122 protein-coding genes, 1 tRNA gene, 1 pseudogene and 1 riboswitch are annotated in these 94,999 nt (G+C 36.1%); of the genes and pseudogenes, 28 read left to right on the forward strand and 96 right to left on the reverse strand.

Features of this window, described 5'->3' with window-relative positions; translation table 11 throughout:
- Positions 1-80: 80 nt before the first annotated feature.
- From V7112_RS08310 to V7112_RS08320, 3 genes are all read right to left on the reverse strand, one after another.
- Positions 81-1,418, reverse strand: a complete 1,338-nt coding sequence (locus V7112_RS08310; protein WP_335417610.1) for a YheC/YheD family endospore coat-associated protein — start codon at positions 1,416-1,418, stop codon at positions 81-83.
- A 592-nt stretch (positions 1,419-2,010) separates the two neighbouring features.
- On the reverse strand, positions 2,011-3,267 hold the full coding sequence (locus V7112_RS08315; protein ID WP_335417612.1) for a helix-turn-helix transcriptional regulator: 1,257 nt from the start codon (positions 3,265-3,267) through the stop codon (positions 2,011-2,013).
- Positions 3,268-3,542: 275 nt separating this feature from the next.
- The gene (locus V7112_RS08320) at positions 3,543-4,040 is read right to left on the reverse strand and encodes a PTS sugar transporter subunit IIA (RefSeq protein ID WP_335417614.1); all 498 of its coding nucleotides are present in this window, start codon (positions 4,038-4,040) and stop codon (positions 3,543-3,545) included.
- Positions 4,041-4,237: 197 nt separating this feature from the next.
- On the opposite strand from V7112_RS08320, the gene V7112_RS08325 reads away from it, so the two are divergent.
- The 5 genes from V7112_RS08325 to V7112_RS08345 all read left to right on the forward strand — a co-directional run bounded on the left by V7112_RS08325 (position 4,238) and on the right by V7112_RS08345 (position 7,514).
- The gene (locus tag V7112_RS08325) at positions 4,238-5,509 is read left to right on the forward strand and encodes an ATP-binding protein (protein ID WP_335417616.1); all 1,272 of its coding nucleotides are present in this window, start codon (positions 4,238-4,240) and stop codon (positions 5,507-5,509) included.
- Positions 5,510-5,529: 20 nt separating this feature from the next.
- Positions 5,530-6,207: an SOS response-associated peptidase gene (locus V7112_RS08330; RefSeq protein ID WP_335417618.1), complete on the forward strand. Its 678-nt coding sequence runs from the start codon at positions 5,530-5,532 to the stop codon at positions 6,205-6,207.
- Between the two features lie 113 nt (positions 6,208-6,320).
- Positions 6,321-6,998, forward strand: a complete 678-nt coding sequence (locus tag V7112_RS08335; RefSeq protein WP_335417621.1) for a DUF421 domain-containing protein — start codon at positions 6,321-6,323, stop codon at positions 6,996-6,998.
- Between the two features lie 23 nt (positions 6,999-7,021).
- A complete protein-coding gene (locus V7112_RS08340; RefSeq protein WP_335417623.1) occupies positions 7,022-7,204 on the forward strand; it encodes a hypothetical protein in 183 nt (60 codons plus the stop codon).
- A gap of 22 nt (positions 7,205-7,226) precedes the next feature.
- The gene (locus V7112_RS08345) at positions 7,227-7,514 is read left to right on the forward strand and encodes a hypothetical protein (protein ID WP_335417625.1); all 288 of its coding nucleotides are present in this window, start codon (positions 7,227-7,229) and stop codon (positions 7,512-7,514) included.
- A 260-nt stretch (positions 7,515-7,774) separates the two neighbouring features.
- On the opposite strand, the gene V7112_RS08350 is transcribed toward V7112_RS08345, so the two are convergent.
- Positions 7,775-8,143, reverse strand: a complete 369-nt coding sequence (locus tag V7112_RS08350; protein WP_335417628.1) for a hypothetical protein — start codon at positions 8,141-8,143, stop codon at positions 7,775-7,777.
- Between the two features lie 132 nt (positions 8,144-8,275).
- Complete coding sequence (locus V7112_RS08355; RefSeq protein WP_335417630.1) at positions 8,276-9,346, reverse strand: glycosyltransferase family 4 protein; 1,071 nt, start codon at positions 9,344-9,346, stop codon at positions 8,276-8,278.
- Positions 9,347-9,535: 189 nt separating this feature from the next.
- Here V7112_RS08355 and V7112_RS08360 point away from each other — a divergent pair, with 189 nt between their 5' ends.
- From V7112_RS08360 to V7112_RS08370, 3 genes are read left to right on the forward strand one after another with little or no spacing between them, the layout of a single operon-like run.
- Entirely contained in the window at positions 9,536-10,846 is a 1,311-nt protein-coding gene (locus V7112_RS08360; RefSeq protein WP_335417633.1) for a nucleotide sugar dehydrogenase, read from the forward strand.
- Positions 10,843-11,823 carry an NAD-dependent epimerase/dehydratase family protein gene (locus tag V7112_RS08365; RefSeq protein WP_335417636.1) on the forward strand — a complete coding sequence of 327 codons (981 nt, stop codon included), beginning with the start codon at positions 10,843-10,845 and terminating at the stop codon, positions 11,821-11,823. Before V7112_RS08360 ends, V7112_RS08365 begins: the two co-directional genes overlap by 4 nt.
- Position 11,824: 1 nt before the next feature.
- Entirely contained in the window at positions 11,825-12,739 is a 915-nt protein-coding gene (locus V7112_RS08370) for an NAD-dependent epimerase/dehydratase family protein (protein WP_335417639.1), read from the forward strand.
- A gap of 109 nt (positions 12,740-12,848) precedes the next feature.
- Here V7112_RS08370 and V7112_RS08375 read toward each other — a convergent pair whose 3' ends face one another.
- From V7112_RS08375 to V7112_RS08390, 4 genes are read right to left on the reverse strand one after another with little or no spacing between them, the layout of a single operon-like run.
- Positions 12,849-13,631, reverse strand: a complete 783-nt coding sequence (locus V7112_RS08375; protein WP_335417642.1) for a sulfotransferase domain-containing protein — start codon at positions 13,629-13,631, stop codon at positions 12,849-12,851.
- Positions 13,624-15,078 (reverse strand): glycosyltransferase family 4 protein, encoded by a 1,455-nt coding sequence (locus V7112_RS08380; RefSeq protein WP_335417645.1) that lies wholly within the window; start codon positions 15,076-15,078, stop codon positions 13,624-13,626. The genes V7112_RS08375 and V7112_RS08380 overlap by 8 nt, the downstream gene beginning before the upstream one ends.
- 42 nt (positions 15,079-15,120) lie before the next feature.
- Complete coding sequence (locus V7112_RS08385) at positions 15,121-15,402, reverse strand: hypothetical protein (RefSeq protein WP_335417647.1); 282 nt, start codon at positions 15,400-15,402, stop codon at positions 15,121-15,123.
- Positions 15,383-16,633, reverse strand: a complete 1,251-nt coding sequence (locus tag V7112_RS08390) for a glycosyltransferase family 4 protein (RefSeq protein WP_335417650.1) — start codon at positions 16,631-16,633, stop codon at positions 15,383-15,385. Before V7112_RS08390 ends, V7112_RS08385 begins: the two co-directional genes overlap by 20 nt.
- 337 nt (positions 16,634-16,970) lie before the next feature.
- On the opposite strand from V7112_RS08390, the gene sstT reads away from it, so the two are divergent.
- Positions 16,971-18,206 (forward strand): serine/threonine transporter SstT, encoded by a 1,236-nt coding sequence (sstT, locus tag V7112_RS08395; protein WP_335417653.1) that lies wholly within the window; start codon positions 16,971-16,973, stop codon positions 18,204-18,206.
- Between the two features lie 500 nt (positions 18,207-18,706).
- On the opposite strand, the gene V7112_RS08400 is transcribed toward sstT, so the two are convergent.
- From V7112_RS08400 to V7112_RS08435, 8 genes are all read right to left on the reverse strand, one after another.
- Positions 18,707-19,897 carry a hypothetical protein gene (locus V7112_RS08400; RefSeq protein WP_335417656.1) on the reverse strand — a complete coding sequence of 397 codons (1,191 nt, stop codon included), beginning with the start codon at positions 19,895-19,897 and terminating at the stop codon, positions 18,707-18,709.
- A 350-nt stretch (positions 19,898-20,247) separates the two neighbouring features.
- Positions 20,248-20,739, reverse strand: coding sequence for a hypothetical protein (locus V7112_RS08405; protein ID WP_335417659.1), 492 nt, complete (start codon positions 20,737-20,739; stop codon positions 20,248-20,250).
- A 412-nt stretch (positions 20,740-21,151) separates the two neighbouring features.
- The gene (locus V7112_RS08410) at positions 21,152-22,165 is read right to left on the reverse strand and encodes a tetratricopeptide repeat protein (RefSeq protein WP_335417662.1); all 1,014 of its coding nucleotides are present in this window, start codon (positions 22,163-22,165) and stop codon (positions 21,152-21,154) included.
- A gap of 605 nt (positions 22,166-22,770) precedes the next feature.
- Complete coding sequence (locus V7112_RS08415) at positions 22,771-23,316, reverse strand: hypothetical protein (protein ID WP_335417665.1); 546 nt, start codon at positions 23,314-23,316, stop codon at positions 22,771-22,773.
- 39 nt (positions 23,317-23,355) lie between these two features.
- Positions 23,356-23,586 carry a sunset domain-containing protein gene (locus V7112_RS08420; RefSeq protein ID WP_335417668.1) on the reverse strand — a complete coding sequence of 77 codons (231 nt, stop codon included), beginning with the start codon at positions 23,584-23,586 and terminating at the stop codon, positions 23,356-23,358.
- A 435-nt stretch (positions 23,587-24,021) separates the two neighbouring features.
- Positions 24,022-24,420 (reverse strand): hypothetical protein, encoded by a 399-nt coding sequence (locus tag V7112_RS08425; protein WP_335417672.1) that lies wholly within the window; start codon positions 24,418-24,420, stop codon positions 24,022-24,024.
- 315 nt (positions 24,421-24,735) lie between these two features.
- The gene (locus V7112_RS08430; protein ID WP_335417675.1) at positions 24,736-25,047 is read right to left on the reverse strand and encodes a hypothetical protein; all 312 of its coding nucleotides are present in this window, start codon (positions 25,045-25,047) and stop codon (positions 24,736-24,738) included.
- On the reverse strand, positions 24,932-25,171 hold the full coding sequence (locus V7112_RS08435; protein WP_335417678.1) for a hypothetical protein: 240 nt from the start codon (positions 25,169-25,171) through the stop codon (positions 24,932-24,934). Before V7112_RS08435 ends, V7112_RS08430 begins: the two co-directional genes overlap by 116 nt.
- Before the next feature lie 125 nt (positions 25,172-25,296).
- Between V7112_RS08435 and V7112_RS08440 the strand changes: the two genes are divergently transcribed.
- A complete protein-coding gene (locus V7112_RS08440; protein ID WP_335417681.1) occupies positions 25,297-26,556 on the forward strand; it encodes a DinB/UmuC family translesion DNA polymerase in 1,260 nt (419 codons plus the stop codon).
- A 17-nt stretch (positions 26,557-26,573) separates the two neighbouring features.
- Complete coding sequence (locus V7112_RS08445; RefSeq protein ID WP_335417684.1) at positions 26,574-26,906, forward strand: YolD-like family protein; 333 nt, start codon at positions 26,574-26,576, stop codon at positions 26,904-26,906.
- A 374-nt stretch (positions 26,907-27,280) separates the two neighbouring features.
- Here the strand turns inward: V7112_RS08445 and V7112_RS08450 are convergent, their stop codons facing one another.
- From V7112_RS08450 to V7112_RS08575, 26 genes and pseudogenes are all read right to left on the reverse strand, one after another.
- Entirely contained in the window at positions 27,281-27,442 is a 162-nt protein-coding gene (locus tag V7112_RS08450) for a hypothetical protein (RefSeq protein WP_335417686.1), read from the reverse strand.
- A 170-nt stretch (positions 27,443-27,612) separates the two neighbouring features.
- A complete protein-coding gene (locus V7112_RS08455) occupies positions 27,613-28,134 on the reverse strand; it encodes an ImmA/IrrE family metallo-endopeptidase (RefSeq protein ID WP_335417689.1) in 522 nt (173 codons plus the stop codon).
- A complete protein-coding gene (locus tag V7112_RS08460; RefSeq protein ID WP_335417693.1) occupies positions 28,135-28,500 on the reverse strand; it encodes a helix-turn-helix domain-containing protein in 366 nt (121 codons plus the stop codon).
- Positions 28,501-28,725: 225 nt separating this feature from the next.
- Entirely contained in the window at positions 28,726-28,971 is a 246-nt protein-coding gene (locus tag V7112_RS08465; RefSeq protein ID WP_335417696.1) for a hypothetical protein, read from the reverse strand.
- A gap of 136 nt (positions 28,972-29,107) precedes the next feature.
- Positions 29,108-29,509 (reverse strand): hypothetical protein, encoded by a 402-nt coding sequence (locus V7112_RS08470; protein WP_335418062.1) that lies wholly within the window; start codon positions 29,507-29,509, stop codon positions 29,108-29,110.
- Positions 29,510-29,518: 9 nt separating this feature from the next.
- Positions 29,519-30,028 (reverse strand): annotated as a pseudogene (locus V7112_RS08475) (peptidoglycan recognition protein family protein); the annotation flags it as partial.
- A 47-nt stretch (positions 30,029-30,075) separates the two neighbouring features.
- A complete protein-coding gene (locus V7112_RS08480) occupies positions 30,076-30,585 on the reverse strand; it encodes a phage holin family protein (RefSeq protein ID WP_335417699.1) in 510 nt (169 codons plus the stop codon).
- Positions 30,586-30,636: 51 nt separating this feature from the next.
- Positions 30,637-30,798 carry a hypothetical protein gene (locus V7112_RS08485; RefSeq protein ID WP_335417703.1) on the reverse strand — a complete coding sequence of 54 codons (162 nt, stop codon included), beginning with the start codon at positions 30,796-30,798 and terminating at the stop codon, positions 30,637-30,639.
- Between the two features lie 60 nt (positions 30,799-30,858).
- On the reverse strand, positions 30,859-31,338 hold the full coding sequence (locus V7112_RS08490) for a hypothetical protein (RefSeq protein WP_335417705.1): 480 nt from the start codon (positions 31,336-31,338) through the stop codon (positions 30,859-30,861).
- A 67-nt stretch (positions 31,339-31,405) separates the two neighbouring features.
- Positions 31,406-31,546: a CD1375 family protein gene (locus V7112_RS08495; RefSeq protein ID WP_335417706.1), complete on the reverse strand. Its 141-nt coding sequence runs from the start codon at positions 31,544-31,546 to the stop codon at positions 31,406-31,408.
- A 4-nt stretch (positions 31,547-31,550) separates the two neighbouring features.
- A complete protein-coding gene (locus tag V7112_RS08500; protein ID WP_335417709.1) occupies positions 31,551-31,859 on the reverse strand; it encodes a hypothetical protein in 309 nt (102 codons plus the stop codon).
- Positions 31,860-31,870: 11 nt separating this feature from the next.
- Positions 31,871-36,241 (reverse strand): phage tail spike protein, encoded by a 4,371-nt coding sequence (locus V7112_RS08505; RefSeq protein ID WP_335417712.1) that lies wholly within the window; start codon positions 36,239-36,241, stop codon positions 31,871-31,873.
- Between the two features lie 15 nt (positions 36,242-36,256).
- Positions 36,257-37,705, reverse strand: coding sequence for a distal tail protein Dit (locus V7112_RS08510; protein WP_335417717.1), 1,449 nt, complete (start codon positions 37,703-37,705; stop codon positions 36,257-36,259).
- Positions 37,706-37,716: 11 nt separating this feature from the next.
- A complete protein-coding gene (locus V7112_RS08515; protein ID WP_335417720.1) occupies positions 37,717-40,737 on the reverse strand; it encodes a phage tail tape measure protein in 3,021 nt (1,006 codons plus the stop codon).
- A gap of 14 nt (positions 40,738-40,751) precedes the next feature.
- On the reverse strand, positions 40,752-41,030 hold the full coding sequence (locus V7112_RS08520) for a hypothetical protein (RefSeq protein WP_335417723.1): 279 nt from the start codon (positions 41,028-41,030) through the stop codon (positions 40,752-40,754).
- 44 nt (positions 41,031-41,074) lie between these two features.
- A complete protein-coding gene (locus tag V7112_RS08525; protein ID WP_335417727.1) occupies positions 41,075-41,455 on the reverse strand; it encodes a hypothetical protein in 381 nt (126 codons plus the stop codon).
- Between the two features lie 48 nt (positions 41,456-41,503).
- Positions 41,504-42,049: a hypothetical protein gene (locus V7112_RS08530; protein WP_335417730.1), complete on the reverse strand. Its 546-nt coding sequence runs from the start codon at positions 42,047-42,049 to the stop codon at positions 41,504-41,506.
- A 5-nt stretch (positions 42,050-42,054) separates the two neighbouring features.
- A complete protein-coding gene (locus V7112_RS08535; RefSeq protein WP_335417732.1) occupies positions 42,055-42,468 on the reverse strand; it encodes a minor capsid protein in 414 nt (137 codons plus the stop codon).
- Between the two features lie 8 nt (positions 42,469-42,476).
- A complete protein-coding gene (locus tag V7112_RS08540) occupies positions 42,477-42,938 on the reverse strand; it encodes an HK97-gp10 family putative phage morphogenesis protein (RefSeq protein WP_335417735.1) in 462 nt (153 codons plus the stop codon).
- Positions 42,931-43,248, reverse strand: coding sequence for a hypothetical protein (locus tag V7112_RS08545; RefSeq protein ID WP_335417738.1), 318 nt, complete (start codon positions 43,246-43,248; stop codon positions 42,931-42,933). The genes V7112_RS08540 and V7112_RS08545 overlap by 8 nt, the downstream gene beginning before the upstream one ends.
- Positions 43,245-43,613: a hypothetical protein gene (locus V7112_RS08550; RefSeq protein ID WP_335417741.1), complete on the reverse strand. Its 369-nt coding sequence runs from the start codon at positions 43,611-43,613 to the stop codon at positions 43,245-43,247. The genes V7112_RS08545 and V7112_RS08550 overlap by 4 nt, the downstream gene beginning before the upstream one ends.
- 9 nt (positions 43,614-43,622) lie before the next feature.
- On the reverse strand, positions 43,623-43,874 hold the full coding sequence (locus V7112_RS08555; RefSeq protein WP_335417744.1) for a DUF7210 family protein: 252 nt from the start codon (positions 43,872-43,874) through the stop codon (positions 43,623-43,625).
- A gap of 61 nt (positions 43,875-43,935) precedes the next feature.
- Positions 43,936-44,220 carry a hypothetical protein gene (locus tag V7112_RS08560; RefSeq protein WP_335417748.1) on the reverse strand — a complete coding sequence of 95 codons (285 nt, stop codon included), beginning with the start codon at positions 44,218-44,220 and terminating at the stop codon, positions 43,936-43,938.
- A 148-nt stretch (positions 44,221-44,368) separates the two neighbouring features.
- Positions 44,369-45,436: a major capsid protein gene (locus V7112_RS08565; protein WP_335417751.1), complete on the reverse strand. Its 1,068-nt coding sequence runs from the start codon at positions 45,434-45,436 to the stop codon at positions 44,369-44,371.
- A 65-nt stretch (positions 45,437-45,501) separates the two neighbouring features.
- Entirely contained in the window at positions 45,502-45,873 is a 372-nt protein-coding gene (locus V7112_RS08570; RefSeq protein ID WP_335417754.1) for a head decoration protein, read from the reverse strand.
- Between the two features lie 20 nt (positions 45,874-45,893).
- A complete protein-coding gene (locus V7112_RS08575; protein ID WP_335417757.1) occupies positions 45,894-46,664 on the reverse strand; it encodes a scaffolding protein in 771 nt (256 codons plus the stop codon).
- Between the two features lie 166 nt (positions 46,665-46,830).
- On the opposite strand from V7112_RS08575, the gene V7112_RS08580 reads away from it, so the two are divergent.
- Positions 46,831-47,154, forward strand: a complete 324-nt coding sequence (locus V7112_RS08580) for a hypothetical protein (protein ID WP_335417760.1) — start codon at positions 46,831-46,833, stop codon at positions 47,152-47,154.
- Positions 47,155-47,176: 22 nt separating this feature from the next.
- Here V7112_RS08580 and V7112_RS08585 read toward each other — a convergent pair whose 3' ends face one another.
- The 13 genes from V7112_RS08585 to V7112_RS08645 form a co-directional block, all read right to left on the reverse strand.
- Complete coding sequence (locus V7112_RS08585; RefSeq protein WP_335417762.1) at positions 47,177-48,214, reverse strand: phage minor capsid protein; 1,038 nt, start codon at positions 48,212-48,214, stop codon at positions 47,177-47,179.
- Entirely contained in the window at positions 48,214-49,728 is a 1,515-nt protein-coding gene (locus V7112_RS08590; protein WP_335417765.1) for a hypothetical protein, read from the reverse strand. Before V7112_RS08590 ends, V7112_RS08585 begins: the two co-directional genes overlap by 1 nt.
- Before the next feature lie 117 nt (positions 49,729-49,845).
- Positions 49,846-50,085: a hypothetical protein gene (locus V7112_RS08595; RefSeq protein ID WP_335417770.1), complete on the reverse strand. Its 240-nt coding sequence runs from the start codon at positions 50,083-50,085 to the stop codon at positions 49,846-49,848.
- A gap of 15 nt (positions 50,086-50,100) precedes the next feature.
- Positions 50,101-51,360: a PBSX family phage terminase large subunit gene (locus V7112_RS08600; RefSeq protein ID WP_335417773.1), complete on the reverse strand. Its 1,260-nt coding sequence runs from the start codon at positions 51,358-51,360 to the stop codon at positions 50,101-50,103.
- Positions 51,353-52,225 (reverse strand): terminase small subunit, encoded by an 873-nt coding sequence (locus tag V7112_RS08605; RefSeq protein ID WP_335417776.1) that lies wholly within the window; start codon positions 52,223-52,225, stop codon positions 51,353-51,355. Before V7112_RS08605 ends, V7112_RS08600 begins: the two co-directional genes overlap by 8 nt.
- Positions 52,226-52,292: 67 nt before the next feature.
- Complete coding sequence (locus tag V7112_RS08610; protein WP_335417779.1) at positions 52,293-52,958, reverse strand: hypothetical protein; 666 nt, start codon at positions 52,956-52,958, stop codon at positions 52,293-52,295.
- An 87-nt stretch (positions 52,959-53,045) separates the two neighbouring features.
- The gene (locus tag V7112_RS08615) at positions 53,046-53,492 is read right to left on the reverse strand and encodes a hypothetical protein (protein WP_335417782.1); all 447 of its coding nucleotides are present in this window, start codon (positions 53,490-53,492) and stop codon (positions 53,046-53,048) included.
- Positions 53,493-53,655: 163 nt separating this feature from the next.
- On the reverse strand, positions 53,656-54,144 hold the full coding sequence (locus V7112_RS08620; RefSeq protein WP_335417784.1) for a sigma-70 family RNA polymerase sigma factor: 489 nt from the start codon (positions 54,142-54,144) through the stop codon (positions 53,656-53,658).
- 11 nt (positions 54,145-54,155) lie between these two features.
- Positions 54,156-54,356, reverse strand: coding sequence for a hypothetical protein (locus V7112_RS08625; RefSeq protein ID WP_335417787.1), 201 nt, complete (start codon positions 54,354-54,356; stop codon positions 54,156-54,158).
- 93 nt (positions 54,357-54,449) lie between these two features.
- The gene (locus V7112_RS08630) at positions 54,450-54,920 is read right to left on the reverse strand and encodes a hypothetical protein (RefSeq protein WP_335417790.1); all 471 of its coding nucleotides are present in this window, start codon (positions 54,918-54,920) and stop codon (positions 54,450-54,452) included.
- Positions 54,917-55,117 carry an XtrA/YqaO family protein gene (locus V7112_RS08635; protein WP_335417792.1) on the reverse strand — a complete coding sequence of 67 codons (201 nt, stop codon included), beginning with the start codon at positions 55,115-55,117 and terminating at the stop codon, positions 54,917-54,919. The genes V7112_RS08630 and V7112_RS08635 overlap by 4 nt, the downstream gene beginning before the upstream one ends.
- 130 nt (positions 55,118-55,247) lie before the next feature.
- Positions 55,248-55,514 (reverse strand): hypothetical protein, encoded by a 267-nt coding sequence (locus V7112_RS08640; protein ID WP_335417795.1) that lies wholly within the window; start codon positions 55,512-55,514, stop codon positions 55,248-55,250.
- Positions 55,515-55,533: 19 nt separating this feature from the next.
- A complete protein-coding gene (locus V7112_RS08645) occupies positions 55,534-55,812 on the reverse strand; it encodes a hypothetical protein (protein WP_335417797.1) in 279 nt (92 codons plus the stop codon).
- A gap of 144 nt (positions 55,813-55,956) precedes the next feature.
- Here V7112_RS08645 and V7112_RS08650 point away from each other — a divergent pair, with 144 nt between their 5' ends.
- Positions 55,957-56,214, forward strand: coding sequence for a hypothetical protein (locus tag V7112_RS08650; protein ID WP_335417800.1), 258 nt, complete (start codon positions 55,957-55,959; stop codon positions 56,212-56,214).
- Positions 56,215-56,298: 84 nt separating this feature from the next.
- On the opposite strand, the gene V7112_RS08655 is transcribed toward V7112_RS08650, so the two are convergent.
- From V7112_RS08655 to V7112_RS08755, 21 genes are all read right to left on the reverse strand, one after another.
- A complete protein-coding gene (locus V7112_RS08655; RefSeq protein WP_335417803.1) occupies positions 56,299-56,481 on the reverse strand; it encodes a hypothetical protein in 183 nt (60 codons plus the stop codon).
- Positions 56,474-56,719: a hypothetical protein gene (locus tag V7112_RS08660; protein ID WP_335417805.1), complete on the reverse strand. Its 246-nt coding sequence runs from the start codon at positions 56,717-56,719 to the stop codon at positions 56,474-56,476. Before V7112_RS08660 ends, V7112_RS08655 begins: the two co-directional genes overlap by 8 nt.
- A 16-nt stretch (positions 56,720-56,735) precedes the next feature.
- Entirely contained in the window at positions 56,736-57,026 is a 291-nt protein-coding gene (locus tag V7112_RS08665) for a MazG nucleotide pyrophosphohydrolase domain-containing protein (RefSeq protein WP_335417808.1), read from the reverse strand.
- A 117-nt stretch (positions 57,027-57,143) separates the two neighbouring features.
- A complete protein-coding gene (locus V7112_RS08670) occupies positions 57,144-57,566 on the reverse strand; it encodes a RusA family crossover junction endodeoxyribonuclease (RefSeq protein ID WP_335417811.1) in 423 nt (140 codons plus the stop codon).
- Positions 57,560-57,721, reverse strand: coding sequence for a DUF6011 domain-containing protein (locus tag V7112_RS08675; protein WP_335417814.1), 162 nt, complete (start codon positions 57,719-57,721; stop codon positions 57,560-57,562). The genes V7112_RS08670 and V7112_RS08675 overlap by 7 nt, the downstream gene beginning before the upstream one ends.
- Positions 57,718-58,068 (reverse strand): YopX family protein, encoded by a 351-nt coding sequence (locus V7112_RS08680; RefSeq protein WP_335417817.1) that lies wholly within the window; start codon positions 58,066-58,068, stop codon positions 57,718-57,720. Before V7112_RS08680 ends, V7112_RS08675 begins: the two co-directional genes overlap by 4 nt.
- A gap of 12 nt (positions 58,069-58,080) precedes the next feature.
- Positions 58,081-58,260, reverse strand: coding sequence for a hypothetical protein (locus V7112_RS08685; protein WP_335417820.1), 180 nt, complete (start codon positions 58,258-58,260; stop codon positions 58,081-58,083).
- The gene (locus tag V7112_RS08690) at positions 58,260-58,493 is read right to left on the reverse strand and encodes a hypothetical protein (protein ID WP_335417824.1); all 234 of its coding nucleotides are present in this window, start codon (positions 58,491-58,493) and stop codon (positions 58,260-58,262) included. The genes V7112_RS08685 and V7112_RS08690 overlap by 1 nt, the downstream gene beginning before the upstream one ends.
- Positions 58,490-58,684, reverse strand: coding sequence for a Fur-regulated basic protein FbpA (locus V7112_RS08695; protein WP_335417826.1), 195 nt, complete (start codon positions 58,682-58,684; stop codon positions 58,490-58,492). Before V7112_RS08695 ends, V7112_RS08690 begins: the two co-directional genes overlap by 4 nt.
- Before the next feature lie 4 nt (positions 58,685-58,688).
- Positions 58,689-59,717, reverse strand: coding sequence for a hypothetical protein (locus V7112_RS08700; protein WP_335417829.1), 1,029 nt, complete (start codon positions 59,715-59,717; stop codon positions 58,689-58,691).
- Between the two features lie 174 nt (positions 59,718-59,891).
- A complete protein-coding gene (locus V7112_RS08705) occupies positions 59,892-60,596 on the reverse strand; it encodes an MBL fold metallo-hydrolase (protein WP_335417832.1) in 705 nt (234 codons plus the stop codon).
- On the reverse strand, positions 60,596-61,480 hold the full coding sequence (locus V7112_RS08710) for a recombinase RecT (protein WP_335417834.1): 885 nt from the start codon (positions 61,478-61,480) through the stop codon (positions 60,596-60,598). The genes V7112_RS08705 and V7112_RS08710 overlap by 1 nt, the downstream gene beginning before the upstream one ends.
- A 2-nt stretch (positions 61,481-61,482) precedes the next feature.
- Complete coding sequence (locus V7112_RS08715; protein WP_335417837.1) at positions 61,483-63,468, reverse strand: AAA family ATPase; 1,986 nt, start codon at positions 63,466-63,468, stop codon at positions 61,483-61,485.
- Complete coding sequence (locus tag V7112_RS08720) at positions 63,465-63,632, reverse strand: hypothetical protein (protein ID WP_335417840.1); 168 nt, start codon at positions 63,630-63,632, stop codon at positions 63,465-63,467. The genes V7112_RS08715 and V7112_RS08720 overlap by 4 nt, the downstream gene beginning before the upstream one ends.
- Before the next feature lie 98 nt (positions 63,633-63,730).
- Positions 63,731-63,925 carry a YqaI family protein gene (locus tag V7112_RS08725; protein ID WP_335417843.1) on the reverse strand — a complete coding sequence of 65 codons (195 nt, stop codon included), beginning with the start codon at positions 63,923-63,925 and terminating at the stop codon, positions 63,731-63,733.
- Between the two features lie 215 nt (positions 63,926-64,140).
- Positions 64,141-64,353, reverse strand: a complete 213-nt coding sequence (locus V7112_RS08730; protein WP_335417845.1) for a hypothetical protein — start codon at positions 64,351-64,353, stop codon at positions 64,141-64,143.
- An 84-nt stretch (positions 64,354-64,437) separates the two neighbouring features.
- On the reverse strand, positions 64,438-64,965 hold the full coding sequence (locus V7112_RS08735) for a helix-turn-helix transcriptional regulator (protein ID WP_335417848.1): 528 nt from the start codon (positions 64,963-64,965) through the stop codon (positions 64,438-64,440).
- A 54-nt stretch (positions 64,966-65,019) separates the two neighbouring features.
- A complete protein-coding gene (locus V7112_RS08740) occupies positions 65,020-65,787 on the reverse strand; it encodes a Rha family transcriptional regulator (RefSeq protein ID WP_335417853.1) in 768 nt (255 codons plus the stop codon).
- On the reverse strand, positions 65,784-65,975 hold the full coding sequence (locus tag V7112_RS08745; protein ID WP_335417856.1) for a helix-turn-helix domain-containing protein: 192 nt from the start codon (positions 65,973-65,975) through the stop codon (positions 65,784-65,786). Before V7112_RS08745 ends, V7112_RS08740 begins: the two co-directional genes overlap by 4 nt.
- Positions 65,976-65,987: 12 nt before the next feature.
- Entirely contained in the window at positions 65,988-66,137 is a 150-nt protein-coding gene (locus tag V7112_RS08750; RefSeq protein ID WP_335417859.1) for a hypothetical protein, read from the reverse strand.
- Positions 66,138-66,148: 11 nt separating this feature from the next.
- Entirely contained in the window at positions 66,149-66,373 is a 225-nt protein-coding gene (locus tag V7112_RS08755) for a helix-turn-helix transcriptional regulator (protein WP_335417862.1), read from the reverse strand.
- Positions 66,374-66,539: 166 nt separating this feature from the next.
- On the opposite strand from V7112_RS08755, the gene V7112_RS08760 reads away from it, so the two are divergent.
- The 4 genes from V7112_RS08760 to V7112_RS08775 all read left to right on the forward strand — a co-directional run bounded on the left by V7112_RS08760 (position 66,540) and on the right by V7112_RS08775 (position 69,383).
- A complete protein-coding gene (locus tag V7112_RS08760; protein ID WP_335417865.1) occupies positions 66,540-66,947 on the forward strand; it encodes a helix-turn-helix domain-containing protein in 408 nt (135 codons plus the stop codon).
- A 29-nt stretch (positions 66,948-66,976) separates the two neighbouring features.
- Positions 66,977-67,678, forward strand: a complete 702-nt coding sequence (locus V7112_RS08765) for a hypothetical protein (protein WP_335417867.1) — start codon at positions 66,977-66,979, stop codon at positions 67,676-67,678.
- 63 nt (positions 67,679-67,741) lie between these two features.
- Positions 67,742-68,317, forward strand: coding sequence for an ImmA/IrrE family metallo-endopeptidase (locus V7112_RS08770; RefSeq protein WP_335417870.1), 576 nt, complete (start codon positions 67,742-67,744; stop codon positions 68,315-68,317).
- Between the two features lie 100 nt (positions 68,318-68,417).
- A complete protein-coding gene (locus V7112_RS08775; protein WP_335417873.1) occupies positions 68,418-69,383 on the forward strand; it encodes a DUF6414 family protein in 966 nt (321 codons plus the stop codon).
- On the opposite strand, the gene V7112_RS08780 is transcribed toward V7112_RS08775, so the two are convergent.
- The gene (locus V7112_RS08780; protein ID WP_335417876.1) at positions 69,367-69,564 is read right to left on the reverse strand and encodes a hypothetical protein; all 198 of its coding nucleotides are present in this window, start codon (positions 69,562-69,564) and stop codon (positions 69,367-69,369) included. The two genes, V7112_RS08775 and V7112_RS08780, sit on opposite strands and share 17 nt — an antisense overlap.
- 151 nt (positions 69,565-69,715) lie before the next feature.
- On the opposite strand from V7112_RS08780, the gene V7112_RS08785 reads away from it, so the two are divergent.
- Positions 69,716-70,909 (forward strand): tyrosine-type recombinase/integrase, encoded by a 1,194-nt coding sequence (locus V7112_RS08785; protein WP_335417879.1) that lies wholly within the window; start codon positions 69,716-69,718, stop codon positions 70,907-70,909.
- A gap of 100 nt (positions 70,910-71,009) precedes the next feature.
- Here V7112_RS08785 and V7112_RS08790 read toward each other — a convergent pair.
- Positions 71,010-71,082 (reverse strand) — tRNA-Val (locus V7112_RS08790).
- 172 nt (positions 71,083-71,254) lie between these two features.
- Positions 71,255-71,406, forward strand: a riboswitch (cyclic di-AMP (ydaO/yuaA leader).
- A 138-nt stretch (positions 71,407-71,544) separates the two neighbouring features.
- Between V7112_RS08790 and V7112_RS08795 the strand changes: the two genes are divergently transcribed.
- The 5 genes from V7112_RS08795 to V7112_RS08815 all read left to right on the forward strand — a co-directional run bounded on the left by V7112_RS08795 (position 71,545) and on the right by V7112_RS08815 (position 75,418).
- Entirely contained in the window at positions 71,545-72,774 is a 1,230-nt protein-coding gene (locus V7112_RS08795; protein WP_335417885.1) for a dicarboxylate/amino acid:cation symporter, read from the forward strand.
- 95 nt (positions 72,775-72,869) lie between these two features.
- Positions 72,870-73,595: an alpha/beta hydrolase gene (locus V7112_RS08800; RefSeq protein ID WP_335418064.1), complete on the forward strand. Its 726-nt coding sequence runs from the start codon at positions 72,870-72,872 to the stop codon at positions 73,593-73,595.
- 117 nt (positions 73,596-73,712) lie between these two features.
- Positions 73,713-74,228, forward strand: a complete 516-nt coding sequence (locus V7112_RS08805) for a YjcG family protein (protein WP_335417888.1) — start codon at positions 73,713-73,715, stop codon at positions 74,226-74,228.
- Positions 74,229-74,235: 7 nt separating this feature from the next.
- Positions 74,236-74,658, forward strand: a complete 423-nt coding sequence (locus V7112_RS08810) for a GNAT family N-acetyltransferase (protein ID WP_335417891.1) — start codon at positions 74,236-74,238, stop codon at positions 74,656-74,658.
- An 82-nt stretch (positions 74,659-74,740) separates the two neighbouring features.
- Positions 74,741-75,418, forward strand: coding sequence for a DUF421 domain-containing protein (locus V7112_RS08815; RefSeq protein WP_335417895.1), 678 nt, complete (start codon positions 74,741-74,743; stop codon positions 75,416-75,418).
- Between the two features lie 11 nt (positions 75,419-75,429).
- On the opposite strand, the gene V7112_RS08820 is transcribed toward V7112_RS08815, so the two are convergent.
- The 6 genes from V7112_RS08820 to V7112_RS08845 all read right to left on the reverse strand — a co-directional run bounded on the left by V7112_RS08820 (position 75,430) and on the right by V7112_RS08845 (position 78,763).
- On the reverse strand, positions 75,430-75,672 hold the full coding sequence (locus V7112_RS08820; RefSeq protein ID WP_335417899.1) for a hypothetical protein: 243 nt from the start codon (positions 75,670-75,672) through the stop codon (positions 75,430-75,432).
- Positions 75,673-75,811: 139 nt separating this feature from the next.
- The gene (locus V7112_RS08825) at positions 75,812-76,066 is read right to left on the reverse strand and encodes a stage VI sporulation protein F (protein ID WP_335417901.1); all 255 of its coding nucleotides are present in this window, start codon (positions 76,064-76,066) and stop codon (positions 75,812-75,814) included.
- 133 nt (positions 76,067-76,199) lie between these two features.
- Positions 76,200-76,331: a YjcZ family sporulation protein gene (locus V7112_RS08830; protein WP_335417903.1), complete on the reverse strand. Its 132-nt coding sequence runs from the start codon at positions 76,329-76,331 to the stop codon at positions 76,200-76,202.
- A 100-nt stretch (positions 76,332-76,431) separates the two neighbouring features.
- Positions 76,432-76,659 (reverse strand): hypothetical protein, encoded by a 228-nt coding sequence (locus V7112_RS08835; protein WP_335417906.1) that lies wholly within the window; start codon positions 76,657-76,659, stop codon positions 76,432-76,434.
- Positions 76,660-76,717: 58 nt separating this feature from the next.
- Positions 76,718-78,049 carry a S8 family peptidase gene (locus V7112_RS08840; RefSeq protein WP_335417909.1) on the reverse strand — a complete coding sequence of 444 codons (1,332 nt, stop codon included), beginning with the start codon at positions 78,047-78,049 and terminating at the stop codon, positions 76,718-76,720.
- Positions 78,050-78,379: 330 nt separating this feature from the next.
- Positions 78,380-78,763 carry a hypothetical protein gene (locus V7112_RS08845; RefSeq protein WP_335417911.1) on the reverse strand — a complete coding sequence of 128 codons (384 nt, stop codon included), beginning with the start codon at positions 78,761-78,763 and terminating at the stop codon, positions 78,380-78,382.
- Positions 78,764-78,908: 145 nt separating this feature from the next.
- Between V7112_RS08845 and V7112_RS08850 the strand changes: the two genes are divergently transcribed.
- Positions 78,909-79,619 carry a hypothetical protein gene (locus V7112_RS08850; RefSeq protein ID WP_335417914.1) on the forward strand — a complete coding sequence of 237 codons (711 nt, stop codon included), beginning with the start codon at positions 78,909-78,911 and terminating at the stop codon, positions 79,617-79,619.
- Positions 79,620-79,763: 144 nt separating this feature from the next.
- Positions 79,764-80,561, forward strand: coding sequence for a hypothetical protein (locus V7112_RS08855; RefSeq protein ID WP_335417917.1), 798 nt, complete (start codon positions 79,764-79,766; stop codon positions 80,559-80,561).
- A gap of 170 nt (positions 80,562-80,731) precedes the next feature.
- Here V7112_RS08855 and V7112_RS08860 read toward each other — a convergent pair whose 3' ends face one another.
- The 9 genes from V7112_RS08860 to V7112_RS08900 form a co-directional block, all read right to left on the reverse strand.
- Positions 80,732-81,508, reverse strand: coding sequence for a HipA family kinase (locus tag V7112_RS08860; RefSeq protein ID WP_335417920.1), 777 nt, complete (start codon positions 81,506-81,508; stop codon positions 80,732-80,734).
- Positions 81,489-82,592: a glycosyltransferase family 4 protein gene (locus V7112_RS08865; RefSeq protein WP_335417923.1), complete on the reverse strand. Its 1,104-nt coding sequence runs from the start codon at positions 82,590-82,592 to the stop codon at positions 81,489-81,491. The genes V7112_RS08860 and V7112_RS08865 overlap by 20 nt, the downstream gene beginning before the upstream one ends.
- A gap of 51 nt (positions 82,593-82,643) precedes the next feature.
- Complete coding sequence (locus tag V7112_RS08870) at positions 82,644-83,603, reverse strand: hypothetical protein (protein WP_335417926.1); 960 nt, start codon at positions 83,601-83,603, stop codon at positions 82,644-82,646.
- Between the two features lie 194 nt (positions 83,604-83,797).
- Positions 83,798-84,034: a hypothetical protein gene (locus V7112_RS08875; protein WP_335417929.1), complete on the reverse strand. Its 237-nt coding sequence runs from the start codon at positions 84,032-84,034 to the stop codon at positions 83,798-83,800.
- 106 nt (positions 84,035-84,140) lie between these two features.
- Entirely contained in the window at positions 84,141-84,488 is a 348-nt protein-coding gene (locus V7112_RS08880) for a DUF1360 domain-containing protein (RefSeq protein ID WP_335417932.1), read from the reverse strand.
- A gap of 130 nt (positions 84,489-84,618) precedes the next feature.
- Complete coding sequence (locus V7112_RS08885; RefSeq protein ID WP_335417935.1) at positions 84,619-85,911, reverse strand: UDP-glucose dehydrogenase family protein; 1,293 nt, start codon at positions 85,909-85,911, stop codon at positions 84,619-84,621.
- Positions 85,912-86,126: 215 nt separating this feature from the next.
- Positions 86,127-88,070 carry a hypothetical protein gene (locus V7112_RS08890; protein ID WP_335417937.1) on the reverse strand — a complete coding sequence of 648 codons (1,944 nt, stop codon included), beginning with the start codon at positions 88,068-88,070 and terminating at the stop codon, positions 86,127-86,129.
- On the reverse strand, positions 88,063-89,061 hold the full coding sequence (locus tag V7112_RS08895; RefSeq protein ID WP_335417940.1) for a phosphotransferase family protein: 999 nt from the start codon (positions 89,059-89,061) through the stop codon (positions 88,063-88,065). The genes V7112_RS08890 and V7112_RS08895 overlap by 8 nt, the downstream gene beginning before the upstream one ends.
- Before the next feature lie 69 nt (positions 89,062-89,130).
- Complete coding sequence (locus V7112_RS08900; protein ID WP_335417942.1) at positions 89,131-90,267, reverse strand: glycosyltransferase family 4 protein; 1,137 nt, start codon at positions 90,265-90,267, stop codon at positions 89,131-89,133.
- A gap of 296 nt (positions 90,268-90,563) precedes the next feature.
- Here V7112_RS08900 and V7112_RS08905 point away from each other — a divergent pair, with 296 nt between their 5' ends.
- The gene (locus V7112_RS08905; RefSeq protein ID WP_335417945.1) at positions 90,564-91,214 is read left to right on the forward strand and encodes a hypothetical protein; all 651 of its coding nucleotides are present in this window, start codon (positions 90,564-90,566) and stop codon (positions 91,212-91,214) included.
- 75 nt (positions 91,215-91,289) lie between these two features.
- Here the strand turns inward: V7112_RS08905 and V7112_RS08910 are convergent, their stop codons facing one another.
- Positions 91,290-92,069, reverse strand: a complete 780-nt coding sequence (locus tag V7112_RS08910; protein WP_335417948.1) for a HipA family kinase — start codon at positions 92,067-92,069, stop codon at positions 91,290-91,292.
- A 6-nt stretch (positions 92,070-92,075) separates the two neighbouring features.
- Positions 92,076-92,723 carry a hypothetical protein gene (locus tag V7112_RS08915; protein ID WP_335417951.1) on the reverse strand — a complete coding sequence of 216 codons (648 nt, stop codon included), beginning with the start codon at positions 92,721-92,723 and terminating at the stop codon, positions 92,076-92,078.
- Between the two features lie 481 nt (positions 92,724-93,204).
- Here V7112_RS08915 and V7112_RS08920 point away from each other — a divergent pair, with 481 nt between their 5' ends.
- A complete protein-coding gene (locus V7112_RS08920) occupies positions 93,205-93,966 on the forward strand; it encodes a sulfotransferase domain-containing protein (protein WP_335417954.1) in 762 nt (253 codons plus the stop codon).
- A 35-nt stretch (positions 93,967-94,001) separates the two neighbouring features.
- The gene (locus tag V7112_RS08925; RefSeq protein ID WP_335417956.1) at positions 94,002-94,811 is read left to right on the forward strand and encodes a sulfotransferase family 2 domain-containing protein; all 810 of its coding nucleotides are present in this window, start codon (positions 94,002-94,004) and stop codon (positions 94,809-94,811) included.
- Positions 94,812-94,999: the final 188 nt, after the last annotated feature.

Below are 94,999 nucleotides of genomic sequence, written 5' to 3' on the forward strand. Positions count from 1 at the left end.
ATTATTGGGGGTCACATCATATAGGGGCTGCTTTCTTCATTAGAGTATTAGCTTTTAAAAGCCAAACTATTAACCTACCCTTAAAACCCACCAATTGCCCTAGCATACAAAAACGGATTAGTCCGCAAAGCCGACAATGTCTCCATATCCTTCAACATCTCCAAACTCTTAACCCCATACAAATTATTTATCTCAAGAATCCAAGGTTTATAATCTTTATCAATTATCAAATCAATAGCCACATCGGCAAAGTGACCGAGCTTTTGATCAAGAACGTTACAAACCTCTATACAGGCTACAATTGCATTATTCATAATCTGCTTGGCTTTCTCTGAATCTACTTGAAACACAATTCTAATTGCCTTTTCTCCTGTAGAAATGTGAGCGATTTGCTTTAAGTTCGTCACAATGCTTTCTTCTTGGGCTACTCTTCCTACAGAACCTTGACAAACCCATGTACCATTCACGTCTTTTTGCATGTACAGTCTAAAGTCTACGTGTTTGTTCTTGTAGATAGTAGGCATACCTTGTTGCAAGATATAATCTTCATATCGGATGTGTTGATCAAGGTAAGCCACCAATTCGTTAATCGTTCTAAATGTTTGCTTTTCCTTTTTGTAATTGGTTAAGTTAATGTGATCAACTTCTTTTTTGATCATATAAATACCTTCACCTTTTTTGCCTCGTATCGGTTTTAGGTAGACCATATCAAACATGGATAGCATGTCTTGTAGATCGTGCTTTTGTCTAAATAGATTCGTCCAGGGGACGAACCTTTTTAGACGTTCAGTAGATTCACAGATTTGCCAAAACTGGAGCTTATTAAAGAAGTTTGTATTAAAGAGCTTGTTTCCGAGGTTTATTCTTAAATTACGTTCTAGGTTACTTGGTATTCTGATTTTTTTAAATATCGAATCAGGATAAGGAAAGGTACCTTTTACCCAGCAAGTTTCTACCGTTTTTCCCTCAGGGTTATAATAGTATCCCTGAATGGTTTCATTTGAGGTATCAATACTATCACTCGTACAAATAAAGAGGAGACCTCCGATTTCATCATAGCGTTCTAAACGAGATTTGTAGGTTTCAAGTACTCTTGTTGTTAATCCATTTTTATTCTTTTTGGCAATAAATCCGATAATAGGACCAAGGTGAAGTGTATCCCCTTTTAGCTTGATTTCAAAATTAAGTGTCATAGGAAAAGTAAACGGGATGGAGTGTTCCGGGAGGCTTATGATATGCTCAGGTAGTGCGTATTGTTTTGTAATGGTAAATTGTTTAGACCAGTTTCCAAGCTTTAATAGGATTGTATTCGAATGAATATTATTGGTCTGCAAAAATTTATTAGATAAATAGAGAGTGGAATCATTTATATCAGTGCTTCGAAAATAATTTTCCTTCCTAAAATGTAACTGCACCATAACATACACCTCAACCTTAGTATAGTAAACAATTTATAATATGATGAATTCTGACTAAATGATTACCCTATTCTAGAAAATAGGTCAATAAACCGGATTTTATCATTAGCATTGGATACATAATTATGCTTCTCGTCAAACTCTGCTTAGTCAGTAGTGTCTTTTTTAACTACGGCAATTTATTTTGTCCTGGTCCCCACTCCAGAGTATTTGTCTGCATAAAATCAAAAAACCACAGCATCATTAACTGTGGGAGAAACCAAATTTTATACTTTATTATCTTTTGAAAAAGCAGCCCGGAATGATAGGGGCTGCTTTCTTCATTATACCTGTACTTCTTGTGACTCTGGGTAATCATTATCTACCCACGCGACACCTTCCGTTAGTTGATAACCTGCAATTGTTACAAGTCCTAGCATGAGTAAAAGCATTAATTTTTTCATTTTATCATCTCCCTTTTAGTGGTTGTTCAAAATGTGCGGTGAATATGACGCATCGAATTTCTGCGTTGGCTTGCTTCTCCGGTACTCAAATCTGCACCGCCTTGAAATTCTCGGTCCTCTTCAGCCTCCTTTTTGAACTCGAATTTTTATTAATTTAAATGACTATGTTTTTTCAAAGATGTAATGACCTTTGAAAAATAATAGCTTGCTAACTTATATTTATGATTTTCTTGATAGATTTTCCCTAGTTCCTCCGCATAATAAGCTACCTGGAGGTGATGATCAATGCCTTCAAAATATGGCAATGCATCTTTTTCAATAAATTTTGATAGATTCTCTGAATGTTGAAGTAAATAATCATAATAGGTGAAATGAATGTTGAATTCGGGAAGATCTTGATGCTTTTCTAGCGTAGCGAATCCTTCCTTCAGCCAAGTTCTGCACTCATCATAATCCCCAATTTTATAATACTCTTCAACTAAACCATGGATTGAGCGTAACCGGCCAATAACCATATGGTCTTCTTTATGTTCAAGGCTATTTCTAAATTGTTCGATGGCTTCGTTTGATTTTCCAAGCTTCGAATATAGAACACCTTGATTATGATAAATCAATCCTAATAAGGATGGATCTTTTATCCCTTCAGCTATCTTTGTTGCTAATAAATAATTTTCTTCCGCCATCTCAAATTCATCAATTTTTTCATAGCAAATGCCAAGTAAAATTTGACACTCAGCACTTCTTTTTAAATCATAAAGTGATTGATAGATGGCGAGAGCCTTCTGTATATACACGATACTTAAGGCTAATTTCCCCATTCGATTATTATTTAGCCCTTTATAGTAATACAAATCAGCCATTTCCCAGCCTTCAAAGTGGACACTGCTTGTTAGAATCTCTTCCGCTATCTTAAAATGCTCCTGTGCAACGGGAAACTGACTTTTAAAATAATAAAATTGGCCCACAATTTTTTCATAAAAATAATTCATGCGGATATCAAAAATATCTTTATATAAATCAATTTTCTTAATTTGCACTTCCGCTTTATCTAATTGTTTGATAAAAATAAAATACCTTAGCTCAAAAAGAACGAAGAAAATGGCAACCCTAGAATCATTTGTATTCTTACATTCATAGGATTCGTAAAATGTAACGGCTTGCTCCCGCTTTCGGGCGACCATTAGGTGGTACCAATCATAAAGCTCCTTTAATTGTTCATATTCTTCACTTTCAATTAGCTTGATTCCTAATCGATCACATAATAATTCAAGAACCTCAATGCTTGCCGAGGTTTGGTTATTTTCAATTTTTGAAAGATAAGAAACTGAGATAATCTCCTGTGCCAGTTCTTCTTGTGTCATGTTTTTTTGAATTCGAAAGAAACGTATTCTGCTTCCTATCTCCATATCTCATTCCCTCTCATTGACTAACTGGTTATATACTCTTTCTAGAAAAATGGTAAAAACCCTTTTTTTATTGATAGGATAAAAGACTCATTTTAGGCCCACAGGAAGTCGGTCACAAAGACGTTGCCACTCAGAAGTGGCGTTATTAGTCTTTGATCCTACTCTTGACCAATACACTAAAATCCTATGCTCTACATTTCCTACATATGTAAAAATACGTTTAAATAAACAATAAGTACTATATGAAAAAACGGTCCCGCTTTGGGACCGAACTCTTATTTTTTCTTTACTTTTGCTAACTCAGTTGAGCCCGCTGTTGCCTCGCCGCTTCCAATCATGTCAAATGTTTCAACTGTATCAAAATTAGTAATGACGATAGGTGTAATCGTACTTGCAGCTTTTTCCTTCACTAAATCTAAATCAAATGTAACTAGATCTGTTCCAACCTCGACCTTGTCTCCTTCTTTTACATGAGTAGTGAAGCCTTCACCTTTCATGTTCACTGTCTCAAGGCCGATATGTATGAGGAGTTCCAAACCTATTTCAGTTTTAATTCCAATAGCGTGTTTAGTTGGGAAAACTTGAATAATTTCTCCGTTAACAGGTGAAACAATTTTTCCTTCAGACGGCTCAATTGCAAGTCCATCTCCCATCATTTTTTGAGAAAATACTGGGTCTGGCACCTCTTCTAGGGCAAGAATTTTACCAGTCGCAGGAGCAATTAATAGTTCCTCAACTTTTTTATCTTTACTTCCAAATAATTTTTTAAACATAATAGACCTCCAAAAGATAAGATATGTTTAGTTGTATCATACCCAGAACAAGAAAAAAAGAATTATGATTTAGGTAATTTGCTTTTACATTTTTCCGAAATATTATTCAATATGTCAGTCTCAAGATGAAGGATTATTGGAGATTATGTCGAATTAAAAGAAGTAGTATTCGGAAGATTTAGATTAAGGGGGTGTCAGTGGAATTGCTTGATCATATTGGACATGTTCTCTATCATGTTCTCATCGTTATTTTCCCTATTCTTCTATATTATTTACTTGTTATTCAAGACAATGGCTCAAAACCAAAGCTCCACTTGAATAAATTACTCGGAATGATTGTCGTTATTCTTCTTTTAACAATGTCATTTCCTGTAACCTATGCGAATGGATTTTCCTATGACTTTCGAATTATCCCAATATTTGTCGCATTTCTATATATTGGATTATTTCGAGGAATGGCTCTTATTTTGATTATGCTGGTTTATTCACAATTCCTTGGGGATTCTAGCTTTTTCATGACCTTAATGAATTACGCAGTTATTGCAATCATTTTTTATTTTCTTTTAAAAAAATATCATTCACTCCTATTAAAAAGTAAGCTGATGATCCTCTCGACCATTTATGGTTTTATCGTCATAACGAGAACGATCACCTTAGTAAAAAATAACCTAACTGAGCAAATCCTAGTAATGTTCATTTTTTCAATGATTACATGGATTACACTCCTATTAGTAGTTTTACTGATCGAAAACTTAAATCAACAAATCCTATTACAAAGGGAACTAAGACGTTCTGAAAAAATGAATGTAATTAGTCAGCTAGCAGCCTCAGTTGCCCATGAAGTCCGCAATCCACTAACAACAGTAAATGGTTTTTTACAGTTAATTATTCGCGATGAAAACATTACTGAAAAACAGCGAAACTATATTGATATTACCCTTTCTGAATTAAATCGAGCACAATCGATTATCAATGATTATTTATCACTTGCAAAGCCTAATAATAGTAGTACACAATTAATAAATATCAGCGAAGAACTTGCAAAGACTGTGGAACTAATGACATCCTATTCAAATATTCAAAATATCGAGGTCCAAACCTCTATTGAAAATCGTTTGTTTATCAACGGAAATAAGGATGAGATTAAGCAGGTCCTTATTAATATTATAAAGAACGCAATTGAAGCGGTTGGAAATGATGGATTACTTACAATTGATGCCTTCTCAAATGATAATGACATCATCGTTAAAATAACGGATAATGGTCCAGGTATGACAAGGGAACAGCTTTCAAAAATAGGTACTCCCTTTTATTCTACTAAAGATAAAGGAACTGGTGTTGGACTTACCATTTGTTTTCAAATTATTGAGCAATTAAAAGGCTCGATTGAAGTTGAAAGTGCCATTGGAAAAGGCACATCCTTTATTATAAAGCTACCAACATATCAACCACCTTCTACATCAGAATGAAAAGCGAGGTGAATCATGCAATGTGTGGACGTTTTACTCTATTTGCTGAGTTCGAGGATATTCTTAATCGGTTTGATATCGAAACCACGATTGAACAGGATTTATATATTCCAAGCTTCAATATTGCACCTTCTCATTCTGTCCTATCCGTAATTAATGATGGTAAACGTAATCGCCTCGGGTATTTGCGTTGGGGCTTCGTTCCCTCATGGGCGAAGGATGAGAAGATTGGCTACAAAATGATCAATGCCCGTGCTGAAACCTTAGCTGAAAAACCAAGCTTTCGCCAAGCCTTTAAATCTAGACGCTGCCTTGTAATTGCGGACAGCTTTTATGAATGGAAAAAAGGTCCGGACAAATCTAAAACACCAATACGTATTAAATTAAAATCGGATGAGCTATTTGCAATGGCGGGAATCTGGGAGCGTTGGAAATCCCCAGATGGGAATAGCTTGTTTTCCTGCTCTATCATCACCACAACCCCAAATGAAATAATGAAGGATATTCACGACCGAATGCCTGTTATTTTGCAAAAGAAAGATGAAAAGAAATGGCTTGACCCGTCTTTGGATGATGTTTCAAATGTGTCACATTTACTCAAACCATTTGACGGCATTGAAATGGAAGCATTTGAAGTTTCAGCCTTAGTCAATTCCCCTCGTAATAACTCACCAAATTTAATACAAAAATTATGTTAATAACAACGACTGTAATCCAACTTGGATTCAGTCGTTTTCTATGTTTACTCATAAATCACCTATATTTGGAGAAAAATATAATGATTTGCCAAAAGTAGATTGGAGTATATGAAATGAAGTTTGCGCATTTAACCTTTGAACTTATTCTGGGGTTTTTCTTGCTATTCATCATTGTTAAAATTGTTGGGAGAAAAATCATCAACCAAATAACACCGTTTACGTTTATTTCAGGAATTGTCCTAAGTGAATTATTAGGAAATGCCTTATATGACGAAAAAATCAATGCCATTTACATGGTTTTCTCGATGTGCCTATGGGGATTTTTATTATTCATTATTGAATTCCTTGGCCAAAAGATTTTATTTTTTCGAGGAGTTTTTGAAGGAAAACCTATTGCCCTAATCAAAAACGGAGCTGTTGATAAGCAAGCCCTAAAAAAAGCTCGAATGAATATTAACCAATTGCAGAGCCTCCTTCGCGAGAGTGAAACCTTTTCGATACGGGAGGTTGCGTATTGTTACCTAGAGGCTAGTGGCTCAATTAGTATTTTAAAGAAGACAAAATATCAAAAAACGACGGTGGAGGATTTGAATCTACCCGAAAAACCGGTTTATGTACCTGTCACCGTTATACGTGATGGAAAAGTATTATGGGATGAGATTCAGGATCTAGGATTTAATGAAGCCTGGTTACAGAATCAACTTCAGTCACAAAATGTATCGGATTATAAAGATGTTTTTCTAGCGGAATGGCTAGAAGGAGACGGGATTTTTGTTCAAACATTTTTGTGAAAAAAATTGCTGGAGGGATTTTTTTGAAAAAAACAATGATCACTTTATTAACTATTTTCATGATAGGAACATTAGCTAGCTGTGCACCTCCAAAGGATAAATCAAATCATGAAAACACCAAGCAATCAGAAAAGAATAATAATGAGAAAAAAATAAAAATCAAGGTAGCGGATGAGGAAGACGACAAGAAGGAAAAAAAGAAATAAAATTTTTTTGAGGTGATTTGATATGGATTTCCCTACAATACATACAAATTTTTGGGATGCTGTAATTGCAGTACCTGCCGTTTTAATCATCACCCAAATTGTAAAGATCGCTTTTAAAATACCCAAAAAATATGTTCCTACATTAGCACTTATTTTTGGTTTGCTAATTTCTGTTTTTTATAGTCACCGACACAATCTACCTGCTGGCTTATTCATGGGATGGTTTTATGGCTCTGCTGCAATCGGCTCATATGCTTCTATAAAAACAACTATACTGGCATATCGAAATACAAGTAAGGAGAATGGGTAATAGCAAAGTATTATCGAACATTTTGATAAGGAGATTTTCCTCCACCAACCAATATCTAAAATTGATGGAGGTCAATAGTGTTTTATTGAAAATAATGTGTTTAAGACATTTTAACCAATTTAGGATTCCCAACTTTAATTTTAAGGATTTTTATACCTTTCATATACCATAAAATTTTCTATAAATATATTTACTAGTTTAAAGTGAAATTTTTGGATAAATTTGAAGTTAAATTAAATGTAACACTAATGTAATCAAATCTATTTATTATTTTTTAAACTTGTCATTGGCATCATATATGTTACTGCTCCAACCTCATCTTTTCCAGTCACTGAAAAAAGTAACGGAGACTTTTCTTTATGCTTACCGCTAATTTCTATTATAAATCTATCAAGGCCTGCTGTATTAAGATCAACAGACATACTTTCTTGTGGACCTATATCCCTTGTTTCACTGGAAAACTCGGTTATCTTACCATTTAATTGATATAGTGTAATCGTAAAGCTTGCTTTTTTCTTTCGACTGTTATTCACAGCAATTACAGTTACAGTGTAATGAACTGGTTCACTTGCGTACATAGTTCCGCTTTCATTCTCAATAGGAGCAGTTGAATATAAAAATTTGCCCATTAATATACCCTCCTTTTTAAAAAATTGATTTAACCCTTATGCTCAAATGATTAAACTTTTCTATATTTGTATATGCATGAATAAATATATTGTTTGGACAGATTGACTAGTTCAAATTCATTAAATTTACTATTAAACAATATCTAAGTTCCGCAGCATATCCATGAAATGTTCCCCAAATAGAATTGGATTAAATGAATTCTGGATTAGATTGTTTGCATTCTTAATAATTTTTTCTCTCAGATCAAGATTATAAATAAGTTCTTTCGCTTCCTCTAGAAATTCTAAAATGTTGCCTTGATGATAAAGTTTCCCTGTCACATTGTGTATCACAAAGCTCTCAACTCCACCTGATCTTGTAGTTAAAACTGGGCATTGACAGCTCATAGCCTCGATCACTGAATATCCGAACCCCTCAAGTTGAGATGTAGAACAAACAAAACCGCCTGATTTAGCAATCATTGAATAGTTCTTGGCCATATTTTTTCTCTTGATGTTTTCATAGGCTATAAGATCTTCAGTCAAGTTAAACTTTTTGACCCATGCGGAAAATTTTATTTGTTCCTTTTTTGATACAACGGTTGGATCATGAAAAAACCAAAGTTGAATATTAGGGAATATTTTACGAAGAGAAGCTCCAAAATTTAAAAATTCAATCCAATTTTTATTTTGATCTAATCGTCCAACCCATCCAACGATTATTTTTTTGGGTAAGGGAACGTCTACATAAGTAAAGAGATTTGTATCGATACAGTTATGGAAGCTAAATTTATTTGTTTGAGGAAAATGTATTTTCATTAGTTCGTTCAAATAAGAGGTATTTGGATAGAGGATGGCATTCGCATATTGCGTTACATATGACTCTGCTTTTTCTAACCATCTAACTGTTGTTTGATAATTTCCCAAACCCTGAATTTCGTATATGACTTTACCAGAATAGCCGAGTCTATTGAGCCTTTCCAAAAACAAGTAGTCAGTACATACAATAATTGCGGAATATTTGTGTTCCTTCATTAATTTTTCAATTTCTTCATCAGTTCTCATAATAAAGTTTTTGGAATCACAATGGAAATCAGGATTCATATCTTTCCTAAAATATAAAAAATGACATTCAAACCCTATCCTGCTTAATGCTAAATCCCTCTCATAATTAAGTGTTACCATCCCACCACTAGCAGCTGAAAAGACAAATAATAATTTCATCTAATCCCTCATTTAAAAGTTCAGGCTTTTTTATGTTATGACATGAATCCTTAAATTGTTTGGACAATTTTAAGCTACTATGTATTAATTTTTATTAAATTTGTGCCTTTACAGTACAAGTATCTATACGACTTCTTTGAAGTGTTCATAAGATAATCGCATGACTACCAAATAAAGGAGTGGTATAAATTGGTAAATCAAGATAATTGTGATGCGGAAGAAGGTGCAAAAGCAACTTTAGGTATAGTAGGACTTGGATTTGTGGGTTTACCTCTGTCACTACTCTTTGTCGATAATGGCTTTAAAGTTATTGGAATAGATAGTGATGAAACAAAAATTGAAAAATTAAATAATGGAGTGAGCTATCTACCTGACATAACGAATCAAGAACTTCAAGAAGTAATAACTGCAGGTAAATTAATAGGAACTGGTGATTACAACATCGTAGAATCACTTGATGTAATTATTGTTTGTGTTCCTACACCAATAACTAGCTATAAAACTCCTAATTTAAGCTATCTTAAAACTGTCGGAGAAGAATTAGCGCCAAGGATAAGGAAAGGGCAGCTTATAATATTAGAAAGTTCAACCTTTCCAGGCACCACGAAAGAGGTATTTCAGCCGATTCTTGAGAAAAACGGGCTAAAGGCTGGTGAGGATTTTTTTCTTGCTTATTCACCAGAACGAATTGATCCTGGAAACGACAAGTATAAAGTCAGTGAAATTCCAAAAATTGTGAGTGGAGTAAGCGCTAATTGTCTTCAAAAAATTTGCAATCTATATAAAAATGTTTTCCAAAAGATTGTCCCTGTTTCTTCTACTCAAATAGCTGAATTTACAAAACTTCTTGAAAATGCTTATAGATTTATCAATATTTCATTTATAAATGAACTTGCTATTTTATGCGATACTATGGAAATCGACTTATGGGAAGCAATTGATGCTGCCAGCACTAAACCATATGGATTCGCACCTTTCTACCCTGGTCCGGGAATAGGTGGACATTGCATACCAGTAGACCCTTTATATCTTGCTTGGAAATTCAATCAGTGCGGTTTTGATAATAAAATGATTCGATTATCAGATGAAATTAACGACCAAATGATTGGCTACATTATCCAACAAATCCAAAAGTTACTGGTTGATAAAAGTAGAAAAAGAGTTTTGATTTATGGGGTTGCTTATAAAAAAGATATAAATGATATTAGGGAATCTCCCGCAATTAAAATTATTCCTTTACTGCAACAATTAGGACTTGAAGTTTCTTATCATGATCCTTATGTTCCTGAAATGAACATACAAGAGTGCAAATTTACAAGTACTCCCCTAACTAATAATACGTTACAGCAAAGTGATTGTGTAGTAATTTTAACGGACCACACTAATCTGCCGATTCATAAAATACTTGAATATGCAAGCCTTGTTTACGACGTAAGAAATGTAACAAGTGGATTAAAGGGTAAAGCAGAAATTATACGATTCGGAGGAGGAGAAGGATGAAAGTTTTAGTAACAGGGGGTGCAGGCTATATAGGCTCGCATCTTGTTGAAAGACTGCTAGAGAATAGACATGATGTCATCTGTTTAGATGATTTATCGACAGGAAAGGAATCCTTTCTTTCTAACGTTATGAAGCATCCAAAATTTAAATTTGTGAATGGTTCGGGTTTGGATCGTAGTTTGTTAAAAGAGCTTATAGAAAAATGTGATATAGTTTTCCATTTAGCTGCAGTATTAGGAGTTAAGAATACTGTTGAGAATCCTTTGAAGGTAATTGAAGGTAATATTGATGTCACACGAAATATATTGGAATTAGCCCTGCCAAGGAAGGTCAAAGTGATATTCTCATCAACATCTGAAGTGTATGGAAAGAATGAATCGCTTCCTTTCAGCGAAGAATCAAACAGGGTTCTTGGACCAACAACTACACATCGTTGGTGTTATGCAACCGCAAAGGCATTAGATGAACATATGTGCTTTGCCTATGCAGAAAAAGGGTTACCTGTAACTGTACTACGCTATTTTAATTCTTATGGACCACGTGCAACCTCTACACAATATGGAGGAGTTGTTCCAAAATTTATAAGGGCTGCTTTGAAAGGGGAGCCGATTACAGTTTATGGAGATGGAAAACAAACGAGATGCTTTACATTTATTGATGATACTGTAAAAGGAACTTTGCTAAGCATGGATGCCAAATTTAACAATGAAGTATTTAATATTGGCTCCAATCAGTTAATTTCTATTAACGATTTGGCCAAAAAAATAAAAGAGTTAACCCAATCCAGCTCCCCAATTGTCCATGTTCCTTATGATCTAGCTTATGGAACAGGTTATGAGGATACTCTCAATCGAACACCTGATTTAACCAAGGTCAAAAAACTATTAAAATATGAACCTACTGTTTTATTAGATGAGGGATTAAAAACAACGATTGAATGGTTCAAAAGGGAATTGCAAATAGGAGAAATGAGTTAATATGAAAGTACTTGTAACAGGCGGAGCAGGCTTCATAGGATCACATATTGTTGATCAATTAGTAGAGCAAGGCTATGATGTCATTGTTGTGGATAATTTAAGTACCGGTGATTTGACTAATTTAACTCCAAACGTCAAATTTTACGAGGCTGACATTCGTACAAGTAAACTAGATGACATATTCAAGCAAGAAAAACCGGCTTACGTAATACATCAAGCTGCACAAGTGGATGTTAGTAAATCGGTACTTAACCCTTCAGAAGACGCTGAAAATAATGTACTGGGCACCGTTCGATTGTTATCATGCTGCATTAAACATAATGTACAAAAGATAATTTATGCATCGTCATGTGCCGTGTATGGAGAAACAGATGATTGCAGTATAACCGAGTCATTCCCCATCAAACCACTATCATTTTATGGCCTCTCCAAATATATCCCAGAAGTATATATAAAACTTTTTCACGATCTGCACGGTCTTCCGTATACGATTTTAAGATATGCAAATGTTTATGGACCGAGACAATCACCAAAAGGTGAAGGAGGAGTAATATCAATCTTCTTCAAAAAACTAATTTCGGGAGAATTTCCATCAATCTACGGAAACGGAGAGCAGACAAGGGATTTTGTGTTTGTAAAAGATGTTGCAAGAGCTAATGTCCTCTCACTGCACAAAGGTTCAAACGAAGTTTTGAATATCGGCAGTAATGAAAAAATCAGTATTAATCAACTTTACCAGATTATTACTTCAATCACATCAAATTCTTATCCCCCTATTTATTGTGCTTCGCGAAAAGGAGATATTCTATACAGCAGATTGGATAACACTAAAGCAAGGCAAGTTTTATGCTGGAAACCCTCAAATCATTTATTTGACGGGTTAAAAGAATGTTATCATTTTTATTTAGCTAATTAAAAATCGACAAAAAAGTTTAGGCTGTTGATAAGATCAACAGCTTTTTAAATATCTATTACCAGGATCAAATCAATGGCTTTACTTTTCCTTAAGATACAATCTTATAAAGCTATTTTTCCCATTCTAGATCCCTTCCTAAAAACCGGTAAAGTCTCTCGTTATACGGTTTAAAATAAGAAATCAATTCCTGTCTTGTAGTATCATTTAGTTTTGGATATTTATCTCTAAATTTATTAATAAATATGAATTTGTTCGGTTCCCAGACCGGTACATTTAAAAAAGCAAGAACCTCTTTATAGATTTTGTAAGGATCATGATAAAAATCTTCACTTTTGATAATCATAATCTGTTCTTTAGGAAAAACATTCATCCACTTTTCTATTTTATTTATATAGATCCCCCTTTCCAAAAACCGATAACTCTCTATATATATCTCTCTATCCAAATTCTCATAATAATTTTTCGGTAAATTCATCTCTTTTTCAATAAATTCCTCAAAAGTCGGTAAACGGCCGTTAATAAAACAAGAGCCATTTCTTGCTCCCATTTGATATTGAGAATAAGCTCGATCGACTGGGTTTCGCAAAAGTATAATTAACTTTACTTTCGGCATACAATGGTACACTCTTTGAGGAGCTAAGGGATCATCAATATAGTTTGGGGTTGCTTCTCCAGTTATTGTATTAGAAGTTCTTAAGACTAATGAAGGAAATTGATCCCGATACCAATCTAACCCCTTTTCATAATGGTTATTGAAGAAATACAATTCTTTTTGTTCAGCTGTAGCGATATTGGGGTGGCTGACTAAGTTAACATATAATGCACTTGTTCCGCACTTTTGCTGACCGATAATTAAAAAATCTGGCATTTTTAAATTTTTGCCGCTATTCATTTAATTTTTCTCCTTTCATTGTTATCTCGACAATCGTTTTCAACATCTGCAAGTCCGGCAGACAATAAGTATCAGGAATGTGCTCCATGATTTTCAAACATATTGTTTCTTCAAAAGAACCCAATGTATCAAACAGAAAAATATCTTTTAAATTCTCAATTGGTTGTTTGCTTTTTATTGAAATCCCATACTTTTCCAATAATAGGTGGTCTACCATTACATTTGGCTTTAATGGCTCTTCAATTAGCAGTTCATCATAAACATTCTTTAACCGATCATATAAAAGTTCAGGATCCCATTGTTTTAAAGCCATTTGTTGCGTGTTAGCTTCTAATGTTTTACGAATTTTATCATTTTGTATCAAAGTCAACAATTGTTCTGATAATTGTTTAGAATTATTTTTCTGGAAAAGAAACCCATTATAACCTGAATCAATCATCTCTGGTATACCTCCAGTTTCCGAAGCGCAAATGGCTTTCCCTGCTATTTGTGCTTCTATGATGGAAAAAGGCATATTATCTTGCAAAGTTGGCAGGACGACGATGTCCATTTTTTGAAGAAGGGAGGGAACGTCATTGCGTGAACCTAAAAATTTAATGAAGTTCTTCAATCCCTTCTTTTCCGAATATTCCTGAAAATACTCTTTATCCGGACCATCTCCGACGATCCAGCATTCAAAATCTTCTCTCCGCTTTTTTAATTTTTTTAGGGCATCAAATAGAATGGGGTGTCCTTTATAAGAAACAAGACGCGAAATACAGCCAATGATTATTTTATTTTTTGTGGTAGGAACAGGCGGATAAGGTTCTGCCTCTAATTTTTCTAAAAAGCTAGGAATATTCCTTGCACAGTAGGGGATGACATAGATGTCTGATGGAATGTCAAAGTTGTTTTGGATTTCACTTTTCATCCATTCGGTCGGTACGATTATTTTATCTGCGGAAAGTAATCCATTTAACTCTTCTGCCATTTGGTAATGCCATCTATCGGTATCATCACTTTTTATTATTCCTAAATTCACCAATTCTTTCGTCATTTGCCCGTGAATAGTACAAATAATTGGTATATGTTTAGGTTTTATTCTCCTAAAAATCCTAGTTGATATCACATCTTGTGTGAGTATAACGTCATATTTTGATAAATCAAATAAAGCGGCAGTTAATTCAAAGGTGTACCTGCTCAATTCTTTTTGAATAATCCAAGAATCTAGATGAGGAAAATGGTTTTTGTAGTACTCTCTTATACGTAGTGGGTGTATCGGATTAATGATTGACTTTGAAATTGATTGACCGGAATTAATTATATATAATTCCTTTAAGTTTGGTGATTGTCCGAGAACATCAACCGTATGTCCGTTTCGTTCAAGCTCTTGTTTTACTGCTTCTATATGTGTTCCAACACCCCCAGCTTGGGGGAGTAAGAAATAGGTTGCAATTAAAAATTTCACAAAATGGGAGTCTCCTTTCCTTCAATAATTTTATAACGCTGGTTAATCTATCTTGTTTTTTAAAATCGATTTTAGTACCTTAAAAATATCGGGATCAGGTATCCTGTAGTGTTCAGGAAAAGCTTCTCTTATTTTTTTCCATTCATTAGAGTCATCTCCGATCATATGTTTCGTTAAGAATGTATTTTCAAATTTTTGAGATTCACAGTTTGGATAATCAAAATTTCCCTTCTGCAATTTTATAAGCTTATTTCTTTGTTTTTGGGTCTTTGAATATTGTTTACTATTGGAATTTATTTTTTTCTTATTCCTCTTTTTCCCCATGTTGCCCATCCTCCGTAAATTGTCGGTAAATAGCAAGCGTCCTGTTTATCATCCTATCAATGGGCCAATTATGCATGGCCTGCTCTTTTGCCGCAGCAGAAAGCCTGTTACTGAGCGTCTTATTTTCTATTACTCTCTTTATATTCTGATACAGAATATCGCTATCTCCCTTTGGACAAATCAATCCCGTCTTATCATGGGTGACCATTTCGGGAATTCCCCCTGCATCAGTTGTAACGATGGGTTTTCCAGCGATTTGCGCTTCCATTAGTGCAAATGGATGATTATCCTGTAAACTTGGCAAAACAATCAAGTCCAAATTTTTTAATAATGCAGGCACATCATTTCTATTTCCTAAAAAGACGATATGTTCTTCAATCCCCAAATTTCTTGCGTAATTTTTTAACTCCTTGAGTAAACTGCCATTTCCAATGAACCAACAAATCCAGTCATTTCTTTGATGTTTTAATTTCGCTAAGGCTTCTAGTAAAAATTGATGTCCTTTTACTCGATCCAGCCTCGCTGGACAACCGATGATAATATTGGCAGCGGGTGGAGGTTTCTCTGTTTGCACTTCCATTTTTTTTATAAAATCCTTAATATCTATTCCATACGGAACAACTTTAAATTTCTCTTTAGGAATATTAAATTCATTCTTAAGCAAGTTTTTTAACCACTGTGTTGGCACAATCGTCACATTACTTGCATTAGCACCATAATGCTCTGTTGTGGCAAAATAGCGCGATATAAATGTTTGTTTCCATTTTTGCAATTCTGATTCTGTAACAGCTTTTTTAACATGACGGATATACTCAAACGTATAGCATCCATGGAGGGTTGAGATTAGAGGAGTCTCTTTAGGTTTTACTCGTGATAGGGCTCTTGCAGAAATAACATCCTGAGTGTGAATTAAATCGTATTTTTTCAAATCAAAATAGGCTGCTGCTGCTTCAAAACCATATCTTTCAGTTTCATATTTTGCTATAAAATACATATCAGGATGACTGGATTTAAAAAATGGCTGTATAATTTTTTGCACTGAATTAGTAATTAATGCTTTATTTATGGATCGACCGTCATTTATGATATGATATTTTTTCTCATTCGGGTGGTGACTTAAAATGTCGACTTCATAATCCATATTAGTGAGAGCTTGATATAGTGCTTGGACGTAACTCCATACCCCTCCTACCATAGGTAGTGGCCAAAAAGTAGCTAATAAGATTTTCATTTTATCCACCCTTATAAGATTACTTTATGCTATTTCATAAGATATGCACTTTATCCATAAGCTGTTAAAAATCCAATAGAAAAATGATTTCAAGAAAACTATTTTCATATATAAAAAGTCATTAAATAATATGTAATATTTGTTATTTTTTATTCAAACTAAACGTTAAAAACCTTTAATTAAAGGGAAAGTAGGTAATCCTGTTCTTCTTAATATAATAATTCCAACATTTTAAAATTGATTCACAATTGACATTTTTCGTGTTAAACTTACAAACACTAATATTATTTTTATACAACTAAATATTGTGGACAACCATAAACAAGGGGGAAAAAGTATGAAAGAAATGTTTCACAAGTGGAACCAAATCAGCCTTGTTAAACGAATACTTGCCGGTATTGTCGTAGGTATTCTTTTAGCTTTAGTAGTTCCTGAAGGAGCAAAATGGGTTACCATCTTCGGTTCATTATTTGTCGGTGCATTAAAAGCAGTTGCACCAGTATTGGTCTTATTCTTAGTTATTGATGCTATTGCCAAACATCGAAGTGGAACTCAAACAAATATCAAATCGATTATTGGGCTATATGCGATAGGAACATTCCTAGCAGGATTAATAGCCGTGCTAGCAAGCTTTATCTTCCCAGTTAAACTAACACTTGTTGAAGGTGCTGGGGACGTTGCTCCTCCAAGCGGAATCTTAGAAGTGCTTCAGACATTACTATTTAACGTTGTGGACAACCCCATTAATGCGCTAATGAATGCAAACTATATCGGAATTCTTGCTTGGGCGATTGTCTTTGGTATTGCAATAAAGAATGCAAATGACACAACCAAGACTTTACTTACAAATGTTTCTGAAGCAATCACAAAAGTTGTAAAATGGATCATCAGCCTAGCCCCAATCGGGATTATGGGTCTGGTGTTCGATGCGTTTGTAACAAGTGGACTTTCAGCTTTAGCGGAGTATGGAAAACTTCTTGCACTTCTACTCGGCTGTATGTTCTTTATCGCACTAGTTGTGAATCCATTGATTGTTTATTTCTACATTCGCCAAAATCCATATCCTCTTGTACTTCAATGTCTAAGAGAAAGTGGAATTACAGCATTCTTTACTCGTAGCTCGGCTGCGAACATTCCCGTTAACATGAACCTTTGTGAAAAACTTGGCTTAAATAAAGATACTTATTCGGTTTCAATTCCATTAGGTGGTACGGTTAACATGGCAGGTGCTGCGGTAACGATCTCTGTTCTTACACTTGCTGCAGTTAACACCCTTGGCATTGAAGTTGATTTTGCAACAGCTCTCATTCTTAGTGTTCTATCGGCGATTTCAGCTGCAGGTGCATCAGGTGTTGCAGGCGGTTCCCTTTTACTTATTCCTTTAGCAGCAAGCTTGTTCGGAATACCAAACGATGTTGCGATGCAAGTCGTTGGTGTTGGTTTCATCATCGGTGTCCTTCAAGACTCTTGTGAAACTGCCCTTAACTCATCATCTGACGTCCTTTTTACAGCTACTGCTGAATACGCAAAAAAGCGCAAAGAAAAAAAGAATATTGCGATTAAGTCCGCATAATTACAAGAAAAAGACAAAGGGAACAGCCCTTTGTCTTTCTTTATTATGATGGAAAATTCCATTATCAAAAAAGTAATAAAAATAGCACTTGAGGAGTCTCAAGTGCTTGCTTGATGATTCCGATTGGGCTCGAACCAACGACCTCCACCCTGTCAAGGTGGATAGCCCAACCTGAATCAACAGGAAGAAGATTGATAAACCATTGATAAATAAGCTTCGATTATATGTTCGTAGGATTGAATCCGAGGAAAAATGAAGGTTGTTGACCAAGTTCGTCAACAAATCGTCAACGAATGAATTATATAGCATTTTCAATCTGTTTTAGCATATTAGACTAAGTAAAAAAACTTGCCTCATGGCAAGTTTTTTATATGAGTAATTATGAGATATTGTTCAATAATGCACCTTAAAATTTAAAAATTGCTAATAACTTGTGAACTTTTAGGTATTTGAAATTTTTTCCTTTATTACAAGTTTGTCGAGAGAGAATCTAAAAAATATTAATAAAACCTTTCTTCTTCTGTACCATCCGAATATTTATTATATTGGATGATAGTATCCCCTTCCCCATCATACTCAATTGTATATTCCGCAATGGTCCAGTCTTCATTCCAACTAATTTTCAAATACCATTGATCATTAGAATAAATCCAATCTGGATGTGGATAATATTCCATATCAATTTCATCATTATTTTTTCCAATTAGGTTAATTACAACTTGTTTTTCTAAGCCTAGAGTTAATGCTTCCTTCAATTGACTAACGTTAAGTAAAGGAATAGTTTTAGAAACTTCTTTTAATTCTCCCTTGTTGTTTTTCTCCTGTGCTACTCCAATGGGAGACCATGCATCTATAGTTGATCCAAGTGTATTATCGAAGTTGCTAACTATACTTTCATAATTATGTAATGCATCCTCTAATTCTCCCATTTCATTTGTAATCTTAACTATCTGATTTATTTGTGATTCATAGGATTTTGGAATTTCGTACAATACCTCAAAATCCTTTTCAAAGCCATTCTGAAGAACTATAGTTTCTATGCCACTTTGGATTACTGTTAAATTAAAACTTCCTTGAGAGGTAAACTCAGTTTCAAATGTTTTTAATATAAACTCTTTACTAACTACATTATGGGTTATTCTGTAAGTATTACTATCGATCTTTTGTAAGATAATTCCACTAAATGGTTCAGGGATTTTTCCTTCTAATGGAATTTTATATGGTATTTGATCCATTAAGTTTAATCTTTCAGATGATAACGAGCTTAATCTGACTTGGATTTCGGGTATTTCATTGGCAGCTAATACATATGGTTCAACTATCTCATTGAAACTATTATTTATGTTATAGTATTTCTCTTCGTTTATACTTAGATATTTTGTAAACGTTTTAAGTTTTTCATAATCTTCATATCTAACAAGTTGAATAATAACATTCTTTATAAGGTTGAATTCTTCTTTTTCCTCCAGTTTCAAAATCTCTGTAATTGTGAACTCCACTAATTCTGACTTTTCTTTGTTATTTAAGCTATCAATAATAAATTGTATTATCTTTGTATAATCTTCTTTCTTCATTTCATTACTAATCTCTTCTTTAGAAGTGAAATCAGAAAAGTTATCTGGATTACATGCGGTTAATATCAATAACAAAATGAGTATTATAATATATAAATAGTATTTATCTTTTATCATGGAGTTTATCCGCCTTTAAAATAGTAGTAATACATTTTCCCTTATTATAATTAAATTATTATAAAATTCAATTCGTTTAAAGTAAACCATACATGTTATGTGATAAAAATATCGTTTACTGATAAACGTAATAACACTACTTATACCAGATATAAAAAATTGTATTGAAAAGAAAGTTATTTACTAATTGTAACAGTTATTGTATTTAAGCTGAAAATCATCAAAAATAGTTCTTTACTGGTTCCTTATTGTACTAACGCACCCTTTGGTTGAATAAGACTATCCTAGTAGACCCTCAATATTAGGGTTGTGTCTTGTGGGATACAATTCTATACTTTAATTCAATAACACTATCTATTTTTATTCCAACTATCTATTAAGTTACTTGCATAATTATATAGTTCTATATAATCAGCCTCATGTACTGGAGTCTCTATTTGATCCACACCATTCTCAATTTCTTTATAAACTCTGCCATCAAAGGGAACCTCTTCCCATACAACTTCAAATTTCACATCTTTATACAGATAAAACTTTCCACTAGATTTGAATTCATTTCGCTGCGTAAGACCACATACAGCAATGTCGATAATGTCGTTATTTAGTTTTACCCACATGTGAAATTCATTAGGTGGTTGCCAACGATACATTATAGGAAGACGAGGCAAGAAGCTTACTTCGCCTGCTACCAAATCTGAATCTAAATTATACTTTTCTTTTAGCAAATCTCTTGTTAAATATGAAGTGTATACACAAGCATCACCAATCCTTATGTGGAGTTTATTGAATGCGAGTACTATACTTTCTACTATCGTTTTTTGAATATGCTCTTCATCAGTCATAAGATTCCCTCCTATAGTATTTATTAGGTAATAGTGTACGTTCATTTTCTCACATCTAAATATAAATACGTATTATACGGACTTGGGTTTCAATTACATCCAACAAAACTTACCAATTATCTGGCCCTTAAATAAAAAATGAGCGCTTATCCTTGTTTAGGGATAGCGCACTTTAATGGAATAACTAAAACATGATTTCAATCTTAAAATCAATTAATTCTTCTTTCGCTAAAGCACCCGTTCGCTTCCTTACAATCTCCTTTTATCCTTAACTCCACTGTATATGTAGTTAATCCAATTCAAATATAAATGATTCATTATTCTTTTATCTAGGGGAGACCGATGTTTTATTGATTTATATGGATAACAGATGATACAGGGAAATCAACCTTTTAAGCCATCCTAGAAACGGCTATTTTTTCTTTTTCTTTAACAATTTATTTATGACTTCGTTGATGTTCAATCCAACTCCCATAAAATTTGGCTTCAACTCAAGAAAATCAGTAGTTGATTCCTTGTTTAATTCTCCGACATTCTTCTTTATTTCCTCAACAGATTCAGATATTTTTTCCATTGGTTCAAACAATCTTTGTTCAGCATTCGTTAATAGTGTTTCTAACAGTTTTTTATACTCCTGTAACTTTTGATCACTAGAACGTTTTCCAATAATAATTCCTTCAACCCTTGCGATATCAATATTATCTGAAACTAGCCATTTAGCTCTACTAATATATTCTTCTGCTTTATCAAGATTGTCTAACTCAATGTATGCTATGCTAAGGATTTCATATATTGTTGATGTCGTATATATTTGAGATTCCACATTACGATCCTTTAATTTTCCTGATCTTACTCTGAGAACCCTTTCCTTAAAATTCTCCCAGTCTATTCCGGACAAGAACAAAAACTCATTAGCTACTTCAATAACTTTCTTGTATTGATTTATATTTGAATATGCGATTGCTAAACCAAAAAAATTATACTCATGAAAGCTGTCATTAATATATCCATCTTCACCAAGCTGCAACAAATTTAAAGACTGTTTATAGAAATATATGCTTCCTTCATAATCCTTCATTGAACGTAATAAATCAGCCATATATCTATTTGTTTTTGCACTTGTTTCACTTAAAAATAATGATTTCTTGAAATTACTTAATGCCTCTTCCCTATTTCCTTTAAAGTGATTGCTTTGCCCTAATAAACGATATAATTCTGGATCTTCATATTTTTCAATGGACTCCGTTAATAGTTTGATTGATTTATTGTATTCTTCTAGAAAATGATATGTTTCAGCTAAATAATAATAATCTTCTAATGTCTCACATCCCAAATTTTCCAGAAAGGCTTTTCTTTTTGGAAAAATATGATCAGGATCATTAGTAAAGATAAATTTACCATCATGATTAAATGAAAATAAACTCATTCCAAATCCTCTTTCAGGGTTAGTGAATACCTCGTAATCATCAACTCTACACAAGCCTTTACAATCTAAGCACTTTTCGTACGAATTATCTTCGTTTTGGTATTGAAACTTTTGCTGTATACTATCGAAGTATCGCTCCCACCCTTCGGTCCATTGATTTAGTTGATATTTATCACAACAATAATTGCATATTGGAGTTTTTGTTATGTTGCATTCGAACACACTTATTCTTTTGTTACAGACACTACAGTTTTTCATCTACTCCCTCACCCTTTTTTTCTTTAGCTTGAACTGCTATCTTTTTAGACCCAATAAAGTTTAATCAACTTCATTTAAACACTCTTTACATTTTCTCTGTTTTATGGTTTGCTATTTCTTTTGCCTAAACTAATTGATTACTAAGATTGTTTGAACAGTATTTCGAATAACGGGTTGTATATGTATCCATACGTGAAGTAACATTTACATACCGACATTGAACACGGCGAATTACATTACCAGTTTTCCCTCCAGCTTTACTAAAAAGAAACCACTCTTTTCTCTAAACAAACTCTTCACTATTATCCCTATATTCTACCTCACATTTTTTGTTCAAACTGTCTATATCACAAAATCCTATCAACTGAATCTTTATTTTTTAAAAGATTTGTATATTCTTCTTCGGTGAGTTTAATATATCTTTTTCTTTTAAATTCATTACTAAATAGGCTTCTCGCTTCATTTGAAAATAGGAAGTATACTAACCAAAAAGTTGATATTATAATTGCAATATAAGTTTCGGTGTACTCTAAGTATTCCTCAGTAAGAACATTAGTAATTGCATTAATAATGAAAGTTAAGAGTACACCAAAAAAATTTGATAAGAGAAACAAAGGTACAAAGACTTTTTTACCTGTAAAAAATAAATAAGCAAGAAGCACATGTATCATTAATGCAAATAAGGCACTAAATAAGATAACTGAATAAGATAAATCATATAAGTTTGCTACTAGGATCGATTCAGTCATTAAAAATTGATGGTAATCGAACCCCAAAAAGGCATCTGCTGCATCATAGAAGGTTATTGCCCCTCTTCCTATTGTTATTATAAGACTAAATCCTAATAATCCGATAAAAACTCTAGTAACAATTGAAATATTCTTTAAACTCATATGATAGCCCCTTTCTATAAATTGTTTTGATATTCCCCCTTAACGTTGACTCTTTCTAAATCCTGCTTCTCTTGCTTCTGTTTCTGTACAAAACATCTCTTCAGCTTCAGTAACATCATAAAATTGTCCACCTGGCACATGATAAATTTTTTCTCCATTGTAAGTAGTAAGGTTTCCTTTGATCTTTGGCTTGTCACAACTAACTGAGTTACTGCTACTATTACTACATGCACTTAACAATAAAATAGAAACAATTATAATCTTCTTCATCTTTACCTCCTTTAATTCAGATGTAGACTTTAATAAATTTATAGATATATATATTTAACTCTCTACAAACCCTGCAAATGCACTTTTTACAAACTAAAGTATATATAGGATTTATTACCTATTTCGACAAAAGGTTATACTTTCCTGTTAATTCACTCATGAATTGTGGATATTTTTTACAATACTTTGTGAAACTTGGATTTATCTTTTTTACAGATATGGCCTAATTGATTGAAAAGACCTAATTGAAGGACAAATTGAATATGGCAGATTGATTAAAAGTTGGGTAGTTTTGGATAGTTCCCTCTACTTTTTTCCTATCAACAGTGTTAATCTAATATTATAAAAATTTTGAAGGGTGAATTTTATTAGTGAATGTAAAAAAAGGACAAACTGTTTTCTTCATCGAAGATAATATTATTTTTGAAGGTAAAATTAGTTGGTTGGAGGCTTAGATTGCCTCATTTTTTGATATTCCAATAATTCGTGATTTGCGAGAAATTTCCAAGCATTTAACAATTCAATATTATCAACCACTAGCATATGATCTTCGGATAGCACTGGAACAAAATGTAGCTCCTGCCCGTTGAAACGTTTGATGTCTGTCGGATCGTACATAGTACCATTTAAGCTAAAAGGTACCTGTGGAACTCTTTGGACAGTATGCGAATTAATTTTTGTTTGCTTTTCTTTAAATAATTTTGAATATGGAAAGTATAAACCTAGCCGTCTAAGTTCCGTAGCCAAATCATGAATAGTTGCATTACCCATAGAGATGGCAGATAGTAGGTCGAATGATTTAATAGGTTGAAGTTGAAATGAAGTGGTGTTCATAAATATTCACCTCCAGTTACTCTGTTTATGCTCATATAAAAATATTCACTAAAGGGCGATAACGTGAAATGTTGGGACGAATGGTCTAATCATTTTATAATAAAATACATAAGACAATGTGAAGAATTGAACTTAAATTAACCTGCCCCGTTAGTGCAATAAGCCTCTTTACCAATTTTACCTTATACCTTCACGGAAAATTGCTAAAAGCAGTGTTATTTCTGATGAGAAATACACTGCTTTTATACTTGTTTATTTATATATGTTTTCTCTATGTAGTACTCCAAAAGAGAACCGCTTATATTTAGACAGAGTTCAGTTTTTTATTATTCTAAGCGTTCTGGGTGAGCGTGGTTCAAAGTCTATATAACCTCTGTCTTTCAATTTATCGAGGTAGCCTTTAACGGTGCTTGGTGATGCTAAATTAAGAAGTGAACCCAATTCCCTTACAGTTGGTGCATAATCGTGTTCCTCTATGAATGTTGCGATTGTATCGAGCACCCTTTTTTGTTTACTGGTTAGTTTGGGCATGTAAATCCACTCTCCTTTTTGTCTTCGTCGTAGCTGCAGATAGAATGTTCTCAAATTTAAATGTGCGTTTTTTATTTCGTAGCAAACAGAATGCATTTATTGTTCCTTCATTTATTTCTAAAATCTTGATTGATCGTTGAGTAAGAATACCGCTATTGCTGATATAGATGATTTTAACCGCTGAATGATTTAACATTGCTCTATTTAGTATGGTCTTCATAATCATCATCTCCTTAAGGTTATTATACACGAACATGTATTCTATTTCCAGTAGAAATCGAACGTATATTCTTATATAATGTGAATATAATAAGAACGTACATTCTTTTTATGGAGTTGAATCTAATGGTTGATTACAGCCAGTTACCTAATCAAAAGATTTTATGTGTGGATATGAAAAGCTTTTATGCGAGTTGTGCAGCGGTAATGATGAATCTTGATCCACTTGAATGCTATTTGGCGGTTGTCGGAAATACTGACCGTCAAGGAAGTGTTGTGCTTGCTGCATCCCCAAAGTTAAAGCAGGAATTTGGGATAAAAACGGGTTCGCGTTTGTTTGAGATTCCAAAAGATCCACGAATTCATGTAGTTAATCCTAAAATGAAAACATTTTTACACATATCCACTGAAATCACAAAACTTTTTAATCACTATGTCCCAAAAGATGATATACATGTCTACAGTGTTGACGAAAGCTTTATAAGAGTTGACGGCGTAGAAAGATTGTGGGGAGATGCGCTCACTATTGCAGATAAAATCAAAAGTGATATAAAAGATCAGTTTGGGCTTACTTGCACAATTGGAATTGGCCCTAATATGTTAATGGCAAAGTTATGTCTTGACCTTGAAGCAAAGAAAAAAGGAATCGCGGAATGGACTTATGATGATGTCCAAACTAAGCTTTGGAATGTATCTCCCCTTAGTGAAATGTGGGGCATCGGGAGCCGAACTGAAAAAACACTTAATCGGATGGGAATCACAAACGTTGGCCAGCTTGCCCACTATCCACTGGAGTTGCTCGAAAAGAAATTTGGAGTACTCGGTAACCAGTTGTATTACCATTCTTGGGGCGTAGATTTATCAGATATTAGCGCACCAATCCAACAGGGACAAATTAGCTTTGGTAAAAGTCAAATACTCATGCGTGATTATCCGGAACCAGAAGAGGTAAAACACGTCATTTTAGAGATGTGCGAAGATGTAGCAAGACGTGCAAGGCATGCCAGAAAAGTTGTAAGAACAATTAGTTTAGGGGTCGGCTACAGCAAAGATGAATTCGGTGGTGGCTTTCTTCGTTCAAAAACGATTGAAACACCTACTAATATTACGATGGAAATATATAAGGTTTGTCTGGAGCTGTTCGAGCAGTTTTACACTAAAAAAACGGTAAGACAGATTTCTATATCTCTCTCAAAAATCGAAGATGATGACAATATGCAGCTTGATTTGTTTTACCTAGAGCGAGAAAAGAAAAGCAAGCTTGGCTATGTCATGGACCAGATACGGACTAAATATGGCTCTGATGCCATATTGCGTGCAGTCTCTTATACAAATGCAGGTACAGCAAGACATAGGGGTAGGCTTGTTGGTGGGCATAAGGCATAATAATTGGGGGTATTACAATGCTTAAAGATAGAGGAAAAATAAAATGGGGTGCTGCCTTCATGCTTCCAGAAATGATTTCTGCTCAAAGTCGTATCGACTGGGATACTAAAAAGGTTGAAAAGCCCGTGCTGGATGAGAATCAACTTGAAGAGATTAACCAAACTATTTGCGATGCTATGGAGTTTAGCCAGGAGTTAGTATTTACTCTTTTTGAGCGTGGTGATTTTAAACTCTTACTTGGCAAGGTGCACTATGTGGATCAGTTTGCAAATGAGCTGCGTGTGGTGGATAAATTTGATGCGATACACTTTGTTAAGTTTGAGGATATTGTGAAGGTGAATATTGGTTAAAGTGGATACTACCAGAGGATAATTTGCCGTTTTGATGATAAGGAAAAATAAAACAACTCTGTGGTATGCAGAGTTGTTTTACTTTTCCTTATATATATGGACTGTTTATTACCAATAAGATAATTCCAATACCAGAGCCAAGTACATAAGCTTTTCTATCTTTAAATATAATTGAAGTAATTATTCCTGGTAAAACAAAATAAAGAATTATCGGTTTAAGAAAAATAAATAATATTGATGAAAAACCCTCAATTAAAGAATTAATAATAACAGAAGTATCTAGCATGCGGTAGGTTACACCCCTTACCTAATATTTTATATAAAAATAAGCCCGTGTCGCTCAGGCTTTTTTTGAATTACTCTTTTTCTTCTTTTTAGGCCTTTATCTTTTTAGTTTTTTCTTTTTCAGCCTTTTTCTTCTCTAAATAAGCTTCATGTTCTTCTTGAGATACTTCCCAACAAAAAGCTTTTAATCCTCTACTTTTAGCATAAATTCTAACACCGTTTCTTGTTATCCAAGGTCTACAAATCATCATAATTACATCATCCTTTACAAATATTATTTGCAAAGGACCAACAAAAGTGATACATTATATGTATTAATTCGCCAAAATTAATGATAATGTAGCGACAATCACTTTTTACATAGCTACTACGTCGGCCCCTTGCGTGGGCTTTTTTTATTTTCGTTCATTTTACCCCTCCTCTATTTATTAATATTTTTTAATTGTATACTTGCAACTTCCAAAGAAATGCCACAACTTAAAGCTACTTCCTTGACTGACAATCCTCTAATTATATGTGGTGGTGCAAGCAGTTCTCCTGCAAAAGTATTTGCTTGCCATTCAGGCTCCTTAAATTTCGGAACCTCAACCACACTTGTGTTTCTAGCTAGGGAAATGCTTCCGGGCTTATGCATAAAATAGTGTCCTATTTCATGTGCAATAGTAAATCTATCACGGCCTATCCCCGAAATAGCATTTTCATATACATCCTCTCGTAATCTAATAATATCTTTTTCTGGCAAAGTTAACCCATACTCATTTTTCATATTTTCCGAAGAGATTATTTCATATGAAAAGGAAGGGTATAATTTGGGTAACACTAACTCCAAAAATTCGACTACCGGGAAGTAATTTTCATCAAACATGCCAACCACTTGTCTTATTGAATTTGTTAACATTCTTATCTTTTTTCTTGATGTAGGATTTGCAATATACACAGACATTTATTTCCCCCTTTTTTTCTTTTGGAGGATGGTTTTGATCAAATTTTTATCGCTGTCATCTAATCCCTTGAACTCCCTAGCTAGAGCCATAAAGGTATCTTTATCCTCACTATTAAATCCTTCGAAATCAACTTTAATTACTTTTTGTGAATCCCGAACTGCTTGTCTTAATTCATTCGATTCTACAGCACTTAAAGAATATAAAACAGAGATCTTCTCGATCCATTCATGAGGAACATTTCTTTTACCATTTTCTACAGCAGATAAATATGAAGAAGTAACCCCTAATTTAGTAGCCATATCCTTTAATAGCTCTCCATTATCAATTCTGAGTTTTCTGCAAAACTTACCAAATAGATTCAACATGGTTGTTCCTCCTTTCTAATATGAAATTTTTTCTAACTTCATATTAACTCAAGTTGGATAATAAATCAACAACTTTTGTTAATTTAATCAACAAAAACATAACCCCTCACATTCCTTGAGTAAAAGGGCTATTTTGTGTTGGTAAATCATGATGAGATGTTAGTATACTCGGTTATATTTATCACACTTTTTTGGGAAAATATTAATAAAATAAAACACCTTACCTCACCATGAGATAGGGCTTCCTTCATATCTTAACCTTACTCCATTAATCTCTTGAAATTCCCTTAAAGCTTCTGCTACTATTTCGTCTTTGTCGCCTGCTTTTGTAATCCGTACAGAGTTTAATCCTTGTATAGACGGATGCATAAACACATCATATTGACCATCCTTTTCGAATATCTGCATTTTTACCTTTAATATTATTGATTTAGTTGCTTTTAACTCCCTAATTTCCATATCATTTATCATTTATTATCCCCCGTTGAATAGTACTTTCTACTTAATAATATATCCAGTCATTTCCAAATGAAGTATAATACGTCACACTTTTCAAAAATATTTACACAAAATAAAAAGCCCCATCTCCGAAGAGACAGGGCTAATATTATGACTGGAAAGCACCATTTTTATCTGTAATAGCCATGGCACCATTTGATTGGAGATAGTACCTCTTACCGCCCACAGTTACCTCACCGGTTGCCATATCTCCATCAGAGTTGAGGTAATACCATTTACCGCCTGAAAAAAGCCAGCCAGTGAGCATTTTTCCGGATGTGTCCATGTAATACCATTTACCCTTTACAAACTGCCATCCTGTTAGCATTGTGCCATTAGCACCTAATAGATACCAGAAGCCGTTATAGTCCTGGAACCACCCCACACGCATGTCTCCATTTGGATTTAGATAGTACCATTTGCTGTTATCAAGTAGCCATCCGGTTTGCTTAAATCCATTTTTGTAAAAGTACCAGCTGCCATTCTCAAATCGCCAAATAGTATCAATCATTGCATCACACACATCATTGATAAATTGCGCCCAGGACACTCCATTTTTAACAAAAGCATTTTTATCTGGGTCAGACTTTCGACTAGGGTCAAGTTTAGAATGTGGCACAATCTTTGTGCGTGGATCTAGGCCATATGTGCGGCATAAATATGCGTGGTACCAAACATACCGCTTGTATGCTTCATTCCAATTAATCTTACCGCCCCAGCAAAGTTCTACTCCTATTCCGATATCATTAGCATCGTCACCGAATAATTGATTGTCTTGAGGAACATCATACCGTACATGCCACGCTTTCTCATTTAGTGGAATAATTTCAAGGATATACTTATCGTCAATAAACGTGTGGGCTGATGCCAATGGTTGATTGTTGTTAAAATGATTTCGATTGTTATAGGCTGTAGAAGCACCATTACCAATGTCGTGAGCTACGATAAACTTAGGCTTGCCACCGACTAATGATTGACCACTTCGGGCATTACCTTCGGAGATATAGTCCCTTGTAATTTCATAAGACATTTTTATCCTCTCCTTTCAAAATAAAATGCTACCTCGAGTGATATAGCTTACTTTGAATTAATTGAATCTTTTCTTTCGTTAGATCGTTGCGTCTTTGCTTGAATTTCCGAAGCGACGCTTTCGATAACCTTCACAGGTACCCATCTTCCCCAACCTGCTCTCTCAAAGTTAGCAGCTGCACTCATCAACGTATGATAAATCAACCCACCTGTAATTAGGAAAAAGAAGATGCCAAACTCAAAACCATTTACTTTTAACGTCGAGGCTAATGCAATATCAATCAGATTTCCAAAAGCGGATAGCAATAACATGACAACAGTTCGACTAATGCCTGCCTTACCATATTCACTAGAGTAAGAACCATCGACCTTTGCGGCTCTTGTTCCGCTTATCCAGTCAATTACAATTGTAAACGCTAAAATTAATACCCAAATGAGATTGCTAATTCCAAATAAAATATTTAGACCAGTTGCTATAGGTCCAAGAGTAAACAAACCTTCTCTAAATCTTTCGCTAAACAATGTATTGTTACCTAACACAGTTTTTAATAAATTCACTTCAATTCCCTCCCTTTCACGGCAAAATAAAAAGACTTCTCTGTGAAGTCCTTACATCATTTTTCTTCTTTCATTGTCTTTTTCGATAAGTTCTGCAACATCCTTATATATCTTTTCAGCAATATCTTTCCAGTTCATTGAAACAGATTTTTTTTGATTCTGTTCATTTGCTTTACTGAATCCGTCAACAAAACCTTTTAGGTAATCATTCATGTTTTTTCACCTCCCCAAACAAAAAAGACCGTTCTAAATAATAGAACAGCCCTTTTGCCATTAAAATGTGTAGTAATCGAACTTGGTGTTTGCTAATTCTTCTTTTGCAACGTCTTTGATTTGTTCAGCCTCTTTTTCGGTCATCATATTTTTATTGACTAGAAAAGAGATTAACCTTTCGTTGACGATTTTCGTCTTAACAAGATCATCATTTAGATTAAACTGAAAATCATTTTGGTGTCTACTAGGTTTGTTATTTTCATCATATTCCTTCGTAACCAGAGGTCCTCTAACAAGATATCCTTCTGTACTTTTTGAATGCCTTACAACTCCAAACCTAACATATGTTTCTGCTCCTCTGATTAAACACTTGAAATATTTTTCTTCAGATAGTCTAGATTTAACTACAAACTCTTTAAAATTCTGAAATTCTCTTTCATCCAAAATATCTTCAAATTCAAAGGATAATCCGTCGTTATACGCTTGGTTGGTATACTCTTTTAAAAATATATTAGGTGCAAAAATATGAATTTCTTTCAATTCTACCACCTCCTTCCGTCTACTTCATTCGACAAAAGGAGATATTTTCCTGCAAAATAAAAAACACCTATTCCGCTAGGTGTCCAAGTCCTTCTGCTATTAAGATTTCTTTTACTTGCGGTTTAAGCAACTCTGGAACATCGGAGTAAGACTTCATACCCTTCATAATGTAAGTAGCGTATAACATAGCTAACATATCCTGTTTCACCTCCTTAACCTCCTAATACAATTTCAGCTAATTCCATAATGGCTAGTGCGTTCATTTCAGATTCTGCTTTTAATTTTTCATTTTCTTCTCTTAATACATCAATCTCAGATTTTGGTTGAGGGGCGTTTATGATTTCATTAATTTCCTCAACACTAAGCGACTCAACCCATTTATCACCATTCCACCTTGGTTTATAAAAAACTTCTTCAGGACTAAATGATTCTACACAATCGTTAGGTATTTCCTCATCAACGCCAAAAAGGATAGGTTCTAAAAAGAACCCATCCTCATCAACTTTTATATATTGTTTCAATAGTTACCCTCCTAAAATCCGTAAAACGGAGCAATACCATCAAATGACACAAAAGATGGTGCAGCCATATTTGTATTTATTACAACTCTCCCGGTAGATTCAATTTTACAATAACCAAATTGAGTAGTTCCATTTCCCACAACAACAGGAGGATAGATTGTATTTTCTGGCCTACAGCCTGCTGGTAACACAAATACTATAACATTATTAGTTGGCATCTTAATGGACCCTCGCATGTGTACAAGCCCCATCGCGTCTTTTTGATATGACGCATTATATGTTGAATTAAGATAATGAGTCGCACCATTAATTAATGTCATTGTTGTCCACGGAAATAACGGAACTGCCCCATCAAATTCAAGAGGACTACTTATTTTTAAATTCCCTGCTGATGTCATTGATAAACGAGATTCTCTATATGTTGCCATGTTGTTCTCATCACCATAGAATAAAAGCAACTCATTTGGGACTAATCTAGCCCCACCATCATTCACACCTTGAATGTACCTAGCTATCCATAAAGCAGCACTATCTAACCTCAACTCATCAAATGCTGGTTTTGGTCCACCACCAATATTAACTGCGTAATCAAATCTACTTTTTAAAGTATCATTTTGAAGATCGATAGACCCTTTGGGACCCGTAGTTGTTATCCTGATTCCTCGTAAAATACCTGCTGTCACTTCACCTAAATCAGCTGATAAAGCACTTAATGTCTCAACTCCTAATGTGGTGGCATCCATTTTAGAAGTCTCCCAGGTTGATCCATTCCACTTTCTTATTGCTATTACTTTACCAGTTGAATCAGTTTGGAACCAAGTCGCATTAACAGCAGGATTGGTTGGTGCTGTTGTGCCCATATGAGCAATGCCATCTTTACCAGCTGGGCCCTGAGGTCCTTGAGGTCCACTATCTCCTTTGTCCCCTTTGTCTCCCTTTTGTCCATCTGTGGCATGGTAGGAAGTGGAATAACTTGTTGAACTTGTCCCATCGGTATAAGAAATTACTGTTCTTGTCCACAAATATCTACCTTGAACTGGTGATGGTGGATTGGCTAACCATGTTCCAGTAGGAACAGTAGTACCATTGGTATGAAGTTGGTACGTTATTACAGTTGATTTTATACCTTTTCCATCTGTTCCATGCTGTCCATCAGTAGCATTGTAAGAGACTGAATATGTCGTCACATTGCTAGCATCTGAATATGTTGTGATTGTTCTTGTCCATAAATACTGTCCTTTTACTGGCGTTGGTGGTGTGCCATACCACGTTCCTGTTGGTGCAGCTGTCCCATCATAATGATACTGGTATGAAACTGATGTGTTGGTGACCCCTTTGCCTGGATCTCCTTTACCGCCAGTCGCACCTGTCTTACTTTTTGCAAGGGTAACTATTTTATCGATAGTCACTCCACCATAAATTGCTCTAAAAGTTACTGTTGCGGTATCTGTCGACATTGCGGTTATTGAATATACACCGGAAGTGTTTATTGATGCCGTACAACCGACTTGACTAACTTTTGAATAAGTGACAGATGTTCCTGTTCTTTTTGTTATTCCCTGATAAACCTCAAATGTCCCTGTTGCTTTACTAAAATCACCAACATTACCATTTACATCAGCACCAAGAGTAATACTTTCATTAGTTAAAAATCCAACTATCGCATCCTTACCAGGATCTCCTGTATCACCTTTACCACCATCTGCACCTGATTTTATTTGCGTTATTGTCACCGTGTCAGTTAAACCTGATAATGTGGCAGTTACTACCACTCTGACTGCTGTTGTTGGCCATTGGTTTTGAGTGAGTGTTCTTGAATTTCCTGAGCCTCCCAAGCTGATTACGGTTAAAGCAGCCCCAGCTGTATTATATGGAGTTGCCACAAATGTTGCTGTTCCTGTTGTATTCTGCAAATTAGCCGTAAACGTAATAGTTTGTGATGCTGGATTAGGTGTCCCGTCAGCATTAAATGACATTACATCAGAAGTCGTGCTCAAATATAAAAGTTTAGCATCTACACCTGATTTTCCTTCTGGTCCTCTTTCTCCAGTATCTCCATACACTCCAATGATAACTGGTTCAACATATTCAGTGCTTACTGGGTCTTTATACTTGATAACCTCGTAATTCCACAAGTATTTCTTATCATTGGTCACATTTTGAATTGTGGGAGTCCATCCTGCTGTCCCTCTTGTGACTCCACTACTTGCACTTGTCGCCAAGTAATATTCTGTTATAGTGTCTATTGATCTACCAGGACTTCCAATGTCACCCTTATCTCCATAAGTACCAATAATAATAGGTAAAGTGTTTTCGGATTGTCCATTTGAGTATGTGATTTTTTCATAATTCCAAAGATACTTCTTAACACTTGTAATTGTTTGTATTTCCGTTGTCCAACCAGATGTCGCAGTTGTAACGCCACTGACTGAGCTTGTTGCTAGATAGTATTCTGTGACACTAACAATCCCAACACCAGGGTCACCCTTATCCCCTTTTTCACCTTTTACCTTATTCCATGTATAAGATGAAACATTATTACTATCAGCTTGTGTGAAGTCTACATAGACCCCGATCCATTCTCCAAGTGTCTCCCCATTATTAGCCGTAAATGTTTTACCACCATCATTTGAGTATTTTATGTGGAGATAACTTGTTTCTCCATTATCACCAGGCTCCCCGTCAACACCATCAGTCCCTTTAAATAATGACCAATTATAAGATGTGTATGATGTTGGTTCTGTTGGCTCAGTTGTAACCGCAACCCCAATATAAGCTGCACCTGATGGATCAGTGGTCATCGGATTTCCGTTTAAGTTTTGACTATACTTAACCCATAAAAAAGAACTAGATCCATTAATACCATCTTTTCCATCTTTTCCGTCAAAATAATCAGTACCTTTTATTGGAGTGTAACCATCTTTCCCAGGATCTCCTTGTGGACCTCGGGGACCCTCTGGACCTCGGTCTCCATCCTGCCCGTCAAAGACATTAGATAAGGTGATTTGTGCAACCTGCGATGTTTTATCATTGATAGCAATCTCCACGTTGTACGTAGACTTTTCAGAGATCTCACTACTTGCCACAGTGATTGATTTACTTGTACTATTAAAATCGACAAGGTTTCCATCTTTGTCGCGCTTTGACCAATTGTAGGTGTATTGCTTGCCGTCCGCATCTACCTCTGCACCTCCCAGAAACGTTTCAGCGGTTAATGTGGTAGTACCTTGACCGTTCTTAAACACGTCACCAGCTGATGAGGTAATTGATGCTAAAACTAGTTTTGCAAGTCTATCTCTCATTAAGGCTGTTAAGTTAGCAATCTGCTTTTCTAAATCCGCTTTCGAATACTCAATAAAATTACCAATCTTAAAACCTTTAATGCGGTTTGTGATTGGGTCTACTTCAACTTCTTGTATTCGGGCTTCGAGATAAAGTGGTGGTTGATAGCCATCATCCTTAATTCGGACGGTCATACCCTTTCGAATTTTCTTATGTTCAAATCCCTTTATATGTTCAAGCGATACAGCTTCACATTCGTAAGATACAATCGCATCGATGCGCTTTTCTAATTCATTCTCCGTTAGTGTTCTGAGCCTATCCTCGGTCATGTCAGCGTCAGTTGACTCCGGCTCGTAAGCTTCGATTAAATGTTGCCCATGTCTACCCCACCTTTGTAAAGCGTCCTTATCCTCCACAAAGACGGTAAGCCTAGTACCGTCTTCACGTTCGGGACCAACACCAAGCAAAGCTGTAACTATTCGCTGGCTATCCTCTTTACGCTTAACTCCTATTAAATCTTTGCCAAACTCAATTTCGGTACCGGCATAAGTTGTATCCGTTTTTTTAAAATCTGCATATCTTGTAATCTTGTTACCGTCCACAACGATTCTGAAACGGAGCTCCAGTTCAAATGTAGATGCGATTTGCTTAAGAAAGCTGTATGGATCAGTGTAGTTTACAATCGTAATTGTTCGAATAAAGGTATAATCAATGTCACCTAATTTAACTTCTGTACCATCTAAAGCAAGGGCAGCTGCAGTTTGTGGTGTAGCGCCTTGCAGTGTCTGCGGTTCGATAACTTTTGCTTTAGCCAAGTCTGTAAAACTTGCATTTGACTTTACAAGCTTTTCTCCGCGCTTATATTGCTCGGCATAAGTAATTATATATTCACTAAAAAAACCGTCCTCATCTTGAAGAAGGAGACGGTTTCGCTTTTCTAACAATGCTGCCTTTGCAATTTTTGCATTTGCTACAAAGTCAAACACATTCATTTTGTTGAGACTGTCAGTTTTTAGTGCATCCCAATATTCTGCTTTGGCGCTGTTTAACGTGCCAATAATATCATCTGTTTGTTTATCCAATATGTGTACAAGAGTCATAGCTTCGTCTCCTTTCTACAGGAATTTTGGATGATATTTAACAGTGATTTCCTCAATCGCATCAGCCGGCTCTGCGGCCAGTACATTTTGACCAGGTTTCAATGCAAAGTAGTTCCCGATAAACATCTTTTCTTTTGTGATGTCCTCGCCATTGCGCCTAATGATATCGTTTTGGTTATTAAATTCGACAATATCACCAGCGCGTGCAATGAATGGTATACCTTGAGCTTGTTGATTAAGTCTAAAAATCTTGATATCTTTAACACTTTGACTTGTTATTCGTGTTGATCCATGCGCCCAAAGTTGGACTTGCACTTGTGTGACAGGAGCTGTTGCTATTCCTTCTGTATCGTCCCATGAGCGAAGTCTCGTTGAGTGATGCTTTCCGTTTTCGTCAATCTTAGCAACATAGGCCTCCCATCGTGCCCTTTTTCGTGATAAACGCAAAATTCCGTCAAAGTTTGCCCATACCCATTCAGCGTCCCCACGCTCGTTTATAATATCGTGTCCATTATCATATCGACCGGCTCGCAATGTTGCATAGATGGCCTTTGAATGGGCATATCGTTTTGTTAAAAGTAATTTGGCGACAAATTGGTTGTTAGCATCTAATAAAGCTATCTCAACACTTCCCAAACCACCACTGTAGTCACTACCGCCTTCGCCCATACTTATTCCGATTTGTGAGAGTAACACATCTATCTTAAAGTCTTGCAATGTAGCGCCAATAGACTTTTTGACAGGAGGTCCATGCCATCCATCCCCTGTGCCGTAGTCATCGGTATAAAACTCATATCCATTTGTTTTCATGGTGCCAGAAGCTGTTCCTTGTTCCACACTTGATGATGATGTCCATCCGGTCATTGCGCCCATTTGATCCCATAATATTCTTGTTTCAGGTTCAAATGGTATTTCGTCAACTAACCCATAATTTCCCACGATATTTAAGTCTGTACCGTTTGAAACTGCTACAAAGGTTGTATCTTGCTTCACTTTACATGTAATGATTGGTTCAGTTTCGGCTGTACCTTCTACATTAACGCTTTCACCAATAAGTGTTACTTTTTTTTCCAATCCATATTTGTAGGAGTCGGGGCAGATAAATCGCAAAGTACCATAACCCCGAGTAACGATTTCTTGAAGGTTATTAATCCCACCATCAACGACAGCATAATAGGTACGATTTTGTTCATCATCAAAAATGAGTTCCTCTACATTTTCGGTAATGAGCCATGCAGCTAAATCCTCAGTGAGATTCAAGTAATTAGAAGGATCATCTGCCGAAATCTCTATAGTTACTTCCTCAATGCGAACCTCAGTAGTAGAATCATTTAAAAGAGCACCGGCTCGACCAGGAATAAATATTAGATTCCGTCGGACAGGTGCCCAATATGATCGTTTTCTAGATGTCACTAAGATATAATCCTTTTTTATCCCACGATAACTTAAAGAGTTTTGATACATATAGACACCCCCTAAAATGCAGCTTTTCTATTTTCGTTGAATTCTTGCGCTTCGGTAACGTAGGGTTCAACTGCTAGTCCAACTTCACGCTCATTCATGATGATTGTTGCATTCAAGCCTCGTGAAATACCAATTGAGATTTCCTGTAACAAACGAAGGACCTCCGGATCTACAAAGGAACTATTTCCACCTTGGTTAGTAAAACCATCATCAATTAATCTTAATAAATTTGCCTGTTGCGCCTCAGTTAATAGCATTTCATTCGGCAATGCTCGAATGTCTATTTCATTATGCAGAGGTGCCTGGAAAAGAGAAGACAGTTGTCTTAGCGCATCGCGGCCAGTCCCTCCAGTGTGAAGTTTAGGGATTTGATTGATAGGTTTTTGTCCAATTACTCCACCTGTGTGATATTGTGCAACCCTTGCACCAGTAGTAGTTTGTTGAGTCACTACTACACTTTTGTTAATTGTTCTTCCTAGTTCGTCATTCAACAAGCCAGCTTCATTTATTATCTGTTGCACTCTGCTTTTAACGGATTCTAAATTACTGATTTGGCCGTCTATTGCTCTAATTCCTTCGCGGTATTCTTCGGTGTTTTTAAAAGCCTCATCAGTGTTTTGTTCCATACTTGCTTTTTTAAATCTCAGCTTTGTAATTTCATCTTCAACCGTTTTTAGCCCTTTACCTTTTTCAGCGGTAATACCAGCTTGCTTTAATTCGATTGCGATAAGTTGGTCAAAAAGCTCTTGCTGAGCCTGTATAGTTTCCCTAGTCTTGTCTAGCGACTCTTGTTTTTCGAGGATTAGATTTGCTGCCTCAGAAACCTGACCTTTTGCATATTCTAGATCTTTTTCCAACATTGTTAGTAACTGACCTTGTTCACCCAGCATTTGACTACTATATTGAGATTCATTTTCTTTCATATAATTATATTTTTGTTGAGCTTCATTCACTTGTCTCTGTAAACGATCCACGCTATCAATATGAACTTCTTTTTCACCGTTCAACTTATTGATTTGTTCTATAAGTTGCTTTTCTTCTTTAAGAGCATCTCGATAATTCGTTGAAGTTGCTTGCATTTCAAGCTCAATTTGTTGTTTAAGTGATTCGGCCAGTTCTTTGTTAAATTCCTTTGCAGCGTCTGTGTTTGCCAACAATGCATTTCCTTGTTCGGTAATTGTTACTGTCGCACCTGGTACTACCTCAATGATGGCTCCATTAAGATCAACCAAACGATTCAACTCATCTGCCGATAACCCTGACTTCTCAGCTAATCTATCTTGCTCGTCTCTTAACTGTTTTATTACATCTGGATCTACGGTTTTACTAATCTCTGAATTAATGTCTACAAACCTAGCTAATTCATCGTTAGTAAGTTTGTTTTTCAACTGTAGCTTTTCATATTCCTCGATGTTTGCAGAAAGGGTATCATTTAATTCCTTTTTTGCTTGAATAGCTTCTAAATCTACTTCTCTTGCGGCTGCCATATCCATTGTTACTCCGGCAATAAGGCCACCTAATATGGATAATCCCGCAATTAACCATCCAGCAGGACCTATAGAAACCATTAATCCTTTAACAGCTATGGCAAGTCTGCTTAGGGTTGTAATAGTTAATGCTATTGCAGTGGCAGTTCCAGCAAACGCAATACCCGACTTAACCGTCGAGCTATCCATTTCTGTAATCGTCTCAATAACTTTAGCTCCATGTCGAACAACTTCCGTGAATAATGGCAGAAACTCATTACCAAGTTTAATACCGGCCGTTTCTAGGGCTCCTGTGAATTCTTCATAAGCACCCTTCAAATTATCCATCATTACGTCAGCAGCTTCTTTAGACGCGCCCTCAGAATTTCTCAATGCTTCAGTGAACTCATCTAGCTGATCTACTCCACCATTAATGATAGCAATCATTCCGGAAGCAGCTTCCGTACCTACTAGTTTTGCGATAGTTGCAAGTTTGTCTGCCTTTGTCATACTCTCAGTAGATTTCGTTAAATCCCTTATCATTTGAGACAAACTTTTTGCATTACCACTAGAATCTTTAATGGAGAAACCAAGTTTATTCATGAGTTTTTCTTGTTCTTTAGCAGGGTTATTTAAAGATATTAAGATTTGACGTAAGGATGTACCTGCTTGGCTACCTTCAAGACCAGCATTGGTCATAATTCCGATTGCGGCCGCAACTTCTTCCATGCTAATGCCTAATGAGTTAGCGATAGGAGCCGCATACTTAAACGCATAACCCATGTCATCTACACTTGCTGCTGATACGTTGGCGGCCATCGCAAGAACGTCAGCAACCCTCGTGGCATCGGAAGCTTCGAGTTGGAACGAATTTAGTGCTGCAGCAACAATACCAGCTGTAGTTGCTAAATCACTACCTGCCGCCTCTGATGCAGAAATAACACCCGGCATAGCTGCGATAATCTCATTCACGTTGAAGCCCATCGCGGCCATATCTTCCATACCCAGAGCAACTTCGGATGCAGATTTTGAAGTAGAAGCACCTAAATCCAGGGCAGACTCTTGTAGTCTTTTAAACTCCTCACCTGTAGCTCCTGAAATAGCCTTGACCCTAGACATTTGTTGTTCAAAATCAGCTGCAGTTTTTACACTTATTCCGATACCAGCGACCATTGCAGCACCAATAGCCAATGATGCGGTTTGAATCCGATTTAAATCCTTTTCAAGGTCATGTGAACTTTTACTGGCCTTCTCGATTTCTTTTGTTAATTTATCAATTTCTTTACTATCAAGACCGAGTTTTTTAAGTTCGTCCCTGACTTCATTAAAGTCTTTTTCAAGTAGTTTTGGATTAGTTTTCTTGATTTTTTCATTAATCTTTTCAATTTGAGAGGAGGATAACCCTACATCTTTTAGAGCCTTATTTAAACCGTCAAACCCTTTATTTGTATCTTTAGCTTCCTTGCCAGTTTTCTTCATTTCATCACGGGCTTCATTCATGCCCTTTTTGAATTGCTGAGCTTCGAGCAAGAGCCTTGCTCTTAAATCCCCCAAATCCGTTGACATAGTGTACCTCCTCTCTATCTTCTGTTAACACCCATATTAGTGAGCATTCGAAGCTCCTCGAATTTTTCACGACTGAATTGTTTTTCTGCTGGGGTAGCATCCTTTGGAATGACTTGATTCATGAATTTTTGGTATTCTTCGTCTGGCATATAACGGCTATTAGTCGCTAAACGAATCATGATTTGTTCTAACAACTGGAATGTCTTTTCTTTGGCTTTATCCTCTAAAATGGCTGGCAGATCAACCATGTAATACTCGTTCTGTATAGCCTTTTGAGATACTCCCAATGTCATTGAAGCGCGTCTCAAAAATTCATCTGTAGAAATAAAAGAGCCCTCTACTCCTTTGGTTTTTGGGGTAGAAGGCTCTTGACGTTTTTTACTGCGTCTTGAAGATTATTTTTTTTAATGGTTTTGACTAAGTACTTGATAATCTCATCTAAACCAGCTTTTTCTTCCAAATATTCTGCGTCAATACCACTTAGGACTGAGACTATTTGCACAACCTCATCCATTGCAATTTCACACGCTTGTACGACATATGCATAAAAGTTTTCTTTTGGAGCAAGTATTACTTGCACGATTAATCCTGGTAACTGATCTATGGTGGAAAACAACTTCTTCCACATGCCAGGAGTAAGCTTCTTAACCTCAACTTTCTTATCTCCTAGGTATAAGTTATTTTCATTAGTTAATGTATCTTTAAATTTACTGAGCACTTTAAAAAACCTCCATAAAAAAGAGGAGAGCTTATGCCCTCCATCAAATTAAGCTATAGTTACTGCTTCATCACCTAAGAAATAGAGCAAACCGTCAGTGTCCGGATATCCCACAAATGTTATATTTGCCACTCGTTCGTTATCAGAGTTATAGGTCCATTGGACCTCAGGGAGTGGGCTTCCGATTGGAATGGTAATGTAATCATTCGGAGTTGTTCCAGGTGATGTCGGTTTAACTACTACTTTTTCTGCAGCATTTAATAAATCTAAGCCTGCCTTCGCATAAACGTTTAAACGTCTTTTTACATTTTCGGGATCTGTTATATCTTCACCATATTTACTACCTGGTGTAACTGATCCAAGTTTTTTCAAATCATTGAGTGCAAAGGGTACGACTAATTGGCATGTCCCACCTTTTAAAATTGACTTAACAGGCGTATCACCTAATTGATCCACTGTAATATCTTGTTTTGAAAAGTTGGCACTGAATACAATACCACCCTTCGTAATATCAAAGAGGGTTGGTTCTGTATCACCAAATTCTACTTCAGCAGGACCAATTGGTACATTTATAATCTTCTTTTCTGTAGCCATTTTATCTAACTCCCTTCTTTAAATGGTTGTAGCTTAAATCTGAAATTTGTGGAAAACGTTGGTCTATCATGAATATCCAAACCAATTGGAATCGGATTACTTTGCATGGCACGACTTTCATAAACATAGTTTTGTCCAATTGTATAGTGACCCTTATGGTCTAATGATGCGATAAGACCCTTCGCTAACTTCTCGGTTTCATCCATTTGTGGTGGATCACTTTTGTAATTCTTACCTTTCACAATTACCTGAAATGTAGGGTATTGAATCGGTAAATCAGGATCCGCTTCACTTCCACCTGTCCCAAAAACAAAAAGAGCCGGTAATTGGCTCTCGTCTAAGTCAGGCATGAAATTCGCATCGGGATAAACGTTAAAACCTTGATTGGATAAATAATCAATTAATTCTTTTCCCCTCATCACATCACCTACTTAAATGAGAGTGCTTTTCTCAATTCATCAATGATCAAATTTTCATTGATATTTATGGCGTTTTCTAAATACTTCTTACCAGGCATGTAACCTTTATAAGCAGGTTTACTAGCTGTTTTAGGTCCGGGTTTTTTCATGTATACGACTTTCCCTTTGTTTTTCCCTTTTCTAATCTTACGGAAACCTTCATGCTGTACAGTCGCATACTGGCTCACTTCTGGACTAACACCAAATTCAATATACCTTCGCTTTAATTCCTTTTTGATTTCCCCGACAACTAAAGCAGCTTCTAAATCACCAGATAGTAATGGAGCTAACTTTTTAGCATCTTCAATTATTTTGTTCGCTAAATCAGTTAGTACTTTATCAATCTTCTCTTCCATTTCCTTTTCGATGCGGTCCAAATCTTTGATGGCAGCTTCAATGCCATCGAGGGAGAATATCTCACGACTAGCCATACACTACGACTTTCTTAATGTCGTCAGTTCCGGTTACTTTTTTCGGTTTTATGGCCTTCACATCGTACTTAATCTCTTCACCCTGTTCATTTGTGTAAAGGAAATAGTCTTGAGGTTTGACCGCCTGGGGTCCTTCAAGATGGATTTGGGCAATTGATTCGACCTCTTCACCTTGATCATTTTTGATTACCTTTACCTCTTCTACTACCTTTGCATTTTTGGTAATAGAATCATATTTTGATACACGTCCCCACACATCAAGTACAGCTACCTGATGGATTAGCTTTGCGGGATATCCGAATAGACTCATAGGAGCATCCCCCCTTCAAGGACTACATTTGATTCCTCTTCCTCAATTTCATATAAAGGAGCACCAAGTATGTCTCTCACATCGGGAGCAACCCTTTCCCGAATGCCAAATTCAATACGGTCACCATCTTCGCTAATGTGCTTGAGTCCTTGTTTTTGATATTTTAGGACTGGATCTAATCCCTGCAGTTCCCATATAGCTTGTAATCCAACCGCCTCATCAGTGAGCGCTTCTTCTGGGTACCATTTTTGTAGGTTGCGACTAGCTTGGACTACAGCAATATCCTTTTTAGCAGCATCGTCCCACGCTTTTGAATCTAGGACATTAGCATTAATCCATTGTTCAACCGATTCAACTGTAGGCATCTACTCCACCTACTTCTTTTCAGTTTCTTTTTTGGCATCCTCTTCGGCTTTTTTCTTCGCCTTAGCTTCCGCCTTTTCTTTTTCTTCTGCCTCTTTCTTTGCGAGCTCTTCAGCCAGTTTCTTTGCAGCTTCTTCGTCAACTTTAGCAACGCCCATATCAATCAAGCGTTCACCATCTTCTTTTTTTATCTTCTTAATTGAGTCACCTTCATTAAACCATTTACCGTTGTGTTTAACGCTTCCTAATGCGATTAGGTCCATTTAATCCTCACCCTTTCTTAAAAAACTTAAAAGGGGCACCAGCTAAGCTGATACCCTTAATTTATTTATAGTTGTTAATTATTATGTTTTTTGCCTTATGTTTTATTTCTTCTGATACCCTTGGAGATGTAACAATGAGATTCAATGCCTCTAATTGCATTGAGTTTCCAAATATCTTTTCAGCAAATGAAACTCTAATTAACGAGCCGTTCCTACTATACTTTTTTGATAGCTCATTTACTTTCTCTTCTTTACTTAGATTACTATTGCTATAAACTTCATAATCCTCTACAAAAGATTTCTTTCCAATTGATTTAATTGCTTCATCCAACTGCGTTTTTTTCATAATGTACCCCTCCATAAGGAATTTATAATAATACATTATCATAAAAATTTGCAGTCTGATTTAGCAAATTAAAGCGTTAGAAGTAAGTGTCTGATTAGGGATTATTAAACATTTCTTCTAATCATTAAAAATCAAAGTGTGTACCTACTTAAATTACAGTTGCAGATACTACAGAGTCATTGAATCCAAATGAAGGGAATGCTAGGTTAACACCAATTGTTTCAACACGGATTGGGTGCTCATTCACCTTACGGAAAACGTAGATACCGTTTGAATCTGTTTTCTCAGCTTGAATATCTCCTAGCATTTCCTCAGTGGATTCAGCCCATAGGTAATGGCCAAGTGGTCCCTCTGGAAGCATGACAAAACGGTTTTGTGGAGCCATGCGTAATGTAGAGAATGCTAATTTCCCATTAGTTAGTGCACGATTTTCTAAACGAGCTTGAGTGTCGTATGCTACAACCTTTGGTAAACCAAGTGATTCAAATAGGCTATCTAGTTGAGACTTTGTTAATTGTGGCGGATTAGCTGCACCAGATGGATCACCATGGTAAGCAATACGTACGTTTTTATTTTGTAATAAGTAATTGATAATCTGGCGTGAAGCAAGGGCGCGTGGTAAAGCAATACCTTTATCACCCATGGCATTTACCCATCCTTGAATATCCTCAATCGGGTTAGAGTTCGTAGTGTCACTCCATAAGTCAGTACCACTTAGTACTGGCTTTTGTTCAGCTGTATAACCAAAGTCAACCGAGAATTGGACTCCCCCCTCTGAATAGGTTACTCCACCTGTAGCGATAGACTGCATTGCAATCCATTCTTTACGAGCTTTGATTGCATCAACTGCATAATCGGCATCGTTTAATTGTGTTCGGCGAATTTCAGCAACCTCATTATTGCGAAGGTTACCTTGAAGCAATACACGTACTAACTTTTCATCCATAGCACGGCCACGTTGAATTTTAGGAATAGAGATACTTTGACCTGTCATCCCTTCACGGCTACCGTACTCAACTTGTGTCCCAAGCTCAGCAATTTGCGCCATTACAGGTAATCGAGAGCCCTCGCGCACGATATCAACTGTTAATTCAGACGTTTCACGAGCAGGGAAAAGAAGCTCGTGTAAATAATTTGTTGGTGTTGCAAGATTACGAGAATATACGATTAATTCTTGCCCAGATAATGCTTGTTCCAATCCTAATAGTTCTGGCATTTAGATCATCCTTTCAAAATGTGAATGTAATAGAAAAACCATCCCGTTCATAAAAACGAAATGGTTTAAGCAAATGTGATATTCGGCATTTTGCCTTTTAATGTTGCATCAACAGCTACCGGTAGACGTTCTGAGATAACTTTCGCTACCTCATAACCACCTGTTACTACGTCACCATCAGAAACGTCAATTGTATGCTTTAAAAGTACTGATGGTTTTTCACTACCATCTGCACTAGCAGCATTATAAGGGACATACTTTCCACTCGCCATTTTTGACACTGGCTGGCCTTTCTTCAAGACCTTCTTTCCTTCAACTGCTGTTACAGCTGCTGAATCGATTGTAATACCATTGACTACTTCTCGAACGACTTCATAAGATGCTAAGATTTCATAAGAATCTTGTACTTCAAACTTGTCTTGTGGTTGTAAACGCATGAACAATTCCTCCTTTTAAATTAAGCCCATGGATTATGTGTTTGTGTTTGTTGAACCCCTCGTGATGAGGCTAACTTTTTAATGCTTTCAAGTTGTTCTTTTTGATTCGGTGGATTGTTAGGGATTGAAGCTCCAAAACCACCATTAGAACCCTGCTGTTTAAGAAGATGTGGCTTTTTTGTTTTCAAAGCTTCGAGGGCTTCTTTTACCCCTACGATATTACCCTTCTCATCCTCTTTAACCTGGGTAAGATCGGCAAGTGCTAATGCATCTTCCCAATCAGCGAAGCCGAGTTCATTCGCTTGTACTTTAACCTCGGCATTAACAAGTCGTTTGAAGGTCTTATCTTGTTCAGCTTTCAATTGTTCTTTTAGTTTGGCTTCTACAACAGCATCTACGTCAACTTGATTGGAACCATTACCTTGTCCTTGTCCTGTTCCTGCAGGTGATTCGCTTTTCTTTAATGCTTCTTGCATAGCCTCTACTGAATCAAATCCTAGCTTCTGGGCTAGTTCCTTTTGGCCTTTCTTTTCCGCTCGGCCTAAGCGTTTGTTTAAATCATCTTGTGTTTTAAAGGTAGCGAATGGTTCATCTTCTCCGGCGCCAGCTCCGCCTGCACCAGAACCACCCTCGCCACCGTCGCCCCCATCTCCACCATCACCGGCAAAGAACTGTAAATTGAGACGTTGGAAAGGGATAAACTTCTTTTGCTCCTCTTTTTTCTTTTCAGTGGCAAAGAGTAGCCAGATTGATGCTAATAAAGCGCGAATGTAACTAACTATCTTTTTCATGTGAAACCTCCCGTTTTAGAGCCGTCGCTCGTATTTTCCGTGATGTTCTTTTACGCCTGCAGCACGTAAAAAAGGCAAAATAAAAACACTCAAAAGAGTGTAGAATGCTTATTTAATTTCTACTGACCGCATATACATTAATATAAACAAGTTCAAGGAGGTCTTTATGGACGAATATATTAAGAGCATAAGCGGTAAAAAGTTTTGGATTAATGCCAAACCTGAAGGTGTTGTCAAAGTAATTAATGATAGAGACTTTAAACCTACAACAGATACTCTAAAAAAATGGTTACCACAATTTGAAGAAATCTATTCTATGTTTTATCCTCTCGAAACTTCTGGAGGGTATAGGAAAGAGCCATTTCCCAATGAAGAATGGATTGCTTTCCGCTACATACATACTAATAGAGATAATCACAATAAAGTTAATCCCTTAAAAACTTACTATGCACCAGATTCATGGTTTCGGGATAATGCAAAAATAATTTAATATTATCATCCTGGAGTTGGGATCAACTCCTGTTTTTTATTTCTGATCCTATCCTCCTATAATCCTCTTGCCATTCCTGAAATTTTTTCGTGTTCCTAGCTTTCTGACTAGCAAACGTCCTTAAATCAGGCATATCTGGCATTCTAGATTTATAACGAATCCATTGTTTTCGCGTTTCATTTTGCCTAGACTTTTCTTGCTGCAGCTGCTCATACTTGCGAATTTTTGCTTCTGTTCGATTGTCAGTAAAAGGTCGATTGGAATCCTTGATAGCTTTTTCGATTTCGTCCTCATCGTGATACCTCTCTAACCACGGAGTTGCATTATGAACACAATGGCCATGATAAGGTGGTCTAATATCAAGTTTGGGAAACCGTTTGTCTTTACCACTCACTGAGTAAACACGACCCTGATATTGTGCACATCGTTCACAGGTTATCCCCACGAAATTCACATATACAAGATCCTCGCCATTATTCACCATACGATTGATAGAACCATCTACATGTGCTTGTCGTTGGTGATAATGGATCACATTCGCCATGTACTTTTCCACAGGCATCTTAGTGCCATTTTTATAAACAACACCTGTAATACCCCTGTTGTTAAGCTCAGCGATCGCATCCTTCGTAGCCTTTCTTCTAGATATCCCTTGGACTAAGGACCGTTCATTTGCTCGTTGAACAATTGCCCCGATTCGCTCTTTAACATCTGCAGTCATATGATCTGTCGCTTCAAGAATTCTGTAAAATACCTCGTCCAAAATTTGTTGAACAGCTTCTTGATGGATAACCGATTTTAGCGATTTTTCAACCTCATCTACGCCTTGTGAAATTAGTTGTTCGACCGCTTCATCTGAGCCGTTACGGTACGAATCTTCAATAATTTCGGTGGCTAGTTCTGTTCCTTGCTTTTGGAGTTCACTAATAATACTAAGAATATGTTGCAACAATTGCTGTTGCTTTCTTTTAGCTATCCCATCATCCAAGATATTAATCTTCAGGCGCATTTCCTCACTTGCAACAGTGTACAATTTTATGAGTTTCTCGGTTTTCGTCATTAATCGTCACCGTTTACATTTGTTTTTGGTGGTTGAACATAGTTTGGAGCAAAACTGTTTACAACTTGCTCTTCTTGAATCTTTTCAACTTCAATTAGAATGGCTTTCTCAGACCAATCCGGATGTAAATTACGAATGGTTGTTTCAAGTGATTGAACGCCGCCTTCGTATTTCTTAATTTCTTCTTCATCCTTTTCAGATTCGGCTTTTGGTAGCATATCAGCCCACTCTACAACAGGGTCACTAACGGGATAGCTCGTGCCACCTAAAGCATTTTCGAGAATTACGCACTTTCTAATAGCGTCCTTAATAGCCGAATCAAATTTATCTTTTATGGCTTCCGCTTTAATTACTGACTGGATCCACTCGTAAAGAATGGCAATAGCCGAACGACCGCCTTTTTCTGTATTAACGCCTACAGCTTGAGCAGAAGTTTTCGAGATTGCGAGCATATAATCGATTAGTCTTTGAACATGCTTAAAGGATTCGTCTATTTTTGCGTCCCAGGTAATGTACATCGGGACTGCTCCGTTTTTCTCATCATAGCTAACCACTTCTAAATCAGCATTACGGACAAATCTATCCCCATAATACTTTTGATTTTTATTAGCCACTGTATCCCAAAGAGCTCGAGGTATAGCTAGCTTTGGTTTACCATGCTTTTCAAAAACAACTGAGTCCCTTGTGACGGTCCAGTTGATTTCCTCCTGTATCATATCGATGTTTCGAAGGCCTGAACGCCCCCGAGGAACAAGTAAGGTTTCGTCGTTTGGTATATATCCACACATAAGCTCATTGATGTTATCAAGGATTTGGCTATCCGGAATAATTAAGTTGTAACTGGCAGCGTACTCCTTAATGTCCATCTGCTTATTGACCGTATCTCCGTCCATAGAAAAAACCAACTGCTCTATTAGCAATTGGTTATTATTAAGGCGTTGTCTTTCGACTCTTAGGTATTTGTCTTTGTCGCGTGTTTCTACCCAAGGAATGTCGGCTCCTAAACCGTCATCGTGTTCAAAATATAGGTCTGCAGGCTTCCATTCAAACCATGTGCCTTTTGCATCTCTTCTGATACGATAAGCAACACCGCCATCCACCTGATGTTGGACGATTGCAGCCCAAATATTTTGATTGATTTTAGATGCCTTTTCTACATCTTCTACAAACTGTAGTAAATTCTTATCGTTTTCGGTATCTGCAGAAATATTACCCAATGACCTGTTAATTAGATCCGCTGGCAGCTCAGCGATTACAGATGCAAAGTTTACGACAACATAATGACTAACCGCATGTTTTTGAGCAAGTTTTTCTGCGTTGTTCCTAAAATAGATTCTTTTTGACTTCCTGTACTGATTCTTTAGGCTCTGAACCGTCTGCTCTGCAAATGACTGAGCCCTCGGAAAAATATTTTCATGATTACCCTCGTATAGGTCCCGAAAATATTGTATTTGGTCTACCTCTTCATCGAATGGAGGAGGAGGAAACTTTTGATTTACATAATTAATTGTCATGGTGTCACCTCGCTTTTATTTTCAACTATTGTCTAACCGAAACAGCACCTTATATTCCAATACGAGTTTATTGATTTTGTTTTTGTTTTCATCCATTGACCGATAGATTACATGCAATTATTCTTCGTCTTCAGTACCTGGTATCTCTTTTCGTAATCGTTTCTGGTCCTTAACGAGAACATTAATTTCATCACTCTCGGCATGAAATGGATATTTCGCCAAGCAATTCGGACACACAAAGTAATGAACATAAACCTTCCCTTTGGCTCCATCTGTATATAGCTTTTTCTTTGTCTTTTTTACCTTAATAGGTTTTGAACACTGATCACAAAAACAGTTAAGATTTGATTTTTCCAAAAAAAAACCGCCTTTCTACCATCCAGACGGACGTTGGTTACTGTATTCCATTTCAGGTCTACGTAATGGCTCAGCTGAATATCTAAGTGCTGCCATTGCATCATCAAACACTTCAACTGGTTCATCGAGATAAAGTCCTGTTTTCTTATCCTTTTTCCATGACCATTGTTGAATTTCTTTTGCTGTGTTAACGCAATTTGGATGAATATAGATTTTCCGTTGTTTCAAGTAGTCGATTTGGGCTTGTACACTACCTGGTTCTTTAACAACAGCTACTGCATTATATCCTGCGTTATTCCACATTTGAATTCGATCGGGTTCGGCAGAGTCACAATACATTGTTAAATACTTATTCAGGCCTCTTCTATCTGCTAATTCAATAATCTCACTTGTATCCATTTCATGCACATATATTTCATCACAAATATAAAAATCTCCATCTTTAACACCAACATCCAAAATGGCATTCGCGTGGTTGAACCCAAAGTCTTGAGCATAGTGTTTGGTATCAAACATAGAAAACGATGTATCAAACTCTTGAACTATGAAGTTCTTAAGAATAAGGCCACCAGTTTCTCCCCAATTTCCTAGGCCATAAATCTCATAGCCTTCTGGATCCTGTTCTTTCCTCAACATCATTCGGCGATGGTAAGCATCGTCTATAAATCGATTCTGCAGATAGGTTGAATGGTGAGTCAGAACATCATGATTCACAATATCGAAGTATTTTCGCTTTATCCAGTGCGTAGCTGACACAGGGTTGAAAGTAAACGTGATTTGATAGTAAAGGTTAGGGTTAAGTAAAATCCCCCGTAAACGGTCGTCTAGAATGTCTACATCGGACTCTTGTAATTCCGTTGCTTCCTCAATCCAAATCCAAACCAATTTACCGTGAGCAAAGTTGATTGATTTCAGCTTTTCACGGTCCCTGGCATCATTTACTCCACGAAAAATAACCTCGTTACCTGTAACGCGGCTTTTTAAGGATAGAGGAGATTGACGCATTGCCCAAAATTCTTCTGCTCGTTCTCCGTATATTCGATTGATAGCACCTGTTAATTCTGCATAGGTACTATTCCGGTTTGTTTCGTTAACCTTACGAACACAAAGCAGATTTGCTCCCGCATACTTTGGATCACTTAGCTTTAAAACAAAGTCTTGAGCAATATTTACTGACTTACCCGAACCAGCGCTTCCTCTCAAAGCGCGATATCGCCTTTTAGTTCGGTTAACCTCTCTGAAATGTCTATTCATCGGGACAACGACTTTACTCATCGCCATCATCTCCATAATCAATTTCTATAATTAGAGGTTCTTTTTTGCCAGTTCCATTTCCAATCTTGTTTGTTTCCGTTTTGATTCTTTCTGTTTCTGCTTTTAGTTTTTCTTCCTGCAGCTTCTTACGATCATTTTCGGATAGTAAATCAGTATATTTTGAAAGAAACTCTAAGGCCTTCATCTTGTCAGCGAGTTTTACAGAAACGCCGTCTTTGCCTTTCTTGACTTCTGTAATGATAGTTCCATCAACCTCATCGGAATTCTTAAAGCTTACAAAGCTATGAGGAAACGTTACTTGCTCGCCATTGTCATCCAGTAAAGGTTCACCAGTAATCGGGTTAACTTCAGCTATTTCCATCTGACCAAAATCAACAAAGTCAGTTATGTCAGCAAAGGCTATGTCGATGTACTTCTGTAATACCGCTTGGGCATCCAGCAATACACCATTAAACCTTTCTTGCTTAAGTCGTTCAATCTCTTGTTTAACTCCATCTTTCCCCATCACTCTATAAGCGATTGATTCAGCGGTATTACGATCAACACCATACGCTTTCTGATATGCCTTAGTAGCATTAAAATACTTGATATAGTAAAGGCAAAACAACTTTTGCTTATCATTCAGATCATCATTCTCAATGACCGGCGCAGCAGTATCATCCTTCTTTTTAAGGGTTGCAACCTTTTTTACGGATGCATCTTTTTTAGGTTGCTTGGTTGCATCCTTTTCCGTTAGATCCCTTGACCATCTTTCACGACTCTTTCTGCTTTTCAATGTGCCTAATTTAATATCATATTTTTCGGCCAGTGCCTTTAAGGTGATATTGGTAGATTCATATTCTCTTTTTATTTCTTCCCAATTCATCTACATAGCACCTACCTCCTAATATTTTGGGCATATAAAAAAGCACCCTAATCAAGGTGCCAATCAATTATTTTTCTTCTGATTCATTATATAATTTTTTTAAATCGAATAGCTTTGAATCCATTACCCCATGTTCTCTTTCATATTCGTTGTATGCCATGTCGCAAAATTTCAATCTCTCATTTGTTTCTCTTACAATCCTAATCACTATGTCATGTATTAACTCAAATTCATGCGTTTGAAACTTTTCTAGTTGAATACCAATTAGGTCATGTTTTAAATAATAATTATGGCAATATCTATATGCAACTATAAGTTTTAACAAATCTTGAGAAGCTAAATGTTTCTTTGAAAGTACTAAATCAACTAATTTCATTTTATTGAAATCTGATATAGCTGTTTTAACAATACTTTTTTCTACACTTAGCACTTTTCCAGTAAATAAATCCTTTTCGACCTTTTCTTTCTCAGTATTAGTCTCGATAAATGGTAAATCTTTAAAGGTTCCAAAGTTATTAAGATCGTAAAAATATCTTAGGAATTCAGATTGTGCAATAACAGCATATAATTCGATATAGAGTTCGGTTAATTGTTTGTAATAATAGTCTCTTTTGAACTTTTTCGTTTCGACCATAAAATCAAATGTATTCTGTAAATACTTAAACCCAATATTAGTCAATAAAGTTAAAATTATTGTAAAAAACGCTAAACCTATACTATCCTGTAAATCCATTTCCCAACCTCCTTTCGCCTAATATTTCGACAAAAGAAGATGTTTTCCTGCAAATAAAAAGCACCCCGAAGGATGCTGTTTTTGTAATTAATCAAAAGGATTGTTATATTCGTACGGCTCGTAATCAATATTATTCGATTCGAAATGATCTGCGTTGGATCTAATATATTGATCAATAACTGTATTAGGGTCACCATCAGTATCCACCATATGATACCTATCAGGTTCAGTATAGTCAGGATATCCCTCACCGGGTCCACAATCTTCTGCACAATTTAGTGTTGGATTTGAATCATCCTCTACAAATATATGATTATTGTTTTTCTTTTCTTGGTTATTTTGATAGTCAATGAAGTCTCTAAACCCTAATATAGGCAAACCAATCGTAATAAAAATTAGAAATCCCACCCAAGTAATCTTTAAAGGGAATAAAATAAATCCTCTTTTTAATGTTTTGCCGCTTCTCTCCCCAACCATAGCCACAACAGTAATAAAGAAATAATAAATTAGTATAGTATAAACGATGTATTTCATCTAATCCCCCTTAGGTAACTACATAAAAAAATACTCTAAACAAAGCACTATTGGGTAGTCTTTTCGACAAGAGAGGTGTTTTTTCCTGCATCATTCGACCTATTAAAACAATCTTCCTGCAAACAATCTTCAATAATAAAAACAACGTACGTCGGAGCGTACGTCATGAAACTCTTTGTTCAACTTTTTTTCTTGCCCTTTCAATGTATTGCTGCACTGTTCGTTTCTTCAGTCCTAGTTCATCAGCTATTTCTTGCATGCTCATTCCTTGAGCTGCATGTAATATGTAGCACTGTCTTTCTCTTAATGAAAACGACGAGAGAATATTAATTAACACCCTTTTTTGGTCTGCTGGGATATATAATGGTTTATCATCCTCATCAATTTGGCTCGTGATATCAGGAATAATATCCATGCTTTCCAATGAACGTTTTTGGTAAATGGTCCTTTTATCAATTCCTCGCATAAGACCTGGTTGTCTTCCGGTCTCCAACCATTCAATTACAAAATCTGTATCATCAATCATGCTGTTAATTAAACTCCTGTCCACTCTATCTGCTACTATCTCATTGTTCAATTTCTTCTTAAGTTTGCTTAATTCTCTACGTCCTTTTGTGTATTCGTGTATTAACTGATCAGCCCAATTTCTCACTGTTTATCCCCCTAACGTCGTCTGATTGAACCCCTATGCCTTTTGTATGTTGGCATTCCCGTACCCATCAAATACCGCAAATCTGATTCTGAAAGCTCGTCCTTCTTCTTAGGCGGCGACTTCTTCGGACTCTCTATAATTGGTGTGTCCTTATGCTGCATTCCGTTTTCCTTTTTCCACTGCTTCAGTTGGTCTCTAAAAGTAGGATTCATCTACATTTCTCCTTTTTACAAATTAAAAAGGACACCAAACAAACGCTATTGCGTCGTTTAGTGTCCTCCAGAGGGCTGGTAGAACTGTATTATTCAACTTAAAAATTTTTCAATTTCTAACACTTGATCACTTAACTTCACATAATTTTCTTTGTAGTCTGCTAACTTTTCTTCAAAAGACAATATTCCTGTGTCTTTAAATTCAAGTTCCATTCTAGTATCTAATTGAAAATTAATTAAATTATTCATTAGACCTCTGTGTTGTAGAAAAATATCTTTCGGTATGGTATCTAAAGGAAATTTTAGGAGTTCTTCCTTTAAGTATTTACAAGTTCTATTTATCCTTGTTAAGGTCAATACATCTCGTCTATCCTCATATACAAAAGATTGGATATACTTAAGGAATAGATCAATTTGGTTCTTATAAATCATGTATTGCTTATAATACATCTCCTTAGATTTTTCAGCTTGTACCTTTCTATCAAGCTTCGTAGCAATTCTATTTAGAAAAAAACCGATTATTAAACCAAGAATCCATTGTATCTCTTTTAGTACTTCTATCAAAACTCTTCCCCCTCATCAAACTTGACCCGTTTCACTTTACCCTGGTGTGTAATTATCTTTGTTTCTCCATGTTCTGGCAGCTCTGTAAGTCTAGCTTTTCCATCACACACCACAATAGCAAAGCTGTTATTATATTCCATTATATCAATTTCAAGTTTGAGATTAGTAGGGTTTATTTTTAAATCCTTTAGCCTCACATACACCCCTCCCATGGTATAATTAAAGTGAGCTGGCCGGGAGAGATCCTGGCTTTTTTTAATGCGCTGATTTATAAGCTTCGTAGGCTTGTTCAACTGTTCTTAAATGTTCGATTTCTTGTTTCTGTTTCTATAAAGCATCCAAAGCAATTAGCGATATACTTTCACCGTAACTATGTTCGGATAAAACCAGGTTATCCTGCAGATATTCCATAAGGTTATGCAAATCCTTGTTTAGTCTTCTTTCTTGTTCGCTGTTGTATTTTAGGCGTTCAATCTCTTTCTGCTGAGCTGCAACTGTATTCATAAGCCAGATAACATCATTTGATGTTATAAACTGCCTGCCGTTACCCGATATTTTTTCATTAATTTCAATCAATCTTGTATTGGTGTCCATGCTTTCCCTCCTAATCAATCTAAATATCAAACATAAAATTTACTTTTTTAGCTTTAAAGCTTTCAGCGATCTTCCTGACTTTTAAATGAGCATCCATTTTGCTGTCTGCTTTCTCAATCAACTTCATTTCTGCATAATACTTTGAAATAGACTTATAACAACGGATTACCTGGTATGCTCCCCATACTCCTCCAACACAATCAGGGACGAACATTTGTAATTGATTAATGCTTTTCCCAGCTACCTTTTCAGATTGCCTAACTTGTAAAAATTGTTCCTTAGAAACTTCAACCTTCACAAGAACCACTCCTTTTTCCGCTAATTGTTCGATAAGTATTTTATTGGAAAACATAATAATTCTTTTGTTACTTATTTACTATTTTTCTTGTAGGATTTCCCACCTTCTTGTCGAATTGTTGATTATAGAAAGGTGGTGAATCAAATGCAATTTGATGGAGCAGTAATTAAAGAACAAGGAATAACTTTTGCTATAGTTATAGTTAAATCTCATGTTTTACAAAGCAGTCACTCTATTGATGAAGCAAGAAGTGCATTCTCTAGGCACTTCCCAGGAATGCCACTCATCTTAATGGCTCAAGATTTACGTGGAGTCCCAACATACCAAGGAAGAAAAGATATTGTAAAATTCTTAGCTAACATTCACCCGAGTAGAATTCCTTGGAAGCGTTACACTGTTTAATTTGAATAATTTGCAAAGATTTTTCATCTGGGTTAAAGCCATCTTGGACGGGATGGCTTCTCCTTTTTTGAAACACATTACAAATTAAGCTTCATTCCTCTTCTTTTCACACTCATACCGCTCAATCGAATAATCAACCTTGCGCTTAGACTTTTTCTTTTTCACTTCACTCGGAGGAGTAAGACCTCTTTCCCGGCAATATTTCTCCATTTTGTCAGGTGTAAGAATTGTTACAACAACATCTCCATGTGCGGTTTTCCTAGTCATTAAACCTCACCACCGTTTTATAAGTTACTCCAACTTCCTTAAGCCCTTCTTCAAAGGCATGTTTTAGAAAAGCAACCTTATCCTCATCGGTCATTGAATAATCATCACCTAATGAAATGTAGTAGCAGCGTAAAGCATGGTCTAAATCCGCGATGGCTTCCTTGACTGAATCAATGTATTCTCGATGTTCCTTTTTATCCATTGCTTTTGCTTTCCATCTCACCGCAGGCATTGCCACTTATTCCGACCTCCCATCAATAAGCTTTACCGCCATGTTTATAGTTCCTTGTTTTGTTGTACTCCATTTTCTTTAAAACTGCTGATTCCAAATTAATTCCTTCTGAACCACATAAATCAAATATTCGAATACACACATCTGCTAGCTCTTCAACAAAGTTCTCCCTATCTCCCTTACGATCAGCTTCTAGTGCTTCACTCACCTCGCTGTGAATAAGCGCTAATTTAGTACCCGTTTCTACTGGTGTATCATGCCATCCTTTGGATTTAGCAGTTTCATAGGCTTCTTGACATAGTTTGTTAATCATTACTTCACAACCTTCCATCCTTGTCTTAATCTGCTGTTTAAATCATGTTTTTGGAGTTTTTCATAAAGATGTACAGATTGTCCGTTTTCGTACCGGAACAAAAGGATCCACTGACGTTTACGCTTGCCTTTGGCCATCTTCTTTTAATCCCTCCACATATACATCAATCCGTGGACTTTCACCGTATAGCTTGTAGGACTTAACTACAGCTACCTGATTGTCATCCGTCCATATTAGTCCGTTCAATGAGTCGAATAGACCTTTAACTAAATTGTCGATATCGGGTTTCTTGCAATGCCATTCTCCTATCGATTCAAGTTTCTTTTTCTTGCTCCAACTCTGTGGAATCGGCATTGTGAACCACACCGTTACTTCCAGTGGACCTGTTAGGAGCTCCATTCGTTTTACCTGACTTAACACATGCATCTGAATTAGTTTTTTATATGTGAGGTACCGCTGGGCGTTAGGCTTGATGTATTTTCCTCGACCTGTCATCCTAACCGCGCCCATCGGCTCAACCGGTATTTCCACTTTTAGCATTCCCTTAACACCAGGACAGTTTCTTCCACGAATTGCAGCTGACCTTTTGGAGGTTCGTTCTCGCGTTCCTTTTGTTTCTTAGCGCAAACAGGACCCATACCGCGTTCAATGCTTTTTTTGCTTTTTAATTGACGATTGCATATTGGACAGATCATTCTTCTTCCCCCTCATCCACTAGATCAGGATTATCAAATTTGTTTCCAACTACCTCAAACATGTGTCCATTTAAATTCCAGTAGTCATCTAAAAACAGTTCACCAGCCATAAATCCACCGCAAGCAAACTTTACCTCGTGAAATTCATCCGGAAAGTCTGAATTAATTCTTACTATGTCGCCTTCGAAAACTTCTTTCCCATTTTTGTCTTTTAAACCTGTGAACTGGAGAAACTTCAAATGCTTATGAGTGGAAAAAGAACACATCGGCATGCCAGCATTTGATTCTTCCCAAGTGGTGTATTTTTGTGAGATTGTGTTATAGAAATTAAACTTAATCTCTCGCATTCTCCCAACCTCCTAAAACCAAGCGTTTTCCGCTTTGGCAGTATCTACTTCACGAAACGAAGCAAGAACTAATTCATAATGCAGTTCGTCAATATCACATTTATCAATTGATACTCCATCCTTAGTAGCCCTTACACCTAATCGATTCAACTCATCCAGATAATACTCACGCATTGCCTTTTTACTAACCATTAAGCACTCACCTTCCTAATCATTTTTACAATGTATAAAACATGATCCTCGGTGCCAAGAAAATCTTTTTTATAAGCTTGGTAATCTGCTTTTCTGTACTTGAATAGTTTTGTAGTTTTCTTGATGGATGTTATCGGGGCTACACATGAATAGCCCCTCTTTTCTAGCTCCTGAATGCGTTTGACCAATGACAGCTTGTCCCAATCTTTGACAATGGTGATTTGCTCTGTCATTTTCCTACCGTCATTCCCATGGAGTATTGGCATTTTACGTTTTCGTAAATTTGTTCTAATTCCGACAAAGTTAACTCATACAGCTGTTTTTTATCTGGTGTTTTAAAATACCCCATTTTCATCAAGGATGCTTTTAATTCATCCTTTCTTTGCTCTACTGCTTGTGTTAGCTGCGTAGCTTGTAAGTTCATGTCATCACCCATTTTTCTGTTGTTTTAAGCGTTCCTCAAATAACCGTTTCTTTTCTTCAAATGACACAACATCTTGTTCAGGTTGGTTGTTTTCCGGATCATCTTTCTTTTCCATCCATTCCGGTACTAACTCTTGTCGGAGAGGCTTTCTTGAATAACCTCGACCTTTGCGTACTTGAGGTTTACCTTTTTTCGCGTCTTCCTCGGCAACATGTTTATCAAGAATAATTGGGATGCAATATGCAAAACTATTAATCTTGTCGAATTTATGTTTTGGTTTGTAATCACTAAAACATTCCTCCAACCAGTCTAGAAGCTTATTAACATCAATCTTGTATTCTAGAAGTAGTTCAATGCTGTGCCTGTCTTTAGCAGAAACATCGAATCCACCAATTCCGGCTAACCGCATATATTTTTCTTTGAGCTGTTCAAAGTCACTTAAAGAACTACCTGGTATTTGTCCCTTACTCTGATCGGTATCAGCAAGCTGGACACTTTCGGTTGTAGGCACCCCGCCAGTTGATTCTTCATGTGCGTATATATCAGCAGCATTATTATTTATATTTGTAATATCTAGTTCTGTAATATCTTTCTTAGATTGGACATTTTTGTCTGATCTAACTGGATTGGACATTTCTGTCTTATCTGTGGAGAGAGTAGACATTTTTGTCTTATCTCTTTTTGGGTCAGATTGGACATTTTTGTCTTTTCTAACTTTGAACTTTTTAGAATTTTTGACTGTGAAAATTAACCCATAAGGAGCACGAGTTATTTTAATGTATTCTTCATTTTCAAGAGTCTCTAGCCATCTACTTACAGTCTTTTGATTGACTCCAAATCTTTCCGCAAGCTCTGGTAGTTTCTGAGGTTTATTCCCCAACACGATGCCCCATACAACACCATCTTTTTCTTTCTCGGCTGTCGTTGAGCTTATACACCATAGAAACAACCAGATTGCACTTCCGATTCGTTTATAATGTTTCGGGGTTAAAAGCCCTGAATAAGTATTAAAAGGAAAGCTGTCTTCGGGCACCGTATCACCTACTTCCTTTTACAGATTGCTTTCATGCCATCAATTTTTATAAATTCTAGTTCGGGGTAACTTTTGTTTATATATCCCTGAACATACGCTTTAAATCTCTTACCACGTTCATTTAACCCCTCAGTCATCAATACATAACACTGAGGGATGGTTACCTCTACCTCATCATCCTGGTACATAAACAACTTTCCCCGTGAGCTCCATTATTTCTCTCTTGAACTTTTGTTCGTCACTGTTGTTATCACTTAAATGGAGCAACCAAATTTCTTGAACTTTTGATAGATCATTAGCTTTAAAGAAATCTTTAACGTTTTCTAAGCTAAAATGAGACTGCATTAATCTTTTTCTCATTACCTTTGGTACCTTGCCTGCTATGATGTTCTCTTTTAAGATTTCCATTGAATAATTACACTCAATCATTATGTGCGATAGGCCTGGGAACTTGTAACGGATGTAGTATGTATCCGTGGCGAAAAGTAGCTTCTCTCCGTTTTGGTTGGCTAACAGGAAACCGTATGGCTCCGATACATCGTGTTGAACATCAAAGGGTAGAATAGTCCAGGTACCTATCTTAAATGGCTTTTTTGCCACTACTGGATTGATTCTATGATGATTAATACCTAAAGCTTCAACCGTTCCTCTTGAAGCGTATACGTTGATTCCTGCCTTCAATACATCCTTAATCGACTTACAATGGTCCCCGTGCTCATGTGTTACTAAGCACCCTGCAACCTCTGACATTCTAAAATTCAATGCCTTTTGAATCTCCCGGTAGTTTATCCCGCATTCTAGGAGAAGGGGTGTGGTGCCATCTGTAACCCTGTAGCAGTTCCCCTTCGAACTAGATGCAATTGCTGTTATCTCAATCATTAGAAGTTAGGTCCTTCAGTGCCTGTTTGCTGAAATGTCATCTGCTGTTGATGTGTTTCTTCTTCAATTATTTGAGGTTCTTCCTTTTCTTCGTATTCAATATCAATAACCTCAGAATTTGCATTTGTTTCAATTTGTTTCTGCACTTCGGCCTCTGGAGTAACATCTACACGTTCGTTGTCGTACTCATTCTCCGTTGAATTATTAATTGCTTCTACAAGTAGATCACTGTCATCACTTGTGTTAATGAAAGCTTTAGCAGCACGATTGATAACGGTACGTTTGGCCATTTCTTGCGGGAACTTGTTTTGTACGTTCTTTGTTTTCGCTTGGCTCCATGATGTTTCAATTTCTTTTCTAGTCATAACCGTTAATATTTCTTCATCTTCGCTTGTTTTAACCACTGCGTAAGCTCCTAAAATTTCGTTATCTCGATTCAAGAAGTTTGTTTCATGCTTGAGTAATTTTTCACGACCACCTGCAATTTCGTAATCAAACACATCACCATCAAAAATTACGTTTGCCCAAATATCCTTAACATTCGTAAGACGTTTAAGTACAGCCTGTGTGCCAAAATATGACCGATTCAACTGCAACTGGTCCCCGTATACAATGAAATAACATTGAGTTTTAGCAGGGCTCAGACCTTGAACAACCATATCTAACAATGCATTTGCTATAGATGCTTTAGAGCAAACCTCAAGTGCTGGTTTTCCGTTCCTATCCTTAACCTCTTGAAGTTTGAAAAATGCGCTTTTTAATGCGTTGCTAGCGTTATAATTAGCAGGAAGTTGAAGCCCATCTTCCTGCAACCTCCCTAGACTTTTGTTTACATCATCCGTTATGTCCTTTTGGATAAGTGCTACTTGGTTTTTATTACTCATTCTTATACAGCCTCCCTATTCAGTTGTTTTGGACTTTCGACCCTCAACGCCTTGTCCTTTTCAGACACGACAAGGGATATAACTTGAGCATCAACGTCAATTAGTTTCGTTACCGCTTCGGAGTTATCAACAAAGATTGGTGCCATAAATCCGTAATGTTCCGATAATGTATTTATAATGTCTAAACCTACATTGATTTTTGCCGCGTTGTTCAAGCCTGAACCGTAAGGAACACCATCATATAAGGTTTCACAAACCTCCTGGAGACCACCGTTTATTTGTGTTTCAAACAACTTGAATCGTGCGTATCTGAATTTGCTGTTGATTTTATCTTCCAGAAGATTAACTTTTGTTCGAATGAATTCTTCTGTTAAGAACAATTGGTGTTCAAGCTTTTCAAATTCTTCAGCTAGCTTTTCCTCTTGCTCCTGCAGCTCACGTATTCTCTTTACAGCAAGTTCATTCTGTGCAAATTTAGCAAGCTCAGTTTGTAGTTCATCGCGTTCCTGCTTAAGCTTATAAATAGCCAGTTGAATATCTTGGATGGATTCATCAGCAGAAATCTTAAGTTCGTTCATTTGCTTCATTAGCTGTTGTTTTTCATTCAGTTTTTCAACGTAAATTGGATTTTCAGTAATATCTACAATTGTGATTTCAAGAGCCTGTAACTGTTCTTGTAGAATTTCAATAGCCTTTTGCTTATCAGCAATTTGGACCTTAGTGGTGTCGTATTCATTTAATAATTTTTCGTTTGCAGAAAGGATTTCTTCTTTGCGTAATTTGACTTGCTGTCCTCGTTTATTGATGCTTTCTAGTCTTGTAGACTTTTCTAAGTTGAATTGTGATAAAGCTTTATCTCTTGCAGCTGTTACTTGTTCCTCTGGTAAGTCTTGTCCACAAGTTGGGCATTCGCATTGTTCGCTGTGGCTAAATTCATGTGAGTTCACTACCTGCCATTCTTCACGCAACTTAATCAATTCATCTTCAATTCGTTTGAGGTTGTCATCGTTATAGCGCTTGTTGCTTTTAACATTTTCAAGCTTTGAATTCAGAAGAGAAATATTAGATTGTTCTTCTTGGACTTTCGCTTTTAATCGATAAACATCTTCCTTGGATCCAGCTTCATGTTCTTGTTTAATCCTAAGTAATTCAATTTCAATCACTTGAATTTCCCTTTGCTTTTGGGAAATGGCATTACCATTCCGGATGTTATTAATCAGAGTCATTTCTCCATCAATGTCACTATTAATGCGATTAATTTCAGCCTCCAGCTTTTCACGTTCAATCCCTGTTAGGTCAGGTAGACTGCGCTGTAATTCATCAATTCGAACTGGAATCTTCTCTAGTTCCTTGTTGATTTCAATCCTGCGAGCTGCAATTACTTTCCTGTGGTTTTCGATTGAACGACCGTTTAGCACATTCATTAATTTCGCCAAATCTTTATTACTAGCAATTACCTCTTCATCCGTAATGTCACCACTGATTTCAAGCAAAACCCTGCGACGATCTTGCCACTTAAGTTGCTCATTGAAGTACGATGGTGAGGTTAAGAGTTTAAAAACATCCTCATTAATCAATCCAGAGATTAGTTCGTCATACTCTTTTTTCTTGGATGGTATGCCATCGATAAAGTAATCCGTAGTATGGCCCGAAAATTCTTGATGAATGGAACCTCTCTTTTTTGTCCACTTTTCCGAATAGGACTTTTTAAGAGTTAACTCGGCTCCATCGATTAAAAAAATTGCTTCTACTTGGTGATCTAGGTTGTGTAAGACCTTCCCTGACTTGTCCAATGTTTTTATTGAAAAATCTTTTTTGTTATTAGAATCTTTATCAAATAACAACCAAACAAATCCATCAAAGAGTGTTGTCTTTCCAGTGGCGTTGTCACCGAATACTTTCACGTTTTCGCCACGAGTATCTAAGACAAAGTTTTTAACGCCCTTGAAATTAATTAGTGACAGCTGCAACAATGTAATATTTTTCATGCTGTTACCTCCCTCTTCTTGCCGAGCTCTACATATTTATTGAATTGTTCTTTGTTTTTAAACTGAAATACTGGCGTTCCGTTCGGTTTGATGTTGATGTGACCGCGAGCCTGTGTGAGGCGCATTTGGTCAAATTTCGAACTACTGAATGTAATTTGAATCATTATTTAAACCTCCATTTGAATTTTTAAGGAGATTCCTGTACAATTTAATTACTGATGTTTAGGAATCCCAACTGACTCACCCTTGCCCGGTGGGTCTTTTATTTTGCCTGGGTAAAGGTAAAACCAAGAACTTCAATCAAATAATCTTCAAGACTGTCTTCTAAAACCACATCTCCTTTCTCGTTATTAGTAACAATCGAGTCTCCTTCTAGAATTTCATTACCGAAATAATCAATCCCGTTATGCTCCGGCTGACTAACCATGTTTTGATAACCAGTTTGAATTAGGGGCATATCTTGTCCTCCTTTCGAATATGATAAAGTAAATGTGATAGGTGTAATTCACACCGGAATGAGCAAGAACCTACTTAGGCGGGGGGCGGCCATTTTCAGTTCTCGATCATTACGGCAAGAATCAATCCTTGCCGAACATGCATTTGCATGCTACAATTAGATTAATTCAGTATCCTTTGTAAGGTCACAGGCAGTAAGTTAAGTAGCCGCTTAGCTTACTGCTTTTCCTTTACCTCATGAGTTCTTGCCCACTGTTCATCTACCCACAAACGAGCATCGCAACTTGTACATTTATATAGATATTCTTTGTGTGTTCCACAATCCTCAATATCTCCAGTAAACTTAGCCTTTGTTTTTACATATGCTGTTGGATGACAACTAGGGCAAATATCATGTATTAATTCAGGAACTTTAGTTTCTACTTTCATTCTTACCACCCTCTAATTTTGATCCCAAAACGTAACCAACCCCTACTGCAATAAACGTTGTGCAAAACCAAAGAAAAATAATGGTCATTTCTTCAAAAACCTCCTTTGAATAAGTTTCAATTTGTGCTTAGTCCACATTTTCGTCCAAGACAACCCATACTCTTTACACAAAACTGCTACATAATGGTTTGAAGCTGTAATTACATCGATACACTCTAAAATTGACTTCTCGATAATTTGAATCTCAAATTCCTGAACCTGTTTCGGATTTACCGAAAGTTTTTTTGCTGCTAGATCAACCGCCTTTAATGCCTCTTCTAATTCCTCTTGAGTTTTCAATAGGACACTAGTTCTATGTAAATCAGCTGCTTCACCATCTAACTTTGCAGGTCCCCAGTTCATATACTCAGCTGATGCTTCCATCGCCACCCACGGATTGTTATGCTCACTGGCAAAATAGTTTGTTATGTTTGGTTGAACCTTATATCTTCCGTTTTCTTGTTGTGAAACTGCTTCACGCGATTCAAAAATTTCAAATGAGAGCTGTTGTTGTGTAAATCCAGCATCATGCCTTGCTTCTTTAACCGCTTTTGCTGCTCTACCAACCTTCACCTGGTAACACCTCCCTTCTACCATTTAATTTTGGATGTGATGATAGAATATTAGTTAGGCTCCTTCTTCAAATTTGAAGTCGTTAATATTGACTCTGAATTCAATAGCCATTTCTTTTATTACTTGTAAGTAAATTTCAACCAACCGTTTTTCTTCTGAGATAACATCAAGTTTGTTTATTTTTTGAACGTAAGATTTAGACATACCTTGTGCTATGGCGCGTTCTTTTCGATTATTTAAACGAATATCCAATTTGCATCCTGCTCGTTTTTCGAAACGTTCATAGCTTAGATTGATTACGCTTCGATATGGATCGATACCCGTCCAATACTTAGCAATCTTTTTAAGAATTACACTGACTTTTTCACGCCATCCAACATTGTTAAGTGAAACGATATTGGAAATGTTATTTACTTGCCCCTCTAACTGAGACATACGTTTATCTTGTTCTACTAACTGATTGATGGTACCCTGTAATATTTCTAGTTGAGTCTTAGGAGCTTTTAATTCATTTTCCATTTGTTCAAACCTGGTAACGTAAGTTGCAGTAAAGAGTACTCCTTTTTCACCAGTCATTTTATTTGCTACCATGTCGCAACCTTTACGAGTTAGAAGATAACAAGGTCTTATTTCACCTTTACTATCTCGATAAGTAGTTTCTTTAAAAAAATCTGACGAACGGAAATCTCCGTTGGTTAAATATTTGACGAAGCTCTTAATTTTTTCGAGTAGATCAGCATGCCTAACTTGGGTCATCTCAGCGACTTCTCGGCTATCTACTAACAATTGACCATTTTGATTGATAATTTGTAATTGATTCACTGCGCTACCTCCAAACTTTTTTGTTCTTGGTCTCTCATCCAAGCATCTATTGTTTCTATTGAGAAGAAAATTCTTCTGCGAACTCGGATATGAGGTATTTGCTTCTGTCGAACCATGGTGTAAATCGTGTCTTTATGAACACCGATGTAATCTGCAACTTCTTCGGTGGTTAGGGTTTTTCTTTGCAACTAGAGCACCTCCTACAAATTGTATTTATCAATGAATTTTAGTAAGTCCTGGATTGCATCCTGCTTTGTATAGAGTTCATCGCCTTCTTCTAGGTTGATAGCAATCATCAGTAGTTCTGTTTTCATTTCAGACTTTTCAAGGACTTCTCTGATAGTTGGCATGATGGACCTCCTTAAGCAGTTATTTTCTTAGGTAACGTTTTGTTACCTCTATCTTCAAAAAAAAGAGTCCAATCAACATCCAAAATTTTTGCGACTTTCTTTGCGGTACTAACACTTGGAGTTCGTTCTCCATTCTCAATCATTCCGTAATACTGGCGCTTTATTCCAGCTAGATCCGCAACATTTTGATGAGTGAGTTTTTTCTGTTTCCTAGCATTTTCTAGCCATTTTCTCAATTGGTATCCACCTCCATTAGCAACGTTTTGTTGCTCTCTTAATTACTATTATAAGCAACAAAATGTTTCTGTCAACATTTAAATGCAATTTTTTGTTACCTTGATTCAAAGCAACTATTTGTTGCTGTATAATTTAGTTAAATAATGTTGTTTAAGGGGAATACATATGAGTTTCCAAAGTAGATTAAAAAAATTAAGAACAGACCGTAAACTTACGCAACAACAAATTGCAAACAAATTAGGGATTACTAGACAAGCATACGGTTATTACGAAAGCGAAAAGGAAAAAAGAGAACCTGACCATGCTACCACCCAAAAAATTGCTGAGATATTCGATGTTTCTGTTGATTATTTGTTAGGTATAACTGATTTAAAAGTTAATGTTGCTGGAAAACAAATACATTTATCACCTAACGAACTAAAAGTGCTTGAAGAAATAAAAAAATATCCTTCCTTATTCCACGACTTAGCTAACGCTCCAGATAAAAAAATAAGGCAACTTATAAAAATGTGGGAAGTTATCAAGATGGATTTAGAAGAGGATGATGATCGAGATGACATTATTGATGATTAAATCGTAAATAAAATTGGGGGCAATACTTAATGAATGAAAAACTCAATATATTTATCCAAAAGATAAAAGATAATAAACGTGCTTTTTTTATTGGTGGTATTTCACTAGTTATTATTGTTGTAGCTTCAAATACAATGGGTTACTACTCTGGAAAAAGTGCGGCTGCTATTCCAATAGAAGGAAAAAAAATGACATACGATGAACTTGTAGAAGAAATTAAGAAAAAAGAGCAAATTTCAAAGGATTTACAAATTGATATAAGTGAAAAATATAAGGAAAAAGAAAGCATTATAAAAGAAGTTCAAGAAAACCAGAAAACTTTTGATGAGGCAGTTGAAATAATAGATAACAAGATTGCTATATTAGAGGAAATAAAAACACTTGAAACCCAAGTTGGAACTAAGAAAGGTGAAATTGAAACTCTAAACTCTGATATAGAATCAAAAAAATCAGAGCTTGCCAGTATAACTGGAGAAATTCAAAAATCTGGTGAAGAGCCTATAAAGTTAGGTGCAGGATATTATTATTTTGGGAAGGATATACCACCAGGAAGATATGACTTACAACCCCAACAAGGTCAATACGGAAATGTATTTATAAGAGGATTAAATGGCCGAAGTAAAGTTGCGGATACATTTGGTAGAGACGAGTTACATAGCTTTATTTTTGAAGGTATTGAAGGAGAAGAAGTCGAAGCAACTATCCCTATCATTTTAGTACCAGTCAAATAAACAATATTGTTTAAATTTTATCGCCCTCACGGCGATTTTCTTTCAACAGGAGATGTAAAAATTATGCAGGTAAGGGAACTAACTGTAAAAACGGACTACTGGGAGGATCGCGCAAATAAGATCCTATCTCACTTCAACTATAAGAGCCCAGATGAAATAGACCTATATGATATATGTTGGAAATACGGAATCAAGATAAAACCATTGGACAAGGACTTTTACGACGGTGAAATCCAAGATGGATTAAAGGCCATTGCCTTCCCTAGTGATAAAGGTCGTCGTGGAGTTATTTATCTCGTACCTGGTCTTGATGCAGTAGAGAAGAAATTAATTCTTGCAGAGGAATTTTGTCATATCTATGCTCATCACATATCACAGGTGGGCGCCAGCAAGACATTGATTGCAAAAACTGAATCACAAGCAAAGAGAATGTCAGCTTACTTATTAATGCCTGAACGCTTTCTAAAGAATGTTTATGCAGCTGCAGTTGATCAAGCCGTAATGGTTTCAGAAATAGCGGATTATTTTGTCGTATCAGAGGAATTTGCCCTGTACCGTCTTGAAATAATTTATAACCGACGTGTGGATGGATTTGGAATGCTTAAAGGTAAGCTTGGTAGTTTGGAGTGGTTTGATTAGATTATATGTTAAAAAAATATGGACATAATCACCCCAGCTTCACTGCAGGGTTTTATTTAGAACTAAAAACCGAACATATATTTCATGGAGGGAATTGGAAATGAAAGAGATAATTTACTTAGACACAAATATACTTAACTCTATGTTAGCTCAATTAGACGAGGGAATAATCGACAGTTTTTCTATGGAGGAGGATTCTCAAAAATCAGAAACAGAAGAGCACTCAACTACAAGAGGAAAGAATGCTGGTGTAAAAGGCCAAGTAAAATTGAGTACAGGATTATTCCCAGGTGGTGAATTGTTACTTGGTTCCAACCTTGACAATAATGGGAATGAGACTTTGGCTGGTTCTAGGACAATCCTTGAGGGACAGAAAGATATTTTAAATAAAGCATTTCATGATTACGCTTTAGATATCTTACAAAGTAAATTAGAGCAACTAGAACTTTTTGTCAGTGGACCAGATTTTAAAGAAGGGGATTTACATCTAGGTGAAGATACTTTTAAATTCTATGATTTTGATTTGTTAAAAAACGTAATTGATAGTGAACATTTAAACAAATTAATGTTATTTAACGAGCAGTCTCCTATCGGTGATATAAATGAAGCATTGGAAATACTTGAGCGGAAAAGAAAAGGAAAATTATCCTCTAAAGATCAAAATAAAATCGATTTTGCAGAATCATACGAAGAAAGATATGAAGCTTTATTACCTATACTCAATACATTTAAGATACTGGAGACTTTCAGTACCTATTCAGCCAGCGCACTTGGGAACTCTGTAATCATAAAAGCTGGGAATAAAATTGGGTTCCTAAAAAAAGATTATTTACGGGATTCCTCAGTTGCACTTTCTTTCAGAACTGATAAAAGTAGAAATGTAAAGTTTTTAGTAAGGATTATTGGTATTAAGGAAACTGTATATAACGAAAATAACATGCCCACTTTTAATACTGATGATTTAGATCTTATTCCAAATATGATATTCGATTTGTTGTTGGGTTCATTTGGAATCATAAAACCAAACGATGTGTTAGTAACTCCAATTGCTATTTATTACGAATGATATCAAAATGCTTTTTTCTATCTTGTTTACTTTGATTAAATTCGGAAGACTTTTTCTTTAATGATTCATGTATATCAGAACCTCTTTGCTGATTATGCATGGATAGCTGCTCATACTCTTTATTGAGCTTATTCATTTCGCTGTTTGTATCTTTGAATAAATTATTCAGAGCTCTTAGCATTTCAACACCTCCAATATTATTATTATCATAACACACAGTATTATATTCAAGAAGATGGAAAAAAGATAATGCAACTTTCCCTTATCTGTAACAGATGAGGGTTTTATTTAACACATTAGACGAACATATATTCTTTTAGGAGGGAGAAATAATGGCTAGCATTCAAAAACGTGGTGAAAATTCTTGGTTAATGGTTGTGGAAGCTGGATATAACGCTAAAGGAAAAAGGATTAGAAGAACGAAAACAATTCGAATTGAAGATAAGGCCTTACTAAAAACCAAAAAGAAGCTACAGGATCACCTGGAACTTATACTTGCAAAGTTTCAGATGGAGGTAGAAGCTGGTGAATATATCACGCCTGAAAAAATGCTTCTAAAGGACTTTATTGAAGTGTGGGAAAGTAAATATGCACAAGAGAACCTTTCTGAACAAACATTAGATGTTTACTTGACCTATATTAAAAATCACATCACACCATATTTCGGTCACATGAGGATTGACCAAATAAAACCAATTCATATTGTAAATTTCCTTGCTCAAATACAGAGAAAAGATGGTAGAGAAGGTCCAGTTTCTGCTGGAACAAAACAATATATCCATAGAGTATTGAGAAATATCTTTGAAAGAGCTGTAAAGTGGCAGTTTGTAAAATCAAATCCGGTTGACTCTGTTGAAAAACCGCAAAACAATGACGATGATGAAGAAAAAGATGTGTATGATGCCAATGAAGTAGAAGTGTTGTTAGCATCGGTTCAAGATCGTAGTCCACATTGGAGAATCTTTGTATCCTTAGCGTTAGCTGCTGGATTAAGACGCGGGGAATTATTAGGTTTGGAATGGTCCAATGTAGATTTAAATGAAAAAACAATAACAATCATACAAACAATAACAAGAGGGAAATCCGGGAAGCCTATTATAAAAAAGCCTAAATCAAAGAAATCCAAAAGAATAATTTCTCTCCCCTCTTCTATCGTAAATGAATTAGAAGATTTTCAGTTATATTGGAAAAAAGAAAAAATGAAAATGAGGGATAAGTGGATTGAGGAAGAACACGAATGGCTTTTTTGCAACGAAGATGGCACACACTTCTACCCCACCACTCCAACAACATGGTGGAGAAGATTTGTTAATTCCGTTGGAATAAGATTCATTCGTCTTCATGATTTACGTCACACCTCAGCAACTTTATTAATTAACCAAGGTGTACATGCAAAAATTATCTCCAAACGTTTAGGTCATTCTGGAATTCGAATAACGATGGATACGTATGGACATGCTCTAAGGTCTGCCGATGAAGGGGCAGCAGAAAAATTAGATGATATTTTTAAAAGAAAAAAGGCATAAAAAATCAATTCGTCAACAGTTCGTCAACATTTAGATTTTTAATCGTTGTTGGCGAAAAATAATAAAGCCTAGAACCATTATGGCTCTAGGCTTCAATTGATGATTCCGATTGGGCTCGAACCAACGACCTCCACCCTGTCAAGGTGGCGCTCTCCCAGCTGAGCTACGGAATCACTATATATGAATAATTCATAATATACATCCATTTTGAAGGTTTGTCAATTAGATTCTACTAATTTTATTGGGATCACTCACTCTGATAATATTAATATGATAAAAACAATACTAATGTAGTATTGACACATAATAATTTTATATGTAAAGATATTATTAAGGCAAAGTACAACTAAATAGTCGCTGAATTCCCAAAATCGGGAAACGGGGGAACCATATTGTGCAAAAGGAAATGCACTCGGGGTGAATCCTTTTTTAAAAAGGTAGGACATTCTTCATCCGAATCCGACAGCTAACCTCGTAAGCATCAGGAGAGAGCATTGTTGCGCAAATCAACGTTTAAGGCCACGAGCCATACTCTCGTGGCTTTTTGTGTCTCCAAAAGTATGCTTTTCATCGCAATTTACATTTCTCTTTTGCCGCCAATACACACATTTACTACATCTACGAGGAGGTTTCTTATGTCATTGACTAAAAAGATTTTATTAGGTTTAGGTTTAGGTGCACTTGTCGGTCTTATCTTGAATTTAACATCACCACAGCTTTTTGAATACGCTAACACTTGGGTATTCGTACCGTTAGGTCAAATTTTCTTGAATTTAATCAAGATGCTTGTTGTTCCAATTGTCTTAGTATCTATCACTCTAGGAGTTGCAGGACTTGGTGATCCTAAGAAACTTGGTAGAATTGGAGCAAAAACGATTACTTACTTTTTAGCAACAACTACGATTGCCATTATCATTGCAATCGCACTTGCTTCTATATTTAAGCCAGGGGCTGGAGGTGCATTTGATACAGAGGGAGTAACCTACGATGGGGCAACTGAAGCTCCTCCTGTTATGGAAACGTTAATAAATATTATCCCAACGAATCCTTTTACCGCAATGAATGATGCGAATATGCTTCAAATTATTGCTTTTGCTGTTTTTATAGGTTTAGCTTTAACTGTTTTAGGTGAAAAAACAAAAGGTATTTTAAATCTATTTGAGCAAGCAAATGAAATCATGATGTATCTTGTTAATCTTGTGATGAAAACAGCCCCATACGGAACATTTGGATTAATAGCAACTGCGATTGGAAGCCAAGGGTACGCTGCAATTAAAGCAATGCTCGCTTATTTCCTAATTGTTCTTGGCGCCTTACTTATCCATGCCATTGTCACATATGGCGGTACGATTGCATTTTTGGCAAAACGAAGTCCAATCGAGTTTTTCAAAGGGTTTGCACCTGCGATGACAGTTGCATTTAGTACATCAAGTAGTAATGCTACACTTCCAGTTTCAATGGAAACAGCACAAAAAAATCTAAAGGTTCCTGAACCGATTAGTAGCTTTGTTCAACCGTTAGGTGCAACAATCAATATGGATGGAACAGCAATCATGCAAGGTGTTGCGACCATTTTCATTGCACAGGTATATGGTGTTGAACTTACATTTACTCAAATTTTAGTGGTTATTTTAACAGCTGTGCTTGCAAGTGTTGGTACGGCTGGTGTTCCTGGTGTTGGTTTAATCATGCTGGCGATGGTACTAACAGCGGTTGGTTTACCAGCAGAAGGTATCGGTTTAATTATCGGTATTGACCGATTACTTGATATGACACGTACAGCAGTTAATATTACTGGCGATGCTGCATGTGCCGTGTATGTTGCAGAATCTGAAAAGAAACATATGGGTGAAGCGACTGCTTAATAAGCACCAATTTGCGACAGGGATCATCCCTGTCGCATTCCTTTTTAAAACGGTATAATAGGACATGTAAATTGTTTGTTTGGAGGATTATGATGATGACGATTAATAAAGGCACTGTTAGGGAAATGACTATACATAGTAAGATTTTAAATGAAGAACTTGAGCTTATTGTTTATTTACCGGCAGCCTTCTCTCCCCTCTATAAATACAATGTTCTCATCGCTCAGGATGGACGCGATTATTTTAATCTAGGCAGGGTTGCACGGGTAGCCGATAAGCTTTTAGAAACTGGTGAAATCAGCAATACCATAATTGTTGGGGTTCCATATAAAAGCGTTGCAGACCGCCGTATGAAATACCACCCAGATGGTGAGCAGCATCATTTATATAAGCGTTTTTTAGGGGAAGAACTCGTAACATTTCTTGATCAGGAGTTTCCAACCTATCAAATGGGCCAAGGTCGCGCACTAATCGGGGATTCACTGGCGGCAACTATTTCGCTTTTAACTGCACTTGAATACCCTCATACCTTTGGAAAGATAATGATGCAATCACCTCTTGTAAACGATTATGTTCTTCAAAAGGTTGAAGATTTTGAAGAGCCGCATCTCCTTGATTTGTATCATATCATCGGAACAGGTGAAACTGAGGTAAAAACAACAAATGGTGATATTGAAGATTTTTTAACACCAAACCGCGAATTGCATGACATCATTGTGAAAAAGGGTTATCCCTATTTTTATGAGGAATTTAATGGAAATCATACATGGAAATTTTGGCAGCCTGATTTACCAAGAGCCCTTTCAAAAATGTTAAAATAATCGGCATTCGTATTCTATCATTTTCGGATATTTGATATAATTGTGTTATTATTTTCGTAAAACTCAAGTCAGGTACTTCACGTTTTGATTTATTTAATCCATAAGGAGGGCAATAAAATGAAATATGGCATTGTTATCTTCCCGTCCAAAAAACTTCAAGACACGGCAAACTCGTACCGCAAAAGGTATGACCCGCATTATGCATTAATTCCACCACATATTACGGTTAAAAATGTATTTGAAGCATCCGATGATGAGATTAAGGATATTACAACGGAATTAGAAGCGGTTTCCAAGCTGGTCGAACCATTTAAATTAGAGGTCATGAAGGTTAGCTCCTTTTCCCCTGTTAATAATGTAATTTACTTGAAAGTAAACCCGAATGAAGAATTACAAAAACTTCATAAAGAACTTCACTCCGGTTATTTTGCAGGAGAACCCGAATATGCATTTGTTCCCCATATTACAATTGGACAAAAGCTATCGGGCGATGAGCATTCAGATGTGTATGGTCAGTTACGTATGTTAAAAATGGATCACGAGGAACAAATTGACCGGTTCCATCTCCTTTATCAGCTGGAAAACGGGTCCTGGACCGTTTACGAAACATTTCGTTTAGGAAAGGAAAATTGAACACAGTATGGAAGTAAGAATTGTAACGAACAACAAAGAAAAAGACGATGCCTACACAATCAGAAAAGTGGTCTTCGTCGATGAACAAAATGTACCTCTTGAAGAAGAGATTGATCAATTTGAGGATGAAGCTACACATATTGTCCTTTATGATAACAATGAACCTGTAGGAGCTGGTCGTTTCCGTGTACTTGATGGATACGGCAAGGTGGAACGGATTTGTGTTCTTGCTTCTCACCGTAAAAAAGGTGCGGGGAATTTACTTATGCATAAGATGGAGGACATTGCGAAAGAAAAAGGTATTTCAAAATTAAAACTCAATGCTCAAACACATGCAGAAAACTTCTATAAAAGACTAGGATATGAAACTGTATCAGGTCTATTTATGGATGCTGGTATACCTCATGTCACGATGATCAAGTTATTGTAGGAATTAGGATGTCTTAATTGACATCCTTTTTTTGTTGGATAAAAAAAGGAAAACCTGCTCATTCTACCATAGAGAGGTGAGCATGTTGGACTTTTTTAAAATTGCCATTGATTTAGTAATTGGCCTTTTAGGGTTACTCATACTTACAAAAATTCTGGGAAAAACACAAATAACCCAAATTACGGCTTTTGATTTTATTTCTGCTTTGGTACTAGGTGAGTTAGTTGGAAATGCTGTTTTCGATCGAGATATCGGGATCTTTCAAATTCTTTTTGCCATCCTTATTTGGGGGGTTCTAATTTATATGATTGAATTGATTACACAGAAGATTCGAAGGACAAGGCCCTTTCTTGAAGGAAAACCTTCTATCATCATTCACAAGGGAAAAATTATTAAAGATCATTTAAAGAAAAACAAACTGGATATTAATCAACTCCAGCATCTTCTTCGTTCGAAGGGGGTTTTTTCTATTAGAGAGGCCGAATATGCGATTTTAGAGACAGATGGATCCATCAGTGTCCTAAAAAAGTCTCCCTATGAACCACCCACCCGACAGGATTATAATATGATGGAACAAAAGGTGCGACTCCCAATTACATTGGTAAGTGATGGTGTCTTGATTCAAGAAAATTTAAAGGAAAGTGGTTTTTCAGTAGAGTGGTTACAATCGGAATTGAAAAGCCAGGGTGTAGCCACATATAAGGATTTACTTTATGCAGAATGGCGTGAAGAGGAAGGCTTGTACGTTCAAGAATTCTAGCCTTCCCTTTATTAGATGGATTCGTTATAGAGCAACCCATTGCCAGTATATTGCGCACGGATATTTTCGATATATTGGCTTTGTTTTTTCGTCATTGCTTTTCGTTCAACTTGGTGTAAATCATAGGTACGCTGATTAACGTTCAATGATACTGGATTCACTTGATGAAGTTTCATTTGGGGTGTTTTATAATTCGTAGTACGGTGAACATATTGATTGTATTGGTCATTGTTGATTGGTAATATATAGCCCATTCTTTTCCCTCCGTTCCCTCTTTTATTGCATATGTATGTTTTCGTAAAGTATGTATTATTATTGAAAGAATTCGAAGCAAGCCTTGTATTTGTAGGGGTCCTATAGAAAAAGGTCTGACTATTCATCAGACCTCCATCCTTATTTTTTGTTAATCATTTTTGAAATCGTGTTAAAGTCCATTTTTTCTTTGCCATTTACGATGCTATTCACAATTTTGTCTTCTAGCTGTTTATTTACTGGCTTATTTGCAATTTTAGAGACCTTTTTAATTACATTACGAACTGTAGCTTCATCCTTAAAATTCGCATTTTGCAACGAGTTTGCTAGCTTGAATACCTCCTGCATATCTACGCCTGTTTTCTTTCCGATATTATTAAAAAAGTTATTATCCATTTCGAAGCCTCCTTACATTGTGTTATATCGTATGACATCCGCCTAAAAGTGGTGCAAGAAACTATATCCCTTTTCTTAAATGGAGAAAGTACGAGTCAATTGACTCGTACCTCGATTTTGGGGAATGTTGTGATTAGTTAAAGAAAGAAGCACCTACAATAATTAGTAGGATGAACAATACAACGATTAATACAAAAGTTGATCCCCCGCCATATCCACCATAGCCGTAGCCACCGCAGCCACAACCACCGAATCCGTAGCCCATATTTTGCACCTCCTCGTATAAAGAGTACATTATAAAATATGTTTTGATGGTCAAACTTGTGAGGACAGGTGCACAGGGCTAACGTGGAAATTTTAGTACATTAATCATCCAATTTCTTTTCTAGCTCCTGCTGTTTTTTGGAGAACCATTGATCCAGCTTTTCCATTCTTGCTTCAAGTTCTTTTTCAAATTTACCCGCTTGTACCACCAACTGGTTTAATCCCTTCTCGTTTTCCGCAGCCCATTTATCCAGCTTTCCTATTGCCTCATCATGGTCTTTGTAGTAATCTGCAACAAATCGTTCTATTTCTTTTTCAAATTTACTCATGGCCACACCTCCACTCCACTATTTATTAAATGATAAAAACAGGCTACTTGAGCCTGTTTTAGTTGATTGAATTTTGTGCATTAATATACCCAGCACCATACGTATTGTAATCGATGCCCTTCCATTTATCTGCGCCTTTTAGTAAATCTTTTTTTATATCATCTGGAGTAAAACTTTTATTCTGGATCTTCTTATTTTCAATCATTAATGCCACTACACCAGCACAGAATGGTGTTGCCATTGAAGTACCAGATAAGGCGATATAATTTTCCTCTATACGATTTGCTTTTTGGAACTTATCAAGATATGAGTTAGGTGACCGTAATGAAATGATATTCACACCTGGCGCTACAATATCGGGTTTTTGCACATTATAAATCGTCGGACCTCTACTTGAAAATTCTGCGATTGTGTCATCCATGCGATTATCCAATGTATTTTTATCATCAAGTGCACCGACTGTAATGACTTTATTACTGATTCCAGGACTTGCGATTGTACTCGGTTCATCACCCTCATTTCCTGCAGCAACACAAACTACAATACCACTATCCCATGCCCTTTCAACCACTTGAACCATTGGATCAGCATCCTCATTGTTTAGTCTTTGAGCAGTTGCCCCTAGAGACATAGAGATAATATCTATCCTTGGTTTGGTCAAATCTTGGTTATTTAGAATACACCATTCTACTCCCTTCATGACATTATCCAATGACCCCGAACCTAGTTTGTCCAGTACTTTTATACCAACTAAATTTGCTTTATATGCTGGAGCTTTATATTTCCCACCTGAAGCCAATCCATTTCCAGCTACATCACCAGCACAATGAGTGCCATGTCCATTATCATCATAAGGTTCAACATTAGCATTTACCATGTCTTGGAACCCTACAATTCTCCCTTCTAAATCTTGATGAGGGTAAATTCCGGTATCGATGACAGCTACTGTTACACCTTCACCTGTAAGCTCAGTCCCATTTCGAACAACACGATCAGCTTTACCTGCCGGAGTCGCAACGTTTAATAAAGCTTTAACTTCAGAATTTAAATAGACCCGTTTTACATTCGTACATGTTTGTAAAAGTTCCTCTAAACCCGCCGCTGTAATGGTTGCTGAGCAGCTTGGAATCGTTTTAAATTCATGTTTAAGCATACAGCGCATATGACGATTTAGGACCTCTTTTACATTGTCTGCATTTGTTTTTCCTTTTTTGTATTCAATAATAACTTCAAATTTTCTAGTCTTTTTTATTATCCTTTCAAGACCTTTGTGTAAAAAACATGGTGTCCATTTGAAAGGGCGATATAAATTTACTAGATTTTTTCTGAGATTTTTGTCCATTTTCGAGCCATAATTTCTTGTAAATTGAACCATTGAAAATCCAAACACTTCTCTCACCTCCTATATTTTTCTATAGAATAAAATATGAAAAGAGAGAGAGAATCGGAGCGGTGTTTGTCCGAGGACAAGTGCCTTTTTAAAAAATAAAAACCCCTCATCGTATTCCTAAACTGATGAGAGGTTTCTATTATTATTCACGTACCTTTTTACACCCACAGCCACCAGTCTTTTTCATTTTTGGTTTACTTTTATGGGAGGATGAATAAACCTTCGTTCCTGAAGATTTACTTTTTTTATTATTTATCATATTTTACTCCTCCATAGATTTGTATATTGTTAGTATATGACTTTTCTTGAATAATGTTTTCCACGTAATACTTATTTTTTATTGCTTTCATAAATGAGATTGCTTAAAAACCAACCTTCTATCTCCCGAGAAGTCTGGTTTTCCTTCGGCGACTCTGGTTGTTCCATTTCTGTTGATTCAATTGCACTTTTTGAAGCTAACTGATTTTTTAATTTTTCACTTTCAGATCGTAATTGATTGATTTGTTCACGTAGTGTCTGGTTTTCAGTTCCTATTTCGTTGACTTGTTCACGTAGTGTCTGGTTTTCAGTTCCTATTTCGTTGACTTGTTCACGTAGTGCTTGGTTTTCAAACAGTAGCTTTTCCTTTTTATGAGATTTAAATTTTGATAATTCTGATTGTAAGTGTATTATTTTTTGCTGTAAAAAAACTGAATTATTTGAATTTCGATTCACTTTTTATCCCTCCAATTGAAAATTGATTCAACATATCATATGAACAAAATTCCGCTAATGTCACAGCACATTTGACTAGCTTTTACATACTATACAGTAGCCCCATTACCCAAGGGTTATTACAACAAAAAGGAGGAACACACAAGTGAGTCTTAAGCATAAAGACAGAGACACAGAAAAAGTTTGCATTAATACAACGAAAGTTTACGACTGGATTACCCGACAGATTGAAGTAAATCTCTCATTCACAGATAAATTACCTGTTAAATTCAAATGCGATGGTGAAACAGAACGCAAATTAGAAGAACTTTGCGAGGAACTAGAAGGCCTTGACAACATCACTGTTAATTGCTTTTTAAGCGATAAGCATGGTAATCCAATTGAAACTGGCTTCCAAGATAACAAACAAATTAAGGTTCAAGAAATTTCCGAGCGCCAACCAGTAACTGTAACATTACCAAATGGTGAAAAAGTAAAATTACAAAGAGTGAAAACTCTAGTAAGAGGCTTTATTCAAGTGGAAATCCTAGATGAGATGGATGAAGTTGTATGTAAGACAAAACACCCAATCCCATTCGTAAAAACTCTAACATTCTTATTATGTGCTCCTGAAGGAACTGATCTAAACGTACATGTATCGTTAGCTGAATGTGATGCTACTTTGATTTGCGAGGAAGATATCCAACAACTTGATATCAATTTAACTCTTTGCTTAGAAGTTCAAACAGAAGCAAAAGTGAAGCTTGAAATTGAAGCTAAACATTGTAAACCTCGCGAAGAAATTCTTGAAGAAATAGTATCATGTCCAACAGAAAAATTCCCTCCACAATGTCCAGAAGTTTTTCCCGCTCACTAAAAGAAACTGGTTAAACTAGACTGTTGAATCACCAACAGTCTAGTTTATTTTTTTGAATCATTTTATGAAGGACCACATTTTTAGGATACAAAAACACAAATTTTTAAGCTTTTACATAACTTATAAAGGAGAGGTGGGATTCATGTGAAACCAAGACAGCAGAAAGAACGTCTGGAAGATAATATCCAACTAAAACAACGTGTCATTCATTATCAATCTGAAATTGTATCCTACGAGCACAAACTTAAATCCCTACAAGCAAGCCTTGAAAAGGAAAAAATCCGAAATCAATATTTACAGAAAAAACTATTTACAATTGAGGACCAACAAATAGTGACCTATCAAAAAGAAATATATGAATTAAAGGAAAAGCTTTTACAGCTGGAGGTCGCTCTTGAGGAGGAAAAAATGCGTTCGACACAGCTCCAACAAAAAGTCGTGTCATCTAAACGTCTAGTCGAGGTATCAAAGAAAAAGTCAATCGAAACAATACCTAGTATACAAGCATATTTTTCCTATTCGACCCTCTTACCAACTACAGAAGATGATGAAATTACCATTATTGGAGATTTCATTATTAACAATACCGGGACAGACACCTTACAAGACATTATCGTTTGTATCAAACTGACACCTACAGATGCAGGTAACCTAAGTGGAAAAATCGCAAATAAAATTTCTCAAAGCTTTATTGATTCCAAAATTGATTGGGTCTTTTTACATGAAAACTGGAAAGAAAAAATAAAAGAAGAAGGTGAATACTGGATTAAATACGTAGATCCAAATCCGCTCCCACCAAACGAAGCAGTCATTTTCCCACAATTTGATATTAGCCTAACGAAGAATGAAGATAGTCAATCTGTTGTTGTAGATGGGTTTGTGTACAGTAAGGAAATGCCAAAGGGAACATTTTCTCTAAATAAAATTATTGTAAACTATTAGAAATTTGATTTATGTAATAAGGGGCACGAAAATCCATCGTCCCCTTATTTATGCCTACCTATCATCAAAAGTTAATCATCGTCATTAGTATCGTCTTCTACAAAATCATCTAGACGGAAGAACACGGCTGCGAAAACTATTAAAAAAGGGCAGCATGGTGAGCTGTCCTTTTACAAATTTGAATGAAGAGGTCGATAGCGTGATTTAACAAAATCCTGGATCAATTTGTGGAGAACCATATCTCGGCGACACACTAAATAATCGACAACTTGCTTTTTCTCCTCTGCAGTAATTCCCCAGTCTTCTGGTGTGAAATTAACAATTTCATTTAATAGGTGGATTGGAATCGATTGAATGATGGCTAGCTGGTCGTAAAAATCTTTTTCATCTGGAATGAAGCTTGCGATTAATTCATGCGCCGCACTTTTCATTAGCTTCCTACAGTATGTTGAAAGAATTGTACTTTCCCAAGCAAACGAGCTAAATAGGTCTGCATGATCAATAATATATAGTTTGTGGCTGCCTTGGCTTATTTCTTTAAAAAGCACATTTTTCCTGGTCCGATCCAGATTATACAGCCAGTAATCCATAATGATAATTCCGGCTAGCTGGTTGCAATTAATTACATTCGGGGAAGTTAATTCATGAGCATTTTGACAATTTGGGATATACTCAGTTGCAAATTGTGTGCTTGTAAATTTAACAAGCTCACCGTCGGTTAGCTCACTATAAAAGGGTTCCGGGATTTGTACAAAGCGACCAGGTGGAACAGGGAGTTGTAAATAACGTGCAATTGAGTAGCCAACCCATTCGTTAAACAATACCTTCTCTTGGCCTTCCTTTAAAAATTTCACGATATACTGTTTACCATTATCAAATGAAAAGAGATGTGCGTTATTCGATTTTCCTTCAAATAATTGATGATACTTAGTTGGTTGGATGCCCATCACCCCCAGTCAATTCTTGAAGTAATCTAACATAGCTCTCCGCACATTTTTCAAGTGAGAAGTTGGATTCTACACGTTCTCTTCCATTAGCCGATAATGTCTGGTAGTACTCTGGTGCATCGACAATTTGATAGATTTTTTTTGCTGCATCTTGGGCATTTTCTTCGATATATAACAAGCCTGTCTTTCCATCCTCGACAATTTCAGGAATCGATGAGATGCCTGGTGCGACCACTGGTACCCCGCAAGCCATTGATTCAATGAAGGTATTTCCGAACGACTCGCCCTTTGTTGTAGCAATGGTGCATCCGCCCGATTGTCGAACCTTAGAGTACATATGTGGCATTTCTTGATACGCAACCACCGGATACCATTTGACGATATCTGTTAAGCCATTTTCCTTCCAATAAGCCTCAAATTCATTTCTTTGCACACTATTTTCCCCACCGATGATCCAAATTACAATATCATTCCGTTCACTTTTGATTCGATGAGCAATTTCCATTAAGAGCTTCCAGTTCTTTCGTCCATCCAATCTACCGATATAGGCAACTACCTTTTTCCCTTTCGGAATGTTGGGTTCCTTGTTTAAGTGGGTTTCTTCAGGATTAAGTGGTTTGAAAAATTCCGTATCAATTCCGTTATAGATCACCTCATAGGGTGCGTTTGAATCGATTAGGATTGATGCGAGACGCTTTTGGTGATAAGAGGGGACAATAATACCATCAGGCTCGACCATATCAAAATCCGGGAGTTGTCGATTTAGTTTAATAATTTCAGGAGTACGAGCCTCTATTAAAAGAGGCCCCTTGTATTTTGCCTTTCGAATCCATTTATAGCCTTTTTGTGTGTCACAAATTATAATCACGTCATAATTGTTCTTTTGGATGATATCTACGATTTCTTTTTTATCATCAGTTAGATAGACGGTGGCGACATCTTCCATGATATGCATGCCACCAAGGTCTTTCACATACATAAAGTCTGTTTCGATTCCAAATTTTTTGAAATAAATTGCACGATTTCTCCAGCCCGCGTTCACACCTCCAACAGTCAATAAGCGCCATATCACTAAAACCTTCAAAAATTACCCTCCTTTCAATAGGTTTTTACTGTCTATATCTCAACTCTATTTTTATTTTTTTTTCTGTTTAGAAGATGAAGTGAAAACCCTTGGTCTCTTCTTGCCTTCTGTCGTGGATAAGGAAGTTCCCTTTTTGCCCTTCTTCTTCTTTTTATCACCATAGATATATTCCCGTTCAAGCTCTTTCGCATTTGCCTTTACATGTTCAATGTCCATTCCTCGTGCAGTCAATGCTTTTATCCATTGCTCTTTATGAACCTTTCTAACGAGATCATCAATTTTTGAATTCCATTCTTTTTTGTCTGTTAAAAGTGCTTTTTCTTCTTTTGTTAGTTTCTTCGGCGTTATATCTTCCTGTGCAAAGTATTTTTCGTGTAATTCTGTTGCGTATTTTTCCATCTCGATATACTCCTGCCATTCATCATGGAGATCAGGAGCCATTTCCCTAACATGTTCTAAAAACAATTCTTGATATTGATTTCCTAGACTATTTAACAGTTTTCGAGGGTATGGATAGACACGATTTCTCCATACTGTTGTACCTACATCTAGAACCTTTAAATTTCCATCATCTTGAACGAAAATATGGCGTTTATGATGGTCAATTCTTTCTAGCCCAATTTCCTTGTATGTGGTTAATAGGTGTATTAGTTTTTCAGAAAGGTTTTTAGTTAATGGCTGGGATTGTAAATATTCACGCAAGTCGATGCCGTACACCATTTCCATGGCGATATAATTGGGTCCACTACAGAACACCTTTGGGAAAAGGCTTGTGTTTTGACCGAGATTTAACGCATAGAGTTCTCGTGCACATACATCTTCTTCTCCGTATATCTTTACACATACATCTTCATTTACTTGAAATACGGCTCCATGTACACCTTTTCCAATCATTTTAAGTGATGTATTATTGTTTTCTACTGTAACTTCCGAATCCTCATGTGCTTGAACAGTGATATTTTTTACGTATTTTTTTATTTCCTTACAGTCTACATTCACTTGTTTATTCAATTCAATTTCACCTCACAACGTTTCCGTTTGACTTTAATAGAAATAGTAATTACAATTTTTTTTGAAAAAGACTATCAATGTATAGTATTCCTGGGATTTTTTCTTGTGTTGGGCAGATGTTTAGAAAAACCAAATTTTGTGTATTTTTGTATAGAAAAAACTGCTATACTTTAAAAAGCAAGCAGTCCTTTCGTTCAAAAATTATGATTTTCTTGTAGTGGATCATCAGATACCGCAGCGGATAGTTCTTCTTCCGGTGCTTCTGCTGCAGCATTTTGCAAACTATCAGTAGTTGGTTCCTCTTCTGTTTGTGCATTAAAACTTAATTGAACATTGATGGAGAGATTTTGTAATTGACTTTCCATGTCTTCCTTTACGATTATACGGATTTCATTATATTTTTTGGACTTATCTTTGTCCTTCTTTCCCATTCTTCTCACCTCTTTACTGTTCCTAATTCCTAACTTATGGAAATCGTCTATAATTTGCATGGACAAAAGTGGATAAAAAAGGAAAATGAGTATTTTACCTACTAAACTATCTTAGTAGCTTAATAACACAGGTTTCAATTATTGATGCCAACCCGGCAATTGCAAAAATAAGAATAAGAGGTTCTGATAAAGGTAAATAAAGTTCATATAATATATAAAGAAATGCTGTTGACCAAACACCTGTGCACCAATAACAGCTTAACAGCTCACCAATCCATCTTTTTAGCCCGGTTCCTTTAAGCTGAATATATTCTTCAACCGTCCCATCTGGGAGTTCTTCTTGAATTACCTCATGAAAAGGTCTGCGAATAAACTCCGTGATTTTATCAGATACTAATAACCTTGTAAGACGAAAACTCGCTAACCCAAGTAGAATAAACTCAAAAACTGACAAAAAACCTCCTCCTTTCAGGCAAAAATAATAGCTTCAATACATGTAGGGTGGTTACGACTAGTCGTATGCCTATATAAATAAAATATGGCCATCATTCTGAATACATGATGGCCATTTTTGTATAAGTAGCTTACAAGATCTCTTTTGGTTTTCCTATACCTTGGTAGCGGATACCCAGTTTCTCAAGTTCTCCCTTGTTCAGCATGTTTCTTCCATCAAATACGAATGGCTGCTTTACTACCTCTTTTATCATATTCCAGTCTAATTGCTTATACTCATCCCAATCTGTACAAATTAATACAGCATCTACCTCCCTAACTGTGTCTATAACATTCGTGAATTGTTCGACCTCTTTCATTGAAGTTGTAACAACAGGATCATGAACTCTTACAATACATTGGGCATTCAAAAGATACTCAATGATTTGTAGGCTTGGGGACTCTCTTGTATCATCTGTACCTGATTTGAATGCTAAGCCTAGTACAGCAATTCTCTTGTTTTTTAATTCCCCCAATGCTCTTGCAACCTTATCGATAAAATAAAGTGGTTTTGATTGATTCACACAGACTGCCCGTTCCAAGATGGATAAATTGACACCATATTCCTTTGATGTTGTTAATAAAGCATCTACATCTTTCGGGAAGCATGAGCCCCCATAACCAATGCCAGCTTTCAAAAAATAAGGCCCAATCCGGTGATCTAAACCCATGCCCAAAGAAATTTCATCTATATCTATATTCATGTAATCACAAAGTGTCGAAAGCTCATTAATAAAGGATATTTTAAGGGCAAGAAAGGAATTTGATGCATATTTTATTAATTCAGCGGTTTTTGGGGATGTTATAACGATTGGGGCCATCACATTTGTATAAAGTTCACTCACCATTTTTGCTGCTTCCATATTTGAGCTTCCTATTATGATTCGATCGGGCTTTGTCGCATCAGATAATGCATTCCCTTCCCTTAAAAATTCTGGATTAGAAACTACATCAAATGGAATATAACCTCTATTGTTTTCCATAATGATTTTTGTTACCATTTCAGCTGTTCCAACAGGGACAGTACTTTTAATCACAATAATTTTATAATTATTGATGTGCCTTCCAATCAACTTTGCTACTTCAGTAACATATTGTAAATCTGCTTTGCCATCTTCTTTTTTCGGAGTTCCTACACATATAAAGATGATATCGCTATTCTGAATGGCATCCATTGCTTCGGTTGTAAACGATATATTCCCCCTATTTAAATGAGTAACTAATACCTCATCCAAGCCTTTTTCATAAAAATAAAGCTTTCCCTCATTCAATGAGTCAATTTTATTTTTATCAATATCTAAACCGATAACTTTGTGACCATTTTCACATAAAACTAACCCGGTTGTGGTCCCAACATAACCTGTTCCGATAACTAGTACATTCACCCTTATCCCCCTCGGTGGATTTTTATATAACACTTCAGTTCATTTATTATATTACTAACTTATTCACTATTAATTCCGAAGTGTGTTGTCCACCCAAAAATAGGCATAGTTAGCTACTACTTTAAAAAAAGGGGATACTAAGTGTCCTTATTCATATATTAAATGGTATTGACACAGAACGTAACACGAAGTGGGTGCTTCGGTTTTCTATGAACTTATTTTTTATCAACTCCTAAACTAAGTGAAACTTCTGTGGAGTAAGCCGTTATACTTAAAGAAAACCCGTGACCAAATATGGGTGACCGAGGTATTTCCCATTTCGAATCCACTCTATTTATAGAAGCCCAAGTAAAAATTACTCCGTTACGAAAGCCCCTTTTTTCTTGATCATCATAAGGAATAACTTCAGAACGCCCTTCCCGCAAAAGCCGTAAATAATCAGGAGAAAAGCCAATGTCAATTGTAATAGGCAGAATTCTAGTAGGAATTTTCCCATAACTAATATTAAATTTCATTTCATCCTTTTTAAGTGAAAATCGTTTTTTCATTCCATATGCTGAGCTTTCCTTTTGCATGTTTACAATTTCAACAACCGCTTCATTTTGTTCTATTACAATTGAATGGACTTCATATGCATCATGTTCATAATTCATATCTGCAAGAGCACCAGGATGATTAATCGGAACATCCATAAAATCATTCAGTTCCTCTAGCCAGTTCCAATCATCTGATGGATTCCCGATTATAAGTGCGCCATTATTCTTATTAAAATAGAACATATAGATAATACGGCCGCCAAAACGAGGTGTAATTACAGCTGCAAGATTTTTATTACGTACGATAATCTCCTCATGCCCATCATCGTCTATATCCTGTAAGTAGGCATGGATTTTATCATTTCCACTAGAAGCCTGCTCCCACTTCACAGCTTCCATTAACACATATGAAGCTCGAGCATGACTAGCAAGAGTACTTGCCCATGGTGCTGGTGAGCCTATTAAATTTTCACCATTTTTACGATTCCCAATATCCGTGTGTATACTACCTGGGGCGTCATGCCATGCAGTTTCATAAGCGCATGCTAGTAAATGTTTTCTAGCCATATCAAGCATTGGTGAATGATTACCACAAATGTCAACTAAGCTTTGTAATTTTGACCATGTTTCGTTTAAGATTTGCTGATATGGCAACCATTTTGGCGATGAAGCCCACCCCATGTAGTCATTGCCTGCCCCGAATTCCTTTTCTAATTCTCGATACGTTCCAGACGCAATTGGAATTGGTGGTTGAATAGTAATTGAATGTAGCCATTCATTTAGAAGTATAGGTTTTACAGTCTCTTTCTTGGAAAGCCAATTGAGAAAACGTCGATATTGTTCTATTGCATCCTTATTCCAAGGGGGAATCCCAGCTACTTTCTCCATGTCATCTCCATAGATTGCTATTACATCTTTTCCGTCCTCTATTGCTATAGAAAGATTTTCAATAAGGGCATTTAATCTTCGTTCATTTTGCTCTGAATCAAACAACAGATTATATCGCATTTCACAAGACATCGGAAGTCCAATTAAACCATTTCCGTCTTCTATTTCATATGCCTCAAATAATTCGCGGTGAAATGTATATTGTTTATCAAAGCTCTCTCTTCTAGCTGTCGGTAAAAATAAACGATCATCGACTAAAGTGTATTTAAACCCTCCGTTATCAAGTTTCTTATCTGTGAGACTTCGTGACAATTGTTCTGTATTCCATACTCGTTCCGGTATCCAAAATCCAGTTACGTCGGCTGAAAGCCATCTCTTAATAAGTCTGAGCTCCTCCTGTATTTGATGATGATTATGCTCCGAATCAAATAACGTCATTATATTTTGTGAATAAGTAGACCCGATAATTTCGACTAATCCCGACTCCCGTAATTCAGAAATCTCACGAAGAAATAGTGGATCGAACCATGCACAAGCCTCAATTAGTGTGCCACTTACATGGAGATGAAATGGAACTTCATATTCAGTATGCAAATCAAGTATTGCCCGTAAACCACTTGAAGCATCTGGGGGACCAATAATTTCAGCTAATCCCGCCCGATTATGATAGCCGTTTGTAATCAAATATTGATTAGCATGATGAACAATTGCAATTGGAACGACAGTACTACTCAAGAAATTTCACTCCCTTAAGAAGGTTTTCACATTCATGCAAAAATACATCACCAATTTCCGAATTCCCTGAATGAAGCACACATAATTCATAGTGCAAGCTTTCAAAAAGGGAACGGGCTCGATATAAAGATATGCGTTTAAAAAACTCTAAACGATATTGTTCAGAAGTATAAAGAAGATAGGTTTCAATGAAACTATGAATAAATGACTTAAAAAATTGAAAATCACCTTTCTTTAAAAAGCCCAATACTTGTAATTGACAAGTTAAATAGGCTACATCCCAAGCAGCATCCCCACTAAAATGGTGATCAAAATCAATTGCTGTTACTTGATTGTTATCGACAAATAAATTCTCCAAATGGAAATCACCGTGTAGCATTACATGTTTACCTGCCCATGGATTTTGTGATGTAGTTAGTAAACCGTCATACAGAGCTTTTAATCTTTCTCCTTTTTCCGGTAGCATCATTGTAAGCTCTTGATAGAAACGTGTAATATCTGCTTCCGCTCTCGTTCGCTTAGTTTCACGTAATTCCGCTACAGGCATGGAATGTAGTTTCCTTAACCAGGAAGCGATGAGTAATGCGAGTCGAATGTGATTATCATCAGAATTGAGACAATTTTTAAGTGATTCCCCTGATGCTTTTGTCATCAAGAGCATCATACAGGATTCATAATATGCAATTGGACGGATAATCGTATAAGATGAATCCGTGCCCATCCCGTTCTCCCATAAATATTGCAACACTCGAAAACTATCATTCCCTTTTTCTTGATCAGAAAATTTTTTCCCAATTAAAAACTCTTCTTCCTTTTTTCCTTCTTGATTAAGATAAGTTAGCCTATACTCTACAATCCATTTTCGTAATTTTGGAATAGAGGAATTAAGAATGATTGATAGGACCTTTCTGTTTTCCTTTTCATAACACTTTTCATATGAAGAGGCTATTTGTTCAATTGAAGGAAGCAAGGGCTTTATATTTTCTGACATTGTCTTACCCCTTTCCTAATATTATTTTTATTAAATCACTAAATTCTTCATAATAAATAGAAAAACGATTTACGACATATCTAGCAGTCTTGAATATAGTGACCTCGTTTCATTCGCAATATTTTCCCAAGATAGTTTACCTACTTCTCTAGCCCCTTCTTCTCCTAATGTTTGTCTAAGTTGTGGATTATTAAGCAATGTAAGAATTGCTTGAGCTAATTCATTTGGTTGTTTTGGTTCAACATATTTAACATTATTGACAACTTCGCCAGCACCGGTGTTTGTAGAAATGATTGTTGGCAAACCTGAAGCCATAGCTTCAAGTACGGTAATACCGAATGGTTCGGATACGGATGGCAACACAAAAATAATTGCTTTTTTGTAACAATCCATTAATTGATCGTCATACACACTTCCTGTAAATTCAATCTGCTTGGAAATTTTCCACCTCTTTGCCCTTCGTTTTAAGCTTTTTAACAAATCCCCATCACCTGCAATCATAAAGCGAACATCATCCCGTTCTGCAAGAACAATTTGTGCCGCTGCCAAAAAATCATCAGGGCCTTTTTGCCCGGTAACCCTTCCCAAAAATAAAATATATCCGTCAGTCCTTTGATAGTCACGGTTACTTATCTCCTGAAAAGGGCTAGTTTCAATTCCGTTATAGATAACCGATATTTTATTAGGGTCTGCATTATAGACGGATACAAGGCTCTGTTTCATCAGATTTGATACAGTGATTGTATGATTTACATTTTTACAGGCTTCTTGTTCTATTGCTAATATTCCCGGGTTAACCGGCATTCCCGCTGCCCGATCATATTCAGTAGAATGAATTGTCCATATGAGGGGAATTTTGTAACGCTCAGCAAGTCTAGCTGCAGCAAAAACTCCCATCCAATCATGTGCATGAATTACATCTATACCTTCTGGCTCGAAGTCTTCCTCAAGCTGAGACCTAAATTTTTTTATTGTGTCCAAATTTGTACTACTATTATAGGCATTAGTAGAAACCGGATCATTAATTTGCACATGGCGCATAGTCATACCAATAGGGATATCAAAGCCTTCTGTTTTATATGCAGGTAGATAAAAATCAATCTCCACTCCAATATGAGTCAATGCGTGCACAATGTTATAGCAATGAATACCCAGTCCGCCAGAAAACTGTGGCGGATACTCCCAACTAATCATAGCAATCTTCACTTTAATTCCTACCTTTCTTATATTCTCTTAACATCACTATCTACTTTTAAAAAAAACTGTAATTACTATTATGGTATGAATTGTAAAGAAAATGAAAACGACCTTTACCTACATTTACAAAAAATGGCTAAATAACTAGTATTAAAGCGAATCATACTAATATAATTAGACTTTTTCCGTTAAATGGACAAATACCGCTGCACATCTTGTGGACTTTTCATAGAATATCGTGAGTCCCCGTTTCAATCTATAAACAGAGGATGAAATGATAAAAAAATAAGGCGGTGCTATGATAAATGAATTTAGAGAAGGATATTTTACAAAAAGTAGAGCAAATACAAGTAAGAAAGCCCGAATATCAACCTATGATTGATAATCCGACCTCCTTCACATTATTGGGGGTAGGTAAGCAGGGAGCAGTGTTCCGAATTGATGAGAAACGCTGTGTAAAATTATATTTTGACAAGGAAAGCCCTAGTAAAGAGCTGTATTGTCTTCAATTGGGGGAAAAAGCTGGTATATGTCCGGAGGTCCATTTTTGGGATGACAATTATATTGTAATGGAATATATGGATTCCCCTTCGCTCCTGGATTATTTGCAGGAAAATTCACTGACTGAACAACTGACTAAACGCATTATTCAATTATTGGACACTTTTGAGGAAATTGGTTTTAACCGTTATGACCATGCAGGGCGCCATATTTATGTAACGCCTAATGGTAAACTAAAAGTAATCGATGTAGTTCACGTCATAAAAGATCAGCCTGTCTGGTTAGCAGAAAAGCTAATCAGTGACATGGGAAAGGATGCAATGCTCTTTCTTGAATTTGTTAAAAAAATGAGTCCTAAATGGTATAATCGTTGGATTCAAGATCCAGGCTTTGGGCTGCTTGAGGAAAAGATTCAGCGAAAAGTGAAACATCAAAATAAACAATTCCAAGATTGATATGATTCTCTCCTAGTTGGACGTAAAGACTTTCTGGTCTGAACAGAACTAGGAGAGGTTTTTTATGTCACTATTTTAAGGATTATCCATCCAGTCCTGGAAAAACCGGAAATTATTTAAGCGTTCTCGGGACGCAACAAGATAATCAATTAATGCCTGCTTTTCCTTTTCAGACACCTCCCAGTCATCTGGGATAGAATGGATAATGCGCTGAATACTACTAAGGGGGACTTCGTTAATCCTTTTTACATATGTGAAGATTCCTTCCTTTTTTTGCAACAATGACATGTAGATTTTATGTGCCTTTCTCCAGCTACTACTCATAATCGGAAGTTCTTGAAATGTATCAACTGTCCAATTAGCTTGATTAAAGCAGTGACCGTGATCAATCATATAAAATTGATAATCACTTTGATTTAGCCGTTTCAGTAGCAGGTTCTTTCGATTACGATCGACATTGCCCACCCAATAATCAAATGCGATAACACCAGCTAATTGTTCACAGTTTCTAATTTTAATTTCCTCATCAAGTTCCATATTTTTAGGGAGATATATAGTATCCTCTAAATATAAACTGGCAAACTGAATTCCCGAACTAAATTTAGAAGATAAGCTTGGATAACTATCAATGAATTCTTGTGATATATATACCTTACGAAAAGGAGTCACTGGGAGTTTTAGTAATTCTGCTAGCTTTCCAGCGACATATTCATTGACTAATGTCCTAGTTCCCGGAGGATTTTTTTTAAATTTTACTACATAATCATTTCCATCATCAAAGCGAATCAAGTGTGGGGATGAATGCCCTTTAGGCATCTTATAAAGGGAATGAATTGGTTTAATATCATGGGTCATTCGGATTCACTCTAATCCCTGATCATACTTGGTAAACTCAGGTTGGAGGCGCCATTCCTCATAAAGAGACTGATCTAATTTAAATACTAATTCTAAAAAAATTGGTGCGTTTTCTTCGAGACCTTTCATGATTTTTTTGGGGAATGATGACTTGCAGATAAGATTCTTTTTTAACTTTATTACCTTTAACGTACCATCAGGTAGTACAAGAATGTCTTCTAGTGCATGATTGGTCATAAATCCTGCTTCGTTAATTACCCTCAGTAGTTGAATCAACTTTTCCGTTAACTCCCGAGTTATTCCATGGAGCTCAACAAATTTTCGAGCGTTCATATCCCCAATATTTTCTATAACAACAAAATTCTCTCCCCATCCATACACCTTGGGACTAATCCCTTTATCTGATCCAAGTCTTAAATTCGTGTATTCCTTCTCAGCATAGCCTTCTTTGGCAAATATTTTAATACAACGATTTGTGTCAAGCTGAAAGACAGCATATTTTGTCTGTCTATAAAGTATGGATAAATCGGTAGGATTAACAACCTCTACCAATTCTTCTTCTATATCATTTCGAATCACACGAATCTTTTGAAATTCTTTTATTAGACTCTCTTCCCTCAGCTTTTTCTTCTCATTTTTATTTTGATCTAACATCAAATTCACTCCTTTTTTCAACTTAATACATAATAAGCGAAATAAAAAAAAGAGAAACGGCTCTTGTCCGTTCACACTATTTTTCAATCGAATATTTTAAGAAGAGAATGGGTCAAATTTGCTGAGAAGCTTGAAGATTATATTCAAATGGACTTAAATTGAGAGGCCAATTACACGCACAAAAATGTAACATCATACCGACCGACTAAAGACCAATTGCCTCCAGAGCTGATTGGGCTTATTAAGAAAAATAATCAATTGGATATAGAATTATATGAATATGCTATGGACTTATTTGAGAACATGCTTAAGTAATTAGATGATACATCTTTACAAGAATTACAGCATTGTATTAAAAGACAAGATGATACTAAACATCAATAAAATAGCCTTTTTTTATTGAAATAGTCTTATTCCCCTTACCTCTATCTCTCATTTGAATAGTATATGGTAATTCTTTTAAAAAAGGAGGGATACAAGTATGGATGGAAATTTACCACATTTTCTTATTATTGGTGCTATGAAATGCGGAACCTCTTCACTTTATAGGAATTTAGTAAATCATCCCAAGATCATATCTGCATCGAAAAAAGAAGTCCATTTTTTTGATAAAAAATTTGACCGAGGATTAGATTGGTATTTAAATCACTTTCCTTTACTAATGGACAATACGAATAAGAATATGCAAGAATTCATTACTGGTGAAGCAAGTCCAAAATATTTAGTTCATCCTGATGCACCGAAAAGAGCTTACGAAACATTACCCCATGCAAAGCTAATTGTATTATTGAGAAACCCGATAGATCGCGCATATTCCCATTATCACCATATGGCAAGAAATGGGAGCGAGTTGTTATCTTTTCAAGAAGCAATCATGAAAGAAGCGGAGAAACTAAATCAACAGATGGATAAGGTTTTGGAAAATTACAAAACAATTCCTACCTCCTATTTGACCAGAGGCATATACGCCAACCAACTGGAGAGATGGATGCAGTACTTTCCAAGAGAACAGTTTTTGATATTAAAAAGTGAGGATTTTTTTAAAGACACTCTATCATCATTTAAGCAAGTGACCGATTTTCTAGACTTACCTGAATTCAATTTTAGCGAACACAAGCAATGGAATGTCGGGCAATACAATAGGATGGAAGAACAACAAAGAGAATGGCTAAAGTTATTTTTCAAACCGCATAATGAGCGTTTATATCAACTACTTGGTAGAAATTTAGAATGGGATGATTAGTATTAATAGCATTTGAGAATGAGAGGTAACCGAAGATGAGAATTTTTTTTATTAACGAACCAGTAAGAAATGGTAACACATTGTTATTTCTGCATATACCTAAAACAGGTGGACAAACATTTGGGAAAATCATTGAAAATCAATATCAAATCAGTGAGGTACAAAAGCTACGAAGACATCAAACAATGGGCGAACTGCTAAGCAGGGTATCGAAGGAACAAACCACAAAAATTGGCTGTAATGTCGAACATCTTGAGAAATATTTGCAGCAGACCACAGATGGAGATGTGAATATAAGCTGTGCATATGGTCATATGCATTTTGGATTACACCGATATTTGTCAAAGCCTTATACCTATGCAACTATGCTACGGGATCCCATCGACCGGGTCGTCTCACATTACTACTATTTTTTAGGTAAAGGACATTTTAAAAAAGAAACAAGTTTTGAAGAGTTTATAACCACCCCGAAATTTTTTAATTTCCAAACACTTTACTTATCTGGGGGAACTACTCCAGATTTAGATATAGCAAAAGCCAATTTAAATGCCTATTTTCCAGTTGTAGGGATTACAGAGTTATTTGAAGAATCTATATTCCTGATGAAGAAGGAATTCGGTTGGAACGATATTGTTTATAAGAAGAAAAATGTAACGGCTGTAAGGCCACCAAAGGAGCAAATTTCCAAAGAAATCATGGATTTGATTGTTGAGCATAATAAGATGGACATCGAATTGTATCAATATGTGAGAAAATTGCTAGAGAAAAAAATTCAGAATTTGGATTCCGAATCTAGTCAAGAGCTCCAAATGTATAAAACAATCCAGCAGCAAAACAGCAAATAACGTTATTGATAATTATGGAAAGCAAAGGTAAGGAGCGAAATTTTTATATCTAAAAAAGGTTGCTCTAGGAAATTCACATCCTTTGTTGCAACCTTTTTTTACAAGACTACTCTAGTTATTTTCCTTTTTGTTTGCAGATTTTTATGCTTCTTTTTTCTCCTTTTTGGCAGCCTTTTCTGCTTTCTTCG

Source organism: Bacillus sp. JJ1566, from assembly GCF_036962685.1.
Lineage (GTDB): Bacteria > Bacillota > Bacilli > Bacillales > Bacillaceae_L > Ferdinandcohnia.

Bases quoted from the DNA above. Each gene is read 5' to 3' on its own strand.
- V7112_RS08310 (WP_335417610.1), bottom strand. From the start codon at position 1,418: ATGGTGCAGTTACATTTTAGGAAGGAAAATTATTTTCGAAGCACTGAT.
- V7112_RS08315 (WP_335417612.1), bottom strand. From the start codon at position 3,267: ATGGAGATAGGAAGCAGAATACGTTTCTTTCGAATTCAAAAAAACATG.
- V7112_RS08320 (WP_335417614.1), bottom strand. From the start codon at position 4,040: ATGTTTAAAAAATTATTTGGAAGTAAAGATAAAAAAGTTGAGGAACTA.
- V7112_RS08330 (WP_335417618.1), top strand. From the start codon at position 5,530: ATGTGTGGACGTTTTACTCTATTTGCTGAGTTCGAGGATATTCTTAAT.
- V7112_RS08335 (WP_335417621.1), top strand. From the start codon at position 6,321: ATGAAGTTTGCGCATTTAACCTTTGAACTTATTCTGGGGTTTTTCTTG.
- V7112_RS08345 (WP_335417625.1), top strand. From the start codon at position 7,227: ATGGATTTCCCTACAATACATACAAATTTTTGGGATGCTGTAATTGCA.
- V7112_RS08350 (WP_335417628.1), bottom strand. From the start codon at position 8,143: ATGGGCAAATTTTTATATTCAACTGCTCCTATTGAGAATGAAAGCGGA.
- V7112_RS08355 (WP_335417630.1), bottom strand. From the start codon at position 9,346: ATGAAATTATTATTTGTCTTTTCAGCTGCTAGTGGTGGGATGGTAACA.
- V7112_RS08365 (WP_335417636.1), top strand. From the start codon at position 10,843: ATGAAAGTTTTAGTAACAGGGGGTGCAGGCTATATAGGCTCGCATCTT.
- V7112_RS08370 (WP_335417639.1), top strand. From the start codon at position 11,825: ATGAAAGTACTTGTAACAGGCGGAGCAGGCTTCATAGGATCACATATT.
- V7112_RS08375 (WP_335417642.1), bottom strand. From the start codon at position 13,631: ATGAATAGCGGCAAAAATTTAAAAATGCCAGATTTTTTAATTATCGGT.
- V7112_RS08385 (WP_335417647.1), bottom strand. From the start codon at position 15,402: ATGGGGAAAAAGAGGAATAAGAAAAAAATAAATTCCAATAGTAAACAA.
- V7112_RS08390 (WP_335417650.1), bottom strand. From the start codon at position 16,633: ATGAAAATCTTATTAGCTACTTTTTGGCCACTACCTATGGTAGGAGGG.
- sstT (WP_335417653.1), top strand. From the start codon at position 16,971: ATGAAAGAAATGTTTCACAAGTGGAACCAAATCAGCCTTGTTAAACGA.
- V7112_RS08400 (WP_335417656.1), bottom strand. From the start codon at position 19,897: ATGATAAAAGATAAATACTATTTATATATTATAATACTCATTTTGTTA.
- V7112_RS08405 (WP_335417659.1), bottom strand. From the start codon at position 20,739: ATGACTGATGAAGAGCATATTCAAAAAACGATAGTAGAAAGTATAGTA.
- V7112_RS08410 (WP_335417662.1), bottom strand. From the start codon at position 22,165: ATGAGTTTATTTTCATTTAATCATGATGGTAAATTTATCTTTACTAAT.
- V7112_RS08415 (WP_335417665.1), bottom strand. From the start codon at position 23,316: ATGAGTTTAAAGAATATTTCAATTGTTACTAGAGTTTTTATCGGATTA.
- V7112_RS08420 (WP_335417668.1), bottom strand. From the start codon at position 23,586: ATGAAGAAGATTATAATTGTTTCTATTTTATTGTTAAGTGCATGTAGT.
- V7112_RS08425 (WP_335417672.1), bottom strand. From the start codon at position 24,420: ATGAACACCACTTCATTTCAACTTCAACCTATTAAATCATTCGACCTA.
- V7112_RS08430 (WP_335417675.1), bottom strand. From the start codon at position 25,047: ATGCATTCTGTTTGCTACGAAATAAAAAACGCACATTTAAATTTGAGA.
- V7112_RS08435 (WP_335417678.1), bottom strand. From the start codon at position 25,171: ATGAAGACCATACTAAATAGAGCAATGTTAAATCATTCAGCGGTTAAA.
- V7112_RS08440 (WP_335417681.1), top strand. From the start codon at position 25,297: ATGGTTGATTACAGCCAGTTACCTAATCAAAAGATTTTATGTGTGGAT.
- V7112_RS08445 (WP_335417684.1), top strand. From the start codon at position 26,574: ATGCTTAAAGATAGAGGAAAAATAAAATGGGGTGCTGCCTTCATGCTT.
- V7112_RS08450 (WP_335417686.1), bottom strand. From the start codon at position 27,442: ATGATGATTTGTAGACCTTGGATAACAAGAAACGGTGTTAGAATTTAT.
- V7112_RS08455 (WP_335417689.1), bottom strand. From the start codon at position 28,134: ATGTCTGTGTATATTGCAAATCCTACATCAAGAAAAAAGATAAGAATG.
- V7112_RS08460 (WP_335417693.1), bottom strand. From the start codon at position 28,500: ATGTTGAATCTATTTGGTAAGTTTTGCAGAAAACTCAGAATTGATAAT.
- V7112_RS08465 (WP_335417696.1), bottom strand. From the start codon at position 28,971: ATGATAAATGATATGGAAATTAGGGAGTTAAAAGCAACTAAATCAATA.
- V7112_RS08470 (WP_335418062.1), bottom strand. From the start codon at position 29,509: ATGATTGATACTATTTGGCGATTTGAGAATGGCAGCTGGTACTTTTAC.
- V7112_RS08485 (WP_335417703.1), bottom strand. From the start codon at position 30,798: ATGAATGATTACCTAAAAGGTTTTGTTGACGGATTCAGTAAAGCAAAT.
- V7112_RS08505 (WP_335417712.1), bottom strand. From the start codon at position 36,241: ATGACTCTTGTACACATATTGGATAAACAAACAGATGATATTATTGGC.
- V7112_RS08510 (WP_335417717.1), bottom strand. From the start codon at position 37,705: ATGTATCAAAACTCTTTAAGTTATCGTGGGATAAAAAAGGATTATATC.
- V7112_RS08515 (WP_335417720.1), bottom strand. From the start codon at position 40,737: ATGTCAACGGATTTGGGGGATTTAAGAGCAAGGCTCTTGCTCGAAGCT.
- V7112_RS08520 (WP_335417723.1), bottom strand. From the start codon at position 41,030: ATGACATTGGGAGTATCTCAAAAGGCTATACAGAACGAGTATTACATG.
- V7112_RS08530 (WP_335417730.1), bottom strand. From the start codon at position 42,049: ATGGCTACAGAAAAGAAGATTATAAATGTACCAATTGGTCCTGCTGAA.
- V7112_RS08535 (WP_335417732.1), bottom strand. From the start codon at position 42,468: ATGAGGGGAAAAGAATTAATTGATTATTTATCCAATCAAGGTTTTAAC.
- V7112_RS08540 (WP_335417735.1), bottom strand. From the start codon at position 42,938: ATGGCTAGTCGTGAGATATTCTCCCTCGATGGCATTGAAGCTGCCATC.
- V7112_RS08545 (WP_335417738.1), bottom strand. From the start codon at position 43,248: ATGAGTCTATTCGGATATCCCGCAAAGCTAATCCATCAGGTAGCTGTA.
- V7112_RS08550 (WP_335417741.1), bottom strand. From the start codon at position 43,613: ATGCCTACAGTTGAATCGGTTGAACAATGGATTAATGCTAATGTCCTA.
- V7112_RS08555 (WP_335417744.1), bottom strand. From the start codon at position 43,874: ATGGACCTAATCGCATTAGGAAGCGTTAAACACAACGGTAAATGGTTT.
- V7112_RS08560 (WP_335417748.1), bottom strand. From the start codon at position 44,220: ATGAAAAAAACGCAGTTGGATGAAGCAATTAAATCAATTGGAAAGAAA.
- V7112_RS08565 (WP_335417751.1), bottom strand. From the start codon at position 45,436: ATGCCAGAACTATTAGGATTGGAACAAGCATTATCTGGGCAAGAATTA.
- V7112_RS08570 (WP_335417754.1), bottom strand. From the start codon at position 45,873: ATGCGTTTACAACCACAAGACAAGTTTGAAGTACAAGATTCTTATGAA.
- V7112_RS08575 (WP_335417757.1), bottom strand. From the start codon at position 46,664: ATGAAAAAGATAGTTAGTTACATTCGCGCTTTATTAGCATCAATCTGG.
- V7112_RS08580 (WP_335417760.1), top strand. From the start codon at position 46,831: ATGGACGAATATATTAAGAGCATAAGCGGTAAAAAGTTTTGGATTAAT.
- V7112_RS08585 (WP_335417762.1), bottom strand. From the start codon at position 48,214: ATGACGAAAACCGAGAAACTCATAAAATTGTACACTGTTGCAAGTGAG.
- V7112_RS08590 (WP_335417765.1), bottom strand. From the start codon at position 49,728: ATGACAATTAATTATGTAAATCAAAAGTTTCCTCCTCCTCCATTCGAT.
- V7112_RS08600 (WP_335417773.1), bottom strand. From the start codon at position 51,360: ATGAGTAAAGTCGTTGTCCCGATGAATAGACATTTCAGAGAGGTTAAC.
- V7112_RS08605 (WP_335417776.1), bottom strand. From the start codon at position 52,225: ATGAATTGGGAAGAAATAAAAAGAGAATATGAATCTACCAATATCACC.
- V7112_RS08610 (WP_335417779.1), bottom strand. From the start codon at position 52,958: ATGGATTTACAGGATAGTATAGGTTTAGCGTTTTTTACAATAATTTTA.
- V7112_RS08615 (WP_335417782.1), bottom strand. From the start codon at position 53,492: ATGAAATACATCGTTTATACTATACTAATTTATTATTTCTTTATTACT.
- V7112_RS08625 (WP_335417787.1), bottom strand. From the start codon at position 54,356: ATGAATCCTACTTTTAGAGACCAACTGAAGCAGTGGAAAAAGGAAAAC.
- V7112_RS08640 (WP_335417795.1), bottom strand. From the start codon at position 55,514: ATGGACACCAATACAAGATTGATTGAAATTAATGAAAAAATATCGGGT.
- V7112_RS08650 (WP_335417800.1), top strand. From the start codon at position 55,957: ATGCAATTTGATGGAGCAGTAATTAAAGAACAAGGAATAACTTTTGCT.
- V7112_RS08655 (WP_335417803.1), bottom strand. From the start codon at position 56,481: ATGACTAGGAAAACCGCACATGGAGATGTTGTTGTAACAATTCTTACA.
- V7112_RS08665 (WP_335417808.1), bottom strand. From the start codon at position 57,026: ATGATTAACAAACTATGTCAAGAAGCCTATGAAACTGCTAAATCCAAA.
- V7112_RS08670 (WP_335417811.1), bottom strand. From the start codon at position 57,566: ATGCTAAAAGTGGAAATACCGGTTGAGCCGATGGGCGCGGTTAGGATG.
- V7112_RS08675 (WP_335417814.1), bottom strand. From the start codon at position 57,721: ATGATCTGTCCAATATGCAATCGTCAATTAAAAAGCAAAAAAAGCATT.
- V7112_RS08680 (WP_335417817.1), bottom strand. From the start codon at position 58,068: ATGCGAGAGATTAAGTTTAATTTCTATAACACAATCTCACAAAAATAC.
- V7112_RS08685 (WP_335417820.1), bottom strand. From the start codon at position 58,260: ATGGTTAGTAAAAAGGCAATGCGTGAGTATTATCTGGATGAGTTGAAT.
- V7112_RS08690 (WP_335417824.1), bottom strand. From the start codon at position 58,493: ATGACAGAGCAAATCACCATTGTCAAAGATTGGGACAAGCTGTCATTG.
- V7112_RS08695 (WP_335417826.1), bottom strand. From the start codon at position 58,684: ATGAACTTACAAGCTACGCAGCTAACACAAGCAGTAGAGCAAAGAAAG.
- V7112_RS08705 (WP_335417832.1), bottom strand. From the start codon at position 60,596: ATGATTGAGATAACAGCAATTGCATCTAGTTCGAAGGGGAACTGCTAC.
- V7112_RS08710 (WP_335417834.1), bottom strand. From the start codon at position 61,480: ATGAGTAATAAAAACCAAGTAGCACTTATCCAAAAGGACATAACGGAT.
- V7112_RS08715 (WP_335417837.1), bottom strand. From the start codon at position 63,468: ATGAAAAATATTACATTGTTGCAGCTGTCACTAATTAATTTCAAGGGC.
- V7112_RS08720 (WP_335417840.1), bottom strand. From the start codon at position 63,632: ATGATTCAAATTACATTCAGTAGTTCGAAATTTGACCAAATGCGCCTC.
- V7112_RS08725 (WP_335417843.1), bottom strand. From the start codon at position 63,925: ATGCCCCTAATTCAAACTGGTTATCAAAACATGGTTAGTCAGCCGGAG.
- V7112_RS08730 (WP_335417845.1), bottom strand. From the start codon at position 64,353: ATGAAAGTAGAAACTAAAGTTCCTGAATTAATACATGATATTTGCCCT.
- V7112_RS08750 (WP_335417859.1), bottom strand. From the start codon at position 66,137: ATGCCAACTATCAGAGAAGTCCTTGAAAAGTCTGAAATGAAAACAGAA.
- V7112_RS08760 (WP_335417865.1), top strand. From the start codon at position 66,540: ATGAGTTTCCAAAGTAGATTAAAAAAATTAAGAACAGACCGTAAACTT.
- V7112_RS08765 (WP_335417867.1), top strand. From the start codon at position 66,977: ATGAATGAAAAACTCAATATATTTATCCAAAAGATAAAAGATAATAAA.
- V7112_RS08770 (WP_335417870.1), top strand. From the start codon at position 67,742: ATGCAGGTAAGGGAACTAACTGTAAAAACGGACTACTGGGAGGATCGC.
- V7112_RS08775 (WP_335417873.1), top strand. From the start codon at position 68,418: ATGAAAGAGATAATTTACTTAGACACAAATATACTTAACTCTATGTTA.
- V7112_RS08780 (WP_335417876.1), bottom strand. From the start codon at position 69,564: ATGCTAAGAGCTCTGAATAATTTATTCAAAGATACAAACAGCGAAATG.
- V7112_RS08785 (WP_335417879.1), top strand. From the start codon at position 69,716: ATGGCTAGCATTCAAAAACGTGGTGAAAATTCTTGGTTAATGGTTGTG.
- V7112_RS08795 (WP_335417885.1), top strand. From the start codon at position 71,545: ATGTCATTGACTAAAAAGATTTTATTAGGTTTAGGTTTAGGTGCACTT.
- V7112_RS08800 (WP_335418064.1), top strand. From the start codon at position 72,870: ATGACGATTAATAAAGGCACTGTTAGGGAAATGACTATACATAGTAAG.
- V7112_RS08805 (WP_335417888.1), top strand. From the start codon at position 73,713: ATGAAATATGGCATTGTTATCTTCCCGTCCAAAAAACTTCAAGACACG.
- V7112_RS08810 (WP_335417891.1), top strand. From the start codon at position 74,236: ATGGAAGTAAGAATTGTAACGAACAACAAAGAAAAAGACGATGCCTAC.
- V7112_RS08815 (WP_335417895.1), top strand. From the start codon at position 74,741: ATGTTGGACTTTTTTAAAATTGCCATTGATTTAGTAATTGGCCTTTTA.
- V7112_RS08820 (WP_335417899.1), bottom strand. From the start codon at position 75,672: ATGGGCTATATATTACCAATCAACAATGACCAATACAATCAATATGTT.
- V7112_RS08825 (WP_335417901.1), bottom strand. From the start codon at position 76,066: ATGGATAATAACTTTTTTAATAATATCGGAAAGAAAACAGGCGTAGAT.
- V7112_RS08830 (WP_335417903.1), bottom strand. From the start codon at position 76,331: ATGGGCTACGGATTCGGTGGTTGTGGCTGCGGTGGCTACGGCTATGGT.
- V7112_RS08835 (WP_335417906.1), bottom strand. From the start codon at position 76,659: ATGAGTAAATTTGAAAAAGAAATAGAACGATTTGTTGCAGATTACTAC.
- V7112_RS08860 (WP_335417920.1), bottom strand. From the start codon at position 81,508: ATGGGCATCCAACCAACTAAGTATCATCAATTATTTGAAGGAAAATCG.
- V7112_RS08875 (WP_335417929.1), bottom strand. From the start codon at position 84,034: ATGGGAAAGAAGGACAAAGATAAGTCCAAAAAATATAATGAAATCCGT.
- V7112_RS08895 (WP_335417940.1), bottom strand. From the start codon at position 89,061: ATGTCAGAAAATATAAAGCCCTTGCTTCCTTCAATTGAACAAATAGCC.
- V7112_RS08905 (WP_335417945.1), top strand. From the start codon at position 90,564: ATGAATTTAGAGAAGGATATTTTACAAAAAGTAGAGCAAATACAAGTA.
- V7112_RS08910 (WP_335417948.1), bottom strand. From the start codon at position 92,069: ATGACCCATGATATTAAACCAATTCATTCCCTTTATAAGATGCCTAAA.
- V7112_RS08915 (WP_335417951.1), bottom strand. From the start codon at position 92,723: ATGTTAGATCAAAATAAAAATGAGAAGAAAAAGCTGAGGGAAGAGAGT.
- V7112_RS08920 (WP_335417954.1), top strand. From the start codon at position 93,205: ATGGATGGAAATTTACCACATTTTCTTATTATTGGTGCTATGAAATGC.
- V7112_RS08925 (WP_335417956.1), top strand. From the start codon at position 94,002: ATGAGAATTTTTTTTATTAACGAACCAGTAAGAAATGGTAACACATTG.